The organism is Caballeronia sp. LZ024, assembly GCF_031451455.1.
Taxonomy (GTDB): Bacteria; Pseudomonadota; Gammaproteobacteria; order Burkholderiales; family Burkholderiaceae; genus Caballeronia; species Caballeronia telluris.
The window spans coordinates 460,585-550,173 of sequence record NZ_JARUXL010000002.1 but is presented as its reverse complement, the minus strand read 5'-3'; the positions used below and the strand labels follow the sequence as shown (position 1 = coordinate 550,173).

The window sequence follows — 89,589 nt, the reverse complement described above, 5'->3', positions numbered from 1 at the left end:
CGAAATCCTTCGCTCCTTCAAAGCGTAGAATTGTTGAAGGTCGTCGCACAGAGAGCCCAAATAACGACTTAGGTCCACATCGTCGCGCTGCTCGTGCAAGCCCAGAAGGTGATCGTACATTGATGCAAGCGCGAATACGCGTCGCTCGACGGACTGGAAGCCGCGTCGAGCCGCGTCGTCCTCGGTCTTGACGGCATTGATGCTTAGTAGGTTAGCGATGGACTGGAAGTTGTTGCGAATTCGATGCTGCTGCTCGCGAAGCAATACTTCCTTCAGGTCGCGTTGAATTGTTAGCGCCTCTCGCTGGGACATGAGATCGATGCCTTCAGCTGCGACCGAGGCGACTGCGGCGAGAAAGGAAATTTCGACCGGCCCCACCGGATAGGCTTGCGGATAGTCCACCTCGAGGATGCCGAACGGACCGCTCGTCCCGATCAGCGGAATATTGATTGACGAAGTGACGTTAAATCGCCGAAGCAACTCGGGCACCCGTGCGTCTGGCCACTCGGAAAGATCCGGAACGACAACGGGCTCCCCGTCGACGAGTGCCTTGCCAGGCGGGTTCCCTTCCTCGGCCAAACCTGCATCGCTGCCGACCACATCATCACCTAGCCCCCATTGCGCGATTACGGTCAGCCGATTCCCGTCCTTCTCCAACCGGAGGACCTTCGCCATCGGTGCGTTGCATGCTGCCGCGGCGCATTTACATCCTTCACTGAGAAAACCGGACAAGCTCGAATCGCGCAGCGAGAACGCACAAAATTCGGCAAAGTGTTGCCCGCGGCGCAGGAAATCGCTTAACGGAACGCTGAGGTCGTTGTCCGGATTCAGATTCCTGATTGCCGTTGCCCAAGTTGCTGTGCGGGCGAAATCCATGGTGTCTCCGCTTGGACCATACGTCAGCCCGGTGGGGGTCGGCGAGCCACACGAGAGCGCGCGAGCCTCGTATGAGCTAGAAAGTAATCCAATGTGCGCTTTGATGCAAACAGTGCGCGGACGGCGGGCGCGATCGTAAGCAAGCGGGGGTGCAGATAGCGCATCCTGACGTCGTTGGAAGCGCCGCCGCGCGCAGCGCCATGCGGACAAAACAGCAGGGGCGCAGCCGAGAAAACCGTTCCAAGCCCTACGAGCACGTGGAAGCCGCTTGTGCTTCCCGTTCCTGCCCCGAGCGTCAACGCAACCATAGCGCACCAACACCAGATAGACCCCGGTTCAATTCACGGACGAACACAAGCGTCGCGTAAGCCAGTTCGCGCGGGCTGGGCGAGGTGAGGTACGTTCACGGCGATCATGGTAGATAGCCATGCCGACGGGGACATTGAATGACCTCTTCATCCAGGCGCGTTCCGATGGAACGACGCACCTGGAGCAGACACAACGACAGATTCCGCGCGGGCATTTGCGAACACATCTAGGGCGTGCCACCCGCTTTGGACTGGACTGGCCGCAAGGCATGAAGATTGCCCGATCCACTGACCTCTGCGAAAGGTCATTCCATCTGGCGCGCAGTCACCGCAAGGTACAGGACGTTCTCGTCGTTCAGGACGGCCACTCCTCGGCGGTCTAAATGGTTTCCCACCTATAGTCTCTGGTGGAGGCGGAGGACGCCGCCTTGATGATCCCGGCCGCGGCACAGTTTCGAGCGCATTACCCTGAGCTTGAAATGCCGGTCACTAACTTTGTGGGCGCGGGCGACAAGATCGTTGATCCCGAATCGCATTCGGCTCGGCTGCACGCGGAGCTACCCCACAGCGCCTTAGTAATTCCCCCTGACGCGGGCCATATGGTCCATTACGCTGTGGCCGATAGGATCGCAGATTCGATTGACGTGATAACCGGAGGGGGGCCGCGAAGCCTGTCGTCCTCGCATGGACGACGGCGAAACGTCACGCGACGCCGCCCGACTCAATGTCGTTGTTACAAAGTAATAGGCGGCGTACGAGACTTGCCCGATTTTCGCCCATGCTCTGAATGTGAGCGGTTTAAGCGGACGGTGGTTCAGTTGCCGGTTTCGTAGCTAAGCGTCGCTAGGACGCCGGCTCGGTTGACGGGCAAAAGTTGATCTGTGAACTCGGTGCCATGCCCGCAGTAGCTGCGTCATCCGCCGATGCACGCAAATCCACGTTACAGCGAAGCTGACCGCGTCGGGCTTTACGCCGGCCTCATGCGCGACATCGGGAGGTCCTTCAGCTCGCTGTGCAGCGCATCCACCACGCTGCGGTTGTCGAGAATGAGAAAGGACGACGCCCACAGCAACGCAAGTCCCGCAACATTTGCTCTGCTTGCTGCTCGATCGCATGGGCATCCCGGAGCCAGTCAAGGAGGTGCTCCTTCGGATCAGTCATGGTCACACTCCCATCATCAAGTCTCTACGTGCGCAATGCGTCGCTTCTCCGGCCTGGGGGCGTGCGGCGCCGATGCCCTCACTTCCCTACCTCTTCCTGAGAAACCTCTTGCTTGGCGAGCATGGTGAGTTTCTCGTCGGTCGCGTTCTCCTCCTTTAGCGTCTCGAGCAGCAAGTCCATGCCCTCCTTGTATCCGAGCTTCTTCGCCAAGATGGCTAACGTGCCATAGGTCGCAATTTCATAATGTTCGACCTTTTGAGCGGCGGCAATCAGCGCCGCGTCCAGAATGGGACCTTTTTCAATCTCTTCAATCTGCTCCTGCCTCTCCTCGACAAGGCCCTCCATAGCGATGCACTTCACGCGTTTCAGTCTGATTTGCGAAGCTTCGACAACTCGGTCGATCCGTTCGATCTGGCCTTGCGTTTCCTCGAGGTGGGTAGTGAATGCAGCAGCTAGTTCGGGGCTCGTCGCCGCTCTCGCTAGTTTCGGCAACGCCTTAGTCAACTGCTTTTCCGCGCTATAGACGTCCGAAAGCGCACGGATAAAAAGGTCATTCAATGTCTTAGTGGACATGGTTTCTCCGGGTTGGTCGATGAGGCGCCGATGCGGCAGAGGCTCTCTCGCAACGAACGTGCCGCAGTCCTACTGGTGTCCGTTGGAGTAGCTCGGCAAAACTTCGCTTGCGATGGATGGAGCTGTTTCATAATTCACCTTCGACCAGCGCGCATACCGCCCGCCTCGTCTGGACAAACGAGGAAAGCGAGGACGGTGCCGTCACGACGGTGACCATCGAGGAGAAGGAGGGCACGACACGGCTGGTGATGCGCGAGCTCTATCCGTCGAAGGAAGCGCTCGACGTCGCCATCGAAGGAATGAACGAGGCGATGCCCCAGACGTTCGAGCAGCCAGATGGGTTCCTGATTGCCTGCGGCGCGGGCGCGGGACAGTCCTGAACTTTTCGATCTCGCGGGGCCGCTCCTGGCCGTTCGATGAGGCGCGGCGCTGACGACATCTTGACTGTCCGCTGCTGACCGGGCTTTTGGCGAGTTCACCGGGCTGAATCGTTACAATGACCTGATGAGTTCCCCTTCGACAGCACCGATTCGCGACATGCTGACTTCCTTTTTCTGGAGCGGCGACGCCATCCGCAGTCGACGCGTAAGTGACAGCGTTTTATCAGGCACGCTCGATGTGCCTGTGCCCCCTGCGCACGTGCTCGCGGATTGGCAACGAGAGATTTCTTCGCGCCTCATCCTGGAGCCCGGAGATGTCGAGGCAATGCCTTTGGCGCGAACGCAAGTGCGCTGGTCGGACTACAGGCGTTGCGTGCAGGCAATGTCCGACTGGACGTGCGCGCTTGGATTGCCCAATGTGCTTGCGTCCAGTGACATAGCGCTCATGGCCTGCCGTGGCGCGCGCTACCACCATGACGGTGCGCAATATGGCGGCGCGGCCTTTTGCAATCTCTTCCTCGGCGACGACAGCGGCCTGGACTTGCATTTTCCCTGTACGGGCCATCGCATTCCCCTGACCCGGGGAACAGCGGTGATATTCGATACTGGGCAGCCTCATGGCGTCATTCAGCGCAACAGCAGCAGCTTCAGTGCGGCCGACTTCGCGCCGGACCAGGATCGCACTCAGGTATTCCTGACCTGGGAGCTTTCCATCGAAGACCCTCATGTCGGGCGAGCACTTAAGGTGGTCTTCGACACGGCCCGTTCGACCTCCCTGCAACTGGACGAAGAGCAAGTCTGGTCGAACGGCGGACCAGCTGCCGTGTGCCCAGAAACAGGTCGCTGGTACCGCGTTGATTAGTTTTCGGGTTGAAGCGGCGGTTGCCCTGAGGGCCGCAATCGTCCGCTCTCGGCTTGTAAGGTCATGGGAAGGCGACGAGAAATGTAACGTGCCCGTTACCGACGAGGCCCAACACGCGCCCTGCGAAAATCCGGCAAAAACACCACCACGAGCACCAAGAGAGCCCCCAACGCAGCCCACCACCGGACGTCTACGGTCGAACTAACCCGCTTGGCAAACAGCGAATCGAGCAACGCATCCCCTAGCGCCTCCTCTGTCGACAACGCGCGATACTCAAGCCCCGTCTGCCCGCCGAGCGTCTTTAAATACCCAGCTCGCAGTGCGGACAGCTCCTCATGACTCACTTCCCCCCGCTGCGCGGACGACATCGCGCTTGTCTGCACGACGTCGCTTGCGAGCCAGAACCCTGCGGGCCGGCCGTCGCTATCGGTTTTCGGTATCGGCGCAGGCTGATCGCCACCGACACCGATCAGCCACCCGCCAACTTCTCCGGGCGTGATCCCGAGCATCGACGTATCGGATAGCGGACGCGGCGGCGCCTCCTGTCCGTCGGTCATGAAAACGACCGCTACGCTGTCCCCAATCTGCTTCGCTTGGCGGATCGCCGAATACAGCCCCCCATTCGCGATACGGCTCGCGTTGGCCCAACGCATTCGTCCGTCGATGCCATCGAGCGATGTCGCGAGCGCGTCGTAGTGTTCGCAGACTTCGAGCGGTTCCAACAGCAGCAGCGATCGCGTGCCAGTGAACACGCTCCATCCGAGTTTCGACCCACACGGCATTCGCCGCAACGCTCGGCGCATCGCCTCGCGCGCATAGACGAGGCGGCTTGTGCGCACGCCCTCCATCAACACGTCTTCGACATTCATGCTTTGTGTGATGTCGAAGGTCACGACGTAATCGAAGCGGTCGCGTATCAACCTCACGCCAGGCATCCAGATCGCTGCCGCGAGCAATACGACCGCGACGGCGAGCGCCCATTGTCGATAAGCCGCCGGCACTGTCACGGCAAATCCCCAAGCGCCACATCCGGCACCTTGATCATGCGACGAACCTCGTAAGGTTCGCGTCCATCGTCGAAAGCCTGCGCGCTCTCTGGCTGCAGCCACAGCGCACGTTCGAGGTTATAGCGCGCGTCCCAGTCGTCGGGTTTCGCGCGAAGCAACTCGCGATATCGGTTCTTCGCAAGTTCGACGAGCGGCGCCGACGCGATCGGATTTCCCCCGCCCACGGCAATCGCTTCGCGCAGGTACATGTTCGCAAGATCGAATAGGGCGGCCCGGCCGATCTCGTCAGGATCGGCGCTAGTGATGAGCCCATCGTAGAGTTTCGCCGCTGCATCGCGCTGCCCTGCTTTCGATAGAGCAACTGCTTGCGCAAGCTGCACACGTGGCGATTTAACGGCGACATCCGACGCAGCACCCGCACCCATCACGTCCGCATTAGTCCGTTGCGCGTCGAAGAGACGCCAGCCTTCGAATCCAGCCCAGGCGGCGCAACAAAGCACAGTGGCCGCAAACCCCGCATGAACGACGCGGCGCCTCATGACCAACTCCGCAACAATGCAAATCGCAACGCAAACAGCAGCGCGCAGCCAACCAACGCCAAAGCAAGAACTGACGTACTGCGGCTCCTCTCAGGTACCCGCTCAACGTACGAAACCGGAAAATTCTGCTGCGCATCGATCTCTGCCATCGCCGCTGCCATCGCGCTCGAATCGTCCGTCTGGTAAAGCCGATACGGCGTCTTCAGCGACTGAAAATAGCGATGCAATTCGACCTCCTCGGACGACTCGTCGGCCGGCGTAATAGCGTTCAGATCGGTGCTGTTCGCGCTGCTGCGCAAGTAGATGAAATACACCGTGATGCGTTCCCGCGCGAGCCCCGCCGCGATACGCGAGCGCATCGGCGCATTGATACGCGCGCCACCGTCCGAGACGAGGATGATCACGCGATTTCCGTTGTAGTCGCGCCGCTCGTACTGGCCGATCGCAGCAAGCAGCCCGCGATCGAGCCGCGTATCCGGAATCCCTCGTCCGATGCCGGTGCTCGCCACGGCGCTCCGAATTGCTTCCTTGTCGCGCGTAAAAGGCAACACGAGCAGTGGGCTCGTGCCGAACATCATGAACCCGACAAGGTCGCTGCCCCGTTTATCGATGAAGCGCGTTAGCACCTCGCGCGCCGACGCGTTCTTCGACACGCCGCCCGCCATCGCGCCCGCAGCGTAGACGCTCTTCGGCGGGACAAACGCGTCCATGCTCGAACTCCGGTCCATCAGCACCATGATCTCGGCGCCTCGCGCGACACGCGTCACGGTTCGTTCCGTTTCGCGCGGATCGGCGAGTCCGATCACGATCAACAGCATCGTGGCCACCGCGATCACGCGCAATGCGATGCCGGCGGCATGACCCAGTCGGTCGCGCGGCAACCATGCGACGTGCGAGTACAGCAGCGTGTCGCTGATGCGCGGCGCGAGCGGCAACAGTGCAAGCGGAAGCAGCGCGAGCGCCCAAGGCGATGCGAAACCGAACGAGGCGGTCATCGTCGATTGCGCCTTTCGAGGCGGCGCAAATCGCGGCATAAGTCGAGCAGCCGATAGGGCTCGTGCGCCGGCGCAAGCGCGTAAAACCGATCGCCGGAGTGCGCGTAGAAGCGTTCGATCCGGGCTCGCATCGGTTCCAGATACGGCACTCGGACGAACAGAGCGTCGAGCGTGCCCGGATGGAGCGCTTGGCCGGCGGTATCGTTCAGTGCGCGATGGACTTGGCGCCAAGCGTCGGAGTCGTGATCGACCTGGGCCGCATCGAATGTCTTCAGCGCATGCCACGCACGCGCGAAAGGCATTTGGCGAGCATCGCGATGATTGCGCCACAGCCACCATCCGAACCACGCGAACATAACAAGCGCAAGCGCCACCAGTGACACAGTCAAGCGCTTCTTCAGCGGCGCCGTCGGCAAAAGCGAGGGTTGTCGGTCGGGCTGCAATGGTTGCAACGCGCCTTGAGCGAATGCGATGCGAGGCGTCAGCGGCGCCACGCTCACCGGCCATGCGGCAACGCTCAGTGCCGCGCCGCCGGATGTGCGGCTAGCCAGCGTCAAAGCAGGCAACGCGATCGCAGCAAGCGTCTGCGGCGCGTTGATCACCTGATACTCGAGCACGAGCCATCGGTTGCCGGCGCCATCCGTTTCGATCGCAGCCGTGCGTCGCGTGAGCCACGCCCCGGTGCGCGCAAGCGGCGGCAACGCAGAAGGTTCGAACGGTCGGTTGCCCACGTGCAGCAAAACGCGCTGGGCTATAACATCGCCTAGCATGTAGCCGAAACTGCGCGGCTGTTCGGTCGTCGCGACGGCCGATTGTTGTGCGACCGCTTGAGGCACATTCGCCAACAAGGCAATCACGATGACCCATCGCGCGGTCATCCGGCCATCTCCAGGAAGTATCGCGACAACGTCTCCGGATCGAACGTTCCGCTCAAATACAGCGGACGCACGCCGTGTGCGCGGCACAAGTCGTCGATCTGGGCGCGCCGATGCCGGATCGCATCGCGCCATTGCATGCGCAGAGCGGGGCGCATCCACAGGGCGCGCCGCTCGTGCGACTCGGCATCGCGCACCATCATGAGCGCGTTGCGCGATGGCGCTTCTAGCTCGACCGGATCCCATACGACCAGCGGCACGACAAGAGCCGGAGCCATTAGCTCGAATGATCCGCGCAAGGTATTCAACGGCCAGTGAAAGTCCGATACAACAAACACGATCCCCTCGCGCGCGCCGAGTCGTTCCGCTGCGCGCCGCAGGCCAGCCGCACCGCTGCCGCCGCGTTGCGCCGCCAGCCTGCGCCCTTCGTGCAACAATGCGCGCATCGCCGCGCCCGCGCCCCGATGACGACGTGCAGGCATCGTGAGCTCATCGCGCAACGCTGTATCGAACGCGAGCAGTCCGACCGGGTCGCCCACGCGAAACGCACTGCGTCCAAGCGAATCGACGAAATCGCCGGCGATGTCGAGCTTGGTGCGCGGCGAGCCGAAGTTCATCGATGCCGATACGTCCACGAGCGCATGCACCGTGACCGCGGAGCGCTGTCGATGCAGCCGCACGAGCCACTCGCGCCCCGGATTCCGCAAGCTAGCACGCAGATCGAGGCGACGCGGGTCTGGGTGATCGAAGAGACGTGCGTGGGTTGCGAAGGCCTGTCCGCCACCGATGTTCGAGCCGTGATGCGATCCGGGACGATAGCCGTGTACCTGCGACGGCATCCGGTAATGGAATTCGTGAGCCGGGCTCATCGCGCAGCCTCCGCTTCAGGGCGCGGCCACGCGCAGCATGATCGCCTGCGCGAGCGCGTCGGCGAGTTCTGCGCGGCGAAGTTCATAGATCGGCGTGAAGAACACGCGATGACCGAGCGCCGCCGGCAACACGGCGTGAATGTCCTCCGGGATCAGGTGCGCGCGTCCCGCGAGCCACGCAACCACGCGCGCTGCACGCACCAGCGCACTCATTCCGCGCGGACTCGCGCCCGCCAGTACGAGTCGATTCATATCGACGTCGTCGAGCACGATGCCGTATTGCGCGGGCCGTTCGGTTGCTTGCCAGAGTTGCAGCACGTATCGTTCGATGGTTTCGCTCGCGCGCACGCTGCGCTGGATCGACGCCGCCACCGCGTTCAACTCGCGCCACGCGAACATACCGTCAGGCACTTGTTCGAGCACGGTATCCACGTCATGGAAATGCGGATCGAACACGAGGCGGCTGCGAATCGCGGGTTCGGGAGGCGTCGTCATGTTGAGCTCGAACATGAAGCGGTCGCGCGCGGCGGATGCCAGCTCGAAGGTCTCCTCCTTCTCGACCTTGTTGCGATCCGCAAACACCGTCATGTGCGGAAAGTGATGCTCGCGATTGAACGCGGACACGGAACGCTCCGCCATTGCGCGCAACAGGAGCGATTGAACCTGCGGCCGCGCGCGGTTGATCTCGTTGAAGAAGAACGTGGTGAGGCGCTCCCCATGACGCAGCAGCGGACCGGGATCGATGCGCGGCGCACCTTCGGCATCGACATAGGTGTGATAGATGAGATCGCCCGGCATCAGGTCGATGGTGCCCTCGACCCGCTCGAACTCGCCGCCGATCGCCCGAGCGAACGCACGCAGCAGCGTGGTCTTGCCGACGCCGACGTCGCCTTCAAGCAGCACGTGTCCGCGCGCGAACAGCGCCACGGTGATGAGGCGCGTCACCTCCGGCTGGCCGACGACCGCCTGCGCAACCACCGCTTCGAGTTGCAGCGCGTTGCTGCGCCAGTCCCGCAACGCTTCGTCAGACAACATCGGGCTTCTCCCTGTCGGCGGCCAAGCTGACAGGCAAGTGTCATGCCAGGCGATGCGATCGGCGCGAAAAGCAAGTCATGCGGACAGGGGCGCACAGAGTGTCACGTATTCGCAAACGTACCGATGACACACTCTGAAACCTTCACCTGCAGGAGCGAACAGGAGCAATAGAGGTCGGCCGAGAGATTGAGCGCCACGCCTAAAGCGGATCGGTGCGCCGTTGGACGCCGACGATGAAGTCCTTGATTTGTCTGGCAAGCGTGTCCATCGTCAAGGGCTTCGTCAGGACATGCATGTTGCGCTGTGCGTGGCCGCCGTTGAGGACCACATTTTCCGCATAGCCCGTGATATACAGCACTTTTACGGGCCCTCCTCGCCAACGTGTCGAGGCAAGTAGAGACATACCGACGTCCTTCCCCGACCTCCGAATCAATGAGCACTTGCCCACCCGACTGTTGCACAAAGCGGTTGTCCATCGACAAACCCAACCCGGTGCCCATGGCGAGCGGCTTGGTGGTGAAGAACGGGTCGAACGCTTTTGCCTTGAAAACTGAGTCGAAGGTACACCGCAGGCAACTACCGACTTAATCAAGGTCGCCTCGGCAACGCCGGCCAGCGCACAAAGTACAACGACGCCGAGCGGTGGAACCTTCCCGCGCGTCAGCAGGAAAAAGCCGATAGCTGCAATGGAAAAATCGAGCCCCGAGAGAACCGCACTGGTCCAAACCGGTGAGTACAGCGCGGTGGCTAGCAGCCCGACGACCGCAGCATTCACCCCAGCAAGCAGTGCGGTCATCGACGGGCGGACGCCCAACGCTTGCCAGTACGGCAGCGCCGCGAGAACGAATAGCAAGCTCGGCAGGAAGATCCCTGCAGTAGCGAGCAATGCGCCGATCGAATGATTCGGCGCTTCGGCCATCATCCAGCCGAGAAATGCGGCGAACGTGAACGAGGGGCCCGGAACAGCCTGTGTGGCACCATAGCCTGCAAGAAAATCGTTCGGCGAGATCCAGCCTGTCAGGACGGTTTGCTGTTGCAGAAGCGGGAGCATCACGTGACCGCCGCCAAACACCAGGGCACCCGAGCGGTAGAAGGCTTCGAAGACCGTGACCGCCTGACCTGCATGGAGTCCGCTCAGCGCCGGAGGCCCGAGCAACAGGATGCAGAAGAGGATCAACGCGATGGCGCCCACCATGCGAGAAACGCGGAATTGGCCATTGTGCGGTGGACGTGACGGGTGTCGGGCGATACCGTCGCTCGGCACAACGTGAGTCCGAGCAAAGCGCCGACGGCGATTACGATGAGCTGCGCATAGACGGTCGTCAGAATGCTAAGTACCTCGGTTGCGGTGAGCGCGATGGCAGCACGGCGTTCATCCGGGCACAGGCGCCGCGCCATATCCCAAACTGCTTGAGCGACGACCGTGACAGCGACAAGTTTCAGGCCATGAATCAAGCCTATACTGACCGGCCCACCAAGGCTCGGGGCAACGGCTGCAAAGCAGAGCAACAGCAGGACCGAAGGCAGCGTGAATCCGAACCAAGCCGCGAGTCCCCCAAGCCAGCCGGGGCGCAAAAGACCGGCTGAGAATCCCACCTGGCTGCTCGCCGGTCCTGCCAGGACACTGACAAAGGCCGACTAGGCCGGTGAAGGCTTGGTCATCAAGCCAGCGGCGACGCTCGCGAATTCCCGTCGAACTGCCGGACCCGGCCACAAGCCGCCAGCCGGTCAGAGGATCCCAGTGTCGGCTGCAGACCCGGAAGCCGCCGCTCCCAACTGCCGGATGCGTTCGTCCGCGCGGCCCCAGCCTTCGCAAGATAGCCCGCGCTCTTTGAAACGATCGCCTATCTGCGGAAGCCCTGCTTGCGTTTATCTTTCGGGGACGCGACATTTCCGATTGCCACCCTGTAACTACGCGATTCTGATCGAGTAAACTTCGCAACTCTTGCCTACAGGAACTATGCGCATCCCGCCACTGAAATCTATCATCGCCTTCGAGAGTGTCGCTCGCACAAAGAGCGTCAATCGGGCGGCTGAAGAATTAGGGTTAACACCATCAGCAGTCAGCCATCAGATTGCCAACCTCGAAGCCGTGGTCGGAAGATCCCTATTCACACGGCTGGGGCGGGGACTGGTGCTGACACCGACGGGTCAGCAATATTTAGCCGATGTCACGGGATCGCTTGCCGATCTGAGCCGTGCGACGGAGCGCGCATCGAGCGAGTCAGGCGTTGAGATCCTTCGCATTCATTCGAGTCCTAGTTTCGGACTGATGTGGTTGCTGCCACGTCTCGCTTCATTCCAGGAAGCAAACGGGGACATTCAGTTGAATCTGGCCTGCTCATACGAGGATGTTTCTTTCACTTCCGGCCACTACGATCTCGACATACGGCACGGCTATGCGCACTGGACCGACGGCGAAATCAAAACGCTTCGCCATGAATTCATCGCGCCGCTTGCATCGGGCGAATACCTGAGGAAATTTCCGGTACGCACCCCGGAGGACCTGCTCGAGCGCCGGCTGATCTTTTCGGAGACCCCGCTCGTGCAGTGGAAGCAATGGTTCGGAAGGTTCGGCGTCGCTGTGTCTCGCAAGGCATACGATTTCGCGTTCGATCGTTCGTATATGTCGCTCGAAGCTGCGGCCCTAGGACATGGCATCGCACTCGAAAGCACGACGCTCGCATCGGTCCATCTAGGACGAGGTTCGTTGGTACCAGTCTTCGATCCAACGTATGCGATCGAGGTCAGCGCTCACCACCTCGTTTACCCTTCCCAGAACGCAGATTTGCCGCGCGTTGCCAGGTTCCTCGCCTGGGCCGAGCAAGAAGTCGGTCGCGACTTAATGGCGTGCTAACCCCCGCCGGTTGGGAGCCAGCGCCATGGGCCTGGTCCTTGGAGCTGCCTTCCTTTCCGGCCAGCAAATCGTCCCGCGGAGACACCTGAAAATTCCTCAGCAATAGCTGAGCCGAACTGCATTGATCGAGCTGGTTGAACGCCTGAAACTGCGCCTACCAACTAACACGATCAATGGAGACAAACATGCTGCTCGACAGCAAAGTCGTAATCGTAACGGGTGCAGCCTCGGCGCGTGGAATCGGCAAGGCGACTGCAAAAGCGCTAGTTGACCAAGGTGCGAGGGTGGTCATTCTGGACCTTCGCAGGGAGGACGCCGAGAGCGCTGCACGTGACCTCGGCGAAGGACATCTCGGCCTCGCCTGCGATGTGACCGATAAGGCCGCTTGCCTTGCATCCGCCAACGCGGTGGTTGAAAAGTATGGTCGCATCGACGGATTGATCAACAACGCCGGCATCACCCAGCCGTTGAAGACGATGGATATCGGGCCGGACAATTTCGATGCGGTCATTGACGTGAACCTGCGCGGGACGCTCTACATGTCGCAAGCGGTCATTCCGCAAATGAGTAAGCAGAAAGGCGGCAGCATTGTCTGCATGTCGTCCGTATCCGCGCAACGCGGCGGCGGCATTTTCGGCGGCGCGCACTACAGCGCCGCCAAAGCAGGTGTACTAGGTCTGGCTCGCGCGATGGCGCGTGAACTAGGTCCGGACAACATTCGCGTGAATTCGATCACACCGGGTCTCATTCAGACCGACATCACGGGCGACAAGCTCACGACGGAGATGCGCGCCGACGTCATCAAGGGCATTCCGCTGGGCCGGCTGGGCGATGCGGCGGATGTTGCGAACGCCTGCCTCTTTCTGTCGAGCGACCTTTCGACTTATCTCACGGGCATCACGCTCGATGTCAACGGCGGCATGCTGATTCACTAAGAACGACATTCGCCGCAATCGCGGCGGATGAGTCAACGCACCTGGTGCCAAAACCGGGGCAACATGGCAGGAGACAACCATGAAAGCAAAGTCCACGGCGCCGACCATCGCGGGCGACGTCACGTCCTTCACCGACTCGGCGAGCTTCGAGTCGAAGACCTATGCTAAGGTCGCGCGGCGATTAATTCCGTTTCTGATGCTGTGCTATCTTGGCGCCTATCTCGACCGTGTGAACGTGGGCTTTGCGAAACTGCAGATGCTCAGCGATCTGCGCTTTAGCGAAACTGTGTATGGCCTGGGCGCAGGGATCTTTTTCCTCGGCTACTTCCTGTTCGAGGTTCCAAGTAACCTCATGTTGCACAAGGTCGGCGCACGGAACTGGCTTGCTCGGATCATGCTGACGTGGGCCGTCATCTCGGCGAGTTTCGTCTTCGTCAAATCGCCTACCACGTTTTATGTTCTTCGTTTTCTGCTCGGCGTTGCCGAGGCCGGGTTCGCGCCGGGCGTCATCCTTTACCTGACGTACTGGTTTCCTTCAGCGAGGCGCGCCAAGGCGCTCTCGATCTTCTTCATGGCGATACCCCTTGCCGGGATCGTAGGAGGTCCGCTGTCCGGCTACATCATGCATGCATTCCAGGGCACGCATGGACTTGCAGGCTGGAAGTGGCTGTTCATCCTTGAGGCGTTGCCGTCGCTCGTTCTGGGGTTCGCCATTCTCTTGTATCTCGACAACGGGATTGCGGCCGCGAAATGGCTGACCGCCGAAGAGAAGGCGCTACTCGCCCGCAACGTTGCGAACGATAACGCCCAAAAGATCGCCCACGTATCCATCCGGTCTTTCATTGGCGACCGACGCCTCTGGTTGATGGCATCGATCTATTTCTGTGTGGTACTCGGCCAGTACGGCCTCACGTTCTGGCTGCCGACGATCATCCGCAAATCGGGAGTCGCCGATCCGCTGTGGGTAGGCATATTCACGGCCATTCCGTATCTCTGCGCAATCATTGCACTGCCGCTGGTAGGTGCGAGTGCGGACCGTCATCGGGAAAGACGTCTGCATCTTGCGATCCCGATGCTCGTCGCGGCGGCAGGCTTTGCCACGCTCCCGATGCTGGGCGGGGTCGGCTCGTCGCTGATCTGTGTCAGCGTGGCCGCGGCCGGCATCCTCGCATCGTCGTCCCAGTTCTGGTCGTTGCCAACCGCGCTGCTCGGCGGCATGTCGGCGGCGGCGGGGATCGCCGCGGTCAATTGTTTCGCGAATCTGGCGGGCTTCTTCTCGCCGGCGATCGTCGGCTGGCTCAATGACCTGACTGGCAAGTCGACAGCCGGACTCATCTTCATCTCCGTCGCGATTGTCATCGGGTCGGGACTTGTATTCCTCGTGCCCGCAAAGTCGGTGAACCGCTGACATCGTCGGCATCGAACAACTTTCAAACTAGGAGACGTTATGGACCATTTGACATCACCCGCGGTGACGCTCGCAGAGCGCGCATACCGCATTCGTAGGAACGCCTTATTAATGGGCGAAGTGCAGGGCCAGGGGTACATCGGCCAGGCACTGGATATTGCCGACGTACTCGCGGTGTCTTACTTCGGCGCGATGCGCTACGACCCCGACAACCCCCATTGGGAAGGACGTGACCGCTTTCTCTTGTCCAACGGGCACTATGCGATAGCGCTCTACGCGGCGCTCTTCGAAGCAGGTTTTCTCCCGCCCGAGGAACTGGAAACGTACGGCAGCGATGACAGCCGGTTGCCAATGTCGGGCATGGCGAGCTACACGCCGGGTATGGAGATGTCGGGCGGTTCGCTCGGACACGGGCTCACGATTGCCGTGGGCCGGTGCCTGGGGCTCAAACGTCAGGGATCGGACGCCTTCGTCTACACACTCTTTTCAGACGGCGAACTCGATGAAGGCGCGATCTGGGAAGGCCTCATGTCTGCCTCCCACTGGAAGCTGGATAACTTGATCGCCATAGTCGATGTCAATAACCAGCAGGCTGACGGTCCGTCCTCAGAAATCATGGCGTTCGAGCCACTCGTCGAAAAGCTGGAAGCGTTCGGCTGGTACACGCAACGGATCGACGGCAACGATATCGATGCAGTGAAGACAGCCTTCGATAACGCACGCAATCATCCGTCGGCGCAGCCGCGGATCATCGTATGCGACACCCGCATGGGTTACGGTGTGCCGTTCCTCGAGGAACGGGAGAAGAACCATTTCATCCGCGTCGATGCCCATGAGTGGCAACTGGCGCTTGCAGCACTCGAAGCAGGGAGACAAGCATGAGCGACACCACTACCGCTAAGCCGCGCCTGAAGACCTCGGCGATGATTGCCTCGATCGCCAGCGAAGGACAGGTCACGCGTTCGGCACCTTTCGGCCATGCGCTGGCTCAACTGGCTCGCGAGAAGAAGAACGTAGTTGGCATGACCGCCGATCTCGGCAAATACACCGATCTGCACATCTTCGGGAAGGAGTTCCCCGACCGTTACTACCAGATGGGCATGGCCGAGCAACTGCTGATGGGAGCGGCCGCCGGGATGGCGCATGAAGGTGCTCAGCCGTTCGTGACGACCTACGCGGTATTCGCCACGCGCCGAGCGTACGACTTCATGCATCAGGCTATTGCCGAGGACAACCTCGACGTGAAGATAATCTGCGCGCTGCCGGGCCTCACGACTGGCTACGGGCCGAGCCACCAGGCAGCAGAGGATCTTGCGCTCATGCGTGCCATGCCGAACATGGCGGTAATCGACCCGTGCGATGCGCTCGATACCGAGCAAATGGTGCCCGCCATCGCCGCGCATAACGGCCCAGTATATGCGCGTCTGCTGCGTGGCAATGTTCCGGCCGTACTCGATGAATACGACTACAAGTTCGAGTTGGGCAAGGCGAAGTTGCTCCGCGACGGCGCGGAAGTGCTGATCATAGCGTCGGGCATCATGACCATGCGCTCACTGGAAGTGGCGAAGCTGCTCGCGGCGGACAACGTCGGTGTTGGCGTGTTGCATGTGCCAACCATCAAGCCGCTAGACACGGAAACGATCTTGCGCGAAGCCGGGCGGACCGGCCGGATGGTGGTGGTCGCTGAGAATCATTCAGTGATCGGCGGCCTCGGGGAAGCGGTCGCGACTACCTTGCTCACTGCGGGCGTGACGCCGGTGTACCGTCAAATCGCACTGCCTGACGACTTTCTCGCTGCCGGCGCGCTACCGACCTTGCACGACCGCTATGGCATCTCGACCAACGTCATCGCCGATACGATCAAGGGCTGGCTCCGTTAAGCCTTTTGGCGTAGACCGACTCGGCTATCTGTACGAGCATGACGGTGCGTCAGTACCATCGGCGCACCGTAACCGAAAAGCAAAACGCTAACATGACTTGCGGAAAGCCCGTTCGCTTGACAGAGATATCTGTCTGTCCGTTAGCAGCGAAGAAGCGGCACTTGGGAATAAGCGAGTGACTGGGAGGAACGGGTCGAGTACGGAAGTTCGCGCGGGCGTCTCATCCGCTGGGCGTTGCCCGTCCTGAGAACGGCAAGCGGCCAGTTTCCGTCGTTCGGCGTCTACATTATGCGAACATCCTAGCGCCTCATCGACGCACGTAAGCCGCAATCCGGGATTGGGATCGTGCCGCTCGTAAGGAATCGGCCAAGCCGCCGCCGTAGAACGCAACAAGCTCCAATGTCGGCAAAGGCCGCTGTCTCTGCGCTCACGTCATGCGCGTCTCGGCCGTTCGGCGATGTTCGCCGTCCTCTGGACGAGGTCATCAGACGGCTACGGGGCCGCGCTTTGGTCGCCAGGACAAACGCTTTAGCGTCGAAGCGTCGCGAGCGATACGGGGCCACCAACTTCATACTCGCACCGTCCAGCAGTTCGGCTGTGGTGAATGTTGAAAGGCGAGCGGCGAGACCAAGGCCGGCGTCGGCCGTAATCGACAGCACGCCGGGAAGCGTCGGTGAACGTCTCACGATATGCAAGCCGTCGGCGGGAATCGCGCGTCGCGTCTCGGTGACCTTTTCGGCAACCGCTCGCGAGCATCGCGGCTTCTCTGCCCGACTCCAGTGCCGCATGGTCCGGCTGCACCGCGGTCGTCATCATGTTTCCATTAATGCCCTGGGGTTAGGGTTTTCCAGTGCCGTCCGACTGCATAGAACCTATTCCTGACGGGCACTGAATCCTCTGAAAGTCCGCTCCTATACTGGCGTCTCACACTTCATGAGGAGACGCATCGATGTTGATGGACGGTAAGGATTCGATCTACAGCCCGACGCAGGACGGCCTGATTTTTCCGCAGGAGCAGGCGTTCTCCAGTTCCGCCGAAGAGCGCCGCTATCGCAAGGAACATCTCGCAGCTGCGTGCCGGATTTTCGCCCGTCATGGCTTCAGCTTCGGCTTTGGCGGCCACCTGACGGTGCGCGATCCCGAGCATCCCGAACTCTTCTGGACCAATCCGATGTGCGTGCCGTGGTCGCGCACGAAGACGTCGCAACTGGTACTCGTCGATCACTCGGGCACGGTGATCGAAGGCAAATACGCGGTAAATCGCGCGGGCTATGTGCTCCATTCGGCGATCCACGCGGAAAATCCGGAAATCATCGGCTCATGTCACGCGCATACCGTCAACGGCGATGCCTGGGCGGCAATGGGCAAGCCGCTCGATTACGTGACGCAGGACGCGTGCATGTTTTACGGCAGCCATACGGTAGTCCGCGACGGCGCAGGCAAGGTGCCGGTGGCGGATGAATCAGGCAATCCGATCGCGCGCGCCTTCAACGACCACAAGGCCATCATTCACCAGAACCACGGCCTGTTGACCGCGAGCCGTCACAGCATCGACGATGCCGTGTGGACCTTCATCGCGCTCGATCATTGCTGCAAGATGCAGTTGCTGATGGACGCGACCGAATCGCATCCGGTCGAGATCGATCCGAAGTTCGCGGAATATTCGCATCAGCATCTGGGCAATTCCTTCATCAGCTGGCTGCATTTCCAGACCATGCTGTACGAGATCAACGAAGAAGAGCCGGATTACCTCGACTGATACATCGACGTTCCCAATACGGCGGCGGCATGCGCGATATAGCAACACGCGCACGCCGCGTGAAAGCGCTCAAATATATCGATATCGGAGACATGCATGGAAGCGCTATATGGCGAAGAGGCCGTCAGACAGGCGGACACGAGCCGCACTTACTACCGAGCTTACTGGCGGCTCTTGCCGCTTTTGCTGATCTGTTATCTCGTCGCTTATCTCGATCGCGTGAACGTGGGCTTCGCGAAACTGCAGATGCTCGATGCGTTGCATTTCGATGACGCGATCTACGGCCTCGGCTCGGGCATTTTCTTCGCGGGGTATTTCTTCTTCGAGGTACCCAGCAATCTTGTCATGCGCAAGGTCGGCGCGCGTAAATGGATCGCGCGAATTATGTTGACGTGGGGCGTGATCTCGGCGGCGATGATCTTCGTGAAGACGCCCACGACGTTCTACATCGCGCGCTTTCTGCTCGGCGCCGCCGAGGCCGGCTTCGCGCCCGCGATCATGTATCTGCTCACGCTCTGGTTCCCGGCACGCTATCGCGGTCGCGCAATGTCCATCTATGTGATGGGCGCGCCGCTCGCGTTCGTCGTTGGCGGGCCAATCTCGGGCTACATTCTTCATGCGTTCACCAGCAACGAGCATCTCGCTGCATGGCAATGGCTCTTTCTGATCGAGGCGATACCGGCCGTCGTGCTCGCGTTCGTCGTGTTCGCCTTCCTCGACGACGATCCCGCACACTCGCGCTGGATCACCGAAGACGAGCGCGACAACGTGCTCGCCGAAATCCGCGCGGAGAACGCGAGCAAGATCGATCATTCGAGCGTGCGCGCGTTTCTCGCCAGCCGGAAGCTGTGGGAGTTCTGCGGAATCTACTTCTGCCTGATCATGGGCCTTTACGCGCTCGGCTTCTGGATGCCTTCGCTTATCAGGCGCAGCGGCGTGACCGATCCGTTCGTGATCGGCCTGTATTCGGCGGTGCCCAATATCTTCGCGGCCATCGCGCTCTACGTGTCGAACCGCAGCGCCGACCGCACCGGCGGGCGTCGCCTGCACTTCGCGCTGTTCATGCTGATTGGCGCAGTGGGACTCGCTACGAGCATGTGGCTCTCGGCGGGCCCGGTCGTGACGACGGCGTGCCTTTCGATCGCGGCGGCGGGCGTGTATTCGTGTATCGCGCTCTTCTGGGCGCTGCCGACGAGTCTTTTCGTCGGCGCATCTGTGGCGGCGGCGCTCGCGTTCATCAACTCCGTTGGGAACATCGCGGGCTTCGTGTCGCCATATCTCGTTGGCATGCTCAACGTGATGGTCGGGCACGCGGAAGTCGGCATGTACACGATTTCGGCATTTCTCGTTCTCGGCGCGGCTATGACCATGCGCCTTCCGAAGACACTCGACGACAAGTGACGCCCTCGCTCAGGCGGCCCACGGCGGCCGCTTGAGCCTTTCTGTAATGTAGTCGATAAGCACCCGCACACGCGGATGCAGCGACGAATCGCGGGGATACAGCGCATAGATCGCGGTGTCATCGCTCGCTTGGAAGTCGGTCAGGAGCGGTACGAGCATGTTGCTGCGAATCGACGGCAGCACCATATGCTCCGCCATGCGCGTGATGCCCACGCCCGCGAGACACATGTACACGGAGCTCACGCCGCTGCTCGTCTGGAAGTTGCCATTGACGAGCATAGATGTGCGCTCGCCGTCGATCACGAACGGCCAATGGTTCAGATGATCCATCGGCGGCTCCCACATGAGGCAGTTGTGATTGGCGAGATCGGCCGGCACCGAAGGCACGCCGTGTCGCGCGATATAGGAAGGCGACGCAGTCACCACGCGTTGTAGATGACACAGCTTGCGGCTGACGAGATTCGAATCCTGCAGGCTCCCCATGCGAATCGCAACATCGAATCCTTCGCCGATAAGATCCGCGAGCGTGTCCGACAGCGACAATCGCACGCGCAGACCGGGATAGCGTTCGAGAAATCCGGGAATGAGCGGCACGATCTGATCCATGCCAAACGAGGTCGCCACCGTTACTCGGATGCCGCCACTCATGTGCTGGCCCGCCCTCGCGAGTTGCGCTTCGGCGGTGTCGATGTCTTCAAGAATCCGTTTACACAGCGCGAGATACTGATGACCCTCCTGCGTGACCTGGAGACTGCGCGTCGAACGTCGGAGCAGCGCCACGCCGAGGCGTTTCTCCAGCGTCGATACGGCACGGCTGACATACGGCTGCTGGAGATCGAGCATGAGCGCCGCGGCGGTGAAACCGCCGGTCTCCGCGACGGTCTTGAAAATCCTCATTTCGACGAGGCGTTCGTCCTTCATGTTCGCAATGCGGCAGTAAACGGGAATGAAGCCAGCATGATAACGAAAGCTCGAAGGCTGTCCTACCGGGAATTGCACGGGTATGCGTTTTAGGGCCGTCGACCTCGAATGGCTGCATGACCAACCACGACTGCTTCGAGCGTCGCTTTGGCACCTCGAGGCTTCGTGCCGCGTGGAAAGTGCCGTCGCGTCTACGCGTGAACTGCGAGGCCAAGTCCGCCAGTGTAACTTCGACACTATGAAAAGGGGCGCTCAAACCGGTCGTAACTAACCGTGTTGAGTTGCGCCACTGCGCTGCCGACGCCGTTACCAGCGCGGGAAGCGCCCATCGCGAACTTAAACGTCAGCAGACCGCCGCGAGTAGGCAGTGATGCACGCGCTTGCGCCGAGATTAGTCCGAGCGACTAATCCGAACGTTCTACTTCGCGTCGAGATGAGCGAGGGGCAGGTTCGTCAAACAGTGGGTACCGGGACTGTCGACGGGTGCGACCGGCCACTAAGAATCAACCTGCCATCCAAACAACGCGGGGAACGCCACCGCGCACATGAAGAGGACCACACGATCTTGACAACACGGATCCGCAAAAAAAGGGCGCGACGTGCCGCTATATACATCGCGATCAGCTTATCGCGCCCATCGACCTCGCGCGACACAGCGCACGGTCGGCGCGTTGCAATGCTTCGTGCACGTCCGCTTCCCCGGCGCGACTTGTGAAAGACCGATGCTAACGGTCCATTCCCGGATGCCGTCTGGTAGCGACGGTATGCGTCGGGAATTCGCCGGGCGCAGGCCTCGACATACGGCGCGCGCGACGCGGGCAAAATCTCGAGGTGCCGGTAGATCGACAAACGTTGACGAGGCAGATAACTACAAACTGAGGTTCGACGGGTTTGCCGGCGAACCCATTCTTGTCCAATAAAAGCAACTAACCGTCTGAAGCCCTTTACTCTTACAACTCGCGTACATCCATACACAGGCCGCACCCAGAGCGGCAGCAGTGCGGTTCCAGTCGCTGGCAGCACAATGTGGAAAGCGTTAAAACGTCCAGCCCGACAACTAACAGAACAAACGACGCGAGGCAGTGGGGACGCTGGCGGGAGGGAAAATACCGGCGCTTTAATGATAGTCATCTTCCAACTGATGGCGAGTAGCCGGCACCGTGACCGTTTCGCTGTCCTCGATTTAGAATAGTGCGACATAGCCGCTGCGCCTGAACGGAATGATCAGTTCTCGAAGGAAGGGCGCGTCGGATCGTGCTTTGCGGCACGTAAACGGCGAACTCCGAAGCGTCGCGAAGCCGTCGCGAATTGCCTGAAGAGCCGCCTCGGCGAGGGTGAAATCGGTGGCGTCGCGCTGGAGAATGAAGTCTTAGAGTCGGTCGAGGTCGGCAGCGGCCTCGAGGGTAAACCGAACCGCGTAGGTCATCGCGTAGCTGTGCGCCGCGTCTTGGCTTTTGCCAGCCGGGCCTCGAGCGTAGCCAGGACGTCATCGGCCGACACATACTGACCGCTCTGTCTGGCACCGTCTCGCGAGGCGAGGCCGCGCGCAATAAAATCGCTCCGCGAACGCCGGCGCTCAATGTTCGCACGAATCGACTGCTCGACAAACGCCGACAGGCTCTCGCCGTCCGACAAAACGCTTTCAGCAGCTTCGCGCAATTCCGGCTCGACCCTTACCGCGGGGAAGGTAGCGGTTTTTATGAATTCACTCCTGCATCGCAATTGCGATACGTTTTGCCCTATTTCTGTTTCCCATGCAAACGTAACCAGTCCGTGCCGATGAAATGGGGGCGTCCCAGCCGACTCGGGTAGACGCAGATCAGGCATCGTTGCGGCCGCTGAACTGACTGGCAAACCGGTCGGCGCGAGCCCTGTTCAAACCCAAGGAATGCCCGAAAGACCTTATGTACCTCGCGCAAAATCCGACGACGTCAACTCGACGTTCGCCGATGGATGGGCGAGCGCTTTGCGTGCGGCGCGCGCGGCGATTCGCTGGTAGTCATCGCCAAAGCATTTAAGCGTGCGAGCGTCGCTTGCGCCCGGTTCAAGCCAGAAATACGCTTCGAGCGCCTCGAGGGTGACCACGCACTCGACTGAGTCGTTGCTCGTACGAGGTCGAACGCGATACCCCGGCGATTTGCGAGGATGCGGGGTGCTGCCGCTGCGGCTTCCATGACTAAGCTGTGACAATTAAGTTAGGCGAGAGCGCGAACGCTGGCCCGCGGAATAGAACGCGAGACCGATCCGTTGCTACCAATGGATACGGTGCTTGTCTTCCGTTTCCCGATGCCGCCGGTCATCGTCAATATGCAGGTACACGCTGGTCGTGGTCAGCGAAGCATGACCCAGATTGTCTCGTGGGCGTCTGAGGGTACGAATACCCCCAAGACGCGACGTTCGCGATCGTTGTTTAACAAGGTCGCTTTATGCGCGGATCGTGGGTTCGGCGCTGACCTAGCTTGCACCCGACACGGCCAGGGGCTACATCCCACCGTGCCGGAAACGGGTGATCCGGGCCAGTACCCAGTACGAAGTGGATAGTGTTGCGATTACGGCGCGTGGACATTGCACGCCACACGCGTTGAAGCGAACGCGGCATCGCTATTCTGCCTATACTGTGACATCCGATTGACCGTACCGGAACGTCGATGCCGCCCGACTTCGTACCCACCGTGTCGTATGCCCAGAACGCGGAAGACATCGTGCTCTTACGCGCGCTTGCGCATGTCGAGCGCGGCTTTTACGTCGATGTCGGCGCGTGGGATGCCACCGAGGACAGCGTTACACGCGCCTTCTACGAGCGCGGCTGGCGGGGCATCAACATCGAGCCGCAGCCTGGACGTATCGATGGCTTGCGCGCCGAACGTCCGCGCGACATCAATCTTGCGCTGGCGATTTCCGACCAGCCGGGCTACCTGTCGATCTGGGTGCCGCGCTATTCCGCGCTCGCCACGTGCCGGCGCGAGATGCTCGCGCCTCACATTCCGGATTACGGCGACGCGATTGAACACGTCGTCGAAGCGGTCCGTCTTGATGCCTTGCTGCGAGAGCATGCGCACGACCGCGAGATTCATTTCTTGAAGATCGATGTCGAAGGATACGAGAGTGCCGTCATCGAAAGCGCGAATTTCGACGAGCATCGTCCCGTGATATTGATCGTCGAAGCGACTTCGCCACATGACAACGCGCCGTGCTGGCATGGTTGGGAACCGCGCCTGCTCGCCAACGGCTATTGCTTCGCGCTGTTCGACGGTCTGAACCGATTCTACGTGCGCGAGGAATCGAAAGCGCTCTTGCCGACACTCGCTGTTCCCGCCAACTGTCTCGACGGTTTCGTCACGCGACGCGAAATGAGCCTGCGCCGTGAACTGCATGAAGCGCGCTCGCTGCTCGCGCGACACGGCGTTGACACATACGGCAACCACACTGGGGAGTTACGATGAATGCAGGCTTCGCACACGTCGGCGTCTCGACCCACGACATGGAAGCGACGATCGCTTTCTATTGCCAAGTGCTCGGCTGCCGGCGCGTCGGCGACGAGCGCATCGAGATCGGCAAGGGCGGCGTCATTAGACAGGTCAGCATCGATGTCGGCGACGGCCAGTACTTCGTGTTCATGGAGGCGAAGGGAGTGGACGGCATCCGCGGCGATTACGATACGAGCATCAATCGCTCACTCGGCGTACCGCCCGGGATGTATCACTATGCATTGCGCGTCGCGTCGATGAGCGAGCTCACAGCGACAGCCGAAGCCATCGCACGCCACGGCATCGACGTGTCGGAGGTGACCGATCTGGGCAACGCGAAGGCCGTTTTTCTGCAGGACCCAAACGGCCTGCAGCTCGAATTGTCCGTGAAGATCCGCGATTTCGACGAATCCGACATTGGCCGGATCACGAAGGCGGAAGTCGCCGACAGCGCCTAGATGGCGCGGTCTCACTCCGGCCGGAACATGGCCCGGCCGGCTGCGGCCGCGAAACGGCCAGCCTCGTACATATGCAGCCACGCGCCGGCGGTGATCGGAAACAGACGGCGGATCTCGCCTTCGGGCCAGATCGATTCGCGCGCCCGCGCGAATGGGCACGCCGCCTTTGTCGATGAAATCGCATCACCGAAATTCACGACATCCTCGAAACCAAAATCGACGCCGCGCCGAGTGACGCCCAGCAACACGAGATCATCCCGCGTGGGATAGACGATGCGTTTGCGCAGCGCACGCCATGCGCGCGTCGCGTGCGCTTCGATCGACGGCACGGAGGCGGGATTGAGCGTCGCGAGATAGTCGAACGCGCCCGCGCGCATCGCGTCGCACTGCGGCGACAGGCGACTCTGCCAGTTCGCCTGTTGCAGGTTCGACGTCACTTCGCCATCAGCGGCGCGGCCGAACGTGCGCACGCTCGGCAGTTCCGGCTCGAAGAAAGCCTCGATAAAAGGCCAATAGAGCCGCGACACGCTTCTGGGTTTCCACGGACTGTAGTCGTTTTCGTCACAGACAAGTCCTGCGGCGGCAGGCAGCGACAGGCCGGCGCGCCGCTTGTAGTTCGCGCGAAACAGCAGCACGGCATTCACCGTGCGATCCGGCAATCCGAGCGCGAGGAAATGCCCGATGGACCCGAACACACCGGTATCAATGACGTACAGCGTGCTCGCGCTACCGCATTGCGATGCGATATGCTCGCGCAGCAACGCGGCCTGCGATGCGATGGCATCGTGCGCTTCCCGGCCGTGCGCGTCAGCGGAAAACAAGCGAAGCAGGCGTTCGAGCGTATACGGCAGCGCCCAATCGCCGCGATCCGGCAAGGTCTTGCCCGACAGCACCGATGCTACCGCCGCGCAGCTTCGTCCGTCGAATTCCAGCGCGAAGAGGGGCGCGACGCCCTGCGGACACGCTTGCAGTCCCAGCCGCGACGCGGCGAGCCGCGACACCATCAGGTCCGCGCCATCCAGACGTGGCCGCTGGATGCGCTCGCCAAACTCGTCGAGCGCGCGCCGGATGATAAGTCCCCCGCGGGCACAGTACAGCACGCGCGACGCACCGTCGTGACTCACGGCATCGAGATGGATCGAGAGGACATGACAACACTCGGCAAGTATCGGACCCATGACGCCGAAGCCGAACGCATGGCGCTCTTTGGATGCAGCGCGCCGAACAGGTAATTCAGTCATCTTCCGTTCCTGAGCCGGACGACCTAAACTTGTTTGCTGTATCGTGCAACTGCGGGTCTCGTCGAGGAGAGCCGAAACATGCCGCGAGTGCCATTGGATTTTCAACTGTCCATCCTTGGACTGAGCGAAGTAAATCACGCCGCGACGAAGTCCGCCAGCCATGCCGTATCGCTTGTCGATCCCGGTACCCCACTGCCGCACGCCATCGCGTCGCTCGACGCCGGACGCCGGCTCTTGCTCGAAGTTCACGACGCGCTCGATTCTATCGATGGCCGGCGCGCGCCCGACCGTAAAGACGCGAACGCGCTGTGCCGATTCGCGGATACGCTGAATACCGAAAATCTATCCCATCTGCTGGTGCACTGTCACATGGGGCGATCGCGCTCGGCGGCGGCCGCCACGATCATCCTCGTCCGGCTGGGTTTTTCGCCCGACGACGCATTCGAACGCGTGCGGGCCGTTCGCGATCCGATCTGGCCGAACTGGACGCTGCTCGAACACGGCGACGACCTGCTCGATTGCAACGGCGCGTTGCTTCACGCGTGCCAGACTGTGTATCGGCGGGTGGAGCAGAAATTTGCGCGATGGGTGGATGATCCGCGTCCCGAGTCGCTCGAGGCCATGCCGTTGGGCGCGGTTCGTGCATGACGCCGGCATCGGAACTCGCGCTGGATCGCGAAGCGATCGCGCGGCTCGGCGAAGTGCAGGCACACGCACAACTGCAGGCGTTCGCGCGCAGCACGAAAATTCGCATCGATCGAAACGAATGGCGAATGCTGCTGTGCGGGACCGACCTCGCGCATCACGATGCCGACCCATATCTTCGCGAGAACGCCGACGCCTTGCCGGTTCCCGTTCGCCTCGAGGATCACGCCGAATTCCATTGCTCGCTGCCCGACTACGATCTTTGTCTGGAAGACAGTTGGTCCGGCTACTTCGTCGCGCGTCATGTGACGACGCACGCGTCGACGGAACCGCTTGTCTTCGTCCATCTCGACGATCACACCGACATGATGTCCACCCTGCTTACGCTAGCCCCGGATGGATTGCGCGATCCCTCATCCGGCGCGCGCTTCGATCCAGGACAGCCGGATGACTGGTCGTCCGCGATTCGAAGCGGGACGATCGGCATCGGCAGCTTCGTGACCGCGCTCTATTATCTGCGTCAGCCGGTGCATGTCGTACATCTCGATCACGTCACGCGCAGTCTCTACGAGCGGTATCCGGTAACGCGCCGCTCGTTCGCGTGTCCGCTCTTGCGGCATGCGCGCTTCGCCGCGATCCACAAGCGCACACGCGCGTCTTCCGACCAGTTGGGCACGTATGCCCACGGTTGCGACCCCGCGCGTCTGCTGCGCGCGATGCCTGCAGGTCGCCTGATCGTTCATATCGATTTGGACTACTTCATCAACGACTACAACGGCAATGCCGGCGCGACGCCCGCGTCGACAGTCGAGCAGATGCGCGCCCGCGCGGGCGAGTCGATGCAAACTTTCTTCGATGAAATCACGCGCACCGGCAGGACGGTTGAACGATGGATCATCGCGACATCGCCCGGCTTTTGCTCCGCGCGGCACTGGAATTGGTTACTTGATGAGATCAGGCGTCACATCGTTACAATGAAAGATCGCTTCAGCGATACTCCGTTTGCGAGCGATCAGTCGATTCGATGAAATCGAGCGCCGCATCCGTCAGCGCCTTGACGTGAATGATGCATTCGGTTGTCTCAGGCGCATCGCAATGACTGCCAGCGTGATCGAGCCACTGGATGAGTTCGAAACCGCCCGGACAGACGGCATAGTATTCGCAAGTCTGGGCGCACCGATGGTGGCTGCGCGCAAAGTCGCCGAGCATGGCGGTAAGCTTCTTCGATACAAGCATCTGCGCTAGCGCCGTGCGCTGAATGTTTCCAAGCGCAAGGCCGTTGCCGTCACCGTATCGATCCGCCTGGGTGGCGATGTCGAGCCCCGCATAAAATGTCGTGACGTTGCCCTTTGCATCCATGTTGAGCGAGCGCAGCGGCGCGCTCGTTTCGCTGATGAACGAGGGCGCATCGGCGCGGCCGACCGTCGCGATTCGTTCGAGCGTTTGCGACACGTTGCGAATCGGAAGCGCGCTGCCTTCGTGCCGCTTCTCATCCCACCAGTCGAATACACGCCGGTAGAAGCGCTGAAATGCGGCGCGATCCGTTTCAGCATACGTGAGATCGTCCATGCCAGCGACAGGACTAGCCAGCACGTTGAAGTGAAAGTCTGTCAGCGATGCGCGGCGCGCGTGAAAGAACTCGAGAAAGGACTGCGGATCCGCCATCGTCTTTCTCGTGACGACGGCGATGACGTTGTATCTGATGCCGCGTGCATCGAGCGCGTTCATGCCCCGCAACGTGCGCTCGAATGTGCTTTTTCCGCGTCGGTCGATCCGAAAGGCATCGTGCAGTTCCGGAGGTCCGTCGCAACTCACGCCGAGCCGAATGACGCGCGCATGCCGCTCGAAGAAATCGCACCACGCTTCGTCGATGAGCGTGCCGTTGGTCTGAATGTCGAACGACACGGAAACGTGCGGCGCGCGACGGGCGCACAGGTCCGTGATCGCGTCGATCATCCCGGCGTAGTAGGCGGGGAGCAAGGTCAGCGGTTCGCCGGAATGCCAGACGACGACGAAGTCCGGAGCGAGCAGGTCCGCGTCGATCAGTTCGCTGATGAGAGTCAGTGCAAGCTCAGGCGGCATGCGAGACTTCGTGCGCCGGCTTTCCTCGCTGAGATCGCAATACGTGCAATTGATGTTGCAAAACGACGTGCCTTGTAGCACAAGTTGCTCAACTGGTCTGAGGGCAAGCGTTCCGGAGAGCGGCATGATGGTGCCTGGCATCGATGAGGCGTTGATGACGACCACGGTGGATCGTCATGACTCGCAAGAAGACCGCGGGACTTCAACGGCGCATGGCCGATCCCCAACTCATCTGAACCTTCTTTCCCGCTTTTTCATTGCCGATGAGACTTGCTGCCCTAACGCTTCCTTTGCGCAACGACGTTGAAGCACGCACAAGACGCGTCGCAACCTGACTGTTCGTAATCATGACTCTCTCCATGTTGTCGAATCTGAAGAACACGTCGGACGAATAAGCCTCGCTTGACATTCCGCTAAGGCCGCGTCAACTCTTGCATACGTGTGTGAAAAACACAATAGGTTTTGAGTGCCGCAATGACAACAGTCGCATGTACGTTGCCGCACATTTCTTAGGGCATCCGCACGAACCACGAAGCGAGTGAATGAGCATGAGCGCTGCGCGACAGGGTCTCATGCGAGGAACACGGACGAGCCGAGGAGCAAGCGATGATCTACGATGCGCTGGACGAATCGGTCGCGCTGGACCGACGCGTGGATGTTGCGATCGTCGGCTCTGGGCCCGCGGGCATCACGTTCGCGCGCGCGCTCGGCCCGCATCTCGACGTGCTGCTGATCGAAGCCGGGGGCCATCACGCAAACGCGGCAACCGACGACAGCCTCTCGGGCGCGATCAGCGGTCTTCATTACTCGCTCGACGAAACGCGCGCGCGGCGATTCGGCGGTTCGACGGCGCTTTGGGCTGGCTACTGCGCGCTGTTCGATCCCATCGACTTCGACGCGCGCCCTTGGGTCGCGCACAGCGGCTGGCCGTTGGCCGCATCGGAAGTCACGACGCACTATGCGGCAGCGGCGAAACTCCTTCACGTGGACGACGCCTTGTTCGACGCCAGCGCCTTGGGCGAGACAGGCGCTCCATTCTTTTCGAACGACGAAGCGGCCGACTCTTGCGCGTCGCTTTGGCGTTTCGGCGAACCTAAGGCGGACTTTGCAACTGAGAATCGGCAGTTTTTGGAGCGCGCACAGTCGATTGATGTCCTGACAAACGCATGCGTAACGGAAATCATCGTTACCGACGACGGCAACGCGGTGTCCCGCTTGCACGTGCGCACGCTCGCAGGACGATGCGGCTCCGTGCGCGCGCGCTGCTTTTTGCTAGCGGCTGGCGGCATCGAAACGCCGCGCCTCATGCTGGCATCGCGCAATCAGTGCGTGCACGGCATCGGTAACGCCTACGGGCATGTCGGCCGATGGTTCATGGAGCACCCGCATGTGTCCATCGACGGCATCGAGATGGCGGCGAATACCGCGCTCGCGAAGTGGACCGGCATCGCGCAACACGCGGACGGACGGCATTTCACGTGCTGCGCGGGTCTGCGTCCCGACGCGCAGGCGCGGCTCGGCGTGCTGAATTTCAGGGCACATTTTTACCGGTCGCCTGCCATGACGGCAGACGCGCCGCCCCGCGTCGGGCTCTTCTTCGAGCAGGCGCCCAGCGCGGCCAGCCGTTTGACGCTGATGCACGAAACCGATGCGCTCGGCCTGCCGCGCGTGCGCCTGAACTGGAATGTATGCGAAACGGACCGGCGTTCGCATTGCCTCATCGGTGAAATGCTGGCGAAGCGTCTGCTCGATAACGGGACCGCCGTTCGCACCGGCCCGCGCGGACTATCCGGCGAGATCCTGTATTCCAATCATCAACTCGGCACGACGCGCATGTCGGTCTTGGCGCGCGATGGCGTCGTAGACGAAAACTGCGGCGTTCACGGCATCGACAATCTCTACATTGCCGGGGGAAGCGTATTTCCGACAGTCAGCTGGGCCAATCCGACGATGACCGTGCTCGCTCTGACGTTGCGCCTCGCGCAGCGGCTGGGGCGCGAGATCGCACCCCACATGGCTGCTTAAGCGGCCCCGCGCGGCACTATTGCGCCCGCTTGCGCACGATGAAATCGCCGATCACGAGCGTGTCGATTCCGCTCCGATAAAACGTCGCGATCGCGTGCTCCGGCGTATTCACGAGCGGCTCGTCGTCCAGATTGAACGATGTGTTCAGCACCGCAGGAAGCCCGGTAAGTTGCTCGAACCGATCGATGAGCCGATGGTAAAGCGCGTTGGCATGCGCGCTCACTGCCTGTGGCCGCGCCGAGCCGTCGACATGCACGACAGCCGGAAGGCGCGCCTTCCACGCGGCCTTGACTTGCGCCGCGACCAGCATGAATGGCGACGCATGCGGCGCGTCGAACACATCGTGAAAGCGCTCCGCTCGCACCGAAGGCGCGAGCGGCCGCCATGCCTCTCGCCGCTTGACGTGCGCGTTCACCCGATGCAGATTCGCGGCGACACCCGGATTCGCGAGAATGCTGCGATTGCCGAGGGCTCTCGGCCCGACTTCGGACGCGCCCTGAAACCAACCGACGACCTCGTCGCGAGCAAGCGCCTGTGCGGCCGCCTCCACCGAATCGCAACGATCGTACGGCGCCTTGGCGAAATCGAGCGCGGCCCGCACTTGTGCGGGCGTAAAGGCCGGTCCCCAGTAAGCGTGATGAAACGTGAATTCGGGCCAGTGGCCCGTGACATCGCGATGCGCGAGAATCGCCGCGCCGAGCGCGGTGCCGCCGTCGTGGCTCGCGGGCTGAATGAACAGCGTATCGACGAAGCCTTGCTGCGCGAGTCGGCCGTTTCCCGAGCAGTTCAACGCGACGCCGCCCGCCAACGCGAAGTTGCCGCAATGCGTTTTATCGCAGAGAAAGCGCGCGATATCCACGATCGACGATTCGTAATAACTTTGCAGCGTGGCCGCTAGATCGCGATGCCAGTCTTCGATTGCGTCATTCTGACGACGCCGCGCGATACGTTCGCGCAAAAAAGCTTCGTATCGTCTGATATCGGGTAGACCGAACGGCGGCTCGCAAAAATCGGGCAGCAGATCGCGATTGACGCTGCCATACGAGGCCAGTCCCATCGTCTTGCCTTCGCCCGAGTGACAGCGAAATCCCAGGTATTCAGTCACGAGCTCGTAGAACATGCCCCAGCTTTTATACGTATCGATTTCCGCGAAAACTCGAATCGGACTGTCCCGGTCGTACCATCCCAGAGAGCCGCTCGCGTGACCACCCCAGCCATCAAGCGTTATGACGTTCGTGCGATCCATGCCCGATGGAATCGCGGCGCTCGTAGCATGACAGAGATGATGGTCGTAGTATCGGCGTTCGCCGTAGGTGTCGAGATGCGTATCGCCGTAAATCAGCGCGAGGCTCGTGAAGAAGTCGAACCGGTCCGCTTCCGCGAGCGTGCCGTCGATGTAGCTTCGCGCGTCGGCGGCACGCGCGTGCTGCGCATTAGGCTTGTCGAAGCCGATCGCGGTGATGTCGATATCGTCCGGTTCGAGACCTGCTTTTTCCAAACAGTACGCAATGGCCCGGGTCGGATGGGCATGCGGTGCATGCTTGAGACGCGTAAAGCGTTCTTCCTCTGCGAACGCCACCAGTTGCCCGTCAGAAATGAGGCACGCCGCCGGGTTCCGGGAAATCGGATGAGTCACGCCGAGGATGTGCACGGTGCGATTTCCTATGATGAAACGTATCGAGTGGCGTTTTGCGTCGTTCAGCCTAAAAGCGCGAACGCGGCGGAGTATGCGAACGCGGCAGTCAGTGTAACTGAGTAATTTCTGCAGCGTGAAGCAAAACGTTGCGTGCATCTTCGACAGCGTCTCATGCTTTCTCCGTGACGAAGCGTGCGATCGATGCTAAAACAAGAGGTGACGCTAACGCCGTGTGAACAGCAGCGCAGCGATCCACCAGCGATCATTCAGGGTATTGAACCATGAGCCCACTGCATGCGGTTGTGTCGAGTTCGAATGCTCGTACAGCGGATTTCGTGCGTTGGTGCGTGACTCAGATCGGGCGGGCGCGGCCGTCGATCAATCTGGGCATGGCGACGCTCGAGGCATCGCGTGGTACGCCCGACGACGCGAAAGGCATGCCGTTGTCATGCGCGAGCTTCGTGGTCATGCTCACGCAGTCGAACGAGACCGCGGACCCGCACTGGATCGCTGCGTGGCAACGCGCGCTCGACTCGCGTGCGCCGATCACCGTGGTGCTTGGCACGTCGGGACTGGCACTTCCGCCGGAATTGAAGCCTTACACGATGTTCGATCTTTCTTCACGCGATGCTTCTTTGCTCAATGCGCTGGCGCGCCACCTTGACTCGAAGCTGGCGATTTCCGGTTTGCCGACAGGCGCGAGAGCGCAGGCAGCCGACGATAACAACGCACGCTATGGTTGGTTCCGCGTGCCGAGCTACTTCGAGGATCGCACGCGGGAACGAAAGAAGATCGCCGACTTTATCATTGATGAATGGACGTTCCTCATCGCCGTGTACGGCCGCCACGGCGTGGGCAAGCGCACGCTTGTCGCGCGTGCGCTTCAGGAGACGGCGTGCGGCAAAGACGTTTCCCGCCCGATCTACATCGACGCTGCGCAGTCCCCGTCGACCGTCTTTACCGACATTCTGCAAAAGCTAACCGACACGCTCGACGACGAGGCGAAGCAAAGGGTCGAGAAGACACGAGAAATCCCTCAAATTTCCGTCGAGCGAACCTTGGAAGAAATCGCACGACATATTGGTGGGAAGCCGCGTCTCGTGGTGATCGAAAGGCTCGACGAGATCGTCGAGCGAACATCGAACACGGTCGATCATCACATGGCGCAGTTCCTCAGGTACATCGCGTCTGGGACGTGGCATCCGTTCAAGGTAGTATTGACGACAAGTGTCGTGCCCCACGAGTTTCGGACCTTGAATCTACCGCACTTTCGCCCGGTTCCGCTGGACCACGGGTTGCCTTCACCGGACGTGCGCAAAGTTTTGGACGCCCTTGACAACGACGGGTGCCTAGGGCTGAAACACTCGTCCGATGTGTTGCTCGCACGCGTTCTTTCGGTGACGCATGGCTACCCGCTCGCCATCGAGCGGTTCGTCACGATCCTCATGAACGATCCGGCCACGCGGCCAGATAGCCTGATTGACCGCATCGAACGCGCCATTGCCAGTGCGGAAGAGCGCATGCCCGACTATGACGATTTCATTAGCGCATTGGTTGGCGCGGCGTTTAAACGGTGCTCGAAGGACGAGCAGACAGTGACGCAGGCGCTGGCCGTGTACGAGACTCCCGTACCGAAGGAGGCCGTGCTTTTTCTGTTGGAGAAATGGGGTCCCGAAATCGAGCTGCAAAGCGTGATCAGACAGCTTCTGTTATCGCATCTTGTCTCTCAAGATGGCGACAAGCTGACTCTCCACCGCGTTGATCGCGAATATGCATTGAGCAAGCTTGCCGAACGCCATCGTGTGGCTTTACGCCGCAGAGCCGCCGCCTGGTTTCGCCGGTTGGAGTTGCCCGCGCGCGCCTGGCACACCGAGACCGATCTCAATCCGCACTTCGCACAGTTCAATATATTTCTGCGCACCCGGGACTATGCGCATGCACTGCACATACTCGATTCGATTGCGCCCTTCCTAAACAGGCGCGGATATTTCGTGCGCCTCGCTGAGCTATCGAGAGCGCTAAGGAAGGAGGAGGTGAGCAACGCGATCGCTTGCAAGGCCTTGTCGTACGAGGCCGATGCACACTGGTACATGGGCGATGTCAAGAAAGCGCTGGGGCTGCAGGAACAGGCCGATGCGCTGCTGTTCAGATCGAACGCGAGCGAGGAAGACCGGCTCGATTCAAAGATTCGGCTGATTCGCTTCGGCTTCTATCTTCGCTCCACCGATAAGACGCTGGATGCCGCGCGCGACTGTGTGCAGGCCATCTTGCGCGCCGGTCACGACGATCCGCGCCGGGGCGCCTTCGCATGGCGGAACATGCTGGTGTGCGAGTTCGAGCTGGGTCATCTCACCGAAGCGCTCGCATGTTGCGAAAGCGAGCATGCATGCGCGAAAGCTTCGGGTGATGCGGAGCTTCTTCAGAACAGTCTCGTCGACGCGTCGGTCGTTCATGCGGAGATGGGCGAGTTGAAGGTGGCCGAAGAACTGCTCAGGCAGGCGCTGTCGATATCCGACGAGAGTCAAAGCCCTCGAGCCGAGGCACTTGTATCGTGCGAGCTTGCGTCGTGCCTCGCATCCCTCGGCAAACTCGAAGAAGCGGCCAGATTCGCATGCAAGGCGCGCGAGCTCAATCAAAGGATCGAGGCGCACGCGGGAGCCGCGCTTTGCATGCGCACTCATGCCGCAATCCTTCTCGATCAGGGGCGAATCCAGGAAGCCGAGTCGAGCGCCGACCAAGCCTGCACCGAGATCAAAGCTTTCGACTATCACGCATCGCGCTATGTGTGCATGCGCGCGGAGATCGAACTTGCACGTCGTCCTCGCAGCACGGTGGCGCGGGAGATGCTGCGTCGGCTCGATACGGAAGGGCGAAATGAGTGGACCTTCAATACGTTTCTGGGCATCGTGTCGGTCGGAAATAAATCCATTGACGGCGTCGAAGACAGTGCCAAAGAGGCTTTCGAGCAGGCACTTAAGCGCGCGGACCGGTATCTCAAACACTGCAATCAAAATGTCTCCGCGCTGGGCGAGCGTGCGCTCGCCTTGGCTGGACTGGCTGTCTGCGGGGATAAGTCGAAAATGCCGCTGGCCGTCCAAGCCTACAAAGTCGCATTCGAACGTGCATCCAGCAACTGCATGCGCAAGCGCCTGATACGTCGCTTCAATGCATTGGTAAGAGCCGATGCCGGCGAAATCGGCCTCGATTTGATGGACATGATCTTCGAGCAAGAAAGCCCAAAGGTCTTCATTTCTTATTCATGGGACGAGGAGGGCAACGCCCTCGTTGACAAGATTGAACAGGACATGCCATTAGATCTTCATTTGATCCGCGATCGCAACAGAATGCGAGTGGGCGATTCCATCGACAGATTCATGCAACAGATTGGCAAGGCCAGACTTACGATCGTCGTGATCAGCGACGCCTCTCTGCGCTCGGAGTACTGCATGACCGAGCTGCTTTACATGTGGGAGGGAAGCAAGCGAGATTGTGTTCGTTTCACGAATCGCATGGTACTGCTTGTTGTCCCGCGGCTCGAGATTTCGAGCGACGAGGAGAGGCGGGTATACAGCAAGATTTGGGCAGACAAGTACAAAGATGCATTGAACCATGCTCGGGGCAACGAAGACGCGGACGTGGTCGCGACCCAAAGAAAACTAAAGGATCTGGCAGAAAACACCGTCAGCATGCTCAAGTGCATCGCTGATACGCTCATGGCCGATTCCACTAAGACGACGATCGAAGCTGTCATCAGTCGTCTGCTCGATTCGCGTTGACTGTGCCGCGCGCAGCTCACTCTTCTTATGGAGGCGGTTCATTGTCGCGCGAGATCGGCGAGACAGTTACGTCGTGACCGTCTTCGTGATCATCATCGGAATGCGCACGATTTACACCTGGTACTTGCGATTCGGCGGAGTGAACGATGCGGGGTCGCGATGCAATTCCGATGCGTCGGCCTGTTACGTTCAAGCTTTTGACCAGCACAAGGCAACGAGCAAGCTGAAAGTCATCGTCGGGTTGTTCAACGAGCGTCACCTCGCTGGACTGATGGTGGAGCGCGGTCTATCGCCGGTTCACACGACGATCATGCGTTGGGTGAAGCGCTACACGCCGGAGTACGTCAAACGCTGGAATTGGTTGCCCATCCAGAAAGGGGCGCAATTCTGGAAGGCAAGTGCCTAGAAGTGCGTTGTCGACCAGTCGCAGTGAGTTACGATGGAAATACGCCTGATTCAAATCGACTTCGCTTACTTTGGATTAATAGTCGACCGGTGGTGGCCGAAAACAAGAAACGCGGAACGGCCTCATTTGCCTCGGTTAAACAATACTGCTGCTTGAACTCTTCGGGCGTCAGGTATGCCAGACTTGAATGCGGCCGAGCCGCATTGTAGTGACGCCGCCACTGTTCGATCAGGACCTTTGCTTCAACGCGAACCCGAAACCACTCGAGACTCAGACACTCATCGCGGAATTTACCATTGAAGCTTGCGTCCGCGCCGTTCTGCCACGGCTTGCCTGGATCGCGCAGTGCCGTTTCCATGCCGTTTTCCGCAGCCCGTTTCAGGATGGCCGTTGATACGAATTCCGGGCCGTTGTCCGAACGCAGGTAGCGTGGCGCGCCACGACTGCTGACCAGTTGAGACAGGACTACGATGACACGCTTTGACCGGATCAATTCCGCAACGCCAATCGTCAGGCATTCACGTCAAAAAGATCTGGATGCGACGGTAGCCGTAACGTGGATATTGCGCCGACAGGATGCTCATTGCTGCAAGCACTGGTGCATCCCTTTCGGCAAGCCTCGATTCGTAATGCAACGCTGATATTGCAACTGACATCAGCGCGCACGCACGTCGCTGCGACACGCCCCGCGCTCTCGCGTAGGCGACCTGCTGGCGACGCGCGGGCGCGCTCACCACTTTTTTCCGTTGATCTCCCGCATCACATCCGGCTCCAGATCCCGCTCCGTCACTATCTTCTTCAATCTTGCGTTTTCCTGCTCCAGCTGCCTGAGCCGCTTTACGTCGGCTGCCTCCAGAGCGCCGAAGTGCTGACACCAGTTATGGATTGGCCGTTCGCTGATCCCATGCTTCTTCGAAACCTCAGCGACTGGGACCTTGTCTGCCTCACGCAGGATCGTGACCATCTGCTCATCGGTGAACCGGCTCTTCTTCATGGCTTCCTCCGTTGGAAGCCATTCTCTCAAGTTCCAGCTGGTCCGAAAATCACCGGGCAGGTCACTCACGTCCGCGCTTGACTCGCTAATCCACCCACTCGGGATTCAAAAGAGGCTGAAAAAGTCACGCTGACCGTAGGTTTGCTTTCTGGCGTGCACATCGAACCTTACAAACGGCCTGCCGCTGAGCTTCGCATGGCCTAATATCAAGCGAGCCGCCACGCGTTGACGCGGTCCCGATTGCGAAGAGCGTGGCGGATTTTACGTCGTTGTCAGCATCGACGAAGGCTTCGTAGCGATACGTAGAAAGTTCTCTCAGTTGCTCGACGACCGAGAGCCAGCGGACATGGTGTTGCTGTACTACTCAGGACATGGAATCGTCGCGAAGGGAAACAGTTTTTTCTCGCTACGACGGCGACGAACTGTCTCATGCCTCGCGCTGAGAGTCTGTCAGCCTCAGAGATTCGACAAATGATGGAGGAGTCCCGCGCAGGAAGAGTGGTGGCAGTGCTCGATTGCTGTCACAGCGCGACTTTTACGGAAGGGAATAAAGCGAGCATAGCGAACGCTTAAGCGGTTAGCGACCGGACGTTTAACCCCGGGGAGGGGGCCGAAGGGCACTATGTGCTGACAGCGACGAACGCCATTCAATATGCGCTGGACGCACAAATACCGATAGTGAGAAGGTACCCGCCTGTCCAAGCCTTTCACATTTTACCTCGTGGCTTGTTGACGGACTCGGCCGTGGAAAAGCCGCGCCGGACAAGCCGCATATTACCCTTGATGATCTATATAGGTATCTATGCCGGCGCGCACGTGAGGCCGGTAGCTCAATGACGCCACGGCGCTACGTGAAACGAAATTCCGGGGATATGGTGATTGTCCGGAACCCGACGGCCGAGCAACCCTGCATTTCGAGTGCCCTTTTGGAGAGATTCGACAGCGCTGACTGGAGTGTCCGTCGCGAAGCAGTGACGGCCCTCAGAAAACTCGTCTCAAAGTGGCCGCAACTGCGTAACGAAGCGCGGATATTGCTCCGCGATCGGATCAGCGGAGAGCGTGATCGCGACGGATATGAAGCTATGGTGGCAGCGTTAGCGGAAGGGCCAAGCCATGCGACCGTGCTAGACGCCGTCGATATGAGCGGACGGCCGGGAATTGTAAGCGATGGCGTGGTCCCGGCTAAGGCAGAAGGCGAAACTGCCAACAGGAGAGTCGAAGCGGCGGGCGTCGTCGCGCCTAAAAGCGCGGCCGACAACAGGCTTGGTCGCAGTATGCATGTAGGGTTAGAAGCGGAGGACACGTACGAAGCGGCTCCAGCGCGTCCACGCCGGGTATTAGGTCTCTTCGTCCGCAGCGAAAAGGCGGCCGATTGGCTCCGGGACCGTGAAGGACTGAGGAATGGGCGGCGACAATGTTCTCGTCCGATGTAGCGACATTCATCTTGGCCGGTAGTGAGGAGTCTGAGGCGGCGTAGCCGCCGTAGATTACGAGCTGCCGGCGGCGCCGGGTCGGCGAGGTCTAGGATGGCTGACTGAATCTAAAAAGAGGCGGTCAGCCCATGTCTGGAACCCGCATCACCGACCAACAGGTCCGCCTCTACATGAACCATCGCAAACATCATCCACAGAAGCTCGCTGCGGCGAAGTCGGGCATGAGCGAGCGCACTGCGCGACGCGTCGAGCGAGAAGAAGGGCTTCCTTCGCAACAGCCCCGGCGCTACTGGCGTTCGCGCCCCGATCCGTTTGCCGATGTCTGGGAGAGCGAAGTGGTCCCCTTGCTACGCGCTGCGCCAAGGCTGAAGGCGATCACCCTGCTGCGCAAATTGCAGGAAGACCACCCCGAACGCTTTCCTGACAGCATGCGGCGTACGTTTGAGCGGCATGTCCGCCAGTGGCGCGCGCTCGAAGGGCCGTACCAGGAAGTGTTCTTCCCTCAAACATATCAGCCGGGCGCGCGAGGCCTATCGGACTTCACGCACATGGACAAGCTTGGCGTGACGATCGGCGGCGTCCTGTTTAATCACCTGCTTTATCACTTCGTGCTGGCGTTCTCGCGCTGGGAGTACGCCAGCGTGGTCGATGGCGGGGAGAGCTTCTTGGCTCTCGCGATCGGTTTGCAGAACGCGCTGTGGCAGGCGGGCGGTTGCCCACGAGAACATCGCACCGACAGCCTGTCGGCAGCCTTCAGAAACCTGCAGGATCGATCAGGCCCTGGAGTTGCGCGGTCACCGCGATTTCGCGGACCGAGCCGCGTACGACGAGTTCGTGCGCGGGGTGGTGATGCGCCGCAACCGGCGCAATGCTGCAGCGTTCCAGATCGAGCGCGAACACTTGCTGGATCTGCCTGAGCACCGTACCATCGACTTCGAGGAGGAAGAGGCGCGCGTGACCCGCTGCGGCACGTTCACCGTGCGTTGCGTCCTCTACAGCGCCCCGTCGCGGCTGATTGGTCATCGCCTGAAGGTACGCGTCTATAGCGACCGGCTCGATTGCTATCTGTCCGGAGCACTCGTACACACCATGGCCAGAGCCACGCACACGAGCAAACGGCGCGGTCGCGGCATCGACTACCGGCACTTCATCGATTCGCTTAAACGCAAGCCGCAGGCCTTCAGGGGCCTCGCGTTCCGTGACGATCTGTTTCCGCGTGAAGCCTACCGCCGGACCTGGGAGCGACTCGAGGCGGCGCTGACGCCGCGCAGCGCATGCAAGACCATGGTGGGCCTGCTTGAGCTGGCAGGAAACCACGGCGTCGAGGCGCAACTGGCCGAAAGGCCCGATGCATTGCTCGAACTCGGTGAACTGCCCGATCTGAACGCGCTGTTCGATGAGTTCGCGCCGCGCCAGGCCGAGTGTCCGGTGGTTGTCGTCGAGATGTCGAGCGCCGCGCTTTACGACACGTTGCTCGATGAGGAGGTGCTCGCATGAACGCCGCCTACGACGCTGGCCGTATCGCGCTGATGCTCAACGAATTGCGGCTGCCCACGATCGGCCGGTTGTGGCTGGACTTCGCTGAACGCTCGGACAAGGAAAGTTGACAGGCGTCCCGGTTACTCGGTGCATTGCTCGAACATGAACTCGCCGAGCGGGCCAAACGAAGAATCGAGCGTCATCGTACCGAGTCACATCTGGATCCGACCAAGACGCTCGCCGCCTTCGACTTCGGCGTTGTGCCCATGATCTCAAAGCCGCATGTGATGGCGCTGGCCACCGGCGATTCGTGGCTTGAGAAAGGCGCCACGATTCTCCTGTTCGGTCCGCCTGGCGGCGGCAAAAGTCATTTGGGGTCCGCCATCGGCCATGCGCTAATCGACGCCGGCTATCGCGTATTGTTCACGCGCACCGGCGAAATCGTGCAGAAGCTCCAGGTCGCGCGCCAGAGTCTGCAGCTGCCCTCGGCGCTCGCGAAGCTTGACCGGTTCGACCTGATCATCCTCGATGATCTGTCGTATGTGAGGAAAGACCAGGCTGAAACCAGCGTGCTGTTCGAGTTGATCGCCGAGAGGTATGAGCGCAAAAGTCTTCTGATAACGGCCAACCAACCGTTCTCCGGCTGGAACAACGTCTTCCCGGATCCCGGCATGACAGTGGCCGCCATCGATCGGCTCGTGCATCACTCGACGATCTTCGAACTGAACGTTGAAAGCTATCGGCGCCGCAAAGCTCGCGACAACCAAAAGGAGCGGCGCCCGTCAATTACCCGCAGACAACCCGAACGGAGCGACAACCATGACACCCTGACACAGCGACAATCACCTCGGCCGACCGGCCAAGATGAATGTCGGTAAGCCGGACGTCCTGCTTGACGCTGTTCAGTGGGATGTTCTTCGACGGTCGCGGTACGGTGAGACCACTCTTAGGAGTGGTGTCTGATCGGCACATGCTCCGTGCGACGGTCCTTCGCCTCTGGAAGAGCGCGCGCCTACTCAAGTCTTCACGTGTTCTCAGAAGATTCAGTCCCGCACGGAAAAACGTGGTTCTGCGTGCAAGAAGGGCAGAGTCCGCCAAGACATCGCCCGGTCTTGAAATCGAACATTCCTCGGGAACAGTCACGCAACGTGACGAGCTCACCAAAGTGAGCCGCTCGAATGCATCGTCCGATCGACGTCGGCGCGATGTTTGAAGATTGCGCTCGTCTTCTCCGTGCAGCGCCGCTAGCACAGAACTTCAGTTCCCGGCGACAAGACCAGCTAGCGAATGGCTGTTGGATTTCGGATGATGCGCGGGCACCGGGGAGGCGGCCGTTCGGTCAGTGAGCCCGATCTCCGATCCTTTTTCGTGACTCTTATATAAGACATAAGACATAAGACGTTTGACACACGGCGCCATCGTAATTAAAATTGCGGTCAAAGCAGTGCCCGGAACAGCCTCGGCGTGTCTGGAAAGGCTCCCCTGAAACGCAATACCAACGGTGTCCCCATGCTTGAAAACTATCGCGCTCACGTAGCCGCACGCGCCGCGCTCGGCATTCCTCCCTTGCCGCTGACGGCCCAGCAAACCGCCGAACTGGTGGAGCTGCTGGCGAATCCGCCGGCGGGCGAAGAGCAGACCCTGCTCGACCTGATTACCCACCGCGTACCCGCCGGCGTCGACGAAGCCGCCCGCGTGAAGGCCGGTTTCCTGGCCGCCGTAGCTAAAGGCGAGACCGCCTGCGTGCTGATCTCGCGCGCCCGCGCCACCGAACTGCTCGGCACGATGCTGGGCGGTTACAACATCCAGCCCCTGATCGAACTGCTGTCCGACGCCGAAGTAGCGGCCGTGGCTGCCGAAGCGCTGAAGAAAACCCTGCTGATGTTCGACCAGTTCCACGACGTCAAGGAACTGGCCGACAAGGGCAATGCCAACGCCCGTGCCGTGATGCAAAGCTGGGCCGACGCCGAATGGTTCACCAGCCGTCCCGAAGTGCCGCAAAGCCTGACCATCACCGTCTTCAAGGTGACGGGCGAAACCAATACCGACGACCTGTCGCCGGCCCCGGATGCCACGACCCGCCCGGACATCCCGATGCACGCGCTGGCGATGCTCAAGAACGCCCGTCCCGGCATCACCCCGGAAGAAGATGGCAAGCGTGGTCCGATCAAGTTCATCGAGTCGCTGAAGGAAAACGGCCACCTCGTGGCATACGTCGGCGATGTCGTCGGCACCGGCTCTTCGCGCAAGTCGGCCACCAACTCGGTGCTGTGGTTCACGGGTGAGGACATCCCCTTTATCCCGAACAAGCGCTTCGGCGGCGTGTGCCTGGGCAGCAAGATCGCCCCGATCTTCTACAACACGATGGAAGACGCCGGCGCGCTGCCGATCGAACTCGACGTATCGAAGATGGAGATGGGCGACGTGGTCGAACTGCGCCCTTACGAAGGCCGTGCACTGAAGAACGGCGAAGTGATCGCCGAGTTTCGGGTCAAGTCGGACGTGCTCTTCGATGAAGTGCGCGCCGGCGGCCGCATTCCGCTGATCATCGGCCGTGGGCTGACCGCCAAGGCACGTGAAGCGCTGGGTCTGGCGCCGTCGACCTTGTTCCGCCTGCCGCAACAGCCCGCCGACAGCGGCAAGGGTTTCTCGCTAACCCAGAAGATGGTCGGCCGCGCTTGCGGCTTGCCGGCTGGGCAGGGCGTCCGACCGGGCACCTACTGCGAACCCAAAATGACTTCGGTCGGCTCGCAGGACACTACCGGCCCCATGACCCGCGACGAACTCAAGGACCTGGCGTGCCTCGGCTTCTCGGCCGACCTCGTCATGCAGTCGTTCTGTCATACGGCCGCCTATCCGAAGCCGGTGGACGTGAAGACGCACCAGACCCTGCCGAACTTCATCAGCAACCGCGGGGGCATCTCATTGCGCCCGGGCGATGGCGTGATCCACTCGTGGCTGAACCGCATGCTGCTGCCCGACACCGTCGGCACCGGCGGCGACTCGCACACGCGCTTCCCGATCGGCATCAGCTTTCCGGCTGGTTCGGGTCTGGTCGCCTTCGCGGCCGCCACCGGCACGATGCCGCTCGACATGCCGGAATCGGTGCTGGTTCGCTTCAAGGGCAAGATGCAGCCGGGCGTGACGCTGCGTGATCTGGTCAACGCGATCCCGCTGTACGCGATCAAGCAGGGCATGCTGACGGTTGCCAAGCAAGGCAAGAAGAACATCTTCTCCGGCCGCATTCTCGAGATCGAAGGCTTGCCCGAACTGAAAGTCGAGCAGGCGTTCGAATTGTCGGATGCTTCCGCCGAGCGCTCGGCCGCCGGTTGCACCGTCCACCTGAACAAGGAACCGATCATCGAATATCTTCGCAGCAACGTTACGCTGCTGAAGTGGATGATCGCCCAGGGCTACCAGGACCCGCGCAGCCTGCAGCGTCGCATCCAGGCGATGGAGCAGTGGCTCGCCGACCCGCAACTGCTGTCGCCGGATACCGACGCCGAGTACGCGGCCGTCATCGAGATCGACCTGGCCGACATCCACGAGCCGATCGTGGCCTGCCCGAATGATCCGGACGACGTGAAGACGCTGTCGGAAGTGGCCGGTGCCAAGATCGACGAGGTGTTCATTGGCTCGTGCATGACCAACATCGGCCATTTCCGTGCCGCGTCGAAGCTGCTGGAAGGCAAGCGCGACATCCCGGTCAAGCTGTGGGTGGCCCCGCCGACCAAGATGGACCAGAAGCAGTTGACGGAGGAGGGTCATTACGGCGTCTTCGGCACAGCCGGTGCGCGTACCGAAATGCCGGGCTGCTCGCTGTGCATGGGCAACCAGGCGCAGGTGCGTGAAGGCGCGACGGTCATGTCGACCTCGACGCGTAACTTCCCGAACCGTCTGGGCAAGAATACGAACGTGTATCTCGGCTCGGCGGAACTGGCGGCGATCTGCTCGCGCTTAGGCAAGATCCCGACCAAGGACGAGTACATGGCCGACATGGGCGTGCTCAACGCCGACGGCGACAAGATTTATCAATACATGAACTTCGACCAGATCGATGACTTCAAGGAAGTGGCCGACACCGTGACGACGTAAGCGTGCTACCGGGCTGCGACGTGTCGTTATCGTCGCAGCGTCGTCGCAGCGGCATCACATGGCGCCGCAGGCTGCATGCCTGCGGCGCCATTTTTTTATCAATGTTCGATCTGCCACCTCAGAACCGGATGAGTCGCGCCAGCCGGCATCACCCAGACGCCGTTCTGCCCGAAATTCCAGGTCGGGCCGAAGCTCGATACGAGGCTCATTTGCGCGGTCGTGAAACCGTTCGCTGAAGGAACCGCCGTGCCTTCGAAGACACCGTTGGTGCGGCCTGTCGTTTGCGTGTTCCAGTACACGTCGCCTCCGATCGTGCCGGTGTTGTTGCGCACGATGCCGCCGGCCGAAGGCGGCACGCCCGACGGTATCGAGGTCGCCGCGAACGATTCGGTGATCGTCCCTGTGTTGAAGTCGACGAGACCGCCGGTGTCGAGCGCGCCCGCCGAGCCCGACGCATACGATTGCCGGATCGTACCTTCGTTCACGCCGACGAGACCGCCTGCTCCGGTCAGCGCGGTGCCGCTAACCGAGCCGCTCGCGTAGGACTGACTGATCAGGCCGTTGTTTGTCGCGACGAGGCCGCCCAGTTCTCCCGAACCCGTGACCGTTGCGCTGCTGCCCGAGCGTTCGATGACGCCGTTGTTGATGCCCACGAGGCCGCCCGCACCCGCGCCGGAAAAGGCATTGAACGGTGACACGTCACCCGATGTATACGCATTCGTGATGAGACCGTTGTTCGTCCCCGCAAGCAGGCCGACCGCCGCGACGAACGAGCTCGCGGACGAATCGACGATCCCGACATTACGAACCACGCCTGCACTGCCGATCGTGGAAAAGAGGCCGACGTAGGCGAGGTACGAAGGATCGGTTTCGTTATAGCCCGTTATCTTGATGCCCTTGATGACATGGTCCATGCCATCGAACTGGCCGTTGAACGCCGTGTTCGTGCGGCTGCCGAGCGACGTGAAGTTGGTGGTCGACGTGCTTGCGTCGATGTCCTTGCCGAGCGCATAGGTCCCCGCGAGATCGCTCGAAATGCGAGCGAGATCGTCGATCGTGTTGACGAGTTTATAAGCGGTCACTTGCGTCTTGAGCCCGCTGTAGTCCGCTGCGCTCCATGCGGGATTGCCGCGTATCGCGCCTGCGGTGTAGGTCCCGTTCATGTCATAGAGCGCTGCGACGGTTCCCGTGCTTTGCGACCAGTCGATCGTGCCGCCATTGGTTACGCTGCCTGCGTTGTCGATGCCGCCAGCGTCCGCGCGCAAGGTCAGATTGCCCGCGCCCGTATTCCCGACTGTCGCAAGCGGGCTGACATTCACCGAGTGCTGCGCGTTCAATGTGAGCGATGCGTCGCCGCTCCACCGCAACGCCGACTGCACGTCGATGTCGCCGCTCGCCCCTTGCGTGCCCGTCGCGTTCACGGTGATCGACGTGCCGCGCGACAGGTTCCTGCCTAACGTTGCAGCGGATCGCGGGCCCGCCACGTAGGCGGGCGCGCTCACGTTCCATTGCGCGGCATCCACCACGACGTAGTCGAGATCGAATGTTCGCGCGGTGGTATCCACCGTGCCACCGCTGCCGTTCGCATTCGATGCCCCTATATACCCGTGGCTCTGCACGGTGCCGCTATCGGCGACGAGCCACACGTGGCCGTCGCGCGTCGCGGTGCCGGCCGCGCGCAACCCGCTGTTCTTGCCCGCGAGCGCGAAGATGTTGCCATCGGCGGCTTGCAGATTGATCTGCGCTGCGCGGATTGCACCCTCATTGATCACGTTGCCCTGGCTGCCCGCTTGCACGAACACCTGCGGACCGCTCGTCGAATCCTTGAGCAACACCTGACTGCCCGCGGCGAGTTCGACGGTTCCGCGCGGTGCCTCTACCGTGCCCTCGTTCACGACGCTCGCGTGCGAGATCAGGAATACATCGCCCTGGCTCGAACCGATTTTGCCGAGGTTCACGACGACGCCGCAGCTATCGCCGGTGAGCGTGAGCGGGCCGCCTTTCATGAAGGCGTCGTTGGTCATGTCGAGCGTGGATGCAACGAAGCGTCCGCCTGTCGTGACGATGCCGCTCGTCCCAACCAGCACGCCATGTGGATTGATGAGGTAGAAGCTGCCTGTCGCGTTCAGCTTGCCGTCGATGATCGACCGGTCGATGCCTGTCACTCGGCTAAGCGTTGCGCCCGATCCATTGTCGACGTTGACCCTGTTGCCGTTGCCAATCGAAAAGCTGCGCCAGTCGATGACGCCGCGCGTCGTCGTCTGTGTGATGTCGAGGGCGCTGCCATTTGCGCGAATCGCGCCTGCGCCGGCAACGAAGTTGCCGGCCTCGGGCAGTGGACCTGCATGGGCGAGCTGCATCGTGAACAACATCGAAGCGATCGCGCGAAGGGGATGCCTTGCCACGAGTCGTCGATGCCTTGGCTTAAACGCGTCACACACTGAAGTTTCGAGGATCAGTGCGATTCTGGCGTGCGGCATGTTCCACTCCAAATTTTCTTGTTCTTACATTCGGCCTTAAGTCCCTAATAGTTATAGCAGACGGTTGTAGTCCGCACGGCTTGGCGACCCCAGCTAAATCGGACATTGTTATCGGCTATTTTGACCACCCGTTTCGGACGGCTTTGCGATTCGGGGCCAGAACAGTCGCCTTAGATCCACTGGTCGTTTTCGACCGTGCGCTCTCCCTTTGCGCCGTCACCTGTGTTCACCACGCCTCGCGGCTCGATCAGCAGCAGCTTTACTTCCGCGTTCGCACAAGGCCTGTGCTCGACGCCCTTCGGCATCACAGCCATTTGACCGGGACGCAGCACGATCGAACTGACGCCCGAAGGCCCCGTCCGAAAGTCGATACGCAACTCGCCTTCGAGCACGATGAACGTTTCGTCGGTATCGGCATGCCGGTGCCACTGGAACTCGCCTTCGACCTTGACGACCTTGAACTGATAGTCGTTCATTTCAGCGACGACGCGCGGCTGCCAGTAACCGTCGATCAGGGCGAACTTGCCGGCGAGGTCGATGGTCTGGGATTGGCCGCGTTCAGCCGGCGCGGCAGTGTGGGTCGAGTGCTGGGACATCGTGCTCTCCGTTAAAGGTCGATGGGTTGAAGATACACGTGTTCTCAGCGATTGCGGCCGCTTCCGCTTCGGGTTTGCTTAGCATTGCAACCGGTGTCGCGCCCCTGCAATCAAGTCGACAGCGGCATCTTTGCGAGGAGCTTGTCGAGGGTCACCGGATAGTCACGTACCGGCACGCCCGTTGCGTTATAGACAGCATTGGCAATCGCCGCGCCCACGCCGCAGAGCCCGAGTTCGCCGACACCCTTCGCTTTCATCGGCGACGAAAGCGGATCGGTTTCGTCGAGGAAGATCACTTCCTGACCGGCGATATCGGCGTGAACCGGCACTTCGTAGCCGGCCAGATCGTGATTCACGAAGAAGCCCGCGCGCCGGTCGACTGCGAGTTCGTCCATCAACGCCGCACCGACGCCCATCGTCATCGCGCCGATAACCTGACTGCGCGCGGACTTCGGATTGAGGATGCGGCTGGCCGCGCACACCGCGAGCATGCGTCGCACGCGGATCTCGCAAGTCGCGGCATCGACGCCGACTTCGACGAAGTGCGCACCGAACGTCGATTGCTGATATTTCTTGGCGAGTTCGCCGAACTCGATGAAGTCCTCCGCAACGATGCCGTTCGCGCCCGCCATCGCGCCGATCGGCATGCTGCGGTCGTTGGCGTGGACCGATCCGTTCTCGAACCGCGCGACGCCGGAATCGAAGCCCGCTTTCAGCGCGATCGCCTCGCGCAGGCTGACGCACGCGGCATACACGCCCGCGGTTGAACTATTGGCACCCCACTGGCCGCCCGATTCCGACGACACCGGAAAATTCGAATCGCCCAGCCGCACAATAACGCGTTCGATCGGCACGCCCATCATCTCGGCCGCCGTCTGCGCGATGATCGTATAGCTGCCGGTGCCGATGTCGGTCATGTCGGTTTCGACCGTGACGATGCCCGCGCCATCCACGCGTACCCGCGCGCCCGACTTCGTCACCTGATTGTTCCGGAAGGCGGCAGCGACGCCCATGCCGACGACCCACTGTCCATCGCGCACGGCGCCCGGCTGTTTGCCGCGCGACGTCCAGCCGAAGCGTTCCGCGCCGGTCCGCAGGCATTCGACGAGCCGCCGCTCGGAGAACGGCCGCCGCGGTTTCTCGGGATCGACCTGCGTGTCGTTGATGATGCGGAGTTCGACGGGATCGAGGCCGAGCTTCTCCGCCATCTCGTCCATCGCGATTTCGAGCGCCATCAGTCCCGGCGCTTCGCCGGGCGCACGCATCGCGTTGCCCTCGGGGCAGGTCGAGCGCGGCGAGCCGCAACGCCGTCATGCGGTTTGCGCCGGCGTAGAGCAGGCGTGTCTGCTGGACGGCGTTCTCCGGCTTGCCGCCTTCGATGTCGCCCGACCAGCTTTCATGGCCATTGCCGTGATCTTGCCGTCACGCGTCGCGCCGATGCGGATGCGCTGGATCGTGGCGGGCCGGTGCGTCGTGTTGTTGAACATCATCGGCCGCGTCAGCGCCACTTTGACCGGCCGTCGCGCCGCGCGCGCACCGAGCGCGGCGAGCAGCGCATCGGCGCGCACGAACAGCTTTCCGCCGAAGCCGCCGCCGATATACGGCGAGATGAGCCGCACGTTCTCCTTGGGAATACCGAGTGTCGTCGCGATGTCGGCGCGGCTCCAGTCGATCATCTGGTTCGACGTCCAGAGCGAGAGCTGATCGCCATTCCAGACCGCCATCGACGCATGCGGCTCCATCATCGCGTGCGCCTGATCGGGCGTGGTGTACATCGCGTCGAGTTGTACGGGCGCCGTCGCGAACGCGCCCGCGAAATCGCCGACCGATGATTCGGGCGTGCCCGTTTTCGGCTTGGTTGCCGAGTCACTAGCGTTCGCGAGATCGAACGCGCCCTTTTCTTGGACGTAGCGCACGAGCACGAGTTGCGCGGCGGCGCGTGCCTGCTCGAACGTCTGGGCAACGACAAGCGCGACCGTCTGGTGATGATCCTGGATTTCCGGGCCGCCGAGCAGGCGCGCGTTGTTCCACTTGCCTTTGCCGAGCTCGCCGACGGTGTCGGCGGTGACGATGGCGATCACGCCGGGCGCGCGCCTTCAACAATCTACATTCAGCCAAAACATTCTGCTTGGACAGGCTCGTGCGTGGCATACATGAATTTCCCTCAATACCTCATGCAGTTCCCGACCTATTGTTGATCACGTTACAAAAGCCTAAGCTCGTCCCTTGTTCATCGGCAAGACGAGGAGAAGCAACGTGGAAAAGCGCAAATTGGGACGCGGTGGGCTGGAAGTGTCGGCGATCGGACTCGGCTGTATGGGCCTGAGCTTCGGCTATGGCCCGGCTACTGAAAAGAGCGAAGGCATCAAGGTGATTCGCGCGGCGTTCGAACACGGCGTCACCTTCTTCGATACCGCCGAGTGCTACGGCCCGTTCGTCAACGAGGAACTGGTCGGAGAAGCCGTCGCGCCGTTTCGCGATCAGATCGTGATCGCTACCAAGTTCGGCTTCCAGGACGGAGACTCGAAGCAACCGCTCGATAGCCGCCCTGAGCGCATCCGCGAGGTGGCGGATGCGTCGCTCAAGCGCCTGAAGACGGATCGCATCGACTTGTTCTATCAGCATCGCGTCGATCCAAACGTGCCGATTGAGGACGTGGCCGGCACGGTGAAGGATCTGATCGCGCAAGGGAAGGTGAAGCATTTCGGCTTGTCGGAGGCCGGCGCGCAGTCGATCCGCCGGGCGCATGCGGTGCAACCGGTCGCGGCGCTGCAAAGCGAATATTCGATGTGGTGGCGCGAGCCGGAAGAGACGGTGCTGCCGACGCTCGAAGAACTGGGCATCGGTTTCGTGCCATTCAGTCCGCTCGGCAAGGGTTTCCTGACGGGCGCCATCGACGCGAACACGACCTTCGACTCATCCGACTTCCGCAACGTCGTGCCGCGTTTCTCCGAGGAAAACCGCAAGGCCAATGCGGCACTTGTCGCGGTGCTGGGCAAGATCGCCGAGGCAAAGGGCGCGACGCGCGCACAGATCGCGCTCGCGTGGCTCCTCGCGCGCAAGCCGTGGATCGTGCCGATTCCGGGAACGACGAAGCTGCATCGGCTGGAAGAGAACGTAGGCGCGGCGGGCGTGGTTTTGTCGACTGACGAGCTGGGCGCGATCGAAGCGGCGTTGCAGGAAATCAAGGTCGTCGGGGATCGCTATCCGGCGCATCTCCAGAAGCGCGTGGACCGGTGAAGAACATAAAGGACTAACGATGCACGACGTGACATTGAATAACGGAATGAAGATGCCGATCCTTGGCTACGGCGTCTTCCAGATCGCCGACGAGGCGGAATGCGAACGCTGCGTCGTGGACGCGGTGCAGGCAGGCTACCGTCTGATCGACACCGCCGCGTCATACGAGAACGAAGAGGCTGTCGGACGCGGGCTCAAACGTTGCGGGGTATCGCGCGATCAGCTTTTCGTCACCAGCAAGCTATGGGTGGAGGATGCTGGCTATGAACGCGCTCAGACGGCCATTGACAAGTCGCTCAAGCGTCTGGGCGTGGACTACCTCGACCTTTTCTTGATTCATCAACCGTTCTCGGACGTTCACGGCGCATGGCGGGCGATGGAGGAGGCGCATCGCGCTGGAAAGTTGCGTGCGATCGGTCTGAGCAACTTTCAGCCGGATCGTCTCATGGACATCGCGGCGTTCAACGGCATAACGCCGGCCGTGAACCAAATCGAAATCAACCCGTTTCATCAGCAAGCGGAAAGCATCGATTTCATGCGCGGGCTGGGCGTGCAACCGGAGGCTTGGGCGCCCTTCGCCGAAGGACGCAACAACTTGTTCGAGAACGAACAACTGGTCTCGATCGCGCAGCGCTACGGCAAGACCGTCGGGCAAGTCGTGCTGCGATGGCTGGTTCAGCGCGGCGTCGTCGCCCTTGCGAAGTCCGTCCGTAAAGAGCGGATGCAGGAAGACCTGGCCGTCTTCGATTTCAAATTATCTGACACGGATATGCAGGCCGTCGCAACGTTGGAGACTGGCACGAGCAGCTTTTTCTCGCATCGCGATCCGAAGATAGTCAAGTGGATGAGCGAACGAAAGCTCGGCCTGTGACCGGCAATCGTTGAAGGCAAACTCGACGTCTCGGCCCAACATTTGCGAAGAAGCTTTGACGCATAGCTCGGAACCTGGACGATGCTCTCTTTCCTAACTTAAAGATCAAAGCCATGACCAAAGAAGCGCAGACCATCATTCGCAACGGCACGAAGCCATCGATCAAGGGGCCCGAGAATTGGTTCACCGGCTCCGTTCGTATCGACAGCCTCTTTCAGGCCGAGGAGCCGGCGCGCCTCGGCGGCGGAATCGTGACGTTCGAACCCGGTGCGCGCACCAACTGGCATACGCATCCGCTCGGGCAGACGCTCGTCGTGCTTAGCGGCGTCGGCTGGACCCAATGCGAAGGCGGCCCGAGAACGGAAATCCGCCCGGGTGACGTCGTCTCGTGCTCTTGCGGCAAGCGACACTGGCACGGAGCATCTGCGACCACGGCAATGTCGCATCTCGCGATTACCGAATTGCTCGACGGCAAGAACGTCGAATGGATGGAGCCAGTGACCGACGAGCAATATCATTCAGGAATGCTGATAACTGACTAACTGGATGGAAAAATCGACGGCAGTTGCGTGCCACGAGTTCGGAACGAGGCTAGCCGCTTTAAGAACATTGAGCGCTATAGATCGAAGTTGGTCGGCATCAGCACTACGTCACGGATGGTCAGACCGCGTTGTCGCGTCAGCATGAACATGATGACGTCAGCTACCTCACTCGCTTCGGTCAGGCTGCCCGATGCTTTGGCTTCTTTCAGTTTCTCCTCCGGCCAGTCGGCGAGCAACGCACTAATGACCGGGCCGGGCGAGACCGAGCCGACACGAATTCCATGCTTGAAGACCTGGCGCCGCACGGTCTGCACAAAGCAGTTGATCGCCCATTTGGACGATGCATAGACCGGCTCCCACGGCGTCGGAAAATGAGCAGCCAGCGAACTGGTCACGATGATATCGCCGGTGCGTCGGGCAATCATGTGAGGCAAAACGTCGTGGATGTTTTTCATCACGACATTGACGTTGAGATTCAGCATCCGGTCGATCGCCGCCGTATCCGCGTCGACTAACTCTCCACCGACATAGGCGCCTGCATTGGCATGCAGGATATCGATTTGCCCTGTGATTCCCAGCACGCGCGGTATTAGCGCCGAGCAAGCCGTCGGATTGAGTAAATCTACAACGAGCGGAGTCGCCGCTTCGCCGTATTGCTTGCAAATCGACGTCACTGCAGCCTCGTCCCGGTCGACCAGCACCACACGGGCGCCGGCCGAAAGAAGGGCCTCGGTACTCGCCAGCCCGATGCCCGAGGCTGCGCCGGTTACCACGGCGACTTTGCCCTGCAATTTTCCTCGCATCTCGTGCCTCACGGTCAATTGCTCTTCTGATGAGCAAATATGCAAGCTTACGCCAACCCTGTCAAGGCAATTTCGGGAGGAAAAACCCGGTGTCCTGCGCGATGCGTAAAGGACGCAATCCAAGCTCGGTCGTGAAACTAACCGTGCGCTAGCTTTAATTCGCGTTTAACGCATCGTCGAGTTCGCAAGCGTGCCGACGGCTCTGGTCGTCCAGGTGCTAAGGCCAGCTTGCAGCGCTGTTTGCAGCGCTCGCCTCGGCCCCAGCACGACGAGGCCAATCAGCAGCGCCGACACCAGCGCCGCGTTGGGCGTACGTAACAGCCACGGCCCGACGTTCGCGGCTGCGCTCCATGCCCGGGTTCTAACCGTAGAGACATCGCGCGGTCGCGCCCTGACGAACTCCTCGCGGGTCTGCTCCATGCGTGCAAGGACGCGTGATTGTGCTTCAGCGTGCTTCATTGACTTGCCTCCTTGATGGCCTGCATGTCGCGCTCGAGTTCCCGGCGTAACAGTTGGAAGGGCTCCGCAGGACGTCTTGAGCGCATGACCAGCCACGCGGCAATTGTCACGAGAAGCCATACGCCCGCTACACCCCACGCGACTTCGACGAAGTATGGGGAAGTAATGGACGTGACGATGACGGCGATCGATATGAACGACAGTGAGAACATCGCGCCGATTGCGAGCGCGACGAGTGCGACGCATTCATGCAGCACGCGCGTTTTCGTTTCCGCCAGCTCGAGCTGAAAAAGGTCGCCGTAGTCAGCCACGCGATGTGCGCAGAAGCGGCCCACATTGCGCCACTGCGAAATCTTCGACTGGAACGTCATGCCTCCACCTCCCTGGTTCGCTGGATCATGCAAATTCCTCGGTTGCCTGGCGTCGATTCGGAACAGCACCAGGGTCGGACGCAGTACTCATGCCCGGAATCTTTTCTAACGAGAAACGAAGCAAGGATCCGCACCGGCATGAGTTGAACTTCATTCTTCGATTCATTTAGCCTCAGGCATCGCCAATGCTAGAAGCGGTCAGCACTGTAAAAGGAGCCCCTCATGGACAACGCATCCGCGCACGATGTCAGCAGCGGCACAGGCGGCGCCTTCGCGTGGCCCGTGCGCACATTTAAGCGCTTCAGTGAAGACCGCTGCGCGCCGCTGGCGGCGAGCATCGCTTTCTACTCGGCGTTTTCGCTTGCGCCGACGCTCGTCATGGTCATCGCCGTCGCCGGGCTGGTTTTCGGTGCGGAGGCCGCCCGTGGGCAGCTCTTTCATCAGATCAGCGGAATGCTGGGAAAGGACGCCGCCGCGAGCGTACAGACGATCGTCGAACATGCGCATCGGAGCGGCGAGGGCGGCATCGCGGCCATCGTTTCGTTCGTGTTGCTGGCGGTCGGTGCATCGGCCACGTTTTCGTCGTTGAACACCGCGCTGTCCATCATCTGGCCCGCCAAGCAGGCCAAGTCGAGCGTCGCGACGCTAGTCAAGGTGCGGCTGATTTCCTTTAGCCTGGTTCTAGGCGTGGCCTTCCTGCTGATCGTATCCCTTGTACTCGATACCGCGGTGCAGGCAGCGGGCAAATGGGTCTTCGGTAATTCGCCGCTCGTCATCCTCGGCGATGTCGTTCAATTCGTGCTTGGTTTTGTGATCCTGTCAGGTGCTTTTGGCGCGCTGTTGAAATATTTGCCCGATGGCGATGTCAGTTGGCGCGAAGCGTTTATCGGCGGCGCCATTGCCGCGGTCCTTTTCTCGGTGGGCAAGAAGCTCTTCGCGATCTATTTGACGCATGCGGGTATGGCGAGCGCATTCGGCGCGGCCGGATCGCTTGCAGTCTTGCTGATGTGGCTTTATTTCGCTGCCGCCGTGCTGTTGCTGGGTGCGGAAGCGGCGGCCTCAAGAGACGCAGCGTCCCGAGCCGATGCGCAGTTGAAGGAGCACGCAGGTTCCGATCGGTCGTCAACGCCAACGCCTGCGGCGGTTTCCAATAGTACTGGCAGCGCAGTAACAAGGCCGCCGCTTGCGTTCAATCAGCGCGCTCCGAGTACGCAATCGCGCTCGGACGCTTTCGTCAAGATCGTGAGCGCGGTAAGGGCCCATCCGAGCCGATTGGCAATGGCCGCCGCAGGCGCGAGTCTCTTCCTGTTCACGAAGACATCGCGCCGCCCGGATGCAAGGAGCCGCTCGCGCAAGGCTTGATGGTTCTAGAGATCGTGGAGTGCGTGGGGTGTTAGGCCCGCGGAATGCTTTGAGGCACGTGTACTCATGTCCAGGAGAATTTGATTATGTCCACCTCTATTCCGCAGAACGAGCCCGGCACCGATGTAGCCGACCACAAGCCGGTTGAGCGCTCGAAGCAGACGAGCCCGCCGGAATCGCCGCCGCAAGACGAGCAGGCCGACAAGGAAGCATCCTGACGAGCGGGCATTTGCAAAAGCGGCCGAAGCGCCCGTGATGTAGTACGACAGTTCAGTGTGTCTAACGCGACGCATTTCAAAGCGTCGCTTCCGTCGACCAGTGGTTCATGTCCGCTACCGTGTAGAAGCGCGCGAAGTTGCTCGCATCGCCGCCATTCGCGGTCATGAGACGCTGATCCCAGTCGGTTGTATCGTTCGGTGAAAACACCGGGTCGCTCGTGCCGTGCTAGACCATCAACTTCGCACCGCGCGCCTTCAACGCGCGCAGATTGTTATCGTCGGGCGGGGCGTCATGAAGCACCACTGACTCGCTATAGACGTCGCTCGTGGGCAAGATCTTCGGCGCGTCGCTGTCCATGCTGAAGTTCAGCGCATACGAAGACAACTGCGAAATCATCGAGGCGCTTTGCGGCGGCGTCGTGAACGTGAAGGCGGTGGCCGGATCGAGCGTGATGGAATTAGCTGCTTCCACAGTGACCAGTCGGCGCCGTTGATGCCCGCGTCATTGATGCCCGCGTCATAGCCCGGATCGCCGGCGATGATGCCGTCATGTTCCGCTGACGAGCGCGCAGCCGCCACCTCGGCATGCCGTCGGCCGTTCCACCAGCCGTCGAAGTCGCTGCAATCGGGCGTCTCGCCGCAAGCGGTCTTGATGACCTGCTTTGCCATCGGAGTCAGCGTGGTGACCGCGTTATAGCCGCAGTCGATTTGCGACTGGGGATCGAGGCGCGTCACAGCAAGGATCATCAGAGGATCGTTATGCCGGTCGTCGCAAAGAAGACGATCGGCGCCACCGCAGCCCAGCCGAGCCTGACTTACCTGGTCGGCAGCCTCGGGACCGGATCCTGCGCCGCAAGATGACCGAGGCGCTCGCCGGAACTTGCCGAGCGATCGTTCATCGCGCCCCACGGCCACGAAAGCATGATCGTGATGGCTTCCCGAAACTGGATCACACGCGAGCCCGATCCGAATCGCGGCCGCATCGTCGTCTTGATGCTCACCGACGACGGCGCGAACTGCTGCGTCGATGCATGCAGGCCGTGCGCGTCATCGAGGAGCGAACGCTGACCGGTATCGACCCGGCTGACGCGGCGACGGCCCGGACGCATCTCGAACTGTTCGTTCGCAATCTGCGCGGGTAGGTTCGCGCTTCTATTTCATCGCGCCCACGAAACTTGAGTCCACGCGACGCTTCACGGCGCGACCGCAGGGGCGTTGGTTGGTTTCTGACCAGCCGCCTTCTGCTGCGCGTTCTGCAGATTTTGCGGATAGTTCGTTTGATTTCCCGCCGGGTTATAGCCGTTTTTTTCCAGCGTACTCAGCTCGGCATTTTTCTTCGCACGGCGGGACTGGCTGTCGGCCTTTTTTTGCGCCTTCAGTTCCTGCTTTGTCATGGTGCTACCGGATGCGCCGGTATCCGTTCCGGCAGCACTGACGGGCAATGCCGAGACTGCGAAGAGAACCAGAGCCACACCTGTCGAAACAGCGAAGCCAGACATCTTCCTGACCATCATAAGTACCTCCGTATCGATGCGTTGGGTCACGTGAGGCTGTCCACGGACGTTGAAATTGATTACTGAGAAGAGCATGTCTCTTCGGGCGGAACGTCCGAACCGTAATCGATGAGACGTCGTCGGCGATACACGGGTTAACCGCGAGCAGCTTAGACAGCATAACGCTGAAAGGCCTTTGCGCGCTCGCTGGACGCGCATTCTCCCTGATTCTGCGAAAGAGATTCCCTGTCCTGCTCTTTGTTCGAGCGAATGGGAAACCTACACTCGGCCCGGAATACACAAGAGCAGTCTAGGAACGCGTCTTTAAGTCCTCGAGGACGAGCGTTGTTCGTTCAGTCAGGAAGTCATATCTAAGTAACTAGTACAACTATATAAATGGAGATAGCAATGAAGAAACTTCTGTTCAGTGCCTTTGCATTGTCAGCAGCCACGGCGGCTACCGCTCAGAGCAGCGTCACCTTATACGGGATCGTGGACAACGGTATTGTGTACGAGACGAATCAACCGAAGGGGAACGTATTCGGTGCGCAAAGCGGAGGGTGGGCTCAGTCGAGATTTGGCCTCAAAGGCGCGGAAGACCTGGGCGGTGGCACTCATGCCATCTTTCAACTCGAGTCACGACTGAACACGATGAACGGAAGCTTTGCGAACGGAAGTTTCTTCGAGGGGCAGGCTACCGTGGGTCTGCAGAACGACACCTGGGGCCAAATCAAACTCGGAAACATGGGCTCGGCCGAGATAAGTCAGTATTCGGGAGACGTCGACCCGCAGCAAACCAAGAAGTATTCGATTGGAACGCTGGTCCGCGGCCGCATCTTCTCGCAGGCGGCGAACGGCGTGGAATACCTGTCCCCTACGATTGCCGGCTTCACGCTGCAAGGCCAGTATGACGTGACGAATTCATCCACGTGGAACGCAGGCAACCCCGGCAGTGCGCCTGGTCAACTTGGCACATCCAGCGGGCTAGGGAGCGCCCAGGGTCGTTCCGATGGCATCAAACTGTCCTATGCAAATCGAGGGCTATTTTGGCAAGCGACATACGACGAGGTTCGCGACCCGAACGGTCAATTCAGTAATGTGTATCTGACATCCCGTTCGATTCTCACTGGCCTGACCTATGCGTTCGGACCTGTGACCGCGTATCTGGGCTACCAACACCTTGGCGCGCCCGATGCGTCGAATGCCGGATATTTTGGCACGGCTAATCCGTCGGCGTTGCCATCCGGAACGAGCCTGCCGACCACCGTCAATCACGAATGGATCGGCGCAATATGGCAGACCACGCCTGCTCTTGCGATTACCGGAGCGGTCTATCATGCGAACGCGAACAATGGAAACGGGAACGCAACCTTGTACACGCTCGGCGGGAACTACTCGCTCTCGAAGCGAACGCTCCTGTACACGGAACTCGCCTATGTTCGAAACAGTTCGACGTCTAACGTCGGTCTCGACAGCGGCCTGTATGGTGCGAACGTCAACAACGACCCTCTGAACGGAAGCCCCTCCAGTACCAATCCCAACTATGGCAAGAGCCAGTTCGGCGTCATCGCGGGCTTGGCGACGAGGTTCTAAGCGCCTTCCTGAACGGGCTGTAACGATGACTTCGGAGGGTGTCTGAAGCGAAGCGTCTCGAACGCGAACGTGCCGTCTCATACGCTCCTGATGTCTTTTTGAGGTGTTTTACCCCAATAAAGATAGAGCCGCTGCACTAGCATGATGCATGCGTAACAAGAACGTTGCTGCCCTTGTCGCGCATGCTCCTGCATTGGGGTTGCTGCAGGCCGAGAGAAGAAGCGATACGGTGCAAGGGTATGGACCACTTCAAGGAATTACAACTGTTCGTCGAAGTCGCAGAGACGGGCAGCATCAGCCGGGCGGCCGAAGTTGTGGACGTTTCCATCTCGGCCGCAAGCCGGTATCTCATCTCGTTGGAGGCGAGGCTTGGGGCACAACTGATTCGCAGAACCACTCGCAACCTTTATCTGACAGAAGCCGGCGCCGAGTTTCATCGGCGTTGCAAATCTATCCTTGCAGACCTCGGCGAAGCCGAAGCAGCGATCAACGAGGCGGTCGTTCGTCCGAGCGGCGTACTTCGCGTCACCGCTTCGCTGTCGTTCTGCATGCTGCACATCGCACCGATGTTGCCGGATTTCACGGCGCGTTACCCTGAGATCACGGTGGACGTAGTCGCGGCTAACCGTTACTACGACATTATCGAGAATGGCGTCGACGTCGCGATTCGAACGAAGGTTCTCGAACCGGACAGCAACATTACGATAAGAAGGCTGGCATCGACGCGTCGCATATTGGCGGCGTCGCCTGGCTACATCGAGGCAAACGGCGCTCCTCGTTTTCCGGCGGAAGTGGCCAAGCACAGGCTGCTGAATTATCAGCTTGCCGACAATCCACGCGAACTCTCGTTCCAACGCGGTGGCGAGAATGTGGTCGTGAAAGTGAAGCCGTTGCTGGAATCGAACGACGGCCAAATATTGAGGGTTGCCGCGCTCGACAGCATGGGTATCCTGGTTCAGCCGAAATACATTGTCTACGACGACCTGAGAGCCGGTCGCCTGGTCCCCGTGCTCGACGACTGGGACCTCCCTCGACTGACCATGAACATTGCGTTTCAGACCCGGGCATTTCTTCCTGTGAAGGTCCGGTTGTTTATTGACGCGCTCGTCGAGCGGTTTCAGCAAAACGACTTTGAGCGGCATTGGACCGCGTGAGCCTCGTGCTCGAGGCCGCCTTCCCGACGGTTTCCCACTCCGCGCGAAAGAGTTTCCCTTTTCAACTCTGTTTTGCCAGTCACATGGAATATAGACTGGGTTCAAAGCTAGCGAAAAGGCCGATGGAGACACGTAATGCAAAAAGCATCCTCTGCAGTTCAGTCCTCGTTGCCGTACTTCGATGAGGCTTACTCCGCCGACGTCGTCAATGCTCGCATGGGTGAAGACGCCGACGCCCGCTTGCGTCAGGTCATGTCGATTCTGGTCAAGCATCTGCACGCCGCGGTGAAGGAAATTGAACCAACGCATGAAGAGTGGTTCGCAGCCGTTCAGTTCCTGACAGAGACGGGCCATATGTGCACTGACTGGCGCCAAGAGTTCATTCTCCTGTCGGACATCCTCGGCGTATCCATGCTGGTCGATGCAATAAACCATCGTCGGCCGAGCGGGGCAACACCGAACACTATCCTCGGTCCGTTCTATGTAGCCAACGCACCCGAGTACGCCAACGGCACGAACATCTGCCTGGACGGAAAGGGCGAACCCATGGTTGTAGAAGGTCGCGTAACCGATATCAAGGGAAACCCGGTTCCTGACGCGAAGCTCGAGGTGTGGCAGACCAACGACGACGGCTTCTATGACGTGCAGCAAAAAGGGATTCAGCCTGACTCAAATCTTCGCGGCGTTTTTACTTCAGATAGCGAAGGTCGTTACTGGTTCAAGTCCGTCAAGCCGCGCCACTATCCAATTCCCTCGGACGGTCCTGTCGGAAAGCTCCTTGGTGCAATGGGTCGGCACCCGAATCGCGCTGCTCACTTGCATTTCATCGTGACGGCCCCGGGCTTCGACCCAGTCGTCACGCATATCTTCACGCCCGACTGCCCGTATCTGTCTGAAGACGCAGTTTTCGGGGTTAAGCGCGAACTCATCGCTGAATTCAAACAGGTTCACGACCCGGAAGTTGCGAAGCGCGTCGGGTTCTCGCCACCATTTTGGACTGTGTGGTGGGACTTCACCCTCGCGACGTCCAGCAAGCCCACGGCGGCACACCCGTAACCGTTCGGCACGCAGGGTGTGCCGTCCGAAAACCGATGAAATCGAGAGACACAGGAATACTACATATGACCGCGAAGAAAGAGCTGTTGGCCGCGTACTGGACCCTCGCCGGCGACGTTTATCCGTGTGCGCAGAACGAAATCAGTCCGTTCTCGCTGCGCGAGCGCTGCGAAGCAGCTTCGCGAGCGGGCTGGAGCGGCGTCGGTCTCATTCTCGACGACCTCGAATACAGCATCGAGAAGTACGGGCTGTCCGGGATCAAGAAGATTCTGGATGACACGGGCATGAAGTACTTCGAACTCGAAATCCTGATGGACTGGTACTTCGACGGGGAAGCGCGGGTCCAGTCGGACAATTGCCGTCGTCGCTTCATCGAACTGGGTGGCGAGTTGGGCATGCGCAATCTGAAAGTCGGCGCGAGTCCCTTCGACAAGAATCCGGCCGACTTCGACCGCATGACCGAGGAATTCGCAAGGCTTTGCAGCGACGTGGCGACGGTCAACGCGACGGTCGCCATCGAGTTCATGCCTTTCTCTCCCATCCGAAACGTCGCGGAGGCGCTGAAGGTTGCAGAAGGTGCAAACCAGCCCAACGGCGGGCTGATGGTCGACCATTGGCATGTTGCGCGCGCCAACACGCCGTACAGCGAGGTCGCGCAAATTCCTGCTCGCTTCATCAAGGGTGTCGAGCTTGACGACGTTGGCGCACACGTCAAGGGCTCGCTATTCGACGACTCGACCTTCAACCGCCAGCTTTGCGGCGAAGGAGCAGGCGACTGTCGCGCTTTCGTCGATGCGCTTGAGCAAGCAGGCTGCACCTTACCTTACTACGGCGTGGAACTTATCTCCGAGGTGCACCGGAAACTCCCGCTCGACGAGATGGCAAAGCGCGCATACGACACCACCGCCGCGCAGTTCTCGGCCACGCCCACGGCCACCGCTTAACGCCGTTCAAATTCGACGATAACGTAATTCAGGAGACTCACATGATTCGAATCGCTGTTCTCGGTGCGGGCCGCATTGGCCGAATTCACGCTGGCAACGTTGCCGCAAGCCCGAATGCAAAACTGGTCGTGGTAGCGGACCCGGTTCAAAGCGCAGCGCAGGCGCTAGCGAGCAAGCTGGGTTGCGAGGCTTCGACGGACCCGGCGGCCGTGCTGGAACGAAACGACATCGACGCCGTCGTCATCGGCACGCCCACCGACACGCACATCACGTTGATGCTCGAGGCGGTCAAGCGCGGCAAGGCCGTGCTGTGCGAGAAGCCCATCGACCTGGATATGGACAAGTCGCTCGCCGCAGCAAACGAAGTCGAACGCCTCGGTGGCCGGGTCATGCTTGCATTCAATCGTCGTTTCGACCCGACGTCGCAGGCGTTCCGCAAGGCGATTGATGCGGGTAACGTTGGCGAAGTCCGTCAGGTCATCATTTCGAGCCGCGACCCGGGTATGCCTCCGCGCGACTATGTCGAGCACTCAGGCGGCATCTTTCGCGATATGGTCATCCACGACCTGGACATGGCTCGCTGGCTGCTCGGAGAAGAGCCGGTTGAAGTCATGGCGATGGCAAGTCGCCTCGTCGACGAATCGCTTGAGGAACTGACCGACTTCGATACGGTGATGGTGCAATTGCGCACCGCCTCTGGCAAGCAATGCCACATCAACTGCTGCCGCGAAGCCGTGTATGGCTACGACCAGCGGATGGAAGTGTCAGGCTCGAAGGGAATGCTTCTGCAAGAAAACCTTCGTCCGTCGACGATTCGACGCTGGTCCAAGGAAGCCACCGATGTGCGGGAGCCGCTCCTCAACTTCTTCCTCGAGCGCTATGTGGAGGCGTACAAGGCTGAGCTCGACGCCTTCGTCGATGCGCTGAACACGAATTCGCCGCTGCCGACGTCTGTTCAGGACGGCCTGAAGGCGTTACGCCTGGCGGATGCCGCACTCGAGTCCGCGCTGACGGGCAAAGCAGTGAAAGTGTAATTGGGAAATCGGAGGAGAAAAGTCATGACGCGAAAGATTGGTCCCGACGAAACACTCGGCGTTGCATGTCTCGGCATCACTCACCCGCATACGTCCGGGCGAGTCAAGGCCATTCAGCGCCGGACCGATGCAAGAATGCTCGGCGCGTGGGATAAGAGCCCGCTGCTCACACCGTTCGTCGATGCGCTGGGCCTCGAAGCCCGATCGAAGGAAGACATCCTGGCGGACGAGAATGTCCATGTCGTGCTCGTCCACTCGAAGAGCGAGAAGATGGCCGACCTGACCATCGAGGCCCTCGAAGCGGGCAAGGCGGTATTGTGCGAAAAGCCCGCCGGTCGCAGTTCGGTCGATGCCAAGCGCATCGTCGATGCGGTGGAACGTACTGGCGGACTCGTGCAAGTCGGCTATTGCTGGCGGTTTGCTCCTTCGGTCGACGCCATGCAAGCCGCCCTCAAGAGCGGCCGTCTCGGCAAAGTCGTGCAGGTGCGGGCGCACGGTGGCTGTTCACATGACGAAGCGGGCACGCCGCACATGACTCAGCCGGGTGACATTGGCGGTGCCGTGTTCGTTATTGGCTGCCACCTCATCGACCGCATTCTTCTGCATTTTGGCTTGCCGCGCTCGGTCAACGCGCGTATCACGAAGTTCCCGAATTTTCACGGCGATGAATCGCGTGAAGATGCGGCGGGCGGGGTGCTGAACTACGAAGACAAGATTGTCACCATCGACTTCATGTCCTGGGATGTTCTGCCGTGGACCGAGAGCTGGGACATCACCGCTTACGGGACCGAAGGCATCATGTCGTCCCGCTCGCTGCCCGCGAGCTACAAGATCTACGACGCAGGCAAAGGCGACCATCCCGAGGGGTGGACCGAGTGGCAGGAGACCAGCTTCCCGGAAATCTGGGCGACGAAGAAAACGGAGTATTCGCCCGATATCGCTGAGATTGGTAATCCGGTGTACTTCGACCGTGAGTCAACCGCGTTCTTCGACGCCTTGCGTAACGGCACGCAGTCCGTCGTCCCCGCCACCCAGGCGTACAACATCAGCCGGGTCATCGAGGCCATGTTCGCTTCCTCGAAGGACGCAGGCGCTGAGGCCTTTATCGAGTAAAGGTTCGAATGAGTGACGCTCGCGTGAGCGTCATTCGAGGATCCCGTACCACACAAATCGGAAACATAAATACGCATTCCTAATTAGGAGACAAGGTCATGAAGATTATCAAGAGTATTGCGGTCATCCTGGCCGCTTCGGCGGCTTTCTCGGCAACGTATGGGATTGCCTTTGCCCAAGACAAAGGTGTAGTGGGAATCTCACTGCCCGACAAGACCGAGTCCCGCTGGATTACCGACGGAAAAAGCATGGTCGACGCGCTGAAGGCGAAAGGTTACTCGTCCGACCTGCAATACGCCAACTACGACGTTCCGACGCAGGTCAACCAGGTCGAAAACATGCTTGCGAAAGGTGTCAAGGCACTGGTCATCGCGCCTATCGATGGCAAGACGTTCTCTGACGCGCTGGCCCTCGCGCAGAAAAAGGGCATCAAGGTCATCTCGTATGACCGCCTGATTAGCCAGACCAAGGACGTTGACTACTACGCGACCTTCGATAACTATGGCGTCGGTGTTCTGCAGGGACAAAGCATTGTCAGCGCCTGGCAAAAAGCGGGTAGCACGACGCCGTTCAACATCGAGATTTTCGGCGGCTCATCGGATGATAACAACGCGCATATGGTCTACGCGGGCGGCATGTCGGTTCTGAAGCCGTATCTCGATAGCGGCAAGTTTGTGATTCGCAGCAAACAGATTGCCTTCGAGAAAGTCGCGACACGCAATTGGGATGGCGCGACCGCCCAAGCGCGAATGGACAATTTGCTGAGCGCATTCTATGGCAAGGACCATCTCGATGCCGTCTGGGCGCCGAACGACGCGCTGGCGATCGGCATTATCTCGTCTCTCAAAGGCGTGGGATATGGTTCGGGTCAGCAAGCGATGCCCATCATCACGGGACAAGACGCGGACGTTCAGAACGTGAAGAACATTGTTCGGGGTGACCAGACGTCAACCGTATTCAAGGACACGCGCAAACTCGCTAGCGTGGCAGCCGACATGGTCGACAACGCACTGAGCGGCAAGCAAGTGCCCGTCAACGACACGAAAAGCTACAACAATGGCGCCAAGATTGTTCCGACCTACCTCGTAAAGCCGATTCTCGTCGACAAGGCCAATTACCAGTCCGAGTTGGTGACGAGCGGTTACTACACGCAAGCCCAAGTCAAGTAGGGCATCCGCGCGTCGGCGTGGGTGAGGGTCTTGTGCGAATCGCATCCACGCCATCACGCCATGAGCGTGACCAACGAGGAGTTTGACTATGGATACCATTTTGGAGATGCGCGCAATTCAGAAGAGCTTTGGCGCGGTCAAAGCGCTGAATAACGTGAATCTGAAGGTGCGCCAGGGCGAGATTCATGCCATTTGCGGAGAAAATGGCGCGGGAAAATCGACCCTGATGAAGATACTCAGTGGCGTTTATCCGCACGGCACGTACTCCGGCGACGTCCTTTATGACGGTGCGGAGCGTGCATTCGGCGATATTTCCGACAGCGAGGAAGTCGGGATCATCATCATTCACCAGGAACTCGCCCTCGTGCCCATGCTTTCGATTACCGAGAACATCTTTCTTGGTAACGAGCAGTCCAGGCGCGGTGTCATTGACTGGCAAGTTTCCCGCGCAAAGGCGAAAGAGCTGTTGGCGAAAGTAGGGCTTTCGGATTCTCCCGACTCGATGGTCGGTGCGCTTGGAATCGGAAAGCAACAGCTTATCGAGATCGCGAAGGCATTGTCGAAAGAAGTTCGCCTGCTGATTCTGGACGAGCCCACTGCCAGTTTGAATGAGAAAGACAGCGACACGCTTCTTACTCTACTGCTTGAACTGAAAGCGCGAGGCGTGACGTCAATCATCATCTCGCACAAACTGAACGAGATTTCGCGCGTCGCAGATGGCATCACGGTCATCCGTGACGGCTCGACGGTCGACGAGCTCGACTGCGGCAAAGACAATGTGACGGAGGACCGCATCATCAAGGCGATGGTTGGCCGGGAGATGTCGGACCGATATCCGCCGCGCACGCCGGATATCGGCGACGTGATTTTCGAAGTCAAGGATTGGCGCGTGCAGCATCCCACGCAGCGCGACCGCGCTGTCCTCAAGGGCGTAAATCTGAAGGCGCGCAAGGGCGAAATCGTGGGTATCGCCGGACTAATGGGTTCCGGGCGCACCGAGCTCGCCATGAGCGTTTTCGGCGGCACATACGGCCAGGGCATCACAGGCCAGGTACTGATGCACGGAAAGCAGGTCGACACTTCATCGGTCAAGAAAGCGATCAAAGCGGGTATCGCCTACGTGACGGAAGACCGGAAAGGCAATGGTCTACTTCTGGACGACAACATCAAGCGGAACATCACGCTAGCGAACCTGTCCGGTGTCTCGAAGTTCGGCGTCGTCGACGAGCACGAGGAGATCACGGTCGCGACCGATTTCCTCAAAAAGCTTCGAATTCGCGCGCAAGGCGTGACGCACGTCGTCGGCAACTTGTCTGGCGGTAATCAGCAAAAGGTCGTCATCAGCAAATGGCTGTTTTCCGAGCCCGAAGTGTTGATTCTCGACGAGCCAACGCGGGGCATCGATGTGGGAGCGAAATACGAGATTTACAACATCATCAATCAGGCGGTCGCCGCGGGTAAGTGTGTGGTCATGATTTCCTCGGAGATGCCCGAGCTACTTGGCATGTGTGACCGCATCTATGTCATGAACGAGGGCCGATTCGTCGGCGAATTAACCGCAGAAGAAGCGTCGCAGGAAAGCATCATGCGGGCAATTATGCGAAATGGAGACATTCAAAATGCGTAAGGCACTCTCTCCGGTAGCCCCCGACGGCGCCGAACTCAAGAAAAGCGAACTGTTCGGGATGGTCAAGCGTATTGGCAGCGAGTACGGTCTGCTCCTTTCGCTCGTCATCATCATGGCGTTCTTTCAGGTGTCGACGAGCGGCGTGCTGATGCAACCGCTCAATCTGACCAATCTGGTGCTTCAGAACAGTTATATCGTCATCATGGCGCTTGGCATGCTAATGGTGATTGTCTCCGGGCATATCGATCTCTCCGTGGGCTCGACGGCGGGTTTGGTGGGTGCGTTGGCGGCGGTTTTGATGGTGCAGTACGAAGTCAATTACGTTTGGGCAACCATCATTTGTCTCGTGGCCGGCGGGCTGATCGGCGCCATGCAAGGCTACTGGATTGCGTTCTGGCGGATGCCCTCGTTCATCGTGACCTTAGCCGGTATGCTGGTTTTCCGTGGTTTGACAAACCTGGTGCTCCAGGGACAGTCCATTGGTCCGTTCCCGAATGCATTCGGTGCCGTAAGTTCGGGTTTCCTTCCCGACCTCTTCCACGGTCAGACGCTTCACTTAACCTCGATTCTCCTCGGCGTGTTCGTCGGTGTTCTCTTCTTTGTGATTGAGCTTCGACATCGCGCTGGTGCAGCGAAGCATGGCGTTGAAAGTGGCTCGTTCGCAATGTTCGTGACCAAGAATGTCGTGCTTACGGCCCTTATCGTTGGCTTTTGCTACTTGCTGGCTTCCTATCGCGGCTTGCCGACAGTACTGGTCATCATGGGCGTGTTGATTGGCGTGTACACGTTCATTATGAATCGCACGACGATTGGTCGACGCATCTACGCGGTAGGCGGCAACTCTAAGGCCGCACGCTTGTCCGGGGTCAGTGTTCCGGCAGTGAGCTTCCTCACTTTTGTCAATATGGGCATCCTTGCCGCGCTGGCCGGTTTGATTTTCGCTGCACGTCTGAATAGCGGAACGCCAAAGGCCGGCACGGGTTTCGAGCTGGACGTTATCGCAGCATGCTTTATCGGCGGCGCTTCGGCCTCGGGCGGTGTAGGGAAAGTCGTCGGTGCGGTCGTGGGGGCCTTCATCATGGGCGTGATGAACAACGGCATGTCTATCATGGGCATTGGCGTGGACTACCAGCAGGTCATCAAGGGCATCGTCCTGCTGGCCGCTGTGTTCGTCGATGTGTACAACAAAAACAAGGCATAACGCCGCCTTCTCTCGCAGCAGACCAGGTTAAGAACTCAGCCGTGTTCTGGCGTGTGAAGGGATCGGCTGGCGTGCATCCTTGAGTATGAGAGTGCATCTCGAACATTTGGCGTGTTCATAAGTGACGCTACAGGAAATAAATATGGTCAAGCATATTGTGATGTGGGATGTTCGAGGTGAGACTCCTCAGCAAAAGAGGGAGTCCGCGTTGCTGGTAAAGACCGCATTCGAAAGTCTGAGCGGGAAGATTCCCGGACTCACCAGGCTTGAAGTCGGCATGGACGTTAGCGCTGTGGACTACGCTTGCGACGTCGTCTTGTACACCGAGTTCGAGAGTCAGGAATCGCTCGACGCGTATGCGTCGCATCCTGAGCATCTGCGAGTGAAGCAGGTCGTGGGTGATGTGCGTATCGCTCGGCATCAGGTCGACTACATCTAAACGAGTTGCACCGCTGACGACACAGGAAGCAAATCGCATGTATCAATTCACCTATACCACGCAGGCGGCAAGAGTCGTGTTCGGCGCTGGAAGCATGAAGCTGATTCAGCAAGAAGTCGAGGCATTGGGGGCGCGCCGGGCATTGGTTCTCTGTACCCCCGACCAGAAAGCTCAAGCCGAGGTGGTGTCATCGCTGCTCGGTCCTTCGAGCGCTGGGGTCTTCGATGGCGCCCAGATGCATGTTCCCATCGAGAATGCCCGCCGCGCGCGCAAACACGCGAAGGAAGTCGGGGCCGACTGCGCCGTGGCGATTGGCGGCGGTTCGACGATTGGCCTCGGCAAGGCGATTGCGCTCGAATCGTCGTTACCGATTATCGCGATTCCAACGACCTACGCCGGGTCGGAGATGACGCCCATCTATGGAATAACCGAAGACGGCCTGAAGAAAACAGGGCGTGACGCCAAGGTCATCCCGAAGACGGTTCTGTACGACCCGGAACTGACCGTAGGGCTTCCCGTTAAGCTTTCGATTGTGAGCGGATTGAACGCCATCGCCCACGCTGCCGAGGGGCTGTACGCACAGGACGGAAATCCGGTGATGTCGCTGATGGCGGAAGAGGGTATCCGCTCGCTTGCCAATGGCCTGCGCCGTGTAAAGAAGAACGGAAGCGACAAGACCGCGCGCAGCGAGTGCCTGTATGGCGCGTGGCTGTGCGGGATGGTGCTCGGAAATGTCGGGATGGCGCTTCATCACAAGCTGTGCCACACGTTAGGGGGAACGTTCAACCTTCCTCACGCGGAGACGCACGCAATCGTCCTGCCTCATGCGCTCGCATATAACAGTGTAGTTGCCGTCGACGCGATGGGCCGAATCGCAAGGGCTTTGAACGTAGATGCGGCGCCTGACGGGCTTTATAAACTCAATGAAGAGCTTGGTGTTCCGCAAGGCCTTCGGGAGATTGGCTTGGGAGAAGCAGATCTCGATTATGCGTGCGAGGTGGCTTTGTCGAACCCGTACTGGAACCCTCGGCCGATTGAAAAGGAGCCCCTCAGGGCACTTCTTCAGCGTGCGTGGGAGGGGGCTCTTCCGACAGCATAAGGGTCGAGAGGCGCATTTCTCTGGCGCTCGGAGCAAGTTCTCCGTGCGCGGGTCGTTAGCTGGGTTGAGGGCAGTTCATCGTGCTATTTTGGTCTATACCCGTTGGCGCGGCGAGCACCGGTTGCCGATTGACTGAACGTCTAGCGGAACACACTCCGAGCATCGCGCTCATGTTCAGCATGAGATCGAACCTTGTCACCGGCGACCACGCCCTTGATGCCAACCCGGCGAGTGGACCGCGCGCTATGGCGGCCACGCTGATCGACTCAGTCAGAGCGCCAGTCACTTTTTGCGGCGCCGATTTGCGCGTGGGCCTGAGCGTGGGCATCAGCACCTTCCCGGAGCATGGTGACGAGGCAGAGCCGCTGCTAAAGAAGGCGGACGTTGCGATGTACGCAGCGAAGAAGGGCGGTCCCCATCGCAGCGTCATTTTCGAGGACGGGTTTGGCGCTACGGCGGTTCGTCGGCTAAAGGTCGAAAACTCGGTCGGGGCGCCTGTATGCGCTGGTTGACCGAATTTCATTGGCGCGCGAGAGAATATGCTTTTTCGTGCAGCCGGCCGCGCTGATTCGCGGACTCGCCGACACGCTGCCGCGCAATGTCGCCTGCTCGAAGAAGAAGGAGCCGGTGTGTTGAAGGGAAGCATGTACGGCAAGCTGCTGGGCGAAATGGCCGTCGGATCGCAGTTGCAACACCTGACCGATGCGCTGAGTCTCGATGAACCCAACTGGCTGCCGCCCGAACTCTTCAGGCGAATCGGCGTCGTGTCCGCGATCCGAAAACAGGCCGCGGTCGCGGGGCTCGAACGTTGATCATCACGAGGAAGATCCGTTGACGAGTGATCGCTGCCGCGCATTAAGGCGCTATAACAAACGATGCGCCAGCCGCGCTGCGGCGAGGGCCGTGCGTCGGTCGTGATCGAAGGCGGGGTTGCACTCGGCGATATCCGCTGCCCGCAGTTTTCCAGATGCACGCACGTGCCTGACCATCGCCTCGACGACCGACAGCGGCACGCCCAACACCGCCGGCGCCGATACACCGGGAGCGGCGCCGCCGGGAAGCACGTCCAGGTCGATGGTCAGATAGATGTCGTCGGCCGCGTCGATCATGCGCTCCAGTTCGTCCAGCCGTTTCGCGAGCTGCGACTCCTGCATGTCCGTGTCGAGCACGTAGCGCACGCCGAGTTCACGCGCACGCTCGAAAAGCGCGGCCGTGTTCGCGAGGTCGCTGACGCCCAGACACACGTAGTCGAACGGCAGGCCGCGCGCTGCGCAATCGCAGGCGATCTGATCGAACGGCGTGCCTGAACTCGCCGGTCGCGACTGCCGTAAATCGAAATGCGCATCGAAGTTCAAAATCATGAGCCGGCGCTCGCCCGTGCCGCCTAGATGCTCGCGCAATCCGCTGTAGGTCCCCCATGCCACTTCATGGCCGCCGCCGAACACGATCGGCCGTCCGCCGCACGCGAGTACTTCACTGATGACGCGTGCCAGATCAGCTTGCGCGGCTTCGAGACTTCCATCGTCACAGACGACGTCGCCCGCATCGAATACGGTCGACGATGCCTTCGCCGGCAGGCCCGCGAGTGCCGCTCTCAATTGCTTCGGACCGTGTGCCGCGCCGACCCGGCCCTGGTTGCGGCGCACGCCTTCGTCGGAACAGAAACCGATGATCACGGCGGCATCGTCGATTTGCTGGCCCTTCACGAGCGGAACGATCTGGTTGAACACACGCCGGGTGTCGCCGGGCTCTTGCGTATCAGAGCGGCCGCGCCACACGTTTTGATCGAAGGTGACGTTCATGAGCGCGACAAGACCGCTTGCAGGAAGGCGCGCGTGCGCGGTTGCGACGGCGCCGAGAAAATCGTCGATGGCGGCCCGGCTTCGACGATCACGCCTCCGTCCATGACGACGACCACGTCTGCGACTTCCTTCGCGAAGCCCATCTCGTGCGTCACGACCACCATCGTCATGCCTTCGCTTGCAAGCAGCTTCATCACCTGAAGCACCTCGCCCACCAGCTCCGGGTCCAGCGCGGAAGTCGGCTCATCGAACAGCATCACGCGAGGGCGCATCGCGAGCGCGCGGGCGATGGCGACGCGCTGCTTCTGACCGCCCGACAGGCTCGCCGGCATCACGGCGGCCTTGTGCCCAAGGCCGACCTTTTCCAGCAGCGCTAGAGCCTGTGCTTCGGCCTCGGCCTTGGGCGTGCCACGCAGCATGCGTGGACCGACGGTGATGTTATGCAGTACAGAAAGATGCGGGAACAGATTGAACGACTGGAACACCATGCCTACTTCGGTCCGCAACGCGTTGAGGGACCGCTCCTTGAGCATCACGCCGTGATCCACCAGTCGATGGCCGCAGACGTCGACCGTGCCGCCTTCTGCTTGCTCCAGGCCGTTGCAGCAGCGCAAGAACGTGCTCTTGCCCGAGCCGCTGGGGCCGATCACGACGACGACCTGCTGCGGCTGAATGTCGAAGTCGATGCCGTTCAACACGACATGCGAGCCGAACGATTTGGTCAGTCCGCGAATCTGGACGATGGGTTGAGAGGTGTTTTTCATTGCACCATTCCTCCTGCACGCAGACGACGTTCGACGCGATGCAGCGCGTAATTCGTCACCTGGGTCAGCACGAGATACACCAGCGCGATCGCCAGGTAGACTTCGAGCGACCGGTACGAGACGCTGATGATCTTCTGTCCTTCATGCATGAGATCGTCGATCGTCAAGAGCGAGACGAGCGCCGAATTCTTGATCAGCGCGATGAACTCGTTGCCGAGCGGCGGAATCATCCGCACGATCGCCTGCGGCAGGATCACGGCGCGCATCGCCTGCCCCGACGACATGCCGATCGAACGCGCGGCCTCCATCTGACCTCGATCCACCGATTGAATCGCGCCGCGCACGATCTCGGAGACATAGGCCGCCGAATAGAGTCCCAGCCCGAGCATGCCGCACACGAACGCCGGCAGCAAAATGCCGAATTGCGGCAAGCCGAAGAACAGCAGAAACAATTGCACGAGCAACGGCGTGCCACGGAAGAAAGTCAGGTAGGCGGTGCAAAAGCCGTAGACGATGCGTCGCTGCGGTGTGAGCCTGCCGATACCGATCAGCAAGCCAAGCACGCAACTCAGCGCGAGTGCGGCGGCGGTCACCTCCACCGTCACCACCGCGCCGTGCGCGATGTCCGTCCAGCCGGCCAGGACCGGCGAGAAGTCGAGTTCCATTTTTCTGGCTAAGTCCGTTTATTGCGAGTCGGCGCCGAACCACTTGCGAACGATGGCCGCATACGTGCCATCCGCTTTGATCTTCACGAGCGCTGCGTTGAACGCGGCCTTCAGTTCGGGCGCGTCCTTGCGCACGGCGATCCCATAGGCTTCGGTGGTCAGCTGCTTGTCGAGGACGCGGAAACCCGGACGCGTCTTGGCCAGTTGCAAGGCAGCCGGTTTGCCGGTCACCGCCGCGTCCGCCCGGCCGATCCCGACCAGATCGAACATCTCCTGATTCTTTTCGACTTCGACGCGCGTGATTTGAGGGAAGTTGTCGCGCAGGAAATTCACCGACTTCGTGCCGACCTGCACGGAGACCTTCTTGCCATTGAGGTCGGCAACCGTCTTGATCGGCGAACTGCTCTTGACCAGTGCAACGAGCCCGCCGGCAAAGTACGGTTCGGTGAAATCGACCACCTTGCTGCGCTCGTCGGTGATGTAGATCCCGGAAATGGCGGCATCGAAGCGATGGGCAATCAAGCCCGGGATCAGCCCTTTGAAGTCGATGTCGGTCCATTCGACCCGCTTGCCCATCGACTTGACGAGCGCGTTCATGACGTCGACGTCGAAACCGGTGCGCGCGCCGTTCTCGGTGAACTCCATCGGCGGGAAGGTGGCATCGGTCGCCACGCGCACGACATCCGGAGTCTGCGCGGCCGCGCTAAGCGGAAGCGCCGCGAAGGTCGCAGCAAATGCAATGCACGCGAGAGAAAAGAGTCGTTGCAGTTTCATGTCCAAGGTCCTTTCGGGAATAGGCGGGTCAGTCGGTTTGCATGCGCTCGGAAATGCATCGCGCGGCTCGCACGGTGGCGTCGATAAATTGGCTCTCGCGCCCCACGGCGCGGGTGGAGGGCGCCATCAACGTGATCGAGGCGCCACTGCTCGCCGCACGCCCGATCCGGTGAAAGATCGGAGCGCTGACGCCCCACACGCCGGGATCAACTTCGCTGTCACTCACGGCGTAGCCCTGTGCCCGGATTTCTTCCAGCTCGGTTTCGATGGTTGCGCGGCCAGCGGCGTCACCGTGAAACACGCTGTTCAGGACGTCGGCGCGTACCTTGTCGGTCATGAAGGCCAATAACGACTTGGCCGACGCGCCGGCCCTGAGCGGCACGGCTCGTCCTCTTTCGAACGAGCAACGCAGGGAATGCTCGCTGTCGAACATTTCGACGCACATCACCTGATTCTTGACCGCGACGACCAACCCCACGCTTTCCTGAGAGATGCGCGCAAGCTTCTGCATTTCATTGCGGCTCGCTTCGACGAGCAGCGAGTTAACATCGAAACCGTGCGCAAGCTGGAGGCTGATCGGCCCCGGGGCATAGTAGCCCGCGTGCTCGGCGACGAAACCCCAGCGCTTGAGGAGCGCGATCTGTCTATAGAGCGTGCTTTGCGCCAGTCCGGTCACGCCGAGCAGATCCTTCGCGGACATGGCTTGGCCATGACTGGAAAGCGCGGCCAATACGAGAAGGACCCGTTCTGCACCCGTGACGGATTGATCGTGGTTCAAGAAGCGACACCAAAGCCGAATAGCGATGGGCAGAGAATGCCAGAAGTTTCTCGCGTGTCAAAAACCGCTTTCCCATCGAATGGGAATTGAAGTGCAGGGTTTTCCCGGACCATGCACCCAAAATCGCTGCGTGCGAGACGGTGGTCGCGCGCACACGGACGCGTTGCGATTTTCCAGCGGAGTCAGCGGTCGTCACGCGCCGACGCTCTCCCGCCAGCGATTCACATACTCCGCTAAGCCCGCAAGCGGGCGCGGTAGCGCGCGGGCACGCGGCGATTCATAGCGAAGCGGGCGAGCCGCCAGAAGATAGGCGCCGCCGGTCGTGCCCGAGCGATCGTCCGAGACCCAGACTGCTTGCTCCGGTCGCAAGGTCGCAAGCAGCGTCGCATAGTGGCGATTGGCCGTGAAGGCGCCTTCGATCACGATGTCGCCGCTGCTGGCGAGGCGCGTCAGGCAATCGTCGGTGACGAGCGCGGTGTAGAGCGATGCCAGTGCATACGATTGCTCGGGCGAGGCCGGCCAAGGCCCGCGGATTTCGCCGCGCCGTTCGGGCCAGCCGCCGCCAAGCGGCGCGAAACCGGGCAACGCGAGCGTACCGCGAGCGACGAGCGTGGCGACATCCTGCCATTCACAGTTGTCGGCCTGCTGCGCGTTGAGCACGGCAAACTCGCGGCCGCCCATGAAGCGGGCGCAGGCGACAGGCCGGCCCCACGCATCGAGATTCGCTAGCATGTCCCGCCGCGCGTCGAGCACGGAGAGCGGCGCGCCGACCCCGGCCACGAGCGCCCAGGTGCCCGACGAGATTACGTTCAGCGGCGTTTGCGGCGTCGGCAAGCCGTACAGATGCTTGACCAGGGAAGCATTGCTGTCGTGAATGCCGCACACGACGCGGCACTGCGCCGGGAGGCCGGTTCGTTCCGCCACCTCGGGCCGCAACGTGCCCAGGGTGGCGCCAGCTTCGCGCAACGGCGGAAAGAGCGCATGCCAGCCGAGTTTGCCGACCATCGGCGCGAGGCGGCCGCGTCCGATGTCCCACAGATCGGTATGGCAACCCCACGAGGTGATTTCGCCGGCCGCGACACCCGCCAGTCGCCACGCCCAGTATTGCGGATACGGCAAGATCCGGCGCACGCGCGAGAAAGCGTCGGGAAACGTGCGCGCCTGCCAGAACATTTGCCGTCCGACGTTCAAGCCGCACGGCAGCGCGGGCGAAAACGTGCAACCGAAATCGCCGCGCAGCGGCGCGTAAGCGGCGTCGATCTCGTTCACGCCGGAGAACTCGTAGTCGAGCACGGGCAGCGCCAGCCGCTCGTCTCCCAACAGCGCGACCGTCGCGCCATGCGTGGTCGTGATGATCGAGCCGATTCGATCCGGCTCGCGTAATTGCCGCAATTCATGCAGCAACCAGTCCCAGATCGCGTCGACATCGAAGTGCGGGTACAGACCGGCATCGACGGCCCGGTTCGCGCGGCGCGCTTCCGAGAGCGGACTGCCGTCGTCGTCGAGCAGACTCAGCTTGAGATTGGTCTTGCCGATGTCGAATACGACGACCCGGCCCGCACGCGCATCAGCCGGCATGACGTTCATGACGGCTCCGCTTCGGCGTCGACCACGATCACCTCGATGCCTTGGGCGCGCAACATGTCGCTCGTCTCGGCGCTGATGCCGCTGTCCGTGATCAGCGTCCCTACGCGCGAGAGCGGGCACACGATCAGGCCCGCGCGGCGGCTCTGAAACTTGGAGCTGTCGGCGAGGACGATCAGTTCGTCGGCCTGCTTCATCAGCTTGATTTCGGCGCGCACCAGAAGCGGGTCGCTCTCCAGCAGACCGAGCGGCGACACCGCGGCCGCGCCGATGAACATCTTGCTTGCGTAGTGATTCTGGATCACGTCGTTGTCGAACGGGCTCACGATCACGTCCTGCTCGCGATACACCTTGCCGCCCGGCAGCAGGATTTCGTTGCGGCTTTGCGTGAGCAGTTCCTGAGCCGTGAAGAACGAATTGGTGAGGATGGTGAGCTGACTTTCGGTGAGATGCGCCGCCATCATGTGCGTGGTGCTGCCGCCGTTGATGATCACGGTTTCGCCGTCCAGACACAGCGCCGCCGCGCGGCGGGCGATGGCCCGCTTGCGTCCGGAATGCAGCGCCATGTTCTCCCAGAAGTTCGTGCCGACGAGGCCGCCCGGCTTGTCCGGCGCGAGGTGCCGCGCGCCGCCGTGCATCTTGACGAGTTGTCCGTTGACCGCGAGCACGGCAATGTCGCGCCGGATCGTCGCGGCCGAAGCGTTCAATACACCCTCGAGTTCGGCGACCGTCGCGCTGCCGCGTTCCGCGAGGGTTTTGAGCAATTTCTTGCGTCGCATGTGATTGATCAAGGTATGTCTCCGTGAGTAGCGGGATTATCGAATTCGCGCATGAAGCAATCATTCAATCAACTCTAATGGAAAACGTGCGCTCAATTCAATCATCAAGTTGAGCGAAATATGATTGAACAATGCGCACTTGCTGAGCAAAATAGCTGTCACCTGACCACGACACCAGCGAGACAACGCTTCCCATGAAGACCTCCTTCGCTCCCGCCGAGCGCGCCCAAATTGCTTCCCAATGGGACGACACGCGCGCCGCATCGCTCTCTGAACCCGAACTGCTGCTCTATCGGTCCAACCTGTTAGGCGGCGATCTGCGCATCACCAATTTCGGCGGCGGCAATACGTCGGGCAAGATCGGCATGACCGATCCGCTGACTGGCGAGACGGTGCCGGTGCTGTGGGTCAAGGGTTCGGGCGGCGACCTCGGCAGCATGAAGCTCGACGGCTTCGCCACGCTCTACATGAGCAAGCTGCTGGCGCTCAAGTCGCGTTACCGCGGGCTTGCCCACGAAGATGAAATGGTGAGCATGGCCGCGCACTGCACCTTCAATCTGAATCCGCGCGCCGCGAGTATCGACACCGCGTTGCACGCGTATATCCCGAAGGCGCATATCGACCATATGCATCCGGACGCCGTGATAGCCATCGCGGCGAGCGAAAACGGCGAGAAACTCACGCACGAAATCTTCAACGGCGAGCTGGCGTGGGTGCCGTGGCAGCGTCCGGGCTTCGACCTTGGCGTGGAACTCGGCGCAATCACGCGTGATCGTCCGGGCTTGAAGGGGCTGGTTCTACAGAATCATGGCCTTTTCACTTGGGGCGATGATTCGAAGGAGTGCTATGAAAATACGGTGCGCGTGATCGCGCGGGCCAACGCCTGGCTCGCCACGCACGGCGACACACCGGCCTTCGGCGGTGCCGCGCTTGCGCCGCTCGACGCACAGGCGCGGTTACGCGTGGTCGAGCGGCTCGTGCCGTCGCTGCGCGGAAAAATCAGCGGCGGCGCGGCGGGCGGCCAGTACAAGCACGGCCATTTCGACGATCGCGCGGAAGTTCTCGAGTTCGTGTGCAGCAAGGAACTCGCGCCGCTGGCCGCGCTCGGCACGTCGTGTCCTGACCATTTTCTGCGCACGAAAATCTATCCGCTGGTGCTGAACTTCGATCCTGGGCGGAACGACATCGACGAAGTGATCGCCGGTCTCGACACGGCGCTCGAGCAATATCGTCGGCATTACCACGGCTATTACGAGCGCTGCAAGCGGCCCGACAGTCCGGCCATGCGCGACCCGAATCCGGTGATCTACCTGATTCCCGGCGTCGGCATGCTGAGCTTCGCGCGCGACAAAGCCACCGCGCGGATCGCGAGCGAGTTCTATATCAATGCGATCAACGTGATGCGCGAGGCGCAGCGCATCGACCGCTACGTGGGCTTGCCGGAGCAGGAGGCTTTCGACATCGAATACTGGCTGCTCGAAGAAGCCAAGTTGCAGCGCATGCCCAAACCGAAAGGCCTCGCGGGCCGCGTCGCGCTGGTCACGGGGGCGGCCGGCGGCATCGGCCGCGCTACCGCCGAGCGGTTCTTGCAGGAGGGCGCTTGCGTGTTGCTCGCGGACATCGACGCGAGCGCGCTCGCCGAGGCGCAAGCGGCCTTGCAGCAGCGCTTCGGTCACGACATGGTGGCGAGCGCCGTCGCGGATGTCACGAGCGAAGCGTCGGTGGCGGCGGCGATGGCCGCGGCGCTGACCCGTTTCGGCGGTATCGATCTGGTGGTGTCGAATGCGGGCATCGCTTCGTCGGCGGCCATCGGCGATACGAGCCTCGAGTTGTGGAATCGCAATATGGAGATTCTCGCGACCGGCTACTTTCTGGTTGCGCGCACCGCGTATCGACTGATGCGCGAGCAGGGCATCGGCGGCAGCATCGTGTTCGTCGCGAGCAAGAACGGGCTGGTGGCGTCGGCGGGTGCGTCGGCTTATTGCACGGCCAAGGCGGCGGAAATTCACCTCGCGCGCTGTCTCGCGCTGGAAGGCGCGGAGCACGGCATACGCGTGAACGTCGTGAACCCCGACGCCGTGATCCGCGGTTCGAAGATCTGGGACGGCAAGTGGAAGGAAGAACGCGCCGCGTCGAACCGGATCGCTGCCGACGACATCGAAGATTTCTACCGCAAGCGCAGCATGCTCAAGCTCAGCGTGCTGCCCGAAGACATCGCGCAAGGCGTGTATTTCTTCGCGAGCGATCTGTCGGCTAAATCGACGGGGAACATCCTCAACGTCGACGCCGGCAACGCCGCAGCCTTCACACGCTGAAGCGCGCTAGTCGGAAAAACCAAGGCGGCCACTGCGGCGCCGAATAAAAAAACAAATGGATGGAGACATGAGTCACGATCACTCTCTGCTGCGCGCAGCCGGCGTGTGCAAGTCGTTCAACGGCGTGCCGGCGTTGCGCGACGGTCGCCTCGAATTGCGGGCGGGCACGGTGCACGCGCTGTGCGGTGGCAATGGCGCGGGAAAGTCGACGTTTCTGAACATTCTGATCGGCGCGTTGCGGCGCGATGGCGGCACGATCAGTTGCAAGGGCCGGCCGGTCAACTTCCAGTCGCCCGCCGATTCGCTCGCGGCCGGCATCGCGATGATCAGCCAGGAGCTCAATCCGCTGCTCGACATGACAGTTGCGGAAAATCTCTTTCTCGGCCGCGAACCGATGAAGCTCGGCGGCCTCGTCGTCGACTGCGGCCGGCTGTTCAAACGCGCGGCCGCGCTGATGGATTCGCTCGGTTTCGCCATCGACGTGCGCGCGCCGCTGCGCCGCCTGAGTCTCGCCAAACGGCAGCTCGTCGAGATCGCGAAGGCGATCTGTTACGACAGCGACATTCTCATCATGGACGAGCCGACCTCGGCAATCGGCGAGGCCGAAACTGTAATCCTGTTCGACGCCATCCGGCGGCTCACGGCGCGCGGCGTCGGCGTGATCTATGTGTCGCATCGGATGAGCGAAATCTTTACGATCGCCACCGAATACACGATTCTGCGCAACGGCGGCTACGTCGAATCGGGTCGGCTCGCCGAGATCGACAGCGCGCATCTCGTGCACGTCATCGTCGGCGAACGCGTGACGCGCAGCCAGCGCCCGGCGACGCAGCGCGAGCAGCCGGTCATGCTCGAAGCGCGCGGCTATGCGCAGCGCAAGCGCTTTAGCGGCATCGATCTGCAAGTCAGGCGCGGTGAGATTTTCGGCATCTATGGGCTGATGGGCGCGGGACGCAGCGAGTTTCTCAACGCCGTGTTCGGTCTCACCCGAGCCGACCAGGGCACGCTGTTGATCGACGGCGCGCCCGTGCGCATTGCCGGTCCGGCCGACGCGCTCAGGCACGGCGTTGCGCTGATCACCGAGGACAGAAAGGCAACCGGGCTCGTCGGCTGCCGGCCGGTGCGCGAGAACGTCACGCTGGCCGCGCTGCGCGACTATTGCCGGGGCGGCTGGATTCGGGCCGGCCTCGAACGCGACGCGCTGCTGCGCATGACCCGGCAATTCGCGATCCGCGCCAGTTCGCCGGACATCGCGGCGCAGCAATTGTCGGGCGGCAATCAGCAGAAGCTGATACTCGCGCGCTTTCTGCTGACGCAGCCGCGCATTCTGCTGTGCGACGAGCCGACTCGCGGCATCGACGAAGGCACCCGGCAGCAGATCTACGCGTTTCTCAATGCGTTCGTGGCCGAGGGCCGCTGCGCGATCGTCGTCTCGTCCGAGCTCGACGAGGTCATGCAGGTGAGCGACCGGATTGCGGTGTTCGTGCGCGGACGGATTGCCGGAACGCTCAGCCGCGCCGGAGCCTCGCATCACGCGTTGACGCATCTCGCGTCGTGAGCGCTCGCTGCCTATTCCCGCACTTATCCGGAGCCAACCTCATGATGCTCGCGCAACACTCCCTGTCGCTGAAGCACCTGTCCCGCTATGGCATCGTCGCGGCCTTCGTGGCGATCTGCGTTGCGCTGTCGTCGCTGAACGCCTATTTCCTCACGCTGAACAATCTGCTGAACATCCTGCAGCAGGTGTCGATCAACGGCTTGCTGGCGATCGGCATGACCTTCGTGATTCTGGCCGGCGGTATCGATCTGTCGGTCGGCTCGGTGGTCGCCTTCGCGGGCATGGTGGCGGCAAGCGTGGTCGCGGGCGACACGCCTCATGGCGCGGGCGCCGCGCTGGCGGCGGGCGTGCTGGTCGGCGCCGCGTGCGGCGCGCTCAACGGCGTCGTGGTCGCGCGTTTTCGCGTGCCCGCTTTCGTCGTCACGCTCGGCATGCTGAGCATCGCGCGCGGCGGCACGCAGATCTACAACGACGGCATGCCGATTTCAGGTCTTTCGGACGCCTTCCTCTTCATCGGACAGGGCAAGGCGGCCGGCGTGCCGATTCCCGTGCTGATCTTTCTCTCGATGTTCGTGGCATCGCTCGCCGTGCTGCGCTATTCGCGCTTCGGCCGCTACGTGTATGCGGTCGGTGGCAACGAAAAGAGCGCACGCGCGAGCGGCGTGCCGACGCGTCTCGTCCTGCTGGCCGTCTATTCGATTTGCGGCGCGTGCGCGGGACTGGCCGGCGTCGTGCTCAATGCGCGCACTACCTCGGCGCTGACCCAGGCGGGCGTCGGCTACGAACTCGACGCGATCGCCGCGGTCGTGATCGGTGGCACGAGTCTGTCGGGCGGCGTCGGCGGCGTGCCAGGCACACTATTCGGCATGCTAATCATTGGCGTGATCAACAACGGGCTCGACCTGATGGGCGTGTCCTCGTATTACCAGCAGGTAATCAAGGGCGCGGTGATCGTGTGCGCGGTTCTGCTCGACATCGCCGCGCGCCGGGAAAACAGCTGAGGCCATGCCTCGCCAATCTTGACGACAAGGAGACCGGATGAAAGCAGCAAATTGGTTGATGGGGCTCGCGTTGAGCGCCACGTGCGCGGTGGCTTGTGCGCAAGGCGCAGTGACGAAGACCTGGAAGATCGGCGCGGCGGTCTACGGCCTGCGCAACGAATACGCGCAACTGTGGGTGAAGGCGATCAAGGATCATCCGGCTGTCAGGAGCGGCCTCGTCAGTCTGACAGTTTTCGACGGCCGCTACGATCACCTGACGCAAGACGGCCAGTTCGACACCATGATCACGCAGAAGTACGACGGCGCGATCTACATCCCCATCGATTCGATCGCCGGCGGCAACGTGGTGCGCAAGGCGGCTGGCGCGGGTCTGCCGGTGGTCGGCTCGAACGGTCCCGTGAAGAGCGATCAGCTGGTGTCGTACATCGGCGCAAACGACGTGCTCGGCGGCCAGCTTGAGGCGGACACGGTCGTGAATAAGCTCGGCGGCAAGGGCAACGTGGTGATTCTCGAAGGACCGGTCGGACAGATGGGCGCCGCGCAGCGCAGCGAGGGCATCGACGGCGTGCTGAAGCGACATCCGGGGATCAAGGTGCTGGAGCGCAAGACCGCGAACTGGTCGCGCGCGGAAGCGCTCACGCTGATGCAGAACTGGATCACCGCTCATCCCGGTCAGATCAACGGCGTGATCGCCGAAAACGACGAAATGGCGCTCGGCGCGGTGGCCGCGTTGAAGGCGGCGGGCATCGACCCGAAGACAGTGCCGATCGCCGGCATCGACGGCGTGACTGATGCGATCAAGGCCATCGGCCGTGGCGAGATGGTGCTGACCGAGCGGCAGGACGCGAAAGCGCAGGCGCAGGGCGCGCTCGATATTCTGCTGCGCCGTCTGATCGGACCGGCCTACAAACCGCAGTCGACGATCTGGCAGCAGTACGCGAACGCCATGCCGTGGGGCGAGGGCACTGCGAAGTGCTATGCGGTGCCGTGGACCGAAGTGTCCAAAGCTAACGTTGCGCAGTTCAATGCGGCACGTTAACGCGCGAAGCGCTGCGTCGCTCGCTTTTCTGAATCAATAGAAAGGATGCTTGCTCCATGCCCGGCTTTATTCAGCAAACGTTCGACTTCAGCCAGAAAGTCGTTCTGATCACCGGCGGCGCTTCGGGTATCGGCCTCGCCATTGCCACGGAATTCGTCGCCCAGGGCGCACGCGTCGCGCTGGTCGACGCCAGCGACGAAGTCGAGCGGGTGGCGGCGTCGTTGGGCAACGGCAGCCTCGGCTGGCAAGGCGACGTGAGCGATGAACCGCGCTCCGAAGCCATCGTGGCGGAGGTGATCGCGCGGCTCGGTCGCATCGACGTGCTCGTGAACAACGCGGGCGTCGGGCTGATCGAAAGCGCCGAGGCGATGAGCACGACGATGTGGGACACGACGATGGCGGTCAACCTTCGCGGGCCGTTTCTCTATGCCCGCGCGGTCGGCCGTCACATGCTGGAGCGCCGCGCGGGACGCATCGTCAACATGGCCTCGCAGGCCGCGCTCGTCGGACTCGACAAGCATGCCGCTTACAGCGCGAGCAAGGCCGGACTGCTCGGCATGACGCGCGTGCTGGCCGGCGAATGGGGGCCGCGCGGCGTGACGGTCAATGCGATTTCACCGACGATCGTCGAAACGGAGCTTGGACGGCGCGCGTGGGCGGGCGAGGTCGGCGACCGGTTCAAACGCAAGATTCCGTCGGGCCGCTTCGCGAGGCCGGAGGAAATCGCCTGCGCGGTGCTCTACCTCGCGAGCGACGCAGCCGCCATGATCAATGGAGAAAACCTGGTGATCGACGGCGGATACACCACGCAATGACGCTCAGACGCGCGGCTGCCAGCGCGCACGAATCCGCTCGCATTGCGCGAATCAACCACTGGAGACAATCATGAAAAAACTCGTCCACACCGCGCTCGTCACTGCCGCGCTCGCTTGCGGCGCGTCGGTCGTGCATGCCGAAGCACCCAGACAGCCGATCCGCATCGGCGTGTCGTTTCAGGAGATGAACAATCCGTACTTCGTGCTGATGAAGCAGAGCGTCGAGCAGATGGCGGCGAGCATCGGCGCGACCGTCGTCGTGACCGATGCACGGCACGACGTCGCCAAGCAGACGAACGACGTCGAGGACATGTTGCAGAAGAAGATCGACATCCTGCTGCTCAATCCGACAGATTCGAGCGGCGTGCAGTCGGCGGTGCGTGCGGCGAAGAAGGCCGGCGCGGTGGTCGTCACCGTGGACGCGAACGCCGAAGGCCCCGTCGACTCCTACGTCGGGTCGAAAAACGCCGACGCGGGGCGCATCTCGTGCGACTACCTCGCGAATAGCATCGGCGGCAAGGGCGACGTGGCGATTCTCGACGGCATTCCCGTGATTCCAATTCTGGAGCGCGTGAAAGGCTGCAAGGAATCGCTCGGGAAGTATCCCGGCATCAGGATCGTCACGACCCAGAACGGCAAGCAGGAACGCGCCACTGCCCTGACCGTGACGGAAAACATGCTCGCGGCGCATTCGAATCTGAAGGGCATCTTCAGCGTCAACGACGGCGGCGCGATGGGCGCGCTTGCAGCGATCGAAAGCAGCGGCAAGGACGTCAAGCTGACGAGCGTGGACGGTGCGCCGGAGGTCATCAAGGCGATGCAGAAGCCCGGCTCCAGACTGGTCGCCACCGCGGCGCAATTTCCGCGTGACGAGATCCGGATCGCGATGGGCGTCGCGCTCGCTAAACACTGGGGGGCGAACGTGCCGGCCAGCGTGCCGGTGGACGTGAAGTTGATCGACGCGGCGGGCGCCCGAACTTTTGCCTGGTAACTGGGCATCCGGTAACGCGATGCACCGTGCACACGAAATCACCATGAACGATATCGACGAAGTGCTGAGTCTCGAAGGCGTCTCGAAGAGCTTTCCCGGCGTGAGGGCGTTGTCTGGCATCGACCTGTCGATCCGCAGGGGCGAAGTGCATGCATTGCTCGGCGAAAACGGCGCGGGCAAGTCGACCTTGATGAAGGTGCTGTGCGGCATCTATCAGGCCGACGAAGGTCGAATCCGGGTCGAAGGTCGTGAACGCAAATTCGGCAGCTACAAGGATGCGATCGCGGCCGGCATCGGCATCGTGTTTCAGGAGTTCAGTCTCGTGCCTGATCTGACAGCGGTCGAGAACATCTTTCTCGGGCGCTACATGACCAACGGCGCGGGCCTGATGAACAAGCGCGCCATGAAGCAGGCTGCGCGCGAAATATTCGACGAACTCGGCATCGCGATCGACCTCGACGTGCCGATCCGCGATCTGTCGGTGGCGCAGCAGCAGTTCGTCGAGATCGGCAAGGCGCTCTCGCTCGAAGCGAAAATCCTTGTGCTCGACGAACCCACCGCCACGCTGACGCCGAACGAAGCCGCGCATCTGTTCAAGATCATGCGCGACCTGCGCGAGCGCGGTGTGGCGATGATCTTCATCTCGCATCATCTGGAAGAGATTTTCGAAGTGTGCGACCGCATCAGCGTATTGCGCGACGGCGCCAACGCGGGCTGCACGGACGTGACTTCAACGGATGCCGGACGGTTGGTCGAGATGATGGTGGGACGCAGGATCGAGCGCAACTTCCCCGCCAAGCCGCCGGCCAGCCGGCGCGAACGCCGTGCGCTCGAAGTGCCGGAGATTCAGCTCGTCAAAGGCGGCCCGGTGAATCGCTTCGATCTGTTTGAAGGCGAGATACTGGGTTTTGCCGGGCTGGTCGGCTCCGGGCGGACCGAGTTGGCGCGCGGGGTCATCGGGGCGGATCCGGTGCATCGCAAGACGGTTCTGCTGAACGGCATCGGAACGCGGCTCGACGATCCGACCGAGGCTTTGTCGAGCGGCATCGGTCTGTTGCCGGAGAGCCGCAAGGTCGAGGGACTGATTACGGACTTCTCCATACGCTTCAACATCTCCATGAACAACCTGAAGAAGTACCGCAAGAACGGACTCATCAACCGCAAGTCGGAGAATCGGGCGGCAGCGGGTTTATCCGCGCGCGTGGGCATCAAGGCGCCGGGTGTCGAGTCGCGCGTGGCGACGCTCTCCGGCGGCAATCAGCAGAAAGTGGTGATCGCGCGCTGGCTCGATCACGATTGCGACGTGCTGATCTTCGACGAGCCGACGCGCGGCATCGACGTAGGCGCCAAGGCCGAGATCTATGCCTTGATGCGCGAGCTTACGCAACTCGGCAAGTCGATCATCATGATTTCAAGCGAGCTGCCCGAAATCGTCGGCATGTGCGACCGGGTCTGCGTGTTCTCGGGCGGTGCCATCGTGGCAACACTGGAAGGCGACTCCATCAATCCCGGCGACATCATGCGCCACGCCACCGTAGGGAGTATCACATCATGAGCAGGATTATCAGCAGTCCCGCGTTGGCGCTGCCCGGCGACTTTTTCGCGCAATTGCGGCGCTCGACGGTTTTGCTGCCGCTAGTCGGGCTTCTCGTGATCTCCACGTTCATGATCTTCGCGACCGACAATTTCCTCTCGGTTGGCAACCTGCAAAACATTGCCTTGCAGTCGTCGATTAATGGAATCATCGCAGTCGGCATGACGGCGGCTATTCTGACAAGCGGAGTCGATCTGTCGGTCGGCGCGGTCGTGGCGCTGTCAGGCACCGTATGCGCGGGACTCATGGTGAACTCCAGCGTGCCGATGCCGCTCGCTGTGGTGTCGGGCCTGCTGATCGGCTTCGCGGCCGGCATCTTCAATGGCTATTGCGTGGCGTCTCTTCGCATGCCGCCGATCATCGTCACGCTCGCCACCATGGGAATCGCCCGCGGACTCGCGCTGATCTACACCAGCGGCTATCCGATCGACGGACTTCCCGACTCGTTCGCGTTCCTCGGCGCCGGCGAACTGGCCGGTATCAAGGTGCCGATCCTCATCATGCTGCTGACCTACGGCGTCGCCTTCGTGTTGCTCAACATGGCGCCGTTTGGCCGCTACGTCTATGCGATCGGCGGTAACGAGGAAGCGACGCGTTTGTCGGGTGTGCGCGTGTCGCGCTACAAGCTGCTCGTCTATGCGTTGAGCGGCTTGACCGCGGCGCTCGCGGGAATCGTCCAGGCGGCGCGTGTCACCAGCGGCCAACCCGGCGTGGGGATGGGTTTCGAGCTCGACGCGATCGCGGCGGTCGTGATGGGCGGCACGTCCATCGCAGGCGGCCGCGGGGCCATCCTGGGGACACTCGTCGGTGCGTTGTTATTGGGTGTGCTAAACAATGGGCTGAACATCATGGGCGTCTCGCCCTACGTTCAATTGGTTGCGAAAGGCGGCATCGTATTGCTGGCTATTTTTATCAGCCGCGAAGCCACGCGGTGAACGGAATTTCAGACGCAGAGAAGCGACACTATGACTTATCACGGATTGGAAAAGGGTCTGTCGGGCAGCGCCATTGGCCGCCTTGCCGCGATGCAGGCCGTGGTCTGCCACGGCCCCAGGGATTACCGGCTCGAAACGGTCGAACGCCCGAAGGCCGGGCCGCGCGAATTGGTGATACGGATTGCGGCGTGCGGGATCTGCGCATCCGATTGCAAGTGTTTTTCGGGGGCGAAGATGTTTTGGGGCGGCGACGGTCAGCCTGCCTATGTTAAGCCACCGGTGATTCCGGGGCACGAATTCTTTGGCTATGTCGATGAACTGGGAGAGGGCGCAGCCGCGCACTTCGGCGTAGAGCGTGGCGATCGCGTGATCGCCGAGCAGATCGTGCCATGCGATCAATGCCGGTTTTGCAAGACCGGCCAGTACTGGATGTGCGAGGTGCACAACATATTCGGGTTCCAGCGCGTGGTGGCCGACGGTGGCATGGCCGACTATATGCGGCTGCCGCCGACGTCGCGAGTCCACAAGATTCCAGAGGGCATCTCGCTGGAGGACGCCGCAATCATCGAGCCGTTCGCCTGCGCGATTCATACGGTGAATCGCGGCGATATCCAGTTCGACGATGTCGTGGTGATCGCCGGCGCGGGTCCACTAGGTTTGATGATGGTTCAGGCCGCGCATCTCAAGACGCCGAAGAAACTGATCGTGATCGATCTCGTGCCGGAGCGGCTTGCTCTGGCGCGCAAATTCGGCGCCGACGTGATCATCAACCCGAAAACCGACGACGCGCAAGCCATCGTCAAGGCTCACACGGGTGGGTACGGCTGCGACGTGTATCTGGAAACCACGGGGGTGCCGGCTGGCGTGACCCAAGGCCTGAGCATGATCCGCAAGCTGGGCCGCTTCGTGGAGTTCAGTGTGTTTGGCGCCGACACGACCGCCGACTGGTCGATCATCGGAGATCGCAAGGAACTCGATGTGCGCGGCGCACATCTGGGACCGTATTGCTATCCGGTGGTGATCGATCTGATGGCGCGCGGGTTGATCACCTCGAAGGGGATCGTAACGCACAACTTTGCGCTGTCGGCTTGGGAGCAGGCCATTGCCGTGGCGAATTCGCTCGATTCGATCAAAGTGCTGCTCCGGCCGGCGGCCGCGGGAGAGTGACGAGTCGGCGTTGACGGAGCGGCGGGCGTCGGGTCGGCGGATCACGATGTTGCGATCACGTATGCAGTTTCTTGAGGATCAAAGCGCGGTTCCCTGAAGTGGAAGGTCAGGTGTCAATGCGTGGGCCGAGGGCATGGCGGCACCCATGTACTGCTCTTATTGCAGCGACGACCGGCGAGCGAACATCGCGCTGCTGATGGCTCGCTAGGGTAAGTACTGGCATTCCCGTAACTTCTCGCACGCCAGCGTCGGACCAAAGTCGACGTAGCGCTCACGGATCAGCGCAACTGCACGCCGTGCGGCTTTAACGGCGCAGTCAGGCTTGAGTTGGCGCTCGGCCACGGCGTGAATCATTCTGAGTCGGTCCAGTTCGCGTATCGACATCGTAATGCTCCCAGTCGTGTTCATGGTCGCGCTCCAGAAACGCTTGTCTGTCGACGAATCTACGTCAAAATGCGACATTTCTATTTGGCGGAAACACGACATTTGAACTTGGGACCTACACACAACTTCGATAATTTATATTATGTCAACTTAGCGCGCCATGGATCAGTGAGTGCTCGCTCGCACTGCGCATTCCGGCGAGTGAACCTGCCGCCGATTGCTTCGCCGTCCATGCCGCCGACCTACCCGTCGATAGACTTTTCATGTCGTACCCCGTTCACGTAGAGCGGTCATCATCGCTGCGCCGATACCGCAACTCCCGTTGGCTGCGAACGGCCGTAACGAACACGGCGTCTAACTCGGGCACAAACCGATACAGTGCCAAGTAACCGTGCGCGCCGGTCGATATGACGAGCTCGCGCATTCCGTGAGGGCTTTCAGCTGGCCGTCCGATCAGCGGACTCGATTGCAATATGTCGAGCGCGCACACAATATCGTCAATGCGTCGTGCAGCAGCGTGCTCTGGGGTGTGCTTGAAAAGAAAGTCAAAAATGCGATCGAAATCCTCACGAATCTCTGGCGCGAGAATCAGTCGCGCCATTTCTTCACCTTCGGCGGAACCGGGTCGGTTCCGGCAGCCCGACCGCGAAGATACTCACGCATCTCGGTCCACTCGATTCCGACGCCTGCGTCCAGCATGCTCGCCAGTCGGGCATCACCGTCGTCGAGAAATCCGCGCCGCAATTCCTCGTTGGCAACTCTTTCCGCGATCGCTTCCAACATGAAGCTGTGCGACGTCTTCCCGGACTCTTCCGCGAGTTTTGAGACGCGGTCGCGAAGGTCGGGCGGAAGACGGAGCGTAGTGGTAGACATATCGGCCCCCTGAAGTATCACAATTGTGCTACATAATACGTGGTCCAGCCGCTTTTGCAAATGCACGTACTGCGCAGGACGTCATATATTGGATCATAAGAAGGGACAGTACTCTTTAGGGCAAATTAGCCGGGTTCATAAGCGCGGAGCCGAGTGACGCTGAAGCGCACGCCGTAAGAACTGCAAATAACTCCGAGCTATAGAAATTGTTCACTTAGGGCTTCAGGGGCCTTAAACATCGCGATCTTTCGGTCACCTTGTTCAACCAACGTTCGAGCGGAAGCACGTCCTGTTCAAACCGATCGGGAGTGCCAGACGCTCGACTTCTAGGATAAATCGAAGTACGTCATTGCACAGAAGGTCCGGATAACTCCCTGCCCCGTGTCGACTCCACTCGTTATCAGCACCGTCCAGCGATCAGCCAACTAGTTGGGCGGCGACAATGGTTAAGTCCGGTGTAGCGACATTCATCTTGGCCGGTAGTGAGAAGTCGAAGGCGGCGTAGCCCCGGAGACGACGAGCTGCCGGC

General features: G+C 60.9%; 77 protein-coding genes and 8 pseudogenes. 48 read left to right on the top strand and 37 right to left on the bottom strand.

The annotated features are described in order from the left end of the window. On the bottom strand, positions 1-876 hold an 876-nt coding region (locus QCE48_RS17650; protein ID WP_309794257.1), incomplete at its 3' end, for a histidine kinase dimerization/phosphoacceptor domain -containing protein. Between the two features lie 739 nt (positions 877-1,615). On the opposite strand from QCE48_RS17650, the gene QCE48_RS31955 reads away from it, so the two are divergent. After that, positions 1,616-2,017 carry an alpha/beta fold hydrolase gene (locus QCE48_RS31955; protein WP_404982630.1) on the top strand — a complete coding sequence of 134 codons (402 nt, stop codon included), beginning with the start codon at positions 1,616-1,618 and terminating at the stop codon, positions 2,015-2,017. A 169-nt stretch (positions 2,018-2,186) separates the two neighbouring features. Here the strand turns inward: QCE48_RS31955 and QCE48_RS17645 are convergent, their stop codons facing one another. After that, entirely contained in the window at positions 2,187-2,345 is a 159-nt protein-coding gene (locus QCE48_RS17645; RefSeq protein ID WP_309784732.1) for a DUF892 family protein, read from the bottom strand. Between the two features lie 78 nt (positions 2,346-2,423). After that, positions 2,424-2,918: a DUF892 family protein gene (locus QCE48_RS17640; RefSeq protein ID WP_309784731.1), complete on the bottom strand. Its 495-nt coding sequence runs from the start codon at positions 2,916-2,918 to the stop codon at positions 2,424-2,426. Positions 2,919-3,034: 116 nt separating this feature from the next. Between QCE48_RS17640 and QCE48_RS17635 the strand changes: the two genes are divergently transcribed. Together QCE48_RS17635 and QCE48_RS17630 are read left to right on the top strand one after the other, a co-directional pair. Further along, a complete protein-coding gene (locus QCE48_RS17635) occupies positions 3,035-3,298 on the top strand; it encodes a glutathione S-transferase (protein ID WP_309784730.1) in 264 nt (87 codons plus the stop codon). 157 nt (positions 3,299-3,455) lie between these two features. Then, entirely contained in the window at positions 3,456-4,160 is a 705-nt protein-coding gene (locus QCE48_RS17630; protein ID WP_309784729.1) for a hypothetical protein, read from the top strand. A gap of 95 nt (positions 4,161-4,255) precedes the next feature. Here the strand turns inward: QCE48_RS17630 and QCE48_RS17625 are convergent, their stop codons facing one another. From QCE48_RS17625 to chrA, 7 genes and pseudogenes are all read right to left on the bottom strand, one after another. Further along, positions 4,256-5,167 carry an MxaL protein gene (locus QCE48_RS17625; RefSeq protein WP_309784728.1) on the bottom strand — a complete coding sequence of 304 codons (912 nt, stop codon included), beginning with the start codon at positions 5,165-5,167 and terminating at the stop codon, positions 4,256-4,258. After that, positions 5,164-5,415: a hypothetical protein gene (locus QCE48_RS17620; RefSeq protein WP_309784726.1), complete on the bottom strand. Its 252-nt coding sequence runs from the start codon at positions 5,413-5,415 to the stop codon at positions 5,164-5,166. The genes QCE48_RS17625 and QCE48_RS17620 overlap by 4 nt, the downstream gene beginning before the upstream one ends. 287 nt (positions 5,416-5,702) lie before the next feature. Further along, positions 5,703-6,701 carry a vWA domain-containing protein gene (locus QCE48_RS17615; RefSeq protein ID WP_309784725.1) on the bottom strand — a complete coding sequence of 333 codons (999 nt, stop codon included), beginning with the start codon at positions 6,699-6,701 and terminating at the stop codon, positions 5,703-5,705. Beyond that, positions 6,698-7,579 (bottom strand): calcium incorporation protein MxaA, encoded by an 882-nt coding sequence (locus QCE48_RS17610; protein ID WP_309794255.1) that lies wholly within the window; start codon positions 7,577-7,579, stop codon positions 6,698-6,700. The genes QCE48_RS17615 and QCE48_RS17610 overlap by 4 nt, the downstream gene beginning before the upstream one ends. Continuing rightward, positions 7,576-8,445: a VWA domain-containing protein gene (locus QCE48_RS17605; RefSeq protein ID WP_309784723.1), complete on the bottom strand. Its 870-nt coding sequence runs from the start codon at positions 8,443-8,445 to the stop codon at positions 7,576-7,578. Before QCE48_RS17605 ends, QCE48_RS17610 begins: the two co-directional genes overlap by 4 nt. 15 nt (positions 8,446-8,460) lie before the next feature. After that, entirely contained in the window at positions 8,461-9,480 is a 1,020-nt protein-coding gene (locus tag QCE48_RS17600; protein WP_309784722.1) for a MoxR family ATPase, read from the bottom strand. A gap of 589 nt (positions 9,481-10,069) precedes the next feature. After that, positions 10,070-11,161 (bottom strand): annotated as a pseudogene (chrA, locus tag QCE48_RS17595) (chromate efflux transporter); the annotation flags it as partial. 279 nt (positions 11,162-11,440) lie between these two features. Between chrA and QCE48_RS17590 the strand changes: the two are divergent. From QCE48_RS17590 to QCE48_RS17560, 7 genes are all read left to right on the top strand, one after another. Further along, a complete protein-coding gene (locus QCE48_RS17590; RefSeq protein ID WP_309784721.1) occupies positions 11,441-12,337 on the top strand; it encodes a LysR substrate-binding domain-containing protein in 897 nt (298 codons plus the stop codon). 185 nt (positions 12,338-12,522) lie between these two features. Beyond that, complete coding sequence (locus tag QCE48_RS17585) at positions 12,523-13,272, top strand: SDR family NAD(P)-dependent oxidoreductase (RefSeq protein WP_309784720.1); 750 nt, start codon at positions 12,523-12,525, stop codon at positions 13,270-13,272. A 79-nt stretch (positions 13,273-13,351) separates the two neighbouring features. Continuing rightward, positions 13,352-14,680, top strand: a complete 1,329-nt coding sequence (locus QCE48_RS17580) for an MFS transporter (protein WP_309784718.1) — start codon at positions 13,352-13,354, stop codon at positions 14,678-14,680. A 39-nt stretch (positions 14,681-14,719) separates the two neighbouring features. Then, positions 14,720-15,562 carry a transketolase gene (locus tag QCE48_RS17575; RefSeq protein WP_309784716.1) on the top strand — a complete coding sequence of 281 codons (843 nt, stop codon included), beginning with the start codon at positions 14,720-14,722 and terminating at the stop codon, positions 15,560-15,562. After that, positions 15,559-16,560 (top strand): transketolase family protein, encoded by a 1,002-nt coding sequence (locus QCE48_RS17570; RefSeq protein WP_309784715.1) that lies wholly within the window; start codon positions 15,559-15,561, stop codon positions 16,558-16,560. Before QCE48_RS17575 ends, QCE48_RS17570 begins: the two co-directional genes overlap by 4 nt. 949 nt (positions 16,561-17,509) lie before the next feature. Further along, positions 17,510-18,319, top strand: a complete 810-nt coding sequence (locus tag QCE48_RS17565) for a class II aldolase/adducin family protein (RefSeq protein WP_309784714.1) — start codon at positions 17,510-17,512, stop codon at positions 18,317-18,319. 96 nt (positions 18,320-18,415) lie between these two features. Next, positions 18,416-19,720 carry an MFS transporter gene (locus QCE48_RS17560; protein ID WP_309784712.1) on the top strand — a complete coding sequence of 435 codons (1,305 nt, stop codon included), beginning with the start codon at positions 18,416-18,418 and terminating at the stop codon, positions 19,718-19,720. Positions 19,721-19,729: 9 nt separating this feature from the next. On the opposite strand, the gene QCE48_RS17555 is transcribed toward QCE48_RS17560, so the two are convergent. Both QCE48_RS17555 and QCE48_RS17545 read right to left on the bottom strand, forming a co-directional pair. Beyond that, positions 19,730-20,641 carry a LysR family transcriptional regulator gene (locus tag QCE48_RS17555; RefSeq protein ID WP_309784710.1) on the bottom strand — a complete coding sequence of 304 codons (912 nt, stop codon included), beginning with the start codon at positions 20,639-20,641 and terminating at the stop codon, positions 19,730-19,732. A gap of 1,422 nt (positions 20,642-22,063) precedes the next feature. Further along, positions 22,064-22,363: a YlcI/YnfO family protein gene (locus QCE48_RS17545; RefSeq protein WP_404982629.1), complete on the bottom strand. Its 300-nt coding sequence runs from the start codon at positions 22,361-22,363 to the stop codon at positions 22,064-22,066. Between the two features lie 926 nt (positions 22,364-23,289). Between QCE48_RS17545 and QCE48_RS17540 the strand changes: the two genes are divergently transcribed. Together QCE48_RS17540 and QCE48_RS17535 are read left to right on the top strand one after the other, a co-directional pair. Then, positions 23,290-24,084, top strand: a complete 795-nt coding sequence (locus tag QCE48_RS17540; RefSeq protein WP_309784709.1) for an FkbM family methyltransferase — start codon at positions 23,290-23,292, stop codon at positions 24,082-24,084. After that, on the top strand, positions 24,081-24,566 hold the full coding sequence (locus QCE48_RS17535) for a VOC family protein (RefSeq protein ID WP_309784707.1): 486 nt from the start codon (positions 24,081-24,083) through the stop codon (positions 24,564-24,566). The genes QCE48_RS17540 and QCE48_RS17535 overlap by 4 nt, the downstream gene beginning before the upstream one ends. 11 nt (positions 24,567-24,577) lie before the next feature. Here QCE48_RS17535 and QCE48_RS17530 read toward each other — a convergent pair whose 3' ends face one another. Then, positions 24,578-25,807 (bottom strand): hypothetical protein, encoded by a 1,230-nt coding sequence (locus tag QCE48_RS17530; RefSeq protein WP_309784705.1) that lies wholly within the window; start codon positions 25,805-25,807, stop codon positions 24,578-24,580. Positions 25,808-25,840: 33 nt separating this feature from the next. Here QCE48_RS17530 and QCE48_RS17525 point away from each other — a divergent pair, with 33 nt between their 5' ends. Further along, a complete protein-coding gene (locus QCE48_RS17525; protein WP_309794253.1) occupies positions 25,841-26,455 on the top strand; it encodes a hypothetical protein in 615 nt (204 codons plus the stop codon). After that, positions 26,452-27,480, top strand: coding sequence for a hypothetical protein (locus tag QCE48_RS17520; RefSeq protein ID WP_309784703.1), 1,029 nt, complete (start codon positions 26,452-26,454; stop codon positions 27,478-27,480). Before QCE48_RS17525 ends, QCE48_RS17520 begins: the two co-directional genes overlap by 4 nt. Here the strand turns inward: QCE48_RS17520 and QCE48_RS17515 are convergent. Together QCE48_RS17515 and QCE48_RS17510 are read right to left on the bottom strand one after the other, a co-directional pair. Further along, complete coding sequence (locus QCE48_RS17515) at positions 27,440-28,660, bottom strand: radical SAM protein (RefSeq protein ID WP_309785078.1); 1,221 nt, start codon at positions 28,658-28,660, stop codon at positions 27,440-27,442. The genes QCE48_RS17520 and QCE48_RS17515 overlap by 41 nt on opposite strands. A gap of 76 nt (positions 28,661-28,736) precedes the next feature. Further along, positions 28,737-28,883, bottom strand: coding sequence for a hypothetical protein (locus QCE48_RS17510; RefSeq protein ID WP_309784702.1), 147 nt, complete (start codon positions 28,881-28,883; stop codon positions 28,737-28,739). Positions 28,884-29,140: 257 nt separating this feature from the next. On the opposite strand from QCE48_RS17510, the gene QCE48_RS17505 reads away from it, so the two are divergent. Next, a complete protein-coding gene (locus QCE48_RS17505) occupies positions 29,141-30,559 on the top strand; it encodes a GMC family oxidoreductase (RefSeq protein ID WP_309784701.1) in 1,419 nt (472 codons plus the stop codon). Between the two features lie 16 nt (positions 30,560-30,575). Here the strand turns inward: QCE48_RS17505 and QCE48_RS17500 are convergent, their stop codons facing one another. Then, positions 30,576-32,351: a carbamoyltransferase C-terminal domain-containing protein gene (locus QCE48_RS17500; protein WP_309784700.1), complete on the bottom strand. Its 1,776-nt coding sequence runs from the start codon at positions 32,349-32,351 to the stop codon at positions 30,576-30,578. A gap of 125 nt (positions 32,352-32,476) precedes the next feature. On the opposite strand from QCE48_RS17500, the gene QCE48_RS17495 reads away from it, so the two are divergent. Together QCE48_RS17495 and QCE48_RS31950 are read left to right on the top strand one after the other, a co-directional pair. Beyond that, entirely contained in the window at positions 32,477-35,971 is a 3,495-nt protein-coding gene (locus tag QCE48_RS17495; protein WP_309784699.1) for a TIR domain-containing protein, read from the top strand. Between the two features lie 253 nt (positions 35,972-36,224). Next, positions 36,225-36,323, top strand: a pseudogene (locus QCE48_RS31950) (IS6 family transposase); the annotation flags it as partial. 169 nt (positions 36,324-36,492) lie between these two features. On the opposite strand, the pseudogene QCE48_RS17485 reads toward QCE48_RS31950, so the two are convergent. Continuing rightward, positions 36,493-37,371: pseudogene (locus tag QCE48_RS17485) on the bottom strand (integrase core domain-containing protein); the annotation flags it as partial. A 268-nt stretch (positions 37,372-37,639) separates the two neighbouring features. Here QCE48_RS17485 and QCE48_RS31945 point away from each other — a divergent pair. The 4 genes and pseudogenes from QCE48_RS31945 to acnB form a co-directional block, all read left to right on the top strand. Further along, positions 37,640-37,846 (top strand): annotated as a pseudogene (locus tag QCE48_RS31945) (hypothetical protein); the annotation flags it as partial. Between the two features lie 1,128 nt (positions 37,847-38,974). Next, positions 38,975-40,301: pseudogene (locus tag QCE48_RS17480) on the top strand (Mu transposase domain-containing protein). Further along, positions 40,298-41,114, top strand: a pseudogene (gene istB / locus QCE48_RS17475) (IS21-like element helper ATPase IstB). Before QCE48_RS17480 ends, istB begins: the two co-directional pseudogenes overlap by 4 nt. 678 nt (positions 41,115-41,792) lie before the next feature. Further along, the gene (gene acnB / locus QCE48_RS17470; protein ID WP_309784698.1) at positions 41,793-44,378 is read left to right on the top strand and encodes a bifunctional aconitate hydratase 2/2-methylisocitrate dehydratase; all 2,586 of its coding nucleotides are present in this window, start codon (positions 41,793-41,795) and stop codon (positions 44,376-44,378) included. A gap of 98 nt (positions 44,379-44,476) precedes the next feature. On the opposite strand, the gene QCE48_RS17465 is transcribed toward acnB, so the two are convergent. The 3 genes and pseudogenes from QCE48_RS17465 to QCE48_RS31940 all read right to left on the bottom strand — a co-directional run bounded on the left by QCE48_RS17465 (position 44,477) and on the right by QCE48_RS31940 (position 49,535). After that, a complete protein-coding gene (locus QCE48_RS17465) occupies positions 44,477-46,750 on the bottom strand; it encodes a filamentous hemagglutinin N-terminal domain-containing protein (protein WP_309794251.1) in 2,274 nt (757 codons plus the stop codon). A gap of 278 nt (positions 46,751-47,028) precedes the next feature. Beyond that, complete coding sequence (locus tag QCE48_RS17460) at positions 47,029-47,454, bottom strand: cupin domain-containing protein (protein WP_309784696.1); 426 nt, start codon at positions 47,452-47,454, stop codon at positions 47,029-47,031. Positions 47,455-47,564: 110 nt separating this feature from the next. Continuing rightward, positions 47,565-49,535: pseudogene (locus QCE48_RS31940) on the bottom strand (molybdopterin cofactor-binding domain-containing protein). A 175-nt stretch (positions 49,536-49,710) separates the two neighbouring features. Here QCE48_RS31940 and QCE48_RS17445 point away from each other — a divergent pair. From QCE48_RS17445 to QCE48_RS17435, 3 genes are all read left to right on the top strand, one after another. Further along, complete coding sequence (locus QCE48_RS17445) at positions 49,711-50,694, top strand: aldo/keto reductase (protein ID WP_309784694.1); 984 nt, start codon at positions 49,711-49,713, stop codon at positions 50,692-50,694. A 19-nt stretch (positions 50,695-50,713) separates the two neighbouring features. Further along, a complete protein-coding gene (locus tag QCE48_RS17440) occupies positions 50,714-51,565 on the top strand; it encodes an aldo/keto reductase (RefSeq protein WP_309784693.1) in 852 nt (283 codons plus the stop codon). A 113-nt stretch (positions 51,566-51,678) separates the two neighbouring features. After that, on the top strand, positions 51,679-52,107 hold the full coding sequence (locus QCE48_RS17435; RefSeq protein WP_309784691.1) for a cupin domain-containing protein: 429 nt from the start codon (positions 51,679-51,681) through the stop codon (positions 52,105-52,107). 74 nt (positions 52,108-52,181) lie between these two features. Here the strand turns inward: QCE48_RS17435 and QCE48_RS17430 are convergent, their stop codons facing one another. The 3 genes from QCE48_RS17430 to QCE48_RS17420 form a co-directional block, all read right to left on the bottom strand. Further along, positions 52,182-52,910 (bottom strand): SDR family oxidoreductase, encoded by a 729-nt coding sequence (locus tag QCE48_RS17430; RefSeq protein WP_309784690.1) that lies wholly within the window; start codon positions 52,908-52,910, stop codon positions 52,182-52,184. Positions 52,911-53,075: 165 nt separating this feature from the next. Next, positions 53,076-53,369 carry a hypothetical protein gene (locus QCE48_RS17425; RefSeq protein ID WP_309784689.1) on the bottom strand — a complete coding sequence of 98 codons (294 nt, stop codon included), beginning with the start codon at positions 53,367-53,369 and terminating at the stop codon, positions 53,076-53,078. After that, a complete protein-coding gene (locus QCE48_RS17420; RefSeq protein ID WP_309794249.1) occupies positions 53,366-53,740 on the bottom strand; it encodes a phage holin family protein in 375 nt (124 codons plus the stop codon). Before QCE48_RS17420 ends, QCE48_RS17425 begins: the two co-directional genes overlap by 4 nt. A gap of 222 nt (positions 53,741-53,962) precedes the next feature. Here QCE48_RS17420 and QCE48_RS17415 point away from each other — a divergent pair, with 222 nt between their 5' ends. Next, positions 53,963-55,102, top strand: coding sequence for a YihY/virulence factor BrkB family protein (locus tag QCE48_RS17415; protein ID WP_309784686.1), 1,140 nt, complete (start codon positions 53,963-53,965; stop codon positions 55,100-55,102). An 86-nt stretch (positions 55,103-55,188) separates the two neighbouring features. Next, positions 55,189-55,320 (top strand): hypothetical protein, encoded by a 132-nt coding sequence (locus tag QCE48_RS17410; RefSeq protein WP_309784685.1) that lies wholly within the window; start codon positions 55,189-55,191, stop codon positions 55,318-55,320. Between the two features lie 94 nt (positions 55,321-55,414). Here QCE48_RS17410 and QCE48_RS17405 read toward each other — a convergent pair. The 3 genes and pseudogenes from QCE48_RS17405 to QCE48_RS17395 form a co-directional block, all read right to left on the bottom strand. After that, positions 55,415-56,046 (bottom strand): annotated as a pseudogene (locus QCE48_RS17405) (tannase/feruloyl esterase family alpha/beta hydrolase); the annotation flags it as partial. Positions 56,047-56,135: 89 nt separating this feature from the next. After that, positions 56,136-56,429 (bottom strand): hypothetical protein, encoded by a 294-nt coding sequence (locus QCE48_RS17400; RefSeq protein WP_309784684.1) that lies wholly within the window; start codon positions 56,427-56,429, stop codon positions 56,136-56,138. 84 nt (positions 56,430-56,513) lie between these two features. After that, positions 56,514-56,864 (bottom strand): DUF4148 domain-containing protein, encoded by a 351-nt coding sequence (locus QCE48_RS17395; protein WP_309784682.1) that lies wholly within the window; start codon positions 56,862-56,864, stop codon positions 56,514-56,516. Between the two features lie 357 nt (positions 56,865-57,221). Between QCE48_RS17395 and QCE48_RS17390 the strand changes: the two genes are divergently transcribed. From QCE48_RS17390 to QCE48_RS17330, 13 genes are all read left to right on the top strand, one after another. Next, complete coding sequence (locus QCE48_RS17390; RefSeq protein ID WP_309784680.1) at positions 57,222-58,406, top strand: porin; 1,185 nt, start codon at positions 57,222-57,224, stop codon at positions 58,404-58,406. Positions 58,407-58,645: 239 nt separating this feature from the next. Continuing rightward, positions 58,646-59,560 carry a LysR family transcriptional regulator gene (locus tag QCE48_RS17385; RefSeq protein WP_309784679.1) on the top strand — a complete coding sequence of 305 codons (915 nt, stop codon included), beginning with the start codon at positions 58,646-58,648 and terminating at the stop codon, positions 59,558-59,560. Positions 59,561-59,695: 135 nt separating this feature from the next. Beyond that, positions 59,696-60,616 carry an intradiol ring-cleavage dioxygenase gene (locus QCE48_RS17380; RefSeq protein ID WP_309784678.1) on the top strand — a complete coding sequence of 307 codons (921 nt, stop codon included), beginning with the start codon at positions 59,696-59,698 and terminating at the stop codon, positions 60,614-60,616. Beyond that, positions 60,565-61,560 carry a TIM barrel protein gene (locus tag QCE48_RS17375; RefSeq protein WP_309784676.1) on the top strand — a complete coding sequence of 332 codons (996 nt, stop codon included), beginning with the start codon at positions 60,565-60,567 and terminating at the stop codon, positions 61,558-61,560. Before QCE48_RS17380 ends, QCE48_RS17375 begins: the two co-directional genes overlap by 52 nt. A gap of 41 nt (positions 61,561-61,601) precedes the next feature. Further along, positions 61,602-62,594 carry an inositol 2-dehydrogenase gene (iolG, locus tag QCE48_RS17370; protein ID WP_309784675.1) on the top strand — a complete coding sequence of 331 codons (993 nt, stop codon included), beginning with the start codon at positions 61,602-61,604 and terminating at the stop codon, positions 62,592-62,594. Positions 62,595-62,618: 24 nt separating this feature from the next. Continuing rightward, a complete protein-coding gene (locus QCE48_RS17365; RefSeq protein WP_309784674.1) occupies positions 62,619-63,707 on the top strand; it encodes a Gfo/Idh/MocA family oxidoreductase in 1,089 nt (362 codons plus the stop codon). A 98-nt stretch (positions 63,708-63,805) separates the two neighbouring features. Then, positions 63,806-64,876: a multiple monosaccharide ABC transporter substrate-binding protein gene (gene chvE / locus QCE48_RS17360; RefSeq protein WP_309784672.1), complete on the top strand. Its 1,071-nt coding sequence runs from the start codon at positions 63,806-63,808 to the stop codon at positions 64,874-64,876. A gap of 88 nt (positions 64,877-64,964) precedes the next feature. Then, positions 64,965-66,503, top strand: a complete 1,539-nt coding sequence (mmsA, locus tag QCE48_RS17355) for a multiple monosaccharide ABC transporter ATP-binding protein (RefSeq protein ID WP_309784670.1) — start codon at positions 64,965-64,967, stop codon at positions 66,501-66,503. Beyond that, positions 66,481-67,704 (top strand): multiple monosaccharide ABC transporter permease, encoded by a 1,224-nt coding sequence (mmsB, locus tag QCE48_RS17350; protein WP_404982568.1) that lies wholly within the window; start codon positions 66,481-66,483, stop codon positions 67,702-67,704. The genes mmsA and mmsB overlap by 23 nt, the downstream gene beginning before the upstream one ends. Before the next feature lie 142 nt (positions 67,705-67,846). Next, positions 67,847-68,143: a Dabb family protein gene (locus QCE48_RS17345; protein WP_309784669.1), complete on the top strand. Its 297-nt coding sequence runs from the start codon at positions 67,847-67,849 to the stop codon at positions 68,141-68,143. A gap of 37 nt (positions 68,144-68,180) precedes the next feature. Further along, positions 68,181-69,242 carry a maleylacetate reductase gene (locus QCE48_RS17340; RefSeq protein ID WP_309784668.1) on the top strand — a complete coding sequence of 354 codons (1,062 nt, stop codon included), beginning with the start codon at positions 68,181-68,183 and terminating at the stop codon, positions 69,240-69,242. A gap of 170 nt (positions 69,243-69,412) precedes the next feature. Next, positions 69,413-69,754 (top strand): diguanylate cyclase domain-containing protein, encoded by a 342-nt coding sequence (locus QCE48_RS17335; RefSeq protein WP_309784666.1) that lies wholly within the window; start codon positions 69,413-69,415, stop codon positions 69,752-69,754. A gap of 117 nt (positions 69,755-69,871) precedes the next feature. Beyond that, entirely contained in the window at positions 69,872-70,054 is a 183-nt protein-coding gene (locus QCE48_RS17330) for a hypothetical protein (protein ID WP_309784665.1), read from the top strand. A 51-nt stretch (positions 70,055-70,105) separates the two neighbouring features. On the opposite strand, the gene hutG is transcribed toward QCE48_RS17330, so the two are convergent. The 7 genes from hutG to QCE48_RS17295 all read right to left on the bottom strand — a co-directional run bounded on the left by hutG (position 70,106) and on the right by QCE48_RS17295 (position 76,400). Then, entirely contained in the window at positions 70,106-71,044 is a 939-nt protein-coding gene (hutG, locus tag QCE48_RS17325; protein WP_309784664.1) for a formimidoylglutamase, read from the bottom strand. Further along, the gene (locus tag QCE48_RS17320; protein ID WP_309784663.1) at positions 71,041-71,808 is read right to left on the bottom strand and encodes an amino acid ABC transporter ATP-binding protein; all 768 of its coding nucleotides are present in this window, start codon (positions 71,806-71,808) and stop codon (positions 71,041-71,043) included. Before QCE48_RS17320 ends, hutG begins: the two co-directional genes overlap by 4 nt. Then, positions 71,805-72,473: an amino acid ABC transporter permease gene (locus tag QCE48_RS17315; protein ID WP_309784662.1), complete on the bottom strand. Its 669-nt coding sequence runs from the start codon at positions 72,471-72,473 to the stop codon at positions 71,805-71,807. Before QCE48_RS17315 ends, QCE48_RS17320 begins: the two co-directional genes overlap by 4 nt. A gap of 18 nt (positions 72,474-72,491) precedes the next feature. Then, positions 72,492-73,247, bottom strand: a complete 756-nt coding sequence (locus tag QCE48_RS17310; RefSeq protein ID WP_309784661.1) for a transporter substrate-binding domain-containing protein — start codon at positions 73,245-73,247, stop codon at positions 72,492-72,494. A gap of 28 nt (positions 73,248-73,275) precedes the next feature. Beyond that, positions 73,276-74,025, bottom strand: coding sequence for an IclR family transcriptional regulator (locus QCE48_RS17305; protein WP_309784660.1), 750 nt, complete (start codon positions 74,023-74,025; stop codon positions 73,276-73,278). A 192-nt stretch (positions 74,026-74,217) separates the two neighbouring features. After that, positions 74,218-75,612 (bottom strand): FGGY family carbohydrate kinase, encoded by a 1,395-nt coding sequence (locus QCE48_RS17300; RefSeq protein ID WP_309784659.1) that lies wholly within the window; start codon positions 75,610-75,612, stop codon positions 74,218-74,220. Then, positions 75,609-76,400: a DeoR/GlpR family DNA-binding transcription regulator gene (locus tag QCE48_RS17295; protein ID WP_309784657.1), complete on the bottom strand. Its 792-nt coding sequence runs from the start codon at positions 76,398-76,400 to the stop codon at positions 75,609-75,611. Before QCE48_RS17295 ends, QCE48_RS17300 begins: the two co-directional genes overlap by 4 nt. Before the next feature lie 182 nt (positions 76,401-76,582). Here QCE48_RS17295 and QCE48_RS17290 point away from each other — a divergent pair, with 182 nt between their 5' ends. The 7 genes from QCE48_RS17290 (at position 76,583) to QCE48_RS17260 (ending at position 85,662) form a co-directional block, all read left to right on the top strand. Further along, positions 76,583-78,703: a bifunctional rhamnulose-1-phosphate aldolase/short-chain dehydrogenase gene (locus tag QCE48_RS17290; RefSeq protein WP_309784656.1), complete on the top strand. Its 2,121-nt coding sequence runs from the start codon at positions 76,583-76,585 to the stop codon at positions 78,701-78,703. Positions 78,704-78,770: 67 nt separating this feature from the next. Continuing rightward, positions 78,771-80,261 (top strand): sugar ABC transporter ATP-binding protein, encoded by a 1,491-nt coding sequence (locus QCE48_RS17285; RefSeq protein WP_309784654.1) that lies wholly within the window; start codon positions 78,771-78,773, stop codon positions 80,259-80,261. Positions 80,262-80,302: 41 nt separating this feature from the next. Continuing rightward, complete coding sequence (locus tag QCE48_RS17280) at positions 80,303-81,262, top strand: ABC transporter permease (RefSeq protein ID WP_309784653.1); 960 nt, start codon at positions 80,303-80,305, stop codon at positions 81,260-81,262. A gap of 37 nt (positions 81,263-81,299) precedes the next feature. Beyond that, a complete protein-coding gene (locus QCE48_RS17275) occupies positions 81,300-82,301 on the top strand; it encodes a substrate-binding domain-containing protein (RefSeq protein WP_309784652.1) in 1,002 nt (333 codons plus the stop codon). A 56-nt stretch (positions 82,302-82,357) separates the two neighbouring features. Beyond that, entirely contained in the window at positions 82,358-83,116 is a 759-nt protein-coding gene (locus tag QCE48_RS17270; protein ID WP_309784651.1) for a GolD/DthD family dehydrogenase, read from the top strand. Between the two features lie 70 nt (positions 83,117-83,186). Then, positions 83,187-84,107, top strand: a complete 921-nt coding sequence (locus tag QCE48_RS17265; RefSeq protein WP_309784650.1) for an ABC transporter substrate-binding protein — start codon at positions 83,187-83,189, stop codon at positions 84,105-84,107. A 52-nt stretch (positions 84,108-84,159) separates the two neighbouring features. After that, a complete protein-coding gene (locus QCE48_RS17260; RefSeq protein WP_309785075.1) occupies positions 84,160-85,662 on the top strand; it encodes a sugar ABC transporter ATP-binding protein in 1,503 nt (500 codons plus the stop codon). Here the strand turns inward: QCE48_RS17260 and QCE48_RS17255 are convergent. Further along, positions 85,652-85,774 carry a hypothetical protein gene (locus QCE48_RS17255; protein WP_309785096.1) on the bottom strand — a complete coding sequence of 41 codons (123 nt, stop codon included), beginning with the start codon at positions 85,772-85,774 and terminating at the stop codon, positions 85,652-85,654. The two genes, QCE48_RS17260 and QCE48_RS17255, sit on opposite strands and share 11 nt — an antisense overlap. Between QCE48_RS17255 and QCE48_RS17250 the strand changes: the two genes are divergently transcribed. After that, complete coding sequence (locus QCE48_RS17250) at positions 85,716-86,636, top strand: ABC transporter permease subunit (RefSeq protein WP_309785073.1); 921 nt, start codon at positions 85,716-85,718, stop codon at positions 86,634-86,636. The two genes, QCE48_RS17255 and QCE48_RS17250, sit on opposite strands and share 59 nt — an antisense overlap. A 30-nt stretch (positions 86,637-86,666) precedes the next feature. Beyond that, a complete protein-coding gene (locus QCE48_RS17245; protein WP_309784649.1) occupies positions 86,667-87,803 on the top strand; it encodes an alcohol dehydrogenase catalytic domain-containing protein in 1,137 nt (378 codons plus the stop codon). 204 nt (positions 87,804-88,007) lie between these two features. Here QCE48_RS17245 and QCE48_RS17240 read toward each other — a convergent pair whose 3' ends face one another. The 3 genes from QCE48_RS17240 to QCE48_RS17230 all read right to left on the bottom strand — a co-directional run bounded on the left by QCE48_RS17240 (position 88,008) and on the right by QCE48_RS17230 (position 89,060). After that, the gene (locus QCE48_RS17240) at positions 88,008-88,211 is read right to left on the bottom strand and encodes a hypothetical protein (protein WP_404982635.1); all 204 of its coding nucleotides are present in this window, start codon (positions 88,209-88,211) and stop codon (positions 88,008-88,010) included. Between the two features lie 253 nt (positions 88,212-88,464). Then, positions 88,465-88,788: a type II toxin-antitoxin system RelE/ParE family toxin gene (locus QCE48_RS17235; RefSeq protein WP_309784648.1), complete on the bottom strand. Its 324-nt coding sequence runs from the start codon at positions 88,786-88,788 to the stop codon at positions 88,465-88,467. Next, entirely contained in the window at positions 88,776-89,060 is a 285-nt protein-coding gene (locus QCE48_RS17230; protein ID WP_309794247.1) for a CopG family transcriptional regulator, read from the bottom strand. The genes QCE48_RS17235 and QCE48_RS17230 overlap by 13 nt, the downstream gene beginning before the upstream one ends. Positions 89,061-89,589: the final 529 nt, after the last annotated feature.

Bases quoted from the DNA above. Each gene is read 5' to 3' on its own strand.
- QCE48_RS31955 (WP_404982630.1), top strand. From the start codon at position 1,616: ATGATCCCGGCCGCGGCACAGTTTCGAGCGCATTACCCTGAGCTTGAA.
- QCE48_RS17645 (WP_309784732.1), bottom strand. From the start codon at position 2,345: ATGACTGATCCGAAGGAGCACCTCCTTGACTGGCTCCGGGATGCCCAT.
- QCE48_RS17640 (WP_309784731.1), bottom strand. From the start codon at position 2,918: ATGTCCACTAAGACATTGAATGACCTTTTTATCCGTGCGCTTTCGGAC.
- QCE48_RS17635 (WP_309784730.1), top strand. From the start codon at position 3,035: ATGGAGCTGTTTCATAATTCACCTTCGACCAGCGCGCATACCGCCCGC.
- QCE48_RS17630 (WP_309784729.1), top strand. From the start codon at position 3,456: ATGCTGACTTCCTTTTTCTGGAGCGGCGACGCCATCCGCAGTCGACGC.
- QCE48_RS17620 (WP_309784726.1), bottom strand. From the start codon at position 5,415: ATGTACCTGCGCGAAGCGATTGCCGTGGGCGGGGGAAATCCGATCGCG.
- QCE48_RS17615 (WP_309784725.1), bottom strand. From the start codon at position 6,701: ATGACCGCCTCGTTCGGTTTCGCATCGCCTTGGGCGCTCGCGCTGCTT.
- QCE48_RS17610 (WP_309794255.1), bottom strand. From the start codon at position 7,579: ATGACCGCGCGATGGGTCATCGTGATTGCCTTGTTGGCGAATGTGCCT.
- QCE48_RS17605 (WP_309784723.1), bottom strand. From the start codon at position 8,445: ATGAGCCCGGCTCACGAATTCCATTACCGGATGCCGTCGCAGGTACAC.
- QCE48_RS17600 (WP_309784722.1), bottom strand. From the start codon at position 9,480: ATGTTGTCTGACGAAGCGTTGCGGGACTGGCGCAGCAACGCGCTGCAA.
- QCE48_RS17590 (WP_309784721.1), top strand. From the start codon at position 11,441: ATGCGCATCCCGCCACTGAAATCTATCATCGCCTTCGAGAGTGTCGCT.
- QCE48_RS17585 (WP_309784720.1), top strand. From the start codon at position 12,523: ATGCTGCTCGACAGCAAAGTCGTAATCGTAACGGGTGCAGCCTCGGCG.
- QCE48_RS17580 (WP_309784718.1), top strand. From the start codon at position 13,352: ATGAAAGCAAAGTCCACGGCGCCGACCATCGCGGGCGACGTCACGTCC.
- QCE48_RS17575 (WP_309784716.1), top strand. From the start codon at position 14,720: ATGGACCATTTGACATCACCCGCGGTGACGCTCGCAGAGCGCGCATAC.
- QCE48_RS17570 (WP_309784715.1), top strand. From the start codon at position 15,559: ATGAGCGACACCACTACCGCTAAGCCGCGCCTGAAGACCTCGGCGATG.
- QCE48_RS17565 (WP_309784714.1), top strand. From the start codon at position 17,510: ATGTTGATGGACGGTAAGGATTCGATCTACAGCCCGACGCAGGACGGC.
- QCE48_RS17560 (WP_309784712.1), top strand. From the start codon at position 18,416: ATGGAAGCGCTATATGGCGAAGAGGCCGTCAGACAGGCGGACACGAGC.
- QCE48_RS17555 (WP_309784710.1), bottom strand. From the start codon at position 20,641: ATGAAGGACGAACGCCTCGTCGAAATGAGGATTTTCAAGACCGTCGCG.
- QCE48_RS17540 (WP_309784709.1), top strand. From the start codon at position 23,290: ATGCCGCCCGACTTCGTACCCACCGTGTCGTATGCCCAGAACGCGGAA.
- QCE48_RS17535 (WP_309784707.1), top strand. From the start codon at position 24,081: ATGAATGCAGGCTTCGCACACGTCGGCGTCTCGACCCACGACATGGAA.
- QCE48_RS17530 (WP_309784705.1), bottom strand. From the start codon at position 25,807: ATGACTGAATTACCTGTTCGGCGCGCTGCATCCAAAGAGCGCCATGCG.
- QCE48_RS17520 (WP_309784703.1), top strand. From the start codon at position 26,452: ATGACGCCGGCATCGGAACTCGCGCTGGATCGCGAAGCGATCGCGCGG.
- QCE48_RS17515 (WP_309785078.1), bottom strand. From the start codon at position 28,660: ATGCCGCTCTCCGGAACGCTTGCCCTCAGACCAGTTGAGCAACTTGTG.
- QCE48_RS17510 (WP_309784702.1), bottom strand. From the start codon at position 28,883: ATGATTACGAACAGTCAGGTTGCGACGCGTCTTGTGCGTGCTTCAACG.
- QCE48_RS17505 (WP_309784701.1), top strand. From the start codon at position 29,141: ATGATCTACGATGCGCTGGACGAATCGGTCGCGCTGGACCGACGCGTG.
- QCE48_RS17500 (WP_309784700.1), bottom strand. From the start codon at position 32,351: ATGCACGCAACGTTTTGCTTCACGCTGCAGAAATTACTCAGTTACACT.
- QCE48_RS17495 (WP_309784699.1), top strand. From the start codon at position 32,477: ATGAGCCCACTGCATGCGGTTGTGTCGAGTTCGAATGCTCGTACAGCG.
- acnB (WP_309784698.1), top strand. From the start codon at position 41,793: ATGCTTGAAAACTATCGCGCTCACGTAGCCGCACGCGCCGCGCTCGGC.
- QCE48_RS17465 (WP_309794251.1), bottom strand. From the start codon at position 46,750: ATGTTGTTCACGATGCAGCTCGCCCATGCAGGTCCACTGCCCGAGGCC.
- QCE48_RS17460 (WP_309784696.1), bottom strand. From the start codon at position 47,454: ATGTCCCAGCACTCGACCCACACTGCCGCGCCGGCTGAACGCGGCCAA.
- QCE48_RS17440 (WP_309784693.1), top strand. From the start codon at position 50,714: ATGCACGACGTGACATTGAATAACGGAATGAAGATGCCGATCCTTGGC.
- QCE48_RS17435 (WP_309784691.1), top strand. From the start codon at position 51,679: ATGACCAAAGAAGCGCAGACCATCATTCGCAACGGCACGAAGCCATCG.
- QCE48_RS17430 (WP_309784690.1), bottom strand. From the start codon at position 52,910: ATGCGAGGAAAATTGCAGGGCAAAGTCGCCGTGGTAACCGGCGCAGCC.
- QCE48_RS17425 (WP_309784689.1), bottom strand. From the start codon at position 53,369: ATGAAGCACGCTGAAGCACAATCACGCGTCCTTGCACGCATGGAGCAG.
- QCE48_RS17420 (WP_309794249.1), bottom strand. From the start codon at position 53,740: ATGACGTTCCAGTCGAAGATTTCGCAGTGGCGCAATGTGGGCCGCTTC.
- QCE48_RS17415 (WP_309784686.1), top strand. From the start codon at position 53,963: ATGGACAACGCATCCGCGCACGATGTCAGCAGCGGCACAGGCGGCGCC.
- QCE48_RS17410 (WP_309784685.1), top strand. From the start codon at position 55,189: ATGTCCACCTCTATTCCGCAGAACGAGCCCGGCACCGATGTAGCCGAC.
- QCE48_RS17400 (WP_309784684.1), bottom strand. From the start codon at position 56,429: ATGCGTCCGGGCCGTCGCCGCGTCAGCCGGGTCGATACCGGTCAGCGT.
- QCE48_RS17390 (WP_309784680.1), top strand. From the start codon at position 57,222: ATGAAGAAACTTCTGTTCAGTGCCTTTGCATTGTCAGCAGCCACGGCG.
- QCE48_RS17385 (WP_309784679.1), top strand. From the start codon at position 58,646: ATGGACCACTTCAAGGAATTACAACTGTTCGTCGAAGTCGCAGAGACG.
- QCE48_RS17380 (WP_309784678.1), top strand. From the start codon at position 59,696: ATGCAAAAAGCATCCTCTGCAGTTCAGTCCTCGTTGCCGTACTTCGAT.
- iolG (WP_309784675.1), top strand. From the start codon at position 61,602: ATGATTCGAATCGCTGTTCTCGGTGCGGGCCGCATTGGCCGAATTCAC.
- QCE48_RS17365 (WP_309784674.1), top strand. From the start codon at position 62,619: ATGACGCGAAAGATTGGTCCCGACGAAACACTCGGCGTTGCATGTCTC.
- chvE (WP_309784672.1), top strand. From the start codon at position 63,806: ATGAAGATTATCAAGAGTATTGCGGTCATCCTGGCCGCTTCGGCGGCT.
- mmsA (WP_309784670.1), top strand. From the start codon at position 64,965: ATGGATACCATTTTGGAGATGCGCGCAATTCAGAAGAGCTTTGGCGCG.
- mmsB (WP_404982568.1), top strand. From the start codon at position 66,481: ATGGAGACATTCAAAATGCGTAAGGCACTCTCTCCGGTAGCCCCCGAC.
- QCE48_RS17345 (WP_309784669.1), top strand. From the start codon at position 67,847: ATGGTCAAGCATATTGTGATGTGGGATGTTCGAGGTGAGACTCCTCAG.
- QCE48_RS17340 (WP_309784668.1), top strand. From the start codon at position 68,181: ATGTATCAATTCACCTATACCACGCAGGCGGCAAGAGTCGTGTTCGGC.
- QCE48_RS17335 (WP_309784666.1), top strand. From the start codon at position 69,413: ATGTTCAGCATGAGATCGAACCTTGTCACCGGCGACCACGCCCTTGAT.
- hutG (WP_309784664.1), bottom strand. From the start codon at position 71,044: ATGAACGTCACCTTCGATCAAAACGTGTGGCGCGGCCGCTCTGATACG.
- QCE48_RS17320 (WP_309784663.1), bottom strand. From the start codon at position 71,808: ATGAAAAACACCTCTCAACCCATCGTCCAGATTCGCGGACTGACCAAA.
- QCE48_RS17315 (WP_309784662.1), bottom strand. From the start codon at position 72,473: ATGGAACTCGACTTCTCGCCGGTCCTGGCCGGCTGGACGGACATCGCG.
- QCE48_RS17310 (WP_309784661.1), bottom strand. From the start codon at position 73,247: ATGAAACTGCAACGACTCTTTTCTCTCGCGTGCATTGCATTTGCTGCG.
- QCE48_RS17300 (WP_309784659.1), bottom strand. From the start codon at position 75,612: ATGAACGTCATGCCGGCTGATGCGCGTGCGGGCCGGGTCGTCGTATTC.
- QCE48_RS17290 (WP_309784656.1), top strand. From the start codon at position 76,583: ATGAAGACCTCCTTCGCTCCCGCCGAGCGCGCCCAAATTGCTTCCCAA.
- QCE48_RS17285 (WP_309784654.1), top strand. From the start codon at position 78,771: ATGAGTCACGATCACTCTCTGCTGCGCGCAGCCGGCGTGTGCAAGTCG.
- QCE48_RS17280 (WP_309784653.1), top strand. From the start codon at position 80,303: ATGATGCTCGCGCAACACTCCCTGTCGCTGAAGCACCTGTCCCGCTAT.
- QCE48_RS17275 (WP_309784652.1), top strand. From the start codon at position 81,300: ATGAAAGCAGCAAATTGGTTGATGGGGCTCGCGTTGAGCGCCACGTGC.
- QCE48_RS17270 (WP_309784651.1), top strand. From the start codon at position 82,358: ATGCCCGGCTTTATTCAGCAAACGTTCGACTTCAGCCAGAAAGTCGTT.
- QCE48_RS17265 (WP_309784650.1), top strand. From the start codon at position 83,187: ATGAAAAAACTCGTCCACACCGCGCTCGTCACTGCCGCGCTCGCTTGC.
- QCE48_RS17255 (WP_309785096.1), bottom strand. From the start codon at position 85,774: ATGAACGTGGAGATCACGAGAAGCCCGACTAGCGGCAGCAAAACCGTC.
- QCE48_RS17245 (WP_309784649.1), top strand. From the start codon at position 86,667: ATGACTTATCACGGATTGGAAAAGGGTCTGTCGGGCAGCGCCATTGGC.
- QCE48_RS17240 (WP_404982635.1), bottom strand. From the start codon at position 88,211: ATGAACACGACTGGGAGCATTACGATGTCGATACGCGAACTGGACCGA.
- QCE48_RS17235 (WP_309784648.1), bottom strand. From the start codon at position 88,788: ATGGCGCGACTGATTCTCGCGCCAGAGATTCGTGAGGATTTCGATCGC.
- QCE48_RS17230 (WP_309794247.1), bottom strand. From the start codon at position 89,060: ATGTCTACCACTACGCTCCGTCTTCCGCCCGACCTTCGCGACCGCGTC.